Origin of the sequence: Microbacterium sp. VKM Ac-2923, assembly GCF_022815605.1 — a bacterium.
GTDB lineage: Bacteria > Actinomycetota > Actinomycetes > Actinomycetales > Microbacteriaceae > Microbacterium.
This window is the reverse complement of record NZ_JALGRP010000004.1, coordinates 278,247-362,450: the sequence shown is the minus strand read 5'-3', so window position 1 is coordinate 362,450 and position 84,204 is coordinate 278,247. Positions and strand designations below refer to the sequence as shown.

The 84,204-nt window shown below is 70.5% G+C and carries 78 protein-coding genes and 1 pseudogene (1 of these 79 cut by a window edge); 48 read left to right on the top strand and 31 right to left on the bottom strand.

Annotated elements, in window-relative coordinates; all coding sequences use genetic code 11:
• Positions 1-159 precede the first annotated feature (159 nt).
• The 12 genes from MT347_RS09575 (at position 160) to MT347_RS09520 (ending at position 11,948) form a co-directional block, all read left to right on the top strand.
• Positions 160-939, top strand: a complete 780-nt coding sequence (locus MT347_RS09575; protein ID WP_243500468.1) for a hypothetical protein — start codon at positions 160-162, stop codon at positions 937-939.
• Between the two features lie 47 nt (positions 940-986).
• The gene (locus tag MT347_RS09570) at positions 987-1,817 is read left to right on the top strand and encodes a hypothetical protein (protein ID WP_243500466.1); all 831 of its coding nucleotides are present in this window, start codon (positions 987-989) and stop codon (positions 1,815-1,817) included.
• The gene (locus tag MT347_RS09565; RefSeq protein ID WP_374206524.1) at positions 1,814-2,848 is read left to right on the top strand and encodes an HAD-IIA family hydrolase; all 1,035 of its coding nucleotides are present in this window, start codon (positions 1,814-1,816) and stop codon (positions 2,846-2,848) included. Before MT347_RS09570 ends, MT347_RS09565 begins: the two co-directional genes overlap by 4 nt.
• Before the next feature lie 18 nt (positions 2,849-2,866).
• Positions 2,867-3,037 (top strand): hypothetical protein, encoded by a 171-nt coding sequence (locus MT347_RS09560; protein WP_243500464.1) that lies wholly within the window; start codon positions 2,867-2,869, stop codon positions 3,035-3,037.
• Positions 3,034-3,834, top strand: a complete 801-nt coding sequence (locus MT347_RS09555; protein ID WP_243500462.1) for a TlyA family RNA methyltransferase — start codon at positions 3,034-3,036, stop codon at positions 3,832-3,834. The genes MT347_RS09560 and MT347_RS09555 overlap by 4 nt, the downstream gene beginning before the upstream one ends.
• Positions 3,831-4,751, top strand: a complete 921-nt coding sequence (locus tag MT347_RS09550; RefSeq protein WP_243500460.1) for an NAD kinase — start codon at positions 3,831-3,833, stop codon at positions 4,749-4,751. The genes MT347_RS09555 and MT347_RS09550 overlap by 4 nt, the downstream gene beginning before the upstream one ends.
• Positions 4,748-6,445 carry a DNA repair protein RecN gene (gene recN / locus MT347_RS09545; RefSeq protein WP_243500458.1) on the top strand — a complete coding sequence of 566 codons (1,698 nt, stop codon included), beginning with the start codon at positions 4,748-4,750 and terminating at the stop codon, positions 6,443-6,445. Before MT347_RS09550 ends, recN begins: the two co-directional genes overlap by 4 nt.
• Positions 6,446-6,540: 95 nt before the next feature.
• A complete protein-coding gene (locus MT347_RS09540) occupies positions 6,541-8,238 on the top strand; it encodes a CTP synthase (RefSeq protein ID WP_243500503.1) in 1,698 nt (565 codons plus the stop codon).
• A gap of 1 nt (position 8,239) precedes the next feature.
• Entirely contained in the window at positions 8,240-8,818 is a 579-nt protein-coding gene (locus tag MT347_RS09535) for an NUDIX hydrolase (protein ID WP_243500456.1), read from the top strand.
• A 1-nt stretch (position 8,819) separates the two neighbouring features.
• Positions 8,820-9,749 (top strand): site-specific tyrosine recombinase XerD, encoded by a 930-nt coding sequence (gene xerD / locus MT347_RS09530; protein WP_243500454.1) that lies wholly within the window; start codon positions 8,820-8,822, stop codon positions 9,747-9,749.
• A 73-nt stretch (positions 9,750-9,822) separates the two neighbouring features.
• Positions 9,823-10,311: a hypothetical protein gene (locus MT347_RS09525; protein ID WP_243500452.1), complete on the top strand. Its 489-nt coding sequence runs from the start codon at positions 9,823-9,825 to the stop codon at positions 10,309-10,311.
• Positions 10,308-11,948, top strand: coding sequence for an ABC-F family ATP-binding cassette domain-containing protein (locus tag MT347_RS09520; protein WP_243500450.1), 1,641 nt, complete (start codon positions 10,308-10,310; stop codon positions 11,946-11,948). The genes MT347_RS09525 and MT347_RS09520 overlap by 4 nt, the downstream gene beginning before the upstream one ends.
• Before the next feature lie 122 nt (positions 11,949-12,070).
• Here the strand turns inward: MT347_RS09520 and MT347_RS09515 are convergent, their stop codons facing one another.
• From MT347_RS09515 to MT347_RS09465, 11 genes are all read right to left on the bottom strand, one after another.
• Positions 12,071-12,415 (bottom strand): LysR family transcriptional regulator, encoded by a 345-nt coding sequence (locus tag MT347_RS09515; protein WP_243500448.1) that lies wholly within the window; start codon positions 12,413-12,415, stop codon positions 12,071-12,073.
• Positions 12,416-12,579: 164 nt separating this feature from the next.
• Entirely contained in the window at positions 12,580-14,130 is a 1,551-nt protein-coding gene (locus tag MT347_RS09510) for a GMC family oxidoreductase (protein ID WP_243500446.1), read from the bottom strand.
• Complete coding sequence (locus tag MT347_RS09505; protein ID WP_243500444.1) at positions 14,127-15,521, bottom strand: alpha/beta fold hydrolase; 1,395 nt, start codon at positions 15,519-15,521, stop codon at positions 14,127-14,129. Before MT347_RS09505 ends, MT347_RS09510 begins: the two co-directional genes overlap by 4 nt.
• A gap of 207 nt (positions 15,522-15,728) precedes the next feature.
• Complete coding sequence (locus tag MT347_RS09500) at positions 15,729-16,631, bottom strand: SDR family oxidoreductase (RefSeq protein WP_243500442.1); 903 nt, start codon at positions 16,629-16,631, stop codon at positions 15,729-15,731.
• 9 nt (positions 16,632-16,640) lie between these two features.
• A complete protein-coding gene (locus MT347_RS09495; protein ID WP_243500439.1) occupies positions 16,641-17,753 on the bottom strand; it encodes a glycosyltransferase family 1 protein in 1,113 nt (370 codons plus the stop codon).
• Positions 17,750-18,850 carry a glycosyltransferase family 4 protein gene (locus tag MT347_RS09490; RefSeq protein WP_243500437.1) on the bottom strand — a complete coding sequence of 367 codons (1,101 nt, stop codon included), beginning with the start codon at positions 18,848-18,850 and terminating at the stop codon, positions 17,750-17,752. The genes MT347_RS09495 and MT347_RS09490 overlap by 4 nt, the downstream gene beginning before the upstream one ends.
• Positions 18,847-19,767 (bottom strand): NAD-dependent epimerase/dehydratase family protein, encoded by a 921-nt coding sequence (locus MT347_RS09485; RefSeq protein ID WP_243500435.1) that lies wholly within the window; start codon positions 19,765-19,767, stop codon positions 18,847-18,849. The genes MT347_RS09490 and MT347_RS09485 overlap by 4 nt, the downstream gene beginning before the upstream one ends.
• A 332-nt stretch (positions 19,768-20,099) precedes the next feature.
• Positions 20,100-21,254: a nucleotidyltransferase family protein gene (locus MT347_RS09480; RefSeq protein WP_243500433.1), complete on the bottom strand. Its 1,155-nt coding sequence runs from the start codon at positions 21,252-21,254 to the stop codon at positions 20,100-20,102.
• Between the two features lie 141 nt (positions 21,255-21,395).
• Entirely contained in the window at positions 21,396-22,391 is a 996-nt protein-coding gene (locus tag MT347_RS09475) for a LacI family DNA-binding transcriptional regulator (protein WP_243500431.1), read from the bottom strand.
• Between the two features lie 262 nt (positions 22,392-22,653).
• A complete protein-coding gene (locus MT347_RS09470; RefSeq protein ID WP_243500429.1) occupies positions 22,654-23,808 on the bottom strand; it encodes a Gfo/Idh/MocA family protein in 1,155 nt (384 codons plus the stop codon).
• Positions 23,809-23,890: 82 nt separating this feature from the next.
• The gene (locus MT347_RS09465; RefSeq protein ID WP_243500427.1) at positions 23,891-24,730 is read right to left on the bottom strand and encodes a class I fructose-bisphosphate aldolase; all 840 of its coding nucleotides are present in this window, start codon (positions 24,728-24,730) and stop codon (positions 23,891-23,893) included.
• 96 nt (positions 24,731-24,826) lie between these two features.
• Between MT347_RS09465 and MT347_RS09460 the strand changes: the two genes are divergently transcribed.
• From MT347_RS09460 to MT347_RS09415, 10 genes are all read left to right on the top strand, one after another.
• Positions 24,827-25,858, top strand: coding sequence for an aldose 1-epimerase family protein (locus MT347_RS09460; RefSeq protein ID WP_243500425.1), 1,032 nt, complete (start codon positions 24,827-24,829; stop codon positions 25,856-25,858).
• Positions 25,859-25,979: 121 nt separating this feature from the next.
• Positions 25,980-27,179 carry a LacI family DNA-binding transcriptional regulator gene (locus tag MT347_RS09455; protein ID WP_243500424.1) on the top strand — a complete coding sequence of 400 codons (1,200 nt, stop codon included), beginning with the start codon at positions 25,980-25,982 and terminating at the stop codon, positions 27,177-27,179.
• Complete coding sequence (locus MT347_RS09450; protein WP_243500422.1) at positions 27,176-28,216, top strand: class I mannose-6-phosphate isomerase; 1,041 nt, start codon at positions 27,176-27,178, stop codon at positions 28,214-28,216. The genes MT347_RS09455 and MT347_RS09450 overlap by 4 nt, the downstream gene beginning before the upstream one ends.
• Positions 28,213-29,604, top strand: coding sequence for an L-fuculokinase (locus MT347_RS09445; RefSeq protein WP_243500420.1), 1,392 nt, complete (start codon positions 28,213-28,215; stop codon positions 29,602-29,604). The genes MT347_RS09450 and MT347_RS09445 overlap by 4 nt, the downstream gene beginning before the upstream one ends.
• A gap of 2 nt (positions 29,605-29,606) precedes the next feature.
• Positions 29,607-30,386: an ATP-binding cassette domain-containing protein gene (locus MT347_RS09440; protein WP_243500418.1), complete on the top strand. Its 780-nt coding sequence runs from the start codon at positions 29,607-29,609 to the stop codon at positions 30,384-30,386.
• Positions 30,383-31,465 carry an ABC transporter permease gene (locus tag MT347_RS09435; RefSeq protein ID WP_243500416.1) on the top strand — a complete coding sequence of 361 codons (1,083 nt, stop codon included), beginning with the start codon at positions 30,383-30,385 and terminating at the stop codon, positions 31,463-31,465. Before MT347_RS09440 ends, MT347_RS09435 begins: the two co-directional genes overlap by 4 nt.
• Before the next feature lie 44 nt (positions 31,466-31,509).
• Positions 31,510-32,499, top strand: coding sequence for an ABC transporter substrate-binding protein (locus MT347_RS09430; protein WP_243500415.1), 990 nt, complete (start codon positions 31,510-31,512; stop codon positions 32,497-32,499).
• 364 nt (positions 32,500-32,863) lie between these two features.
• A complete protein-coding gene (locus MT347_RS09425) occupies positions 32,864-33,736 on the top strand; it encodes a class II fructose-bisphosphate aldolase (RefSeq protein WP_308194226.1) in 873 nt (290 codons plus the stop codon).
• Positions 33,733-34,722, top strand: coding sequence for a 1-phosphofructokinase family hexose kinase (locus MT347_RS09420; RefSeq protein ID WP_243500413.1), 990 nt, complete (start codon positions 33,733-33,735; stop codon positions 34,720-34,722). The genes MT347_RS09425 and MT347_RS09420 overlap by 4 nt, the downstream gene beginning before the upstream one ends.
• A 67-nt stretch (positions 34,723-34,789) precedes the next feature.
• A complete protein-coding gene (locus MT347_RS09415; RefSeq protein ID WP_243500411.1) occupies positions 34,790-37,603 on the top strand; it encodes an FAD-binding and (Fe-S)-binding domain-containing protein in 2,814 nt (937 codons plus the stop codon).
• 35 nt (positions 37,604-37,638) lie between these two features.
• Here MT347_RS09415 and MT347_RS09410 read toward each other — a convergent pair whose 3' ends face one another.
• Positions 37,639-37,938 carry a hypothetical protein gene (locus tag MT347_RS09410; protein ID WP_243500409.1) on the bottom strand — a complete coding sequence of 100 codons (300 nt, stop codon included), beginning with the start codon at positions 37,936-37,938 and terminating at the stop codon, positions 37,639-37,641.
• 773 nt (positions 37,939-38,711) lie between these two features.
• Here MT347_RS09410 and MT347_RS09405 point away from each other — a divergent pair.
• Positions 38,712-39,767, top strand: coding sequence for an IS110 family transposase (locus MT347_RS09405; RefSeq protein WP_243500407.1), 1,056 nt, complete (start codon positions 38,712-38,714; stop codon positions 39,765-39,767).
• Positions 39,768-39,830: 63 nt separating this feature from the next.
• Here the strand turns inward: MT347_RS09405 and MT347_RS09400 are convergent, their stop codons facing one another.
• A complete protein-coding gene (locus MT347_RS09400; protein WP_243500405.1) occupies positions 39,831-40,232 on the bottom strand; it encodes a RidA family protein in 402 nt (133 codons plus the stop codon).
• A 126-nt stretch (positions 40,233-40,358) separates the two neighbouring features.
• Here MT347_RS09400 and MT347_RS09395 point away from each other — a divergent pair.
• The 4 genes and pseudogenes from MT347_RS09395 to MT347_RS09380 form a co-directional block, all read left to right on the top strand.
• Positions 40,359-40,517, top strand: a pseudogene (locus tag MT347_RS09395) (helix-turn-helix domain-containing protein); the annotation flags it as partial.
• A gap of 54 nt (positions 40,518-40,571) precedes the next feature.
• A complete protein-coding gene (locus tag MT347_RS09390; protein WP_243500499.1) occupies positions 40,572-41,339 on the top strand; it encodes a YafY family protein in 768 nt (255 codons plus the stop codon).
• Between the two features lie 265 nt (positions 41,340-41,604).
• Complete coding sequence (locus MT347_RS09385; protein WP_243500403.1) at positions 41,605-41,937, top strand: hypothetical protein; 333 nt, start codon at positions 41,605-41,607, stop codon at positions 41,935-41,937.
• Between the two features lie 441 nt (positions 41,938-42,378).
• Positions 42,379-42,558, top strand: coding sequence for a hypothetical protein (locus MT347_RS09380; RefSeq protein ID WP_243500401.1), 180 nt, complete (start codon positions 42,379-42,381; stop codon positions 42,556-42,558).
• A gap of 59 nt (positions 42,559-42,617) precedes the next feature.
• Here MT347_RS09380 and MT347_RS09375 read toward each other — a convergent pair whose 3' ends face one another.
• Complete coding sequence (locus tag MT347_RS09375; protein WP_243500399.1) at positions 42,618-45,080, bottom strand: AAA family ATPase; 2,463 nt, start codon at positions 45,078-45,080, stop codon at positions 42,618-42,620.
• A gap of 440 nt (positions 45,081-45,520) precedes the next feature.
• Between MT347_RS09375 and MT347_RS09370 the strand changes: the two genes are divergently transcribed.
• Positions 45,521-46,096, top strand: a complete 576-nt coding sequence (locus MT347_RS09370; protein ID WP_243500396.1) for a hypothetical protein — start codon at positions 45,521-45,523, stop codon at positions 46,094-46,096.
• Between the two features lie 8 nt (positions 46,097-46,104).
• A complete protein-coding gene (locus MT347_RS09365; protein WP_243500394.1) occupies positions 46,105-46,734 on the top strand; it encodes a uracil-DNA glycosylase in 630 nt (209 codons plus the stop codon).
• A 351-nt stretch (positions 46,735-47,085) separates the two neighbouring features.
• On the opposite strand, the gene MT347_RS09360 is transcribed toward MT347_RS09365, so the two are convergent.
• Positions 47,086-48,333, bottom strand: coding sequence for an HAD-IA family hydrolase (locus tag MT347_RS09360; RefSeq protein WP_243500392.1), 1,248 nt, complete (start codon positions 48,331-48,333; stop codon positions 47,086-47,088).
• Between the two features lie 56 nt (positions 48,334-48,389).
• On the opposite strand from MT347_RS09360, the gene MT347_RS09355 reads away from it, so the two are divergent.
• The 8 genes from MT347_RS09355 to MT347_RS09320 all read left to right on the top strand — a co-directional run bounded on the left by MT347_RS09355 (position 48,390) and on the right by MT347_RS09320 (position 57,413).
• Entirely contained in the window at positions 48,390-49,841 is a 1,452-nt protein-coding gene (locus tag MT347_RS09355; protein WP_243500390.1) for an FGGY family carbohydrate kinase, read from the top strand.
• A gap of 53 nt (positions 49,842-49,894) precedes the next feature.
• Entirely contained in the window at positions 49,895-50,782 is an 888-nt protein-coding gene (locus MT347_RS09350) for a hypothetical protein (RefSeq protein WP_243500388.1), read from the top strand.
• Between the two features lie 341 nt (positions 50,783-51,123).
• Positions 51,124-52,095, top strand: a complete 972-nt coding sequence (locus MT347_RS09345) for a LacI family DNA-binding transcriptional regulator (protein WP_243500497.1) — start codon at positions 51,124-51,126, stop codon at positions 52,093-52,095.
• A gap of 262 nt (positions 52,096-52,357) precedes the next feature.
• Positions 52,358-54,010, top strand: coding sequence for an alpha-amylase family protein (locus tag MT347_RS09340; RefSeq protein WP_243500386.1), 1,653 nt, complete (start codon positions 52,358-52,360; stop codon positions 54,008-54,010).
• A gap of 347 nt (positions 54,011-54,357) precedes the next feature.
• A complete protein-coding gene (locus MT347_RS09335) occupies positions 54,358-54,885 on the top strand; it encodes a hypothetical protein (RefSeq protein WP_243500384.1) in 528 nt (175 codons plus the stop codon).
• A 22-nt stretch (positions 54,886-54,907) separates the two neighbouring features.
• Positions 54,908-55,369, top strand: a complete 462-nt coding sequence (locus MT347_RS09330; RefSeq protein WP_243500382.1) for a hypothetical protein — start codon at positions 54,908-54,910, stop codon at positions 55,367-55,369.
• Positions 55,363-56,289, top strand: a complete 927-nt coding sequence (locus tag MT347_RS09325) for a hypothetical protein (protein WP_243500380.1) — start codon at positions 55,363-55,365, stop codon at positions 56,287-56,289. The genes MT347_RS09330 and MT347_RS09325 overlap by 7 nt, the downstream gene beginning before the upstream one ends.
• Positions 56,286-57,413 (top strand): carboxylesterase, encoded by a 1,128-nt coding sequence (locus MT347_RS09320; RefSeq protein ID WP_243500378.1) that lies wholly within the window; start codon positions 56,286-56,288, stop codon positions 57,411-57,413. The genes MT347_RS09325 and MT347_RS09320 overlap by 4 nt, the downstream gene beginning before the upstream one ends.
• A 202-nt stretch (positions 57,414-57,615) precedes the next feature.
• Here the strand turns inward: MT347_RS09320 and MT347_RS09315 are convergent, their stop codons facing one another.
• The 5 genes from MT347_RS09315 to MT347_RS09295 form a co-directional block, all read right to left on the bottom strand.
• The gene (locus MT347_RS09315; RefSeq protein WP_243500376.1) at positions 57,616-59,079 is read right to left on the bottom strand and encodes a mannitol dehydrogenase family protein; all 1,464 of its coding nucleotides are present in this window, start codon (positions 59,077-59,079) and stop codon (positions 57,616-57,618) included.
• Positions 59,080-59,442: 363 nt separating this feature from the next.
• Positions 59,443-60,432, bottom strand: coding sequence for an ABC transporter substrate-binding protein (locus MT347_RS09310; protein ID WP_243500374.1), 990 nt, complete (start codon positions 60,430-60,432; stop codon positions 59,443-59,445).
• A gap of 64 nt (positions 60,433-60,496) precedes the next feature.
• The gene (locus MT347_RS09305) at positions 60,497-61,582 is read right to left on the bottom strand and encodes an ABC transporter permease (RefSeq protein ID WP_243500372.1); all 1,086 of its coding nucleotides are present in this window, start codon (positions 61,580-61,582) and stop codon (positions 60,497-60,499) included.
• Entirely contained in the window at positions 61,579-62,355 is a 777-nt protein-coding gene (locus MT347_RS09300) for an ATP-binding cassette domain-containing protein (RefSeq protein WP_243500369.1), read from the bottom strand. The genes MT347_RS09305 and MT347_RS09300 overlap by 4 nt, the downstream gene beginning before the upstream one ends.
• Complete coding sequence (locus tag MT347_RS09295) at positions 62,352-63,050, bottom strand: nucleoside/nucleotide kinase family protein (RefSeq protein WP_243500367.1); 699 nt, start codon at positions 63,048-63,050, stop codon at positions 62,352-62,354. Before MT347_RS09295 ends, MT347_RS09300 begins: the two co-directional genes overlap by 4 nt.
• A 238-nt stretch (positions 63,051-63,288) precedes the next feature.
• Here MT347_RS09295 and MT347_RS09290 point away from each other — a divergent pair, with 238 nt between their 5' ends.
• On the top strand, positions 63,289-64,017 hold the full coding sequence (locus MT347_RS09290) for an SDR family oxidoreductase (protein WP_243500365.1): 729 nt from the start codon (positions 63,289-63,291) through the stop codon (positions 64,015-64,017).
• 528 nt (positions 64,018-64,545) lie between these two features.
• On the opposite strand, the gene MT347_RS09285 is transcribed toward MT347_RS09290, so the two are convergent.
• Both MT347_RS09285 and MT347_RS09280 read right to left on the bottom strand, forming a co-directional pair.
• Complete coding sequence (locus MT347_RS09285; RefSeq protein ID WP_243500363.1) at positions 64,546-65,793, bottom strand: D-arabinono-1,4-lactone oxidase; 1,248 nt, start codon at positions 65,791-65,793, stop codon at positions 64,546-64,548.
• A 175-nt stretch (positions 65,794-65,968) separates the two neighbouring features.
• Positions 65,969-67,129 (bottom strand): ROK family transcriptional regulator, encoded by a 1,161-nt coding sequence (locus MT347_RS09280; RefSeq protein WP_243500360.1) that lies wholly within the window; start codon positions 67,127-67,129, stop codon positions 65,969-65,971.
• 68 nt (positions 67,130-67,197) lie between these two features.
• Between MT347_RS09280 and MT347_RS09275 the strand changes: the two genes are divergently transcribed.
• From MT347_RS09275 to MT347_RS09265, 3 genes are all read left to right on the top strand, one after another.
• Positions 67,198-67,683, top strand: a complete 486-nt coding sequence (locus MT347_RS09275) for a glutathione peroxidase (protein WP_243500358.1) — start codon at positions 67,198-67,200, stop codon at positions 67,681-67,683.
• Between the two features lie 53 nt (positions 67,684-67,736).
• A complete protein-coding gene (locus MT347_RS09270; RefSeq protein WP_243500355.1) occupies positions 67,737-67,934 on the top strand; it encodes a hypothetical protein in 198 nt (65 codons plus the stop codon).
• 69 nt (positions 67,935-68,003) lie between these two features.
• Positions 68,004-68,915, top strand: coding sequence for a triacylglycerol lipase (locus MT347_RS09265; protein ID WP_243500353.1), 912 nt, complete (start codon positions 68,004-68,006; stop codon positions 68,913-68,915).
• A 10-nt stretch (positions 68,916-68,925) separates the two neighbouring features.
• On the opposite strand, the gene MT347_RS09260 is transcribed toward MT347_RS09265, so the two are convergent.
• Both MT347_RS09260 and MT347_RS09255 read right to left on the bottom strand, forming a co-directional pair.
• On the bottom strand, positions 68,926-69,339 hold the full coding sequence (locus MT347_RS09260; protein WP_243500351.1) for a PIN domain-containing protein: 414 nt from the start codon (positions 69,337-69,339) through the stop codon (positions 68,926-68,928).
• Positions 69,336-69,542, bottom strand: a complete 207-nt coding sequence (locus MT347_RS09255) for a type II toxin-antitoxin system VapB family antitoxin (RefSeq protein ID WP_243500349.1) — start codon at positions 69,540-69,542, stop codon at positions 69,336-69,338. Before MT347_RS09255 ends, MT347_RS09260 begins: the two co-directional genes overlap by 4 nt.
• 152 nt (positions 69,543-69,694) lie before the next feature.
• Between MT347_RS09255 and xylA the strand changes: the two genes are divergently transcribed.
• Positions 69,695-70,882 (top strand): xylose isomerase, encoded by a 1,188-nt coding sequence (gene xylA / locus MT347_RS09250; RefSeq protein WP_243500347.1) that lies wholly within the window; start codon positions 69,695-69,697, stop codon positions 70,880-70,882.
• 279 nt (positions 70,883-71,161) lie between these two features.
• Positions 71,162-72,553, top strand: coding sequence for a xylulokinase (xylB, locus tag MT347_RS09245; protein WP_243500345.1), 1,392 nt, complete (start codon positions 71,162-71,164; stop codon positions 72,551-72,553).
• Between the two features lie 220 nt (positions 72,554-72,773).
• On the opposite strand, the gene MT347_RS09240 is transcribed toward xylB, so the two are convergent.
• The 3 genes from MT347_RS09240 to MT347_RS09230 form a co-directional block, all read right to left on the bottom strand.
• Positions 72,774-73,373 carry a hypothetical protein gene (locus MT347_RS09240; protein WP_243500343.1) on the bottom strand — a complete coding sequence of 200 codons (600 nt, stop codon included), beginning with the start codon at positions 73,371-73,373 and terminating at the stop codon, positions 72,774-72,776.
• 76 nt (positions 73,374-73,449) lie between these two features.
• Positions 73,450-73,869, bottom strand: a complete 420-nt coding sequence (locus tag MT347_RS09235; protein ID WP_243500341.1) for a hypothetical protein — start codon at positions 73,867-73,869, stop codon at positions 73,450-73,452.
• Between the two features lie 259 nt (positions 73,870-74,128).
• Complete coding sequence (locus tag MT347_RS09230) at positions 74,129-74,686, bottom strand: AAA family ATPase (RefSeq protein WP_243500339.1); 558 nt, start codon at positions 74,684-74,686, stop codon at positions 74,129-74,131.
• A 95-nt stretch (positions 74,687-74,781) separates the two neighbouring features.
• On the opposite strand from MT347_RS09230, the gene MT347_RS09225 reads away from it, so the two are divergent.
• The gene (locus MT347_RS09225; RefSeq protein ID WP_243500337.1) at positions 74,782-75,849 is read left to right on the top strand and encodes an SDR family oxidoreductase; all 1,068 of its coding nucleotides are present in this window, start codon (positions 74,782-74,784) and stop codon (positions 75,847-75,849) included.
• A gap of 241 nt (positions 75,850-76,090) precedes the next feature.
• On the opposite strand, the gene MT347_RS09220 is transcribed toward MT347_RS09225, so the two are convergent.
• Positions 76,091-77,671: a deoxyguanosinetriphosphate triphosphohydrolase family protein gene (locus MT347_RS09220; protein ID WP_243500335.1), complete on the bottom strand. Its 1,581-nt coding sequence runs from the start codon at positions 77,669-77,671 to the stop codon at positions 76,091-76,093.
• A 312-nt stretch (positions 77,672-77,983) separates the two neighbouring features.
• On the opposite strand from MT347_RS09220, the gene MT347_RS09215 reads away from it, so the two are divergent.
• Both MT347_RS09215 and mmuM read left to right on the top strand, forming a co-directional pair.
• Complete coding sequence (locus tag MT347_RS09215) at positions 77,984-78,490, top strand: MarR family winged helix-turn-helix transcriptional regulator (RefSeq protein WP_243500333.1); 507 nt, start codon at positions 77,984-77,986, stop codon at positions 78,488-78,490.
• Complete coding sequence (mmuM, locus tag MT347_RS09210; RefSeq protein WP_243500331.1) at positions 78,487-79,341, top strand: homocysteine S-methyltransferase; 855 nt, start codon at positions 78,487-78,489, stop codon at positions 79,339-79,341. Before MT347_RS09215 ends, mmuM begins: the two co-directional genes overlap by 4 nt.
• Positions 79,342-79,659: 318 nt before the next feature.
• Here the strand turns inward: mmuM and MT347_RS09205 are convergent, their stop codons facing one another.
• Complete coding sequence (locus MT347_RS09205; protein ID WP_374206523.1) at positions 79,660-80,133, bottom strand: Lrp/AsnC family transcriptional regulator; 474 nt, start codon at positions 80,131-80,133, stop codon at positions 79,660-79,662.
• Between the two features lie 155 nt (positions 80,134-80,288).
• Here MT347_RS09205 and ald point away from each other — a divergent pair, with 155 nt between their 5' ends.
• Entirely contained in the window at positions 80,289-81,374 is a 1,086-nt protein-coding gene (gene ald, locus MT347_RS09200; protein WP_243500327.1) for an alanine dehydrogenase, read from the top strand.
• 157 nt (positions 81,375-81,531) lie between these two features.
• Here the strand turns inward: ald and MT347_RS09195 are convergent, their stop codons facing one another.
• A complete protein-coding gene (locus MT347_RS09195) occupies positions 81,532-82,215 on the bottom strand; it encodes a response regulator (protein ID WP_243500325.1) in 684 nt (227 codons plus the stop codon).
• A 34-nt stretch (positions 82,216-82,249) separates the two neighbouring features.
• Positions 82,250-83,854 carry an ATP-binding protein gene (locus MT347_RS09190; RefSeq protein WP_243500323.1) on the bottom strand — a complete coding sequence of 535 codons (1,605 nt, stop codon included), beginning with the start codon at positions 83,852-83,854 and terminating at the stop codon, positions 82,250-82,252.
• 174 nt (positions 83,855-84,028) lie between these two features.
• On the opposite strand from MT347_RS09190, the gene MT347_RS09185 reads away from it, so the two are divergent.
• A protein-coding gene (locus MT347_RS09185; protein ID WP_243500321.1) for a cation:dicarboxylate symporter family transporter crosses the window boundary here: on the top strand, positions 84,029-84,204 show its 5' end (the start). Its footprint extends 1,279 nt past the window's final position; the window shows 176 of its 1,455 coding nt (coding positions 1-176); it begins with the start codon at positions 84,029-84,031; the stop codon falls past the right edge of the window.

Below are 84,204 nucleotides of genomic sequence, written 5' to 3'. Positions count from 1 at the left end.
GAGTAGGACACCGCCGGACTTCTTCTAACGAAATGGCCACCCAAAGCTGGGTGGCCATTTCGCATTTACGGGCACATTTCCCGGGAAGGACAGTCATGTCGTCGGACGACGCTAAGGATCGCAGGAGCAACGACGACCGCTCGAGCGGACGTGCGTCCGATGGCGGACGGTCGTCCCGGGGCGAGGGTCACGCCCCGCACGGTGATCGGGCCCCACGACGTGATGGTGAGCGCCCGGTTCGCCGAGAGGGCGACGCCCGGGCACCCCGAACGGGCGAGTCTCGTCCGTACCGAGGTGGCGGCGGGAGCTCTGGTCGTCCCCCGCGCGATGGTGATCGGCCCGTCCGCCGCGACGGCGACCGTCCGTTCCGTCGTGACAGTGACTCCCGTCCCCCGCGTGACGGGGATCGGCCCGTCCGTCGGGACGGGGACCGACCCGTCCGTGGCGATGGCGATCGCCCGTACCGTCGTGACAATGACTCCCGTCCCCCGCGCGACGGTGATCGACCCGTCCGCCGGGACGGCGACCGTCCGTTCCGTCGTGACAATGACTCCCGTCCCCCGCGCGACGGTGATCGACCCGTTCGTCGGGACGGGGACCGACCCGTCCGTCGCGACGGCGACCGTCCGTTCCGTCGGGACAACGACTCCCGTCCCCCGCGCGAGGGTGATCGACCCGTCCGTCGCGACGGCGACCGTCCATTCCGTCGGGATGGCGATGGGGCCGGCCGACCTCGCCGTGAGCGTGACTCGCGCGGGTTCGGTGGCGGTGATCGGCGGCCGTCGGGCGACCGTCGGCCCGGTGCCGGAGCTCCCCGCCGATTCGGCCGAGAGGACTCTCGCGCGACTCGTCCCCCACAGGATCGGCGGGAGCGAGGGCCCGAAATTCCCGAGGAGATCACCGCCTGGGATCTGCCGGGCGCCGCTCGGAACGAGCTGAAAACCCTGAGCAAGGACAACGCGGAGAACGTCGCACGGCACCTCGCGATGGCGGCGCGACTGATCGATGACGAACCCGAGGTGGCGCACGAGCACGCGCTGGCGGCATCCCGAAGCGCGGGCCGCGTGGGCGTGGTGCGGGAGACGGTTGCGATCACCGCGTACGCCGTCGGTGACTTCGCGCTGGCACTGCGGGAGTTGCGCACTCACCGCCGCATCACCGGCTCCGACGATCAGCTCCCGTTGATCGTCGACAGTGAGCGCGGCGTCGGCCGGCCCGATCGCGCCCTCGAGGAAGGTCGTGCGGTCGACCGCTCGACGCTGCCGGTGCCCGTGCGGGTTCAGCTGGCGATCGCCATGTCGGGGGCCCGGCTGGACCTCGGCCAGACCGAGCGCGCGCTGCAGGAACTCGATATCCCCGAGGCTGATCCGGATCGTGCATTCGACTGGACCCCCGCGCTGTTCACTGCCCGCGCTGCCGTGCTCGAGGAACTGGGTCGTCACGACGAGGCGTCCGAGTGGGAGCGTCGTGCACAGATCGCCTCCGAAGCCCTGGACGCCGCATACGGAGTCGCCGACCGCGAGGTCATCGTGGTCGACGAGATCGACCTGATCGACGACGAAGACGAGGTGGACGCGACGTCGGATGGCATCCCTGTTACCGACGTCGATCGTTCCGCAAACGTCGTCGTCGACGGTGACGAGGCGGACAACGTCGCCGCGACCGACGACAACGCGAGCGACGACCTGGAGGGGCCCGCGGCCCACTCTTCTGACGCCGACGAGGCCGGGACGGAAGTCGTCGAGGCGGAAGTCGCCGAAACCACAGTCCCCGAGAGCGAAGTGTCCGAGTCCGACGAACACGAGGGCGAGCGGTGATCTTCGGGCGCAAGCCGGAAGCGACGCCGCTCGACGGAATCGACGTCGTTCTGGCTGACCTCGACGGCGTGGTGTACGCGGGGCCGGGCGCTCTTCCCTACGCCGTCGACAGTCTGAACCGCGCTCAGAGCGAGGGCAAGCGGCTCGGCTACATCACCAACAACGCGTCACGGACGGATGCGTCGGTGGCGGCGCACCTCTCGTCGCTGGGGCTTCGTGTCGAGCCGTCCGATGTGACGACGAGTCCGCAGGCCGCCATGCGGCTGATGAAGGACCTCGTGCCCGCAGGCTCGACCCTGCTCGTGATCGGCGGCGAAGGTCTCGTCGTAGAGGTCGAGAAGGCCGGCTTCGTCGTCACGCGCAGCGCCGACGACAACCCGGCCGCTGTGGTCCAGGGCTTCGCCCCCGAGGTGGGCTGGGCGCAGTTGGCGGAGGCGGCGTACGCGCTCGCGACGCCGATTGAAGACGGCGGCATCCCCTGGGTCGCGACGAACACCGACTGGACCATCCCGCAGGCCCGAGGCATCGCGCCGGGCAACGGCACCCTCGTCTCAGCCGTGCACACCGCGGTCGGCCGCCTCGCGACGATCGCCGGAAAGCCGGAACGCCCGATCTTTGACGAGGCCGTCGCCCGGACAGGAGCGCGGACGCCCCTCTTCATCGGCGACCGCCTCGACACGGACATCCAGGGCGCTCGCGTCGCGGAGATGCCGTCGGTCCTGGTGCTGACGGGGATCGACAGGCCGAAGCAGGTGCTCGCCGCCATCGCCTCGCAGCGACCCGACTACATCGTGGAGGACCTGCGCCAGCTGTTCGAGCCGTACCCGGCGACCGTGGTGAAGGGCGCGCGGACGCGCGTCGGCGACGCGATCATCGAGATCGACGGCGTCGACCTGCGCATCGTGTCGGAGGGGGACCGTCAGATCGACCTGCTCCGCGCGGGAGCGGCAGCCATCTGGAACTCGGGGCGTGCGATCTTCGGCTTCCGCGTGCCGGAACAGCTGTACGCCGACCCGTTCCGCGTGCGCTGACGCCGTAGCATGGCATCCATGTCGCACAGCACTGCAGGGGATCCCGCCCCCGAGCTGATCGACCGGTTGCGCCTGATCGAGGCGCAACCGCTCGACGCCCGCGCAGAGGCGTACACCGCGGTGCACGATGAACTCGCGAGACATCTCGCGTCCGCTCCGACCGACACGCAGTCCGCGTCGCGTCCGTGAGTCCCCGCCTCGACGCAGAGCTCGCCGCCCGCGGACTCGCACGCTCGCGTTCGCACGCCGCACAGCTCATCGCCGACGGCCTCGTCGCCGTGGACGGCAGGCCTGTCGTGAAGGCCGCGACCCAGGTCGACGAGTCCCGCGCGATCGAGGTGGCCGGTGCCGACCACTACGTCAGTCGCGGCGCCCATAAGCTGATCGCCGCGCTCGACGCGTTCCCGATCGCCGTCGACTCGCAGGTGGCTCTCGACCTCGGAGCCTCGACGGGCGGGTTCACGCAGGTGCTGCGCGAACGCGGAGCGCGTCCGGTCCTCGCCGTCGACGTCGGTCACGGGCAGTTGTCCACGGTCGTGGCATCCGATCCCGGCGTCGTGTCGGTAGAGGGGTATAACGTGCGGTTCATGACCGCCGACTCCCTCGCCGCCGCAACGGGCGTGGGCGCGCGCCCCCGCGTGGTGACGGGCGACCTGTCCTTCATTTCACTCACCCACGTTCTCCCCGCCGTCGTGGCCACGGCGGCGCCCGACGCCGACGTGGTTCTGCTGATCAAGCCGCAGTTCGAAGTCGGTCGCACCGCGGTCAAGGGTGGACTGGTGACAGACCCGGCCCTGCGCTCCGACGCGGTGCACGGTGTGCTGTGGGCGGCGTGGGACGTGGGCCTTCGCACCGCCGGTCTGATCGCCTCGCCGATCGTGGGGACCCACGGCAACCAGGAGTACGTCGCGTGGTTCTCGGCCACCCACGGCAGCGACCCCTCAGAATGGGAGAGCACCGTGACCCGACTGACCGGAAGCCGATGACCCCCAGCGATCGCCGAATACTCCTCGTCGTCCACGCGCGTCGAGACGACACCGTCCACGCAGCCGAGCGCATCCTCACAGCAGTGCGCGCGGCGGGAGCCGTTCCCGTGGTGTCGGCCGAGGATCGCCCCGAGCTCGCCGAGCGTCTCTCGCTCGAGGGCGTCGCGACCCTCGGCGTCGACGTCGACCTCGCCGAGGTGGAACTGGCGATCGTGCTCGGCGGCGACGGCACCATCCTGCGCGCGGCGGAGCTGGTGCGAGGCGGAACGGCGCCCATTCTGGGCATCAACATGGGCCACGTCGGCTTCCTCGCCGAGATCGAGCGCGACGATATGGACGACGCCGTCCGTCGCGTGATCGCCCGGGACTACACCGTCGAGGAGCGTCTCACCCTCGCGGTGAAGATCCAAGATGCCGAGGACCGCGTCATCTTCGAAACCTGGGCCCTGAACGAGGCCACGGTCGAGAAAGCGAGCCGCGAGCGGATGCTCGAGGTCGTCATGGCGGTCGACGGTCGGCCCCTGTCGTCGTTCGGGTGCGACGGGGTGGTCATCGCGACACCCACCGGCTCGACCGCGTACAACTTCTCCGCCGGCGGACCGATCGTCTGGCCGACGGTGGAGGCCATCGCCGTCGTTCCCCTCTCCGCGCACGCGCTCTTCGCGCGACCTCTCGTGGTCGGGCCCGATGCGAGCGTGGCCGTCGAGGTGCTCGAGCGTACGAGCGGAAGCGGCATCCTCTGGTGCGACGGTCGGCGCTCTCACGACCTGCCGCCCGGTGCGCGCGTCGTCGTGCGCCGGTCCTCTCGGCCGGTGCGTCTCGCCCGCCTGCATCCGGCCGTCTTCACCGAGCGTCTGGTGCGGAAGTTCCGCCTGCCCGTCACGGGCTGGCGCGGCACGCCGGGGGGTGCGGCGTGATCGAGGAGATGCGGCTGCGCGATCTCGGCGTCATCGCCGACGCGACCCTCCCCATCGGGCGAGGATTCACCGCGATCACGGGTGAGACCGGAGCCGGAAAGACCATGGTCGTCACCGGTCTCGGGCTCCTCCTCGGTCAGAGGGCCGATTCGGGCAGCGTCCGCAAGGGCGCGGCGCAGGCGGCAGTGGAAGGCGTCTGGCTCGTCCCCGAGGACGGCGCCGTGGCGGCGCGGGTCCGAGAGGCGGGCGGCGATGTCGAGCCGGTTGGCGACGGGTCCGCCGAACTGTACCTGGCGCGCACGGTATCGAGCGAAGGCCGCGGGCGCGCGACCGTCGGAGGCCGGACCGCACCTGCCGGTGTGCTCGCCGATCTCGCGGACGACCTCGTCGTCGTGCACGGACAGTCCGACCAACTGCGGCTGAAATCGTCGTCGGCGCAGCGCGATGCCCTCGACCGTTTCGGCGGCGACCCGGTCGCGGCGGCCCGCGCCGCGTACCGCGCGGCATGGGACACCTGGCGCGCCCTCGACGCCGAGCTGACCATGCTCACCGGCGATCGCGATGATCGCGCGCAAGAAGCCGAACGGTTGCGTGCGGCCATCGCCGAGATCGAGGCGGCCGCCCCCGTCGCGGGGGAGGACGAGGAGCTCGCGCGCCGCGCCGAGCGTCTCGCCAACGCGGAGGAGCTGCGCCTCGCCGCAGTCACGGCGCACGAGGCTCTGTCGAGTGATGACGGCGGCCCCGACATCGTCTCGATGCTGGCCGAAGCGCGTCGCGCCCTCGAACGCATCGCGGGCAGCGACGCCGCGCTCGCGGTGATCGGCGAGCAGGTGACCGACCTCGGCTACCGTGCCACGGATGCGGCGGTCGCGTTGTCGGGCTACCTCGCCGATCTCGACGAATCGGGCCCCCACGAACTGGCCGCGATCGACGAGCGCCGAGGTGTCCTGGCCGGTCTCGTGCGCACGCACGGATCGGTGGAGGGCGCGATCGCGCTGCTCGCGACCGGCTCGGCCCGACTGGTCGAGTTGGACGACGACGGCGACCGTCTCGAGCGTCTGCAGGCACAGCGCGACGCCGCCGCCGCCGAACTCGACGCGCGCGCCGAGGCACTCACCGCCGCGCGTCGGGGGGCCGCCGCGCGGTTGGGCGAAGCCGTCACGGAGGAGCTGCACGCTCTGGCCCTGCCGGACGCGCGCCTCTCCGTGGACGTCGCGCCCGCAGCCCCCGCCGGGCACGGCCGCGACGAGGTGTCGATCCTGCTCGCGCCGCACCCCGGTGCCGACCCGCGGCCCGTGTCGCGCGGCGCCTCCGGGGGAGAGCTCAGTCGCGTGATGCTCGCGATCGAAGTCGTCATCGCCGGCGTCGACCCCGTGCCGACGTTCGTCTTCGACGAGGTCGACGCCGGGATCGGCGGAGCGGCGGCCATCGAGGTGGGCCGGCGCCTCGCGCTGCTCGCCGAATCGTCGCAGGTCATCGCCGTCACGCACCTCGCCCAGGTCGCCGCCTTCGCCGGCAACCACCTGACGGTGGTGAAGGGCAACGACGGTTCGGTCACGGCATCCAGTGTCCGCCGGCTCGACGGAGCGGAGCGTGAGGCCGAGATGGCGCGACTGCTGTCGGGGTTGAGCGACTCGGATGCGGCGCTGACCCACGCCCGCGAACTTCTGCAGACCGGCCGCGCCGTCCGCTGACCCGCGATCGTCATGCTGCGGTGACCCGGATGTCGGTGGGTGGTGGGAGACTGCGAGACGACCCACCGACACGACTGATAGGATCGAAGCCCGTGATGCAGACTTCGGACGCGGGACATTCAGACGGCAAGATCTTCACGACGAAGCACATCTTCGTGACGGGAGGAGTCGTCTCCTCCCTGGGTAAGGGCCTGACGGCGGCAAGCCTCGGCAACCTTTTGACCGCCCGCGGACTGCGCGTGGTGATGCAGAAGCTCGACCCGTATCTCAACGTGGATCCGGGCACCATGAACCCGTTCCAGCACGGCGAGGTCTTCGTGACCGACGACGGCGCCGAGACCGACCTCGACATCGGCCACTACGAGCGTTTTCTCGACATCGAGCTGAGCCAGGCGGCCAACGTCACCACCGGCCAGATCTACTCGCAGGTCATCGCGCGCGAGCGCCGGGGCGAGTACCTGGGCGACACGGTACAGGTCATCCCGCACATCACCGACGAGATCAAGCGCCGCATGCGGCTGCAGGCCACCGAAAGCCCGCAGCCGGACGTCATCATCACCGAGATCGGTGGAACGGTCGGCGACATCGAGTCCCAGCCCTTCATCGAGTCGGCACGTCAGATCCGTCACGAGCTCGGTCGGAAGAACGTCTTCTTCGTTCACGTCTCGCTCGTTCCCTTCATGGGCGCGTCGGGCGAGCAGAAGACCAAGCCGACGCAGCACTCCGTCGCGACGCTCCGGTCCATCGGCATCCAGCCCGACGCTCTGGTGCTGCGCAGCGATCGGCCCGTGACCGAGTCGAACAAACGCAAGATCGCCCTGATGTGCGACGTCGACGAAGACGCCGTGGTCAACGCGATCGACGTTCCGAGCATCTACGACATCCCCTCGATGTTGAACGACCAAGGCCTCGACGGATACATCGTCGACGCGCTCGACCTCGACAACGCGGCCGACGTCGACTGGTCGCGCTGGCAGCGCGTGCTGCAGGCGGTGCACAACCCCAAGCACGAGGTCACCATCGGACTCGTCGGCAAGTACATCGACCTGCCCGACGCGTACCTCTCGGTGACCGAGGCGATCAAGGCCGGCGGGTTCGGCCAGGAGACGCACGTGACGATCACGTGGATCCCCTCCGACCAGTGCGAGACGCCCGAGGGCGCCGCCAAGGCGCTGGGCGCGGTCGACGGCGTCATCGTGCCCGGCGGTTTCGGCATCCGCGGCATCGAGGGCAAGCTCGGAGCCCTCCGTTTCGCCCGCGAGCAGGGCATCCCCACGCTGGGTATCTGCCTCGGTCTGCAGTGCATGGTCATCGAGTACGCCCGCACGATGGCGGGTCTCGAGGATGCCTCCTCGAGCGAGTTCGATCCCGACACCGCTCACCCGGTCGTGGCGACAATGGCGGAGCAGGTCGACATCCTCGAGAGCGGCGATCTGGGCGGCACCATGCGCCTGGGCCTCTACCCGGCCGACCTCGCCGAGGGTTCCGTCGCCGCGGAGGTCTACGCCGCCAACCGCATCTCCGAGCGGCACCGTCACCGCTACGAGGTCAACAACGCCTACCGACAGCAGCTGAGCGACGCGGGCCTGGTGTTCTCGGGCGTGAACCCCGACCTCGACCTCGTCGAGTTCGTCGAGCTGCCGCGCGATGTGCACCCGTACTACATCGCGACCCAGGCGCACCCCGAGCTGCGCTCGCGTCCGACCGAGCCGCACCCGCTGTTCCGCGGCCTGGTGGCGGCAGCCCTCGATCGGCACCGTTCGAGCGAACTGTTCGACGTCGAGGAGGACTGACGTGGAGCGGTTGCGCGACGAATGCGTCGACCTCGAGGTCGTCTCGAGCGACCTCGTCTACGAGGGGGCGGTGTGGGACGTCCGTAGCGACACCGTGCGCTACGGCGACGGTGAGATGACGCGCCAGTACGTCGAGCACCCGGGGGCCGCGGCCGTCGTGGCGATCGACGACCAGGGGCACGTCGTGCTCATCCAGCAGTACCGCCACCCGATCAAGGAGCGCGACTGGGAGATCCCGGCGGGTCTCCTCGACGTCGCCGGCGAGCCGCCGCTGGAGACGGCGAAGCGGGAGCTGACAGAGGAGGTCGACCTTGAGGCGGATCGGTGGCAGCACCTGATCTCGATGCACACCACTCCCGGCGGCAACGACGAAGTCGTGCACATCTTCCTCGCTCGCGGGCTGCGGACGGTCGAGACCGACTACGAGCGGGAGCACGAAGAGTCCGACATGCGCGTCGAGCGGGCGCCGCTCGCCGAGGTCATCGACGGAGTGCTCGCGGGGCGCCTGCGCAACGGCATCCTGGCCACCGGCGCGCTCGCCGCGGCCGAGGTGCTGCGTCGCGAGGCCGCCGCACACTGAGGTGGACCTTGGGCGCGCGGTCGAGACCTACCTCCGCCACGTCGCGCTCGAGCGCGGGCTCTCCGATCACACCGTGGCCGCGTATCGCCGCGATCTGGCGGTGTACGGCGAATGGTTGGGCGCGCGCGGCGTGACCGAGGTGGAAGCCGTCTCGCCGGGGCTGATCGCCGACTTCGCGGCCGAGCGCGCGTCGGCGGTCCCGCCGCCGGCATCCTCGTCGCTCGCACGGCTGCAGTCATCGGTGCGGGGTCTGCATCGCTTCCTCGTGCGTGAGGGCCGTGTCGAGGCCGACCCGAGCGGGCGCCTCCGCCCACCCAAAGCCCCCCGCCGCCTGCCGAAGGCTTTGACCATCGCGCAGGTCGCCGACCTCCTCGATGCCGCGGGGCCGGCGCCCGGGTCATCCGACGCCTCGGCGGCGGAGCCGGCCGCCGTCCGTGATCGTGCTCTGCTCGAACTGCTGTACGCCACGGGCGCCCGGGTCTCGGAGATCGTGCAGCTCGACGTCGACGACATCGCTCACGGCGACCTGCTCCGGGTGCGGGGAAAGGGCGACAAGGAGCGCATCGTGCCCGTCGGCTCGTACGCGCGCGCCGCCGTCGAGGCGTACCTGACGCGGGTGCGGCCAGCACTCGCGGCGAAGGGAAGGGCGACGCCCCGGCTGTTCCTCGGCGTGCGGGGAGCGCCACTGTCGAGACAGAGCGCGTGGCTCGTCATCCAGGCCGCTGCGGAACGGGCCGGGCTGACATCGCACGTGTCGCCGCACACGCTCCGGCATTCCTTCGCGACGCACCTTCTGCAGGGCGGCGCCGATGTGCGTGTCGTGCAGGAACTCCTGGGACACGCCTCCGTCGCGACGACGCAGATCTACACGCACGTCACCATCGACGCGTTGCGCGACGTCTACGCGACAGCGCACCCGCGGGCGCGGTGAGCGACGTCGTGCGTCCGACGCGGCTTCGGCCGAGCGTCGAGAGAACGGAGGGGCTGTGAATAAGGTGGCGGGCGTGGATGAGCCGGGAAGGTGGTGGCTGTCCCTGGTTTACATCGCCGTGATCCTGGTGGCGGCGGTGGGCGCGGTTCTCGCGCCGCTGACGGTTTTCTTCGTCGGGAGTCCGACTGAAGGGCTGCCCGGAATCGTCGCGACGGGCGGCATCGTGGGCGGGATGTCCGCGCTGGTCTGGGTCTGCCTGCGGGCGCCCGCCGTGCGCAATCGGTTGCGTCCGGGGGCCGTGAGCATCAGCGCCAGCGCGGCAACGTTCATCGCCGTCGGTTGGACGTTTCTCGCGGTCAGCGGAACGCATTCGTATCGCGACAGCGACGACGCTTTCTGGGCACGACTGCCGTTCGCGCTGGCGGCCTGCGTACCGGTGCTGGTCGTCGCAGTGTGCGCCCTGACGATCTCGCGATTCATCCAACGTGACGATGCTCGGCGGGCCGCAGCGGCCCGCCACTCCCGTGAGGTGGCATCTGGGACTGGAAGACTAAGGGGATGACCGCCACGCTCGTCGCACAGAACCTCTCCGGCGGGTACGGCCACCGCACGCTCTTCGAGGGCGTCGACCTCACCGTGGCGCCCGGCGACGTGATCGGCGTCGTCGGGGCAAACGGTGCGGGCAAGTCGACACTGCTGCGCCTGCTCGCCGGGGCCGACGAGCCGCAGGGCGGGTCCATCACCCTGGCGCCGTCGGACGCGTTCGTGGGCTGGTTGCCGCAGGAGCACGAGCGCGTCCAGGGCGAGTCCGTCGCCGCGTACCTTGCCCGGCGCACGGGCTGCACCGAGGCGACTCGCGAGATGGATGCCGCCGCGACCGCCCTCGGCGACGCCGACTCCGTGGGAGCGGACGACGCGTACGCCACGGCCCTCGAGCGCTGGCTCGCGAGCGGCGCGGCAGACCTCGACGAGCGGATGCCGCAGGTGCTCGCCGACCTCGGACTCGACGTGGGGCCGGACGCGCTCATGACCGGCCTCTCGGGCGGACAGGCCGCCCGGGTGGGCTTGGCGGCTCTGCTGCTGTCGCGCTTCGACATTGCGCTTCTCGACGAGCCGACGAACGACCTCGACCTCGACGGCCTGGAGCGACTGGAGACGTTCGTGAGGGGCCTCAGGGGTGGGGTCGTGCTCGTCAGCCACGATCGCGAGTTCCTGGCGCGCTCGGTCACCCGCATCCTCGAACTCGACCTCGCCCAGAATGCCCACCGGGTGTACGGCGGCGGCTACGACGCCTACCTTGAGGAGCGCGCCACGGTGCGCCGTCAGGCGCGCGAGAAGTACGACGCGTTCGCCGAGACCAAGGCCGACCTCGTCTCACGCGCCCGGACGCAACGCGAGTGGTCGAGTCAGGGCGTGCGCAACGCGATGAAGAAGTCGCCCGACAACGACAAGATCCGCCGCAAGGCGTCGGTGGAGTCGAGCGAAAAGCAGGCGCAGAAGGTCCGGCAGATGGAGAGCCGCATCGCGCGACTCGACGAGGTGGAGGAGCCGCGCAAGGAATGGCAGCTCGAATTCACGATCGGTTCGGCATCGCGCTCGAGTTCGGTCGTGTCGACGCTGTCCGGCGCCGTCTTCCGGCAGGGCGACTTCGCCCTCGGACCGGTCTCTCTCCAGGTGAACGCGGGGGAGCGGATCGGCATCACCGGGCCCAACGGTGCCGGGAAATCGACGCTGCTGCGTGGCATCCTGGGTCGTCAGACGCCGGATGAGGGGATGGCGAGCGTGGGGGCGAGCGTCGAGATCGGCGAGATCGACCAGGCCCGCTCGATGCTGGTGGGGGAGCGCCCACTGGCCGAGACGTTCGAGGGCTTCGTGCCCGAGCTGAACGCCGGCGAGGTGCGCACCCTGCTGGCGAAGTTCGGGCTCAAGGCCGACCACGTCACACGCCCCGTGGACGGGCTGTCGCCGGGCGAGCGCACGCGCGCGGGACTGGCGCTGCTGCAAGCGCGCGGAGTCAATGTGCTCGTGCTCGACGAACCGACCAACCACCTCGACCTACCCGCCATCGAGCAGCTCGAGCAGGCTCTGGAGTCCTACACCGGCACGCTGTTGCTCGTCACGCACGATCGGCGCATGCTCGTGGCCGTCCAGACCGACCGGCGGTGGCGCGTCGACGCGGGCGTCGTCACCGAGTTGTAGGGGCCCGACCGATCACGCGGCCCCGGGCACCGACGACATGCATGAGCGCGAGTCGTGCGCGGACACGCGCTGACAGCGTGTTTCCGCGCAGGAATGGCGTTCGGGTATGGCGGCGGCCGAGGTCAGCGTCCCTGCCGCTTCTTGTAGGGCTTGGGCTGGCCCTTCACGATCGGGGCGCGACCCTTGCCCTTGGATGCCCTGGCCTTGCCGCCGCCCGGCGCCTTCTGCTTGGGCGCGGGGGGAGGAGCGTCGGCGATGCGATGGTGCGCCTCTTCAAGCAGAAGACGGCCCGCGGGCGTGAGCTGCGTGGGCGGCGTCCGGGAGACCAGCGGCTGACCCACCTCCTCCTCGAGCTTGTCCAACGTCGTGTACAGCGAGGCGAGGGGGATGCCGAGCTTCTCGGCCGAGCGCGGGAAGTGCAGCTCCTCGGCGAGGACGGCGAACCGGCGGAGATGCTCGAGCTTCATGGCATCCATTCTCCCGTGTGCAGACGGCCGGTGTGGCCGGACCTCCAGCCAGGGGCCGCCGAGATCACACGATCGCGACGACGGCCACGTACTCCGGCATCCGCCGGTGGCGATCTCGCGCCGATCGCAGGGTCTCGGCGGACAGGCGATGCCCGGCGGGCGGGTCAGGCGGCGGAGGCGAGGAAACGGTCGGCGGTGCGCAGCGACAGGGCCATGATCGTCAGCGCGGGGTTGGCCGCGATCGCGGAGGGGAAGACGGAATTGTCGCAGATCCAGAGGTTCGGGATCTCGTGCGAGCGGCCGTCGGCATCCACGACTCCGTCGGACGGATTCGCCGACATCCGGCACGTGCCGATCGTGTGAGCCGTGCGGGCCAGCACCATCGTCTCGCGGGCGCCCGCGGCCTCCATCACCCGCAGCATGAAGGCCGTGGCGTGCCGGTCGAGAGCCTTCTCGTTCTCGCCCGCGCTGAACGTCACCCGAGCCCGGGGGATGCCGAACTCGTCGGTTTCGGAGGCCAGCTCGAGGCGGTTGTCATCAGAGGGGAGGCACTCGGCGTTGACACCGATCCCCGCCATGAACCGCGACTGATCGAGCCGCTGCATCAGCTCCGGACCCCACAGGCCCCCGCCGCGCACGAGCGTCGTCGCGAAGGTCAGGGGCATCACGCCAAGGCTCTGCACGAGATAGCCGCCGGCGAAGTCGGCGTCGGCCGGACGCATCATGTCCTCGCTGATGAGCGACGACGGGTACCCCCGGTGCCCGCGCACCGGCTCATCGAACCGGCCCCACACCTGCGTCGCGCCGTGTGCGAGGAAGTTGCGGCCCACCTGGCCGTTGTCGTTCGCCAGCCCCGTGTGCAGCAACAGGCGAGGCGTCTCGATCCCGCCCGCGGCGAGCACGAGCGACCGGCATCGCTGGCGCACGTCGACGCCGGCCTGCCGGTAGACGACCGCGGCGACGTGGCCACGGGCGTCGAGCTCGATCGCGTGCACCATCGCTTCGGCCCTGATCTCGGCACCGGCGGCGACCGCCGCGGGCAGGTAGGTGTTCGCGGTGGAGGCTTTGGCATCCACTCGGCAGCCCTGGTGGCACGCGCCGCAGCCGACGCAGGCGCCGCGCTCGCCGTGGTGGTCCTGTAGGCGCGCCCGGGTGAGGACGGCCGCAGGGGCGTCGGCCCACCGGATGCCGAGGGCGTCGCACCCCTTCGCGACGAGGTTCGCGGGGGCGTTGCGCTTCGCCGGAGCGTACGCGTAGGTACGGGACGGATCCCACGGGTACGGGGTCGGACCCGAGACGCCGATGTCGCCCTCGACGCGCTCGACGTAGGTCAGCAGTTCGTCCGGGTCGACGGGCCAGTCGCGGCCCACACCGGACTCCGACCGGAGAGTCAGGTCACGGCGGTCGGGCCGGGGGGTGAAGGCCCCCCAGTGGAGCATCGAACCGCCGACACCGCGGCCGCTGTTGTTCGGCCCGAAGGCTGTCGGGTCGTCTCCCCCGCTCAAACGCTCCGACATCCAGTTGATCTCGACCGCCTCGGTCTCGTCCGGAGTGAGATCGTCGAGCGCGAAGTGCCGTCCCGCCTCCAGCGCGACGACACTGAGGCCCTTTCTCGCGAGCTCCGCGGTCAGGGGCGCCCCTCCGGCTCCGGTTCCGACCACCACGACGTCGACGACGTCATCCGTTCCGAACGTGCGCATCGCCTCGAGGTTCATGCTGCGTCTCCCGTCGCGATCGAGCCGCCGACACCGGCGGGCTCCCACTCTTCGCGCCGGCCGAGACGCAACTCCACGTATCCCCGCATCGGGCTGCCGCCGGTGGCGAATCCGTCGTAACCGACGCGCGCCATGCTCGCGGGGTGCGCGAGCCATTGGCGGACGAGGTCGTTACGGACGTCTTCGAGCCAGGTGGCGAGGCGAGCGGCGTCGAAGGGGCCGGTGGCTTGCGTCGTCCCCTCGATCGCGCCGCGCAGCACCTCCGCGCGTTCGGCGGGGTCGGTCGGCCACACGGTCGCGAGAGTGTCGAGCCCGGCGCGGTAGGCCTCGGGATCGGTCGGAAGGTCGGCGTTCCGCCACCCGTCGCCCTCTCCACGCGCCAGCTGCGCATCGACGCGGGCGGCGATGTCGATCGGGTGCCCGTCCTGCGGCACGACGAGGTCGGCGATCTCGCGGAGCAGCGTCAGCTGCGCGACGTCGAGCACCGCAGGGGCGTAGCCCCGGTCGTCCGGAAGCGCACGGAGATTCAGGATGCCGCGCACGCGGGCGTCCACGCGGTCGCCCGCGATGAGCGCCGCCCAGTCGGCGGGCACGACGGGGCCGGAGAGCACCTCGTCGTCGACGAAACGGGCGATGGCCTCGGCCGCCTCAGCGTCGCGTTCGAAGGGGATCATGTGCCCGGTGTCGTCGAGCGACACGAAGCGGGCGCGGGGGTACACGGAGGCCAGCAGCCCGGGCTGGGAGCTCGCGCCCAGGTCGGCATCGTCGGCACCCGCCAGCACGAGGACCGGCAGGTCGAGTGTCCCGACCGCGGCGGTGGCGTCGACGCGGCTGCCGGTCTCCAGCCACGCGCGCCACGCAGCCGGGGAGGTGCGTCGCAGGTCCGCCACGGCGCTGCGGTGGGCCTCGGCGTCGAGGGACTCGGCGGTGTTCTGGTCGATGAAGGTCTCGGCATCGTCTGCCGAGAGAGGCCCGTCGTTCACCCAGGACAGCATCCGCTCGCGGCGTTCCTCGTCCATCGGCTCGGGTCGCGGGGGCGACGGCGCCATCAGCACCGTGCCGGCGAGCCCGACGAGCGGCGCGTCCCCGCGCAGGATCCGGGATGCCACGAGGGCGGCGATCTTGCCGCCCATGCTGTGTCCGCCGATCAACCAGCGTCCGCGCGCGTGGCGGGAGAGGTGGGTGACGACGTGGTCGACCGTCGCGTCGAGCGAGAAGTCGGAGGCCGATGCGAGCGAGCCGAAACCGGGGAGATCGATGCCCTCGACGCGCACCCGGCCGTCGAGACGTCCCGCGATGCGATCGAAGGATCCGGCGCTCGCGCCGAGCGCATGCAGCATGAACAGGGTGACGGGCGCCCCGCCCGGGGCGGTGACGTTCTCGGAGGGCATGTCCTCACGCTCGCTTACGCGCACGACGGGAACGGGTCGCTTGCGGTGGGAGAGGTTTTGCGCAAGGGCGAGGCCGCACCGGTGGGGTCGGGCGGACGACGGGCCCCCGCACGGGCCCGACGCACGACGGCGAGGTCGCGCGCGCCCCGCCGACACGGGAACGCCCCGGACCGCGCTGGGCGGTCCGGGGCGATCGCGCGAACAGGATCAGGGGGTGACCATGCCGCCGTTGACGTTCAGCGTCTCGCCCGAGACGTAGCTCGATTCCGCCGAGGCCAGGAACACGAAAGCCGGGGCGATCTCGGCCGGCTGGCCCGCCCGCTGGTAGGTGCTCTCGTCGTCGAAGTGCTCCATCTGGTCGTCGGAGACGCCCTGGCTCACCTGCAGCGCCGACCAGGTGGGTCCGGGGGCGACGACATTGACGCGGATGCCGCGCGAGGCGAGCTGCTGCGCGAGCCCCTTCGACAGATTGTTGATGGCCGCTTTGGTCGCGGCGTAGTCGAGGCGGTCGGGGGCGGGGACGTACGCCTCGAGCGAGGCGGTGTTGATGATCGTGCCACCCTCGGGGAGGTGCGCGAGTGCCGCCTTCGTGATCCAGAACGGCGCGAAGACGTTCGTGCGGAAGGTCAGCTCGAACTGCTCGTCGGAGAGGTCTTCCACCTTCTCGACCATTACCTGCTTACCGGCGTTGTTCACGACGATGTCGAGACCGCCCAACGCCTCCGCCGCACGGGCGACGAGTTCGCGGCACGCGGCGGGCTCGGTGATGTCGAGCGCGATGGAGACGCCGGTTCGCCCGGCATCCCGGATCTGGGTGAGGATGTGGTCGGCATCGCGTTGTTCGTCGGGCAGATGCACGATGGCCACGTCTGCGCCCTCCCGGGCGAACGCGATCGCCACGGCGCCGCCGATGCCGGAGTCGCCCCCGGTGATGAGGGCCTTGCGTCCCTCGAGACGGCCGAGGCCGCGATAGGTCTTCTCGCCCAGGTCGGGAACCGGCGTCATATCGGCCTGCACACCGGGCTCGGGCTGGTGCTGGACGGGCGGCTCGACGCGCGCGTAGCGGGTGACGGGGTTGTCGAAAGTGAACTGGTCGCGATCGGAGGTCATGCCCCGACGCTAGGCACCGGATCGACGCGTCGCCGGGGCCTTGACGAGACCGGATGCCCCGTCGGTGGGGCTCCTCCGAGCGTCCTCCACCTCGTCGATCACCGCCGACACCCGCTGCGCGGAGGCGCGCCACGAGAAGCGATCGGCATTGGCCAACCCCGCCGCGACCAGGTGGGCGCGCAGCGCCGGATCGTCGACGACGCGCGCCATGGCGTCGGCGATGTCGGCGTCGTCGTCGGGGTCGACGTAGACCGCGGAAGAGGCGAGCACCTCGGGCATGGAGGCCGCGCGCGCCGCGATCACGGGGCACCCGCACTGCTGTGCCTCCAGCGGGGGGATGCCGAATCCCTCGTAGAGCGACGGGAAGACGAAGGCGATCGCGCCGCGATACAGCGCCGCCAGTTCGTCGTCGTCGACGCGTCCGAGGAAGCGGACGCGGGTATGGGAGGCGTCGTACCGCTGCCGCGAGAAGCTGTTGGTCTGGCTGCCGACCACGTGGAGCTCGACATCGGGGTGGGTCTCGGCGAAGCGGGCGAACGCCGCCAGCATGCGCGCGAAGTTCTTGTGCGCGTTGGGCGAGGACACCGCCAGCAGATACGGGCGGTCGGGGATGGACTCGCCCGGGTGGAAGCGGTCGTCGGCGCCGTTGTGGATCACCGTGAAGCGTGCCGGGTCGATGCGAAAGTGGTCGGCGATCTCGCCCCGGGAGAACTCGCTCACCGTCAGCAGACGGTCGCTGTGGGCGATCAGACGGGGTACGACGATCCCGTAGACGGCGCGGAAGCGGCGGCCGAAGCTCTCGGGATGCCGGATGTAGGTGATGTCGTGGTGGGTCGAGATCTGCGGCCGATACCAGACCGGTCCGGTGCTCGCGAGGTTCAGGAGCAGCTCTCGTCGGCGGCGCGCGAACAGCGGCAGGTCGACCTGTTCCCACGCGTGCCCGCGGGTGCGACCGATCTGAAGGATGCGCGCGGGGTCGAGGCCGGAGGTCTCGAAGGGGCCCGGCGGGACGGCCAGCGTGACGTCGGGGCGCTGGAGGAGGAGTTCGCGCGTGATCTCGGTGGCGAAGCGCTGGATGCCAGTGGTGCGCTGCGTGAGGAAACGGGCGTTGACGATGGTCATCGGGTGGATCCCTCTCGCGGAGCGAGGGCGGTGGCGTACAGGGCGAGTGAATCTTGGCCGACCCGGTCGTCGGTGAGCGCGCGTCGCGCCCAGGTGAGCGCGGCCGCGGACATGCGCTCGCGCAGGCCCGCGTCCCCGAGTAAGCGCGCGGTCGCGGCGACGAGTTCGTCGTCGGTGCCGCGGACGAACCCGGTGACCCCGTCGTCGACCGTGTCGCGGTTGCCGACGACATCGGAGACCACGGCGGGCAGGCCCTGAGCCTGCGCCTGGATGAGGGAGAGGGACATGCCCTCCCACAGCGACGGGAACAGCAGCACGTCGAGATCGTCGATCAGCGCGGCGAGCTCGGCGGGGGAGACCCACCCGGTCACGCGGACCGGGGCATCGGCGAACCATCGCGTCTCGTCGTCCGCGGTCCCTCCCCCGATCCAGACGAAGTCGGCGCGATCGTCGAGGGCGCGGGCGGCGGCGGCGAAGCGCCAGGGCGCCTTCTGGTAGGTGACGCGACCGACCATGCCCACGACGGGCCGCCGCCCGGGATCGGAGCGCCGGGGACGCCGCGCGACGGTCTCGGAGGTGACCCCCGTCTGCAGCAGGTGCGCGCGGGGCGGGGCGAGCGCGGACTGCGCCACGGCGAACTCCGACGGCGACGTGAGGATGAGGGTGGAGTGGCGGGCCAGGTGGCGCTCGACGGCGCGGAGCGCGACGCGTGCCGCGGGAGGGAGGTCGAGGCGCAGGAACGCGAAGCCGTGGGGGGAGTAGTAGACCGTTCGCGGGTCACGGCGTCGCCGGACGGCGTGGCGGACGATCGCCCCCGCGAAGCTCGAGTGCGCGTGGATGACGTCGGCGTCGTCGCCCCCTCTCAGGACGCGGCGGAGGGCGATGAGGTCGCCCACCCGTCCGCCGGTCGAGACTCGGGTGAGTTCGACCCCCGGGTGGAATCGGGCGCGCAGCGCCTCGTCGGACGGCGTCTCGGGCCGCGGGACGAACAGCACGCGCACCTCGGCGCCGGCCTCGGCTTGTCGGCGCGAGATGCTGTCGACGACGCTCAGGACGCCGCTTCCCATCGCCTCGGTCACGTGCAGGACGCGCATCATGCCTTCGTCATCTCCATCCAGGTGCGGGTGATGCCCTCGGTGAGGGACAGGTCGTCGTCATCGCCGTACTCGTCGACGAAGCGGGAGACGTCGAGGACGACCTGGTCGACGAAGGTCGCCGGTTTGGGAACGGTGCGCACGGGGAACTCGCGCCCCACCACACGTCGCACGGTGTCGAGCACCTCGCAGACGGACGTGCCCCGCCCGCTGCCGAGGTTGTAGGCGCGGTACCGGGGTGCGGCATCCACCATCCGCAGGATGCGTCGGACGAGGTCGTCGACGTGGATGTAGTCGCGGATCATCGATCCGTCACCCATCCGCACGACGGGCTCGCCCTGCTGGATGCGATTGAGGGTGAGAGGGATGATGCCCTGGCGCTTCGACGGATTCGGGTTGGCGCCGTACGGGTTCGAGATGCGCAGGGCGACGGCGGACAGACCCTCGGTCGCGGCGTAGTAGTCGAGGTAGCGCTCGACGGTGAGCTTTCCGATGCCGTATGGCGACACGGGCGCCAGAGGCGCCGTCTCCGAGAAGGTGGGCCGGGGCTGCGGGCCGTAGATGGCCCCTCCGCTCGAGGCGTAGAAGAGGCGTCGAATCCGAGCCCTCGCGCACAGGGCCAGCAGCTCGATGCTCTGGCTGACGTTGGTGCGCAGGTCGATGGTCGGATCGCCGTCGACCGTGGCCGGGGTGGTGGTGGACAGGAAGTGGAAGACGTACTCCTGTCCGTCGATCGCGGCGGCCAGATCGGCGACGTTGAGGAAGTCGCCGGCGACGCTCACCACGTCGGGTGCCGAGAACGCGCGCGTGCCGCGACTGAACCGGTCGAAGGCCGTGACCCGGTGGCCGGCCCCGGCGAGGGCATCGGTCAGGCGCGAACCGAGGAAGCCGTTCGCCCCGACGACCAGGCAGCGCGCCATCAGAGGGGACCACGAGGACGGGCGGTCGCAGGCATCGGATCCTCTCGGGGGAGACGAACCGCGCGGGGGTGGGTGTCACGGGTCGCCGATCGGAGGAGCGCGCCGGCTGCCCGCTCGAGACTCCGAGTGCTCGACGATGCCTGGCGCGGGAACGGCGACCGGACGCGGTGGTTTCCCGACGAGCGGGGTGAGGGACGCCCGGCGCGCGCCGGGGGCCCGTCCCGCCGCGGGCGAGGGATGTCGAGACCGGGCCTCGGCGCGCCGCGAGGCTTCACCATCGGCTTCGCCCCTCGGCCGGCGGTTGTCACCTGGGCGCCGTCGAGGTGCGCTGCTCAGCGCCGCTTCCGTAACCAATCGCCGAGACCGCGCCGCAGACGCATCCACCGCGCTCGCCGCGGGGTCGTCGGGGAGTGGCCCGCGTGGCGGGCTGAGGCGAGTGCGACATCGTCGGGCGGCCAGAGGAATCGCACGATCAGCCGCGCGCGCACCGGCCAGGACACCGCGCGCATCGCCATCCAGTACGCCCGGACGTGGTCGGGCTGCTGCCGCCACACCCAATCGTGCGGGGTGCCCGTGGCATCCGCCCCGAGGACGCCGGGTCCGGCGAGGGTTTCGAGCTCGTCGCGCAGCGCCGGGGCGGCGCCGAGTTCGCGCGCCCGGGTGACGCTGCCCTCGGCGCGGGAGAGGAAGGCGCGCGCGGAGGCGGAGGCCTGGGCGGTGCGTGGACCGGCTCCGATCAGGGGACGCACCGCGTGCAGAGCGGCGAGCACGGCGTGCGTCGCGGGAGCGGGGACGAGGACGTCGACGGCCCCGAAGCGCATCGGGACGGCATCGCGATGCACGAGGGCGAAGGCCCGCTCGTCACCGAGCGCGAGCCCGGGCAGGCGTCGATGCACGTCGATCTCGCACCCCCACCGGTCGGGCACCAGCGTCACGGTGTGGTGGATCGTCGTGCCGACCCATGGGTCGGGAGCGCGGTGCCATCCCCACGGGATCAGCGCCTCGACCAGCTCGTCGATGCGCGCGGGGTCGCACCAGAGGTCGACGTCGCCGGAGTGCTCGCGCTCCCGCAGCCCCTGGACGCGCAGGGCCGGTCCCTTGATGAACACGCACGGGATGCCGCGGCTCGCGGCCACACCCGCGACGAGGGCGTAGACCATTTCGTGCAGCGCCGACGAGAGGGTCGGGGGGCGCAGGTCTGCGACCTGCGCGGGGTGCGATGCCGCTCGGGCGACCAAGCCGACGTCGCGGAAGTGCGCCAGGATCTCGTTCTCGTCGGGGGTGAAGCCCTCCGGTGCCGCGGGGGCGTCGGCGACGAGGCGCAGCCAGAGGGCAGCGCCCTCGCCGACCAGGCAGATCGCCTCGCCGGGATGCGTCGGAACCACGAGCACGGTGGCGTCGCCGGAGAAATCCGCCGAGCCGCGAATGTCGAGCGCGCCGTAGGCGATGGGGATCCACCCGTGACCGGGCGGGGCGGGACTGGGCATTCGGGACCTCGGTGAGACGGCGGGTGACCTCTCAGTCTCGACGCCTCCCGAGGGTCGCTCGCGGGGCGATCGCCGGAAAGCTCCCGCGTCGTGGCGTGGAATCACCCGTGGGTGGGCTGGTTCTCACCAGCCCCGAAGCGATCAGCGGATGCCGCCTCGGGAGACGAGCCGCGTCGGGACGAGGTGGGTCTGCGAGCCGGTCGCCGGGACGACGGCCCGTGCCAGCAGGATCTCGGCGGCGCGCGTGCCGAGATCGGCGACGTCGTAGTCGACGATGCGGATGCGGCGCGGCAGCAGTCGCGACAGCTCGAAGTCGTCGAAGCCCGCCACGGCGACCTCGGCGCCGCGCAGCAGGATGGCCTCGAGGGCCCCGATGGTGACGCGGTTGTTCGCGCAGAAGACGGCCGTGGGGGCGTCGTCGGCGTCGAGGAGTCGCTCCATCGCATCGCGGGCCATCGCCGGGGTGTGAAGCCCGTCGATCACCAGCGCGGGATCGGGAGTGCGACCGGCGGCGGCGAAGGCTTCTTCGACGCCCGCCCACCGCTGCGACATCGTGTAGATGCTGCGCCGATCGAGCAGGATCGCGATTCGGCGGTGTCCGGCGGCGAGCAGCTCGGCGACGGCCGCACGCGCGCCCCCGCTGTTGTCGAGCAGGATGGCATCGGCGGGGATGCCGCTTCCGGGGCGGTCGAGGAACACGACCGGGGTGCCCAACTCGACCTCGCGGGCGAGGTAGGAGTGATCGTCGGCCGTGGGGACCACGATGAGACCGCCCACCTGGCGCTGGCAGAGATCCAGCGCGAGCGAACGCTCGGTGTCGGCATCCTCTTCGCTGGATGCCATGACGAGGTGCAGCCGGTCGCGCGCGGCGACCGCGGAGACGGCCGCGGCCACGGCCACGTAGAAGGTGTTCGACAGGTCGGCGGCGATGAACCCGATCGTGTCGCGGCTGCCGGAGCGCAAGCTCGCGGCGAGGGCGTTGCGGTGGTAGCCCAGGCGCTGGACGGAGGCGACGACTCGTTCCGCCATGCCCGGGTCGACGTTGGGTTCGCCGTTGATGACGCGCGAGACGGTCTTGAGGCTCACACCGGCGTCGGCGGCGACGTCGATCATCGTGGGCCGGCCGGTCTTGCGCATGCGTCTCCTCGGATGCCGTCGGGCGCGGCCTCCGTCTGAGCATAGGGAGGGGAGCGGGATACGGGAGAAACCCGAGGACACATCCGCGGGGAGGGTGCAGGTTCGGCGCCCCGCGCGGGAAGGTGTCGTGTTTTCGGTTCGGGGCGCGTTCGGCCGTTCGGGGCGGCCGTCGCGCGCCCCGAAGCGCCGATCGCGCCCCAAACCCGGAAGGGGCGTCAGCCGTGGGGTGCGTCGACCGCCGTCGGCGCACCCGCGAGATCGATCAGAGCTCGGGGACGACGAAGGTCCCGGTCTCGTGCGAGGCGATCGCGGCGGCGAAGAGGCGGTGCGTGAGCGCGGCCTCCTCGGGGCGGACGCAGCCGAAGCCCTCGCCCAGCTCGCCCACGTACTCGGCGAGGAAGGCCGCCCACATCTGCAGGATGGCATCCGAGAACCCGGACTCGAAGTTCGGCCCCGTCACCGTCGGCCACACCGACTGGCTGCCGGCGTCGATGCTCTGCCAGCTCTGCTCGCGGCCGACCCCGGGCACGTCGATGAAGGCGAACACCTCGACCTGCTTGGGGTTCTTCGTGCTGAAGCGCACCCCGCCCGACATGCCGATGGCCTCGAACTCCCACGTGTTCTTCTGTCCCGGGGCGATCCGCTTGGTCTCGGTGGTCAGTGGGAAGGGGTCGCCCTCGTGCCGCGCCCACGAGTGGATGACGGCGTTGTCCCACGTGTCGCAGGGCTGGAGCGTCCCATCGGGGCCGGGGCGTTCGGTGACGACGTCCTGCAGGATGCCGACGACCTTCTCGGGCGCCCAGCCCAGGCGCAGCGGCACGTGCCAAGTGTGCATGCCGAGGTCGTTGAGCACTCCCGCGTCGCCGCAGAACTGCTTCTGTCGCTTCCAGTTGAGCGGCTTGTTCACGTCGATGTCGCTGGCGTGGAGGAAGGTGCACTTCGCCTCGACGATGCGGCCGAGGCCTCCTGCGCGCACGTAGTCGACGGCTGCCTGCGCGCCGGGGAAGAACGGCATCTCGCTCGAGACGCGCACGAACGACTCGGGCGTCTCGTCGATGGCCGCGACGACCGCATCGGCTGCGGCGCGGTCGATGCCGAACGGCTTCTCGGCCAGCAGCGCCTTGCCCGCGCGGATGGTGTCGACGTACAGCCGCTCGTGCAGGTCGTGGCGCACCGCGATGTAGACGACGTCGACGCGGGGGTCGGCGAGCAACTCGTGGTGGTCGGTGGTGGTCAGCTGCACCGTGTCGATGCGCTCGAAGAATTCGAGGGCGGCCGGGTTGATGTCGCACACGGCGACGAGCTCGGGCTCGACCGGGTGGTCGATGAGCGCCGGCCAGCGGCGGAGAGCTGCGGCGATCTCGCGGCCCATGAGGCCGCCGCCGATGATGCCGATTCCGACCTTCTTGCCGGTCATGCCTGTTCTCCTTCTCGGGTCGCGGGGGCGACGGTGCGGGCTCGCGCGGTGGGGTAGCCGGATGCCGCGACGCCGAGCGGGCTCACGCGGCACCGCCGATGAGGGCGAGGGCGTCGTCGACCGAGGCGTCGTCGTGGACGACCGCCATGAGCGCCGCGGTGATGCCGGCCGGGTCGTGGTGCTGGATGACGTTGCGGCCGTAGACGATCCCGCGCGCGCCCTGCTCGAGCACGGCCCGGGTGCGCTCGAGGAGCGTGCGGTCGTCGACACGGCCCCCGCCGCGGACGAGGAGCGGGGTGTCGCCCGCCGCCTGAATGACCCGGTGGTACTCGGTGATGTCGTCGGTGGGGTCGGCCTTGATGAGATCGGCGCCGAGCTCGCGTGCCTGACGGACGAGGGTGACGATCTTGGCGGTGTCGCCGTCGACCCCGTAGCCGCCGGTGCCGGGCCTGGTCTGCATGACCAGCGGCTCGATCATCAGCGGCATCCCGTAGCGCTCGGCGTCGGCGCGGAGCGCGAGGATCGAGCGGATGCACTGCTCGCGCACCTGCGGCTCGCCGGGCAGGTCGAGCAGGTTCACGCACACGGCGACTGCGTCGAGGCGGACGGCGACCTCGATGGCATCCGGGACGTGGATGCTGTGCAGGGGCGACTCGAGCGGATCGCCGTAGACGTTGGCGATGTCGGTGCGCAGCACCAGTCCGGGCTTGTGCTTGCCGGGGACCGACTGGAGCAGCGGTGCCTGGCCGAGGGTGAGCTGAACGGCGTCGGGGCCGGCGTCGACGAGGGTCGCGACGGTTTTCGCCATGTCCTCGATGCCGGTGAGGAAGTTGTGCTCGTGGAACGCGCCGTGGTCGACGGCGACGTCGAGCGCGCGGCCGGATTTCGCGTTGAAGAGGCGGTGGAGGCGGGGTTTCGACATGGGGTGTGGGTCTCCGAGAGGTCGGTGTCGAGGCGCTGCTCTGCGCTCGACGGTCAGTATGCGGGTCCCGAGACAACGTTGTCAATCACTGCTAGCGTGAGCCGCGCAACGGCGAGGAAGGCGGGGCTCATGGGCGAGCTGTACGGATCGACGATCGACGAGGTGCGCAGGCGCACGGGTTCGCTCGCGCAGGTGGCGAGCGTGGAGGCGTCGGTGCGCACCGACGGACCGGATGCCGGCACCCGGCGTCTGCGGCTGATCGCGGGCGAGCTCGAGGTCGAGCTGCTTCCCGACCGCGGGCTCGACATCGGGCAGGTGCGTCACCGCGGGGTGCCGCTGGCCTGGGTGTCGCCGACGGGGTGGCCACGGCAGGGCGCCGGAGGCTTCGTGTCCTCGTTCGGCGGCGGCCTCGTCACGACCTGCGGGCTCCTGTCGTTCGGACCGCCCTCGGTCGACGCCGAGGGGGAGCACCCGCAGCACGGGCGGTACAGCGGGCTCGCGGCATCCGTCACCCGGGCGGAGGTCGTCGACGACGCCGTGGTCGTGGAGGCGACGATCGTGGAGGCCACCGTGCTCGGCGCGCACCTCGAAGTGCGGCGGCGTGTGCGCCTGCCGTTCGGGGCGGGGCGGATCGAACTGCGCGACGAGATCGTGAACCGCGGCTCGCGTCCGGTCGAGCCCATGGTGCTCTACCACGTCAACCTCGGGTGGCCGCTGGTGGACCGCGGCACCGTGCTGCGCTCGCCGGCGGAGCGGGTGAGCGCACGCGACGCGGAGGCCGAGGCCGGTCTGGCGTCGTGGGCCGAGTTCCCGGCTCCGGTCGCGCACTACCCCGAGCAGGTGTTCGTGCACGGGCTGCCGACCGACCGTCGCGTGCACGCCGAGGTGGTCGCGCCCTCGGGGTTCGGCATCCGGATCTCGTTCGACACCGCGATGCTGCCGGGGATGTTCCAGTGGCGGGTGGCGCAGGAGGGCGGTGTCGTGCTCGGCGTGGAGCCGGCGACGGCGGCGACGATCCTCGGGCGTGCTGACGCCCGCGCGGCGGGACTCCTGCGCGAGCTCGCCGCGGGGGCGGCGTGGGAGCTCGGCCTCGACATCGATGTCATTCGCAATGGATCTGTGACTTGACAACGTTGTCCCGGCGGCTCATGCTGACTCCAGCGGAGCCCGCCCGAGGGGTTCGCGTTCGGAAGACAACGATGTCGGAGAAGCGATGACGCGCGAGCGAGAGACACGGGGTGAGGCCGCGATGCCTCGGCCGCGCGCCCGCCTCATCGACGTCGCCACCGCCGCGGGCGTCAGCCCCAAAACCGTGTCGCGCGTCATCAACCGCGAGTCCGGCGTCCTGCCCGGGACCCGCGACCGCGTGCAACGCGCCGTGGACGCACTCGGATTCGTTCCCGATCGCAGCGCCCGCGAACTGAAGCGACGCGACGCCGACACCATCGGCATCCTGATCGACGCGATCAGCGACCCGTTCTTCGCCGCCTTCGTCAGCGTCGTCGAAGAACTCGCCGTCGAGGCCGGGCTGAGCGTGATCTTCGCGAGCACCGGCTACGACGCCGCTCGGGAGCAGGCGCAGCTCGACCGCCTCACCGGGCACCGCCTGGCGGGACTGATCGTCGCCCCGGTCGCCATCGCGGCATCCACCCTGGCGGGGCTGCGCACCCGCTTTCCCGTCGTGTGCATCGACCGTGTGCGCTCGGGCATCGACGCTGTCGTCATCGACGACTTCGGCGCCGCCGCCGAGGCGACCACGGCCCTCGTCGCTCACGGACACCTGCGGGTGGCGTTTCTGGGCGAGGACGTGCCCTACCCCACCGTCAACGATCGGCTCGCCGGCTACCGCTCAGCCCTCGCGGCGGCGGGGTTGCCGTTCGACCCCTCGCTCGTGGTCAGCCACGAGCGGTTCGGTCGCGGTGAGGCGACCGAAGCCTCACGTCTGCTCGAGCGTGACGACGCCCCCACCGCACTGCTATGCGCGACCAGCCTGGCCGCCATCGGCGCCGTGCGCGCCATCCGGGCGAAGGGCCTGCGGATGCCGGCGCTGATCTCGTTCGGCGACTTCACCCTCGGTGAGGTGCTGGACCCGGGCATCACCTACGTCGACCACGACCCGCGCCTGCTGGCGACCGCCGCATTCCGTCTGCTGCGCGAGCGCGCAGCCCACCCCGACGAGGGGCCTGCCCGCATCACGGTGCCCACGCGCCTGGTGCCGCGCGGATCGGGGGAGATCGCGGCGCTCGCGGCGTCCGGCTCGGCCCGCGCGATGCCCGCGGGGGGCCCTTCGACAGGCTCAGGGACCATCGCTGAGTCTTCCGGCCCCGGGGTCGTGCCCGCGGCCCTTCACGCGCCCGTCCCGGCCCTCGTGGCCGCCGCCCTCTCCCTCTCCCACCCCGAGCCGGTCGGCCTCGCCGTTCCGGCCTCCGCCCCGATCGGAGCCCCGTGACGACGCCCGTCCTGCTGCCACCCAACCCCGTGCAGCACTTCTACCTCGGCGGCGACCGCATCGCCGCTCTCCGCGGCATCGTGCCTGAGACCGACCGCCAGCCCGAGGAGTGGCTCGGCTCGACCGTGTCGCGCTTCGGCTCCGACGACATCGGCCTCGCCGTCACCGATCAGGGCGCATTCCTCCGCGACCTCGTCGCCGCCGACCGTGCGTCGTGGGTGGGGGCGCGGGGCGGGCGGAATGCCGCCGATCTCGGCATCCTGGTCAAGCTCCTCGACGCGCGTCAGCGCCTCCCCGTGCACGTGCACCCCGACCGCGGGTTCGCGAGCGCGCACCTCGACTGCCCCTACGGCAAGACCGAGGCCTGGTACGTGCTGGAGACCGAGGACGACTGCGCGGTGCACGTCGGTTGGAACCAGGACGTCGACCGCGACGAGCTCGACCGCCGCCGTGACGCGCAGGACAGCGAATGGATGCTGTCGCGCATGAACCGCGTGGTCGTGCGTCCGGGCATGGGCGTTCTCGTACCCGCCGGAACCGTGCACGCGATCGACGGCGGCATCTTCGTCGCCGAGGTGCAGGAACCCACGGACTTCTCGATCCTGCTGGAGTGGTCGGTGACCACCTCCACCCGCGAGGAGTCGCACCTCGACCTGGGCTTCGACGCCGTCATGCCCGCCGTCTCGACCGAGAAGCTGGATGCCGACGCGCTCGGTGCGCTGATCAGTACGGTCGGGACGACGCCGGCGGGGGCAGACTTCCGCTCGCTGCTTCCGGCCGTCGCCGACCCGTACTTCCGTCTGTTCGACGCCGCGGGGGAGACCGCGGCACGCGAGGCGGGCTTCGCGGTGGTGCTGGTGCGCGAGGGTTCCGGTGCGGTGGTGTCGGACGCGGGCTCGATCGACGTCGAGCGCGGACAGGTGTACGCCGTGCCGCACGCTTTCGGCGCGTGGCGCCTGACCGGCGAGGCCGAGGTGCTCGTGGCATCCCCCGGCGACGGCTGGCCCGGCACCCTCCGCGGTGGGGGTGTGCGATGAGCGAGTACGTCGTCGGCATCGACATGGGAAGCACCAGCACCAAGCTGCTGGTCGCCACCCCCGACGGGCACCAGGTGCTCGTCGTCAGTCGACCCTCCCCGTGGACGAACCTCGACCACGGGCGGGCCGAGATGCCCGCCGAGCGCGCGATCGCCGTGGTGCGCGAACTCGCCGCCGAGGCGGACGCGCGGCTGGACGACGGTTATCGCGTGATCGCCCTCGCCGTCTCGGGCATGGCCGAGGCCGGGGTGCTCCTGGATGCCGAGGGCACGGCGCTGGCGCCGCTCATGGCGTGGTTCGACCCGCGCGGCGCCGAGCAGATCCTGGCGACGCCGGCGGCGTTCCGCGCCGAGTTTCTCGGCCGCACGGGGTTGCCGGTGGGGCCGTTGGCATCCATCGCGAAGCTGCTGTACCTGCGCGAGAGCGGCATCGCGCTCGAGGGGACGACCTTCCTCAACGTCCCCGAGTTCGTCATGCACGCCCTCGGCGGGCCGCGGGTGGCGGAGTACTCGCTCGTCTCGCGGACCGGGCTCATCGACCAGGACGACAGCACCCCGTGGGCCGCGGCCCTCGACGTCCTCGGCGTCGACGAGTCGATCCTCGGTGCGCGCGTCAGCGCCGGGGAGGCCGTCGGGACGCTGGACGATCCCGGCCTGCCCGCGGGCTTTCACGGAGCCGCACTCACCATCGCCGGACACGACCATCTCGTCTCGGCCGTCGCCGCCGGGGCCACCCGCACGGGCCAGCTGTACGACTCGATGGGCACCGCCGAGGCGCTCGTGCGCGTGCTCGACGACACCCTGCCATTCGCCGCGCGGGAGAGGCTCGCGCGCGCGGGCATCAACTGCGTGCGCCATGTCATCCCCGGTAAGTACGTGCTGCTGGCGGGCACGAAGTCGGGGCTGCTCATGCGGCGCGTGCTGCAGCTGCTCGGGGTCGCGGATGCCACGGGCCGGGCGCGCATCGACGAGGCGGCCATGGCGTTGCCCGTCGACGGCACCCTCGCCGACGGCGGCCTCGAGGTGTCGGGCGCGCGCAACGACGACGGCGTGCTGAAGATCGTGGCGCAGAGCGACGGGTTGAGCCCGGCGGAGCTGTTCGCGGCGAGCCTGCGGCACGGCAACGACATGCTCGCCGAATGCATGGCCGTGATGGACCGAGAGGTCGCCCCTCCCACCTCGACGGTGCTGACCGGGGGGTGGTCGAGCATGGCGTCGGTCGTCCGCTCGCGCTCTGCACTCCTACCCGAGGTCACCGTGTCGACCCACGACGAGGGCACCGCGTACGGGGCGGCGCTGTTCGCCGCGTTCGCGGTGTCGCCCAACTCGTTCGCGACCGTCGCGGAGTCGTTCCTCTCTTCTTCTCTCCTCACCAACGAAAGGAGCTGACGATGTCGTCAGTCACCACTGCCGTCCCGGTGCTGCAGGCGCGGGGTCTGTCGCGCCAGTTCGGTCATGTCCGCGCCCTCAACAACGTCGATTTCGAGGTCTACCCGGGGGAGGTCACCGCGTTGATCGGTGACAACGGGGCCGGGAAGTCGACCCTGGTGAAGGCCCTGTCGGGAAACCTTGCCATCGATGAGGGGGAGATCCGCTTCGACGGCAACCCGATCGAGATGTCCAACCCGCAGGTCGCCTCCGCCCTCGGTATCGAGACGGTGTACCAGGACCTCGCCCTCGCCCCGCATCTGGACCCGGTGCAGAACATGTACCTGGGTCGGGAGATCCGCCGCCCGGGCCTTGCCGGGGCCCTCGGCTTCATGAAGACGAAGGACATGGCCGTCGCCTCCCGCGCCGCGTTCGACGAACTCGGCGCGACCGTCCGCTCCCTGACCTCACCGGTGGGGGAGATGTCGGGTGGGCAGCGGCAGGCGATCGCGATCGCCCGTGCCGTGCACTGGGCGGGCCGCCTCGTCTTCCTCGACGAACCCACCGCGGCCCTGGGGGTGCGTCAGACCAAGAACGTGTTGGAGACGATCCGTCGAGTGCGGGACAAGGGCATCGCCGTGGTGCTGATCTCCCACTCGATGCCGCACGTGATGGAGGTCTGCGACCGCATCCAGGTGCTGCGCCTGGGAACCCGCGTCGCCAACATCAACGCCAAAGAGACCTCCATGGAAGAACTCGTCGGGCTCATGACCGGCGCCGTCACGAAGGACGACCAGAAATGAGCACCACGACACCGCCGACGGAGACGGTCGCGATCGGGACGTTCGACGATTCGAAGCCGAACTTCTTCGTCGGGCTGCTCAAGGCGCAGGCCTTCCAGATCCTCATCATCCTCATCGTCATCGTGCTGATCTTCAGCGCACTGGCGCCGGACTCCTTCGCCCAGTGGTCGAACTTCCGCCTCATCATCCAGAACGCCTCGATCCTGGCGGTGCTCGGCGTCGGGATGACGTACATCATCATCACCTCGGGCATCGACCTCTCGGTCGGGTCGGTGCTGGTGTTCTCGGGCGTCGTCTCGGCGACCGTGATGCGGGCTCTGGGCGGCGAGGGCTGGGGCGTCGCCACCGTCGGCATCCTGGTCTCGATCTTCAGTGGCGTGTGCTGGGGGCTCTTGAACGGCTTCCTCATCGCCAAGGCGAAGATCCCTCCGCTCATCGTGACGCTGGGCTCGCTCGGCATGGCGCTGGGGCTCGCCCAGATCATCACCGGGGGCGTCGATATCCGTGACGTCCCGACGGTGCTCACGGTCTCGATCGGGTACGGCAACGTGTTCGGCTCGCTGCCGATCATCAGCGTCATCGCGCTCGTGGTCGTGGTGATCGGGGCGATCGTGCTGCACTTCACCAAGTTCGGCCTATACACCTACGCCGTCGGCTCCAGCGAGCTGGCCGCTCGTCGCGTGGGCGTGAAGGTCGACCGCCATCTCATCGCGGTTTACACGCTGTCGGGATCGCTCGCCGGGCTCGCCGGCATCCTGGCCCTGTCGCAGTTCTCGACCACGGCGATCGCCGGTCAGTCGCAGACCAACCTCAACGTCATCGCGGCCGTGGTCATCGGCGGAACGTCCCTCTTCGGTGGCGTCGGCACGATCTTCGGCACCGTGGTCGGCCTGTTCATTCCGGCGGTGCTGCAGAACGGGTTCGTCATCACCGGTGTGCAGCCGTTCTGGCAGCAGGTCGCGGTCGGCGCGGTGCTGATCACCGCGGTGTACGTCGACCAGGTGCGCCGCACCGCCGCCACGCGCGGCAACACCCAAAGCCTCTGGCGGAAGTTCGTCAGCGGAGGACGCCGCGGCTGACGCCACGGCATCCGACATCACACCAAGAGAGAACGGTCATCACAATGCAGTGGAACAGCAAGGTTCTCGCGTTCGCCACCCTGGGCGCCGCAGCCACCCTCGTCCTCGCCGGGTGCTCCGGCGGCTCGTCGTCGGGCGGTGCCTCGGGTGGCGCCGAGGACGGGTACAAGATCGCGTTCGTGCAGGGTGTCGCCGGGGATGAGTTCTATATCTCCATGCAGTGCGGCATCGAAGCCGAAGCAGAAAAAGAAGGCGCCACCGTCACCACCCAGGGCCCCGAGAAGTTCGACCCCACCCTGCAAAAGCCCATCGTGGACGCCATCGTCGCCTCCCAGCCGGACGCGTTGCTCATCGCCCCCACCGACGTCTCGGCCATGCAGGCGCCGATCGCGGCGGCGGAGGCTGCGGGGATCAAGGTCGTCCTCGTCGACACCACCCTGGAAGACCCCTCCGGCGCGGTGTCGCAGATCTCCTCCGACAACGAAGGCGGCGGGGCTGCAGCCTTCGAAGCCATCCAGGAAGCCAACCCGGACGGCGGCAAGGTGCTCGTCGTGTCCACCGACCCCGGCGTGTCCACCACCGACGCCCGCGCGAGCGGCTTCGAAGACGCCGTCGCCGAGGACTCCAAGTTCGAGTCGGTGGGGGTGCAGTACTCGCACAACGAGCCCTCCACCGCCGCGGAGATCGTGACCGCCGCTTTGCAGAAGGACCCCGACATCGTCGGCATCTTCGCCGCCAACCTGTTCGCCGCTGAGGGCTCCGCCACCGGTGTGCAGCAGGCCGGCAAGCAGGGCTCCGTCACCATCGTCGGCTTCGACGCCGGCCCCGCCCAGGTGAAGGCCCTCGAAGCCGGCACCGTGCAAGCCCTCGTCGCGCAGGAACCGGCGACGATCGGCTCCGACGGCGTCAAGCAGGCCATCGCCGCACTCAAGGGTGAAGCCACCGAGGAGAAGATCCAGACCGGGTTCACCATCCTCACCAAGGACAACATCGCCACCGACGGCGCCGACGCCGTCTACAAGTCGTCCTGCTGAACCCCGGATGCCGGGACCCCGCACTCACGGTGGGGTCCCGGCATCCCCCCTCCCGCGTGAGTTGCCAGATTTCGTCGCCCCGGTCCCCCTCGAAGCGACAAAGTGTGGCGACTCACACGGCACGCACTCACCCCCCTCCCGCGTGAGTCGCCAGATTTCGTCGCCTCGGCCCCCCTCGAAGCGACAATGTTCGGCAACTCACGCGAAGAACCCACGGATCCGGACCTCGCGCGCGACGCCGGGGTCGCGGCATCCCCCCCTCCCCGCGTGGGGTGTCACGGTTTGTCGCTTCCGGCACCTCGGAAGCGCCACAGTCCGGCAACTCACGCGAAGGAACACCCACCCCGACGAGAAAGACACCGCCGTGCCCCTGGCCGACATGCCCGAACTGCTCGCCGCGCACCGCGCGGTCGGGGCCTTCAACTTCATCACCCTCGAGGTGGCCGAGGCGGTCGTCGCCGGGGCCGAGGCCGCGGACACCTGCGTCATCCTGCAGCTGTCGCAGAATGCCATCGCGTTCCACGGGAGTCTCGCCCCGGCAGCCTCTGCGGCCCTGCGGCTCGCCGAGTCCGCGCGCGTGCCCGTCGCCGTGCACCTCGACCACGCGACCGAGGAATCACTCGTCGACGAGGCGCTGGCCGTCGGCATCCGCTCGGTCATGTTCGACGCCGCGCATCTCGCCGACGCCGAGAATCTCGAGCGCACCGCCGCGGTCGCCGCCCGTGTGCACGCCGCCGGAGCCTGGATCGAGGCCGAGCTCGGCGAGATCGGCGGCAAGGGCGCCCACGCACCCGGCGTGCGCACCGACGTCGAGGAGGCGGTGCGCTTCGTGCGCGCCACGGGCGTCGACGCCCTGGCCGTCGCCGTTGGCAGTGAGCACGCCATGCGCGAGCGCAGCGCCCGGCTCGACGAGCATCTCATCGCCGAGCTCGCCGCGGCCGTGCCCGTGCCGCTCGTGTTGCACGGGTCGAGCGGAGTCGCCGACGCGGGCATCGACGGGGCCGTGCGCGCGGGCATGCGCAAGATCAACATCGGCACGCACCTGAATACCGTGCTGACCGCGGCGGTGCGCGAAGAGCTCGCTCGGGATCCGGATGCCATCGACCCCCGCCGGTGGCTTGCCCCGGGGCGCGCGGCGGTGGCCGCGGAGGTGTGCCGGTTGCTCGACGTGATTTCGGGCCGCGCCGCGACCGGTCACGCCGCATCCGGAACCGTCGCGGCGGGCGACGGCGCATGACCGGCATCGTCACCCTGACCGCCGCCGGGGCGATCGACGCCACCTACCGCATCGGGACGCTGCGTCGTGGGTCGTTCACCCGCGCCGAGAGCTACACGCGCGAGGTGAGCGGCAAGGGCGTCAACGTGTCGGCCGCCCTCGCGGCGGGCGGTGCCGACACCGCGGCGGTGGTCGTGCTCGGTGCCGACGACGTGCGTTTCGCTCGCGCGGGGCTGACCGCTCCGCTGCTGCGCATCGTCGAGGTGCCGGGCGCGACCCGCGTGAACACGTCGATCATCGACGCCGACGGTGCGACCACGAAGGTGAACGCGCCCACCCCGCCGCTGTCGCTGGAGGCCTGGGATGCCACGATCTCGGCGCTGAGCGAGGAGCTCGCCGACCGCACCGAGCCGTGGCTCGTGATCTCGGGCAGTCTGCCGGAACTCGCCGGGACCGGAGCCCTTGTCGACCTCGCCGCCGTCCGCGCGGTGGCGCGGCAGCATGGGGCGCGCATCGCGGTGGACACCAGCGGGTCGGCCCTCGACGCGCTGCTCGCCGACCCCGTCGGCATCGACCTGCTGACCCCCAACGCCGAGGAGCTGTCGGCGGCGGTCTGGCGTCCGCTCCACACCCTCGGCGATGTGGTCGCCGCCGCACGGGAGATCGTGGCGCGCGGAGTGACGACCGTGCTGGCCAGCCTCGGTGCCGACGGCCTCGTCGCCGTCACCGCCGACCGCGCCGTCTTCGCGCGGGCCAACGCCCCCTCCGTCGCCAACACCGCCGGGGCGGGGGACGCCGCCCTCGCGGGGTTCCTCCTCGGCCTCGCGCGCGAACCCGCCGCGGACGCCGACCCGCTGGCCGTGGCCGCCGCCTCGGCCGCCGAATGGGGGGCGCACGCCGTCGCGCACGCGTCGACCATCGTCGCAGGGCCGCCGGTCGGCATCCGGGCCGTGGTCGAGACCTCTCCCGACCTCTCGCGCGTGCTGACCGAGGAGGGGGAGGCGTGAGCGGCATCGCGGGCGGGCGTGACGCCGGTCCGCGCCCCCGCCGACCGCCCACCGCGAAGGACGACGCATGACCCTGGCAGCACCCGAGATCGCCCCCGAGATCGCCGCGGCCGTGGCCGATGCCGCGCGCATCCGCACTCGCGCGATCGACCGCGTCGCCTACGCCAACGACGCCTCGCACTACCTGCTCACCCCGGATGCCGTGGTGGTCGCCGCCGACGCGGCCGAGGTGGGCGCGATCCTGCGCGGGGCCACGGCATCCGGTACCCCGGTGACCTTCCGCTCGGGTGGGACGAGCCTGTCGGGGCAGTCGTCAGGGGCGGGGCTGCTGGTCGACGTGCGGCAGGGGTTCGGCCGCATCGACGTGCTCGACGGCGGCCGACGTGTGCGCTCCCAACCCGGGGCGACGGTGCGCCAGGTCAACGCACGACTGCTGCGGCACGGGCACCGCCTCGGACCCGATCCAGCGAGCGAGGCCGCCTGCACGATCGGCGGGGTCGTTGCGAACAACTCCAGCGGGATGGCGTGCGGGACGGTCGAGAACTCGTATCGCACCCTCGAGGGGCTCGTGCTGGTCTTGGCATCGGGAACCGTCGTCGACACGGCAGCGCCCGACGCCGACGCGGTGCTTCGGGCGAGCGAGCCTGATCTCGTCGACGGGCTGATGCGCCTGCGGAAACGCGTGGTCGGCGATGCCGCCAGCGTCGCGCTCATCGAGCGGCAGTTCGCGATGAAGAACACCATGGGATACGCCCTCAACGCGTTCCGCGACTTCGACACTCCGGCGGCGCTGCTCGCCCACCTCGTCGTCGGGTCGGAGGGCACCCTCGCGTTCGTCGCCGAGGCGACCTTCCGCACGGTGCCGATCCGCCCGGCCATCGCGACCACGCTCGCGGTGTTCCCCACGTTGGACGCCGCGACGCGCTCCCTTCCCGCGCTGGTCGCGACCGGGGCGGCGACTCTCGAGCTGATGGATGCCACCTCCCTCCGTGTCGGCCAGCGTCTGGCCGGCACCCCCGCCGCCATCCACGGCTTCGAGGCGACGACGCAGGCGGCGTTACTCGTGGAGTACCACGCGGACGATCTCGACACGCTGCGTTCGCTGGCCGACAGCGGCTCGCGCGTGCTGAGGGGTGAGGAGCTTCGCACCCCCGCCGTCTTTTCGAGCGACCCCGTTCAGCGCACCGCCGCCTGGACCTTCCGCAAGGGCCTCTACGCCTCGGTCGCCGGCGCGCGTCCCAGCGGCACGACCGCCCTGCTCGAGGACGTGGTCGTGCCGGTCGACCGCCTCGCCGACACGTGCGGCGGACTGCAGGAGCTCTTCGCACGGTTCGGCTACGCCGACAGCGTGATCTTCGGCCACGCGAAGGACGGCAACATCCACTTCATGCTCACCGATCGGTTCGAGGGGGCGAAGGCCCTTGGGCGCTTCGAGGGCTTCACCGACGCGATGGTCGACCTGGTGCTGGCGGCGGGGGGAAACCTCAAGGCCGAGCACGGCACGGGCCGCGCGATGGCCCCGTACGTGCGTCGGCAGTACGGCGACGAGCTGTACGAGGTGATGGTGGAGCTCAAGCGTCTGCTCGACCCGAGCGGCATCCTGAATCCGGGGGTGATCATCGACGACGACCCCGGGGCGCACATGCGCCACCTGAAGGCGCCGGTGTCGATCGAGCCCGAGGCCGATCGGTGCGTGGAGTGCGGGTACTGCGAGCCCGTGTGCCCGAGCCGATCGCTCACCCTCACACCGCGCCAGCGGATCGTCGTGCGGCGCGCCTCGACCGCGGCCCGTGAGCGCGGCGACGGGGCACTCGTCGCCGAGCTGGAGAAGGACTACGACTACGACGGCGTGCAGACCTGCGCGGTCGACGGCATGTGCCAGACGGCGTGCCCCGTGCTCATCAACACCGGAACGTTGATGAAGCGCTTCCGTCGAGAGGATGCCAACCCGGTGCTGGCCGCGGGATGGTCAGCCGCGGCGACCGGGTGGGGTGCGGTGACGCGGGCGGGGTCGGCGGCGCTGTCCGTGGCTTCGGCGGTTCCGATGCCCGTCGTGCGGACGGTGACGGATGCCGCGCGCGCGGTGCTCGGCACGGATACGGTGCCGCGCTACTCGGCGGAGCTTCCCGCGGGAGGGGCGTCGCGGCGGTCGCTGGGGTCGGTTGTCGGGGCCTCGGGGGCGGAGCCGTCGGTGGTGTTCCTGCCGGCGTGCGTGGGGAGCATGTTCGGGCCTTCCGGGGGGATCGGTGCGACCGCGGCGTTCGTGCGGCTGCTCGAGCGAGTCGGGGTGTCCGCGATCGTGCCCGACGGCATCGATGCGCTGTGCTGCGGAACCCCGTGGTCGTCGAAGGGCTACGCGAAGGGCCACGCGACGATGACCGCGCGCGTGCGCGCCGCCGTTCGCTCGGCGTCGCGCGACGGCGCGCTTCCGGTCGTGTGCGACGCGTCGAGCTGCACGGAGGGGTTCGCGGCGACGCTGCGCGATGAGGGTGTGGAGGTCGTGGATGCCGTGGCCTTCGCGGCATCCGATCTGCTTCCGGCCCTGAGTCCCACGCCGGTGGCGGACCTGCTGGCCCTTCACCCGACCTGTTCGTCGAAGCAGCTGGGCATCGACCCGGCGCTGCGGGCCGTCGGCGAAGCCGTGGCATCCGAGGTGCGCGTCCCCGACGCGTGGGGGTGCTGCGCCTACGCCGGCGACCGGGGGATGCTGCACCCCGAGCTGACCGAGGCCGCGACAGCCCCCGAAGCGGCCGAGGTCGCCGGGTGGGGCGCCGACGCGCACGCGTCGTGCAACCGCACGTGCGAGCTGGGGATGACGAAGGCCACGGGGGAGCCGTACGTGCACGTGCTGGAGCTGTTGGAGCGGGCGACGCGCGTCTGAATGGGCGCGTCCCCTGTGAACGCAGGCGTCGCCGGTCACCGGGCAACGAAGACGGACAACCCCGCTAAGAGAGCGGCGCCGAAGGAGAGCCACAGAAGCCACCGATGCCATCGCCGGGGCTTTCCGGGTGGGTTGCCGACTAGCTGCGTGGCGAGACCGAGTTCTGCGCGGATCTCATTGGCGCGCGTTTGCAGGCGATCCTGAAACTCCGCGTGCCCGAGGCCACCCCCGGGCACGCGGAGAGCGTTCGCGATCGAGGATTCGATCCGCTGCTCGAGATCGCCGAGTTCGCGGCGAAGGCGGTCTTCGCGGCGGACCAGGTCGGAATCGTCCATGATGCCTCTTCGACAGTGACTGACGGCCGCGTGGCCGATCGAGAATTCAGTGTCGGGGTCGGGCCGTGAGCCGTCTAGAGCTTTACAAGCGGAGGGGGTTCGTGGTGCGAAACTTGTCCGCTTGGCTCCATTCGGAGCGGCGAGAATGCACGGTGCAGGATAGGTCGCAAGGGGTGGTGGCCGCGATGCGCCGCTGACAGCATTCGGTCGTGGCAGAGGGACTCAGGCGATCGCGGGCGCGAGGGCGCCTGAACCGATGAGCGCCGTCTGAGAGGCTCTCGCCGCGCTCGTCGACCCGATCCTGGCGTTCCTGGTCCGGGGGAAGGACGATGGCGATGCGGAATCGCCCCCCGATGATCCTTCGCCCACCTAGAGCGAGGCGGCGGGATGGCTCATCAGTCACGAATCTGCGCCCCCTTCTCGCGGGGGTGCGGAATCGCCCTGCGATTTCGTCGACGATCGCTTTCGCTTCCCATACAGGAGCACTGTCAGACGCGCAGAATATTGAGTATGGCTCTCGTGCCCCACACTCTCTAATGATCTCGGCTGGCCAGGTGCCGGCTGTCAGGCTGGATCTGGCTCGCTCGGACGTGACTCATCACACTCTTGACCGCAGTGTCCTGCTGGGGACCTGTCCGTCCGAGCGAGCCAGTACCGGCGTGACGCTGCGATGGCTTGATAGAAGGTTGTCCGCGACTTCGGTCGCGTGACTCGTTAGAGAGATGCCTCCGCGGCGCATCCCACCCGGATGACCCCTGAGGAGAAGAGGCCGCATGATCGTCGCCCACCACTACGACCACGTCGTCGGAGTCGACACCCACGCCCGCACCCACACCTACGCGATCGTCGCCACCAAGACGGGCGAGATCCTCGGGACAAGAGCATTCCCGGTGACGGCGTCGGCGATCGACAGAGCGATCGCCTGGGTCGAAAGCGTCACGAGCGGATCGGTGTTGTTCGCGATGGAAGGCACCGGCTCCTATGGGGCATCGTTGGGCCGGGCGTTGCAGCGCGACGAGATCGTGTTCTGCGAGGTTCGACCGCCGAAGAAGTCGAGCCGCGTCCGCGGCAAGTCCGATGAGATCGACGCGATCGCTGCCGCGACCTCGGCGATGGGTATCGAGCTCGACGCACTGATTCGCCCGAAAGCCGACGGGCTACGCAACGCGCTCCGCGTGACGCTCGACGCTCGCCGCGACATGGAGATCCGTCGCACGAGCGCACGGAACCAGTTGAACGCGCTGGTCCGCACTGCGGACTTCGGCCTCGATACCAGGCGCGCGCTCACTGATCGCGGGGTGCAGAAGCTCGCCGAACTGGACGCTCACCATGACGATGTTGCGCAGCGCATCATTCGAGGCGAGGCCATCCGGCTGGCTTCGACGGTGATCGAGCTGGGGCGACAGATGCGCGAGAATCGCGAAGCTCTTGCCGAACTCGTCGAGCTTCTCGCGCCTGGCGTGCAGCAGATTTATGGCGTCGGCCCGGTCACCGCCGCTGTTGCCGTCGCGGCGTATTCCCATCCAGGGAGAGTGCGCAGCGAGGCAGCCTTCGCGGCCCTCGCGGGGGTGAACCCGATACCGGCGTCGTCCGGCAACACCACTCGCCACCGGCTGAATCGGGGCGGTGACCGTCAGCTGAACCGTGCGCTCGATGTGATCGCTCGCGTGCGAATGGTGTCCGAGGCGCGAACTCGTGCTTACGTCGATCGCCGCACAGCGGAGGGCCGGACGGGGCGAGAGATCCGGCGAAGCGTGAAGCGGTACATCGCCCGCGAGCTGTTCAAGGCGCTCGAATCGCGGATGAGCGCCGTCCCGCTCCCGGCATAACGCGTCCCCTGCCGGTGCGGCGCCGCTCGCGCCATCGGGCGACGCGAGCGGCAACCGATCCGGTCAGGCGACAGCAGTGCCTTCGAGCTCCACCACTTGGCCCGGAATCGCCAGGCGCGTGACCTCGAGCATGGTTGTGGTCGGCGCGACGCCTGCCGCTCCCAGGCGCCCTGCCAGCTCGCCGTAGTGGGGGAACAGCGCGTCGATGTCGGTCGTGTAGACGTTGAGCCGGACGAGGTTCGAAAGCGTCATTCCGGCGCCGGCGAGCACTGCTTCGAGGTTGTCGACGCTCCGTGCGAGCTGCGCGGCGACGTCGCCGTGATGCTCCGGTCGGCCGTCCGCGCTCATCGCCGTCTGGCCCGACACGTAGAGCGTGCGGGTCTGTCCTGAGACGACCTCGCCCTGATTGAATCCCATCTCCAGCGACCAGGTAACCGGGTTCACGGCCGTTCGTTCGAGCGTCATCTTCTCTCCATTCGCATTTCGAGGCGACCGAGTCTCGGCCGCCTCGTGCACCGCTCATCACGGTGTCCTACGAGCTTCTCGACAAATCACGACACCTTCCGTCATGTATCTCTGGGAAAATTTCGTATGCGTGCAGATCGGCTGGTGTCTCTCGTGCTGCTCCTGCGCCAGCGAGGCCGGCTCACGGCGAATGAACTCGCTGGCGAACTCGAAGTATCTACGCGAACAGTCCTCCGCGACATCGAGGCCCTGTCCACGGCAGGCGTTCCTGTCTACGCTGACCGCGGCCGTCACGGCGGATTCTCGTTGCTTCCTGGGTTCAGGACAGAGCTGACCGGATTGAACCCGGACGAGGCCCTTGCCCTCCTCGCGGCGGGAGGAGGCACCGGGAAGGACGTGCTCGGCCTCGGCCCCGCCCTGTCGTCCGCCCTGCGGAAAGTGATCGACGCCCTCCCTGACGGGCAGCAGCTCGCCGCCGTCGGCTCCGCTCAGCGAGTCCTCCTCGAGCCCGAAGCCGACCTCCTGGCGCGACCCCGGAGCGTGGAGAGAATTCCTGAGGCAGTGATGACCGAGGTGAGACGCGCTGTGCTGAACGGCCATCGACTGCGCATCGAGTACGCCGCCGAGAATCGCGTGGCGGCATGGCGCACGACCGACCCGATCGGACTGGTCACCGTACGAGACAAGGGCTACCTCCTCGCCACCGTCGACGGCAACGACCGCACCTACCGGCTTTCCCGAATCGTCACCGCCGAAGAACTGGACGAGCCCGCCCAACGGTCCGGCGCCGTCGATCTCGAAGAACTCTGGCGACAACGCAGCGCGAAGTTCCGAGCCGGCGACTCGCAGCTCACCTCGCTCGTCCTCATAGATCCGCGCCGACGAGAGGACCTCGCCACCACAGCAGTGACCATCACCCACGAGACGGTCGATTCGGACGGGCGCCTACGCATGGAGGTGACCTTCCAGGACCTCCGACACGCGGAGTGGGCGCTCTGGCAGCTCGGCACTGACGCTGAGGCACTGACCCCCACCCCGCTCCGCGCAACGCTCCATCGACTGGCCCTCGAGCTAGCCGACCGGTACGGCCAAGGCGCTAGCCGATAAAAGCGACGTGGCAGAAGATCGCACGAGCGTCATAGCGGCCCCCAGGCTTGAGGGTTCCGAGCAGAACCGCTCCGCTGGTCGTGCTGTCGGCGGCTTGGACGGGCGACTTGATGCCCGAGGGGATGCGAAGCTCCCGCTTGACGTGGACCCATAGAAGGATCCCCAGGCGGTCGCTGAACCTCTGTGCGTCGCACTCGACCCGCTCATAACGCTGCACGGCTTCTCTGCGGGACGACCGGGATTCTCCACGTCCACGGTCGGGGTTGTGTATTGCTCGGAGCACGGCGACTTCCGCCGCCGCTTCCCGACCATCGCGCCCGATATCGACTATTCAGATGACGGCGCCTGCACGGACCTTAATGTCCAGATCGCCCTCGACAATCCCGCTCGCCTCCGAGAGGTTCAGCTCGACGGTCATGGCCTCGAAAGACTCGCCCGGGACGCACAGAGAGAAGATCTGCAGGAGCACATCGGCCGTCTGTACGCCGTGCCGCTGGGCGAGGCCATCCCCCTCCTGGGCGAGGTGATGACGGCGATTCTCTCGACCGCTTCTGACGCGTCCCCGTGCGAACGCGGTGGCACTCCTTCCCTGTCGTGACCGCAGGACGCGGGCGGTGCGTCGTCCATATTCTTCGCACCCCGAAGGCACCATCCCCGCAGCCCTTCCCCGCGCATCTTCTGGGCGTATCTCGTTGTTGCGCAGAGAAGTATGGGAGGGGACGAGCGCGCCGAGGCTTGAAGCTCTAGCGGGTGCACGGGCGGCGAATATGAGCGCGCTCGGTGGCGGATTGTCAGCGACCGTGGCCGAGGACTCGACTTAGGAACGATCGCGGCCGCGACTTCACAGGGTCGGCGTCGGACGCCAGCGTGTGCCCGTCCGGCACGACGTAGCCGCCGCAGTCAACCACGACTCCCGCAATGTCGACCGTGACGCTCTGCACGCGGAGGATCCCCGCGTCGGAATCGTAGGGACTCCTCTCCCCAGGCACATAGGCCGTCTCCGTGCGGTCTCCCTTGGACCAAGTGAGCCCTCGCGAAAATGGCCGACCTCAGCGAAGTCGACGACCTCGTCACAGACTCCACCGCCGACCCAACGGCCCTTCGCCAGATCCGCGACGCAGGCGTCTCCATCCACGTGGTGAACGTGCACGCCAAGCAGCCGAGCGATCATCGCGAAGTCGAACGGCTTCGCACCAAGCCCGACATGGTCCGAAGGTAAATGGGGCGGCGACACTAGAACGCCGCGACGGGCGAGAGGGTGAAGCTTCGCGGACCTGTCTAGGACTTTAGGTTCTTCGCCGACATGACCCGTGTGGCATGGTCGCCATTGTCGACGGGAGCCGAGGTTGCTGATGCTTCATGGCTTTCCTCGCTCGACGCAACGGTAGATATAAGTAGTGGGGCCGCCGGATCTTGAGTTGCGTCGTCCTGATAAGCCTGACGCTCTTTCTCCCCGAGAGCTCGGATTGCGGTACGGAACGCCTCGAAGTCCTCCACGGTCGGCCGAGTCAGATCCTCCAGCTCGTGTTTCTGTCGGATGGTGGCGATGCGCTTGGTAGCTTCGTCGACCCAGTCGCTCTGGCTGAATCCGTCCGCCAGTTCTCGGAGAAGTCGTCTGGCGTCACGCTTAGTGATCCCCTGGGTATGAGCCCTGAGGAACGTTCTGACCGAGCGTTTGACCTTGTCGTCGCTGCGGTCGTGGTCTTCCTCTACTTTGGCGGCATCCAGAACCGCCGCAAGGTGGGTCAGGAGGTTCTCGAAACGTTCCCGCAACTCCGGAACGCCTGAAGTATCGGGGGCGCTTTCCAGAAGCGCGACCAACTCGCGAGCGAGGCCGACCTTTTCGATATGTTCGCCTGGGAAGGCGTCCTCGTATGCGGCACGTAGCGGTTCCCAGACGTGGTGCGTTGCAGCCACCGCCTCCTCTAGCGCGGCGAGTGGGAACTTCGATGCATTAATCTCCGCCAAGTTCACAAAACGGGTGAGGTGAGCCAAGGCAGCACGGTGGACCAGGGGGACTGGAAGCAGGTCCTCAATCTCTTCAACGATCACTCCACGATCGAAGGTCAGTCCCGAGTCTTTTGCCCACTGATCGAGCATGACGACATACTCGTCTTTCAGTACTCGCTTCTTCCGTGCCTCACCGCGCTTCAACACCTTGGCGGCGTCAGTGCCCGAAACATCGCCGTCGAGCAGCGCCACGCAGGGTGGCTTGATGCTGTCTCTCCCCCGTGCGAGATAGACCAAGTAGGGGATGCCGTCCGCACCGCCGGCGGCGACGATTGTCACGTCGTTCAGGTTGAGGTTGTCGGCCTTGGTGCCGAGGCGGCGGGACAAGTGCGCGGAGACGCCGGCGATCAAGAGCTGGTCTGCGAGCCCCTCGACGAAAAGGTTTTGACCCCCTATGAAGGCCGTCTCGGCGACGTGTGAACCGAGTGATGATCGCAGCGGCTCATATCGATTGTTTGCGGCGTCGTGTACGACCCGCGTTCCTTCGTCGTCGGACCCTTTGTCGAGCACCCGAATGCGCTCGGGTGCGTTCTTGTCGATTAGGAATGGGGAGTGCGTGACATAGATCACCTGACTACCCGGGCTACCGTCCTCGGGTAGTGCATAGTCGCGCAGCACCCGCAGGAGGTCCTGCTGACCGATGCTGGACAGGAACGCGTCCGGCTCGTCCAGCAGCAGGACGTCCGGTCGTGTTTGTGTAAGCCGGTGCGCGGCGAGCTGTACGAAGTAGCTGAGGAAGTAACGCAAGCCCTGGCTGCGTTCTCCGAAGGAATAGGTGGCGCCGGTCCGGTCGCGAATTGTAAAAGCGAGTTCGTGCTCACGCGCCTCTAGTACGAGTTCGAACTCACGGTCCTGGGTCCACCACCGCTGCACGTTCAGGTTCTCGCGCACGGCGGTGTTCATAGCGCCGACGACAGCTTCAACCTGACCCTCGCGGCCGGAGGCCAGAGCATCCTTCAGCTCAGCAAACGCTCGAGGGTCGATTTTTGCCGCGTCAACGAGCAGCATGCGAGCCAGTTCAAACTCGTCTCGCCGTTGCCGCTCAACCGACTCGGATGCCTCGTCGGCGGGCGCCGCCAGGGCAGGAGCGACAACCTCTCCGACCGCGGCCGCAGTAGGGTCCGGCAGCGCAAAAAGACGCTGGAAGATGCCGCTACGCTGTCGTCTCTCATGCAGTCGGGTGCGCTTTTCGCCGGTGAGCTCGGCGATTGAGACACTGTCTGGTATCGCGACCCCCGTTTTCAGTTCGAACGTGTCCGGCAATGCATCTTCGAGCTTCTGCAGCTGTGCGGAAGGCAGCTTGACTTTCGTTTCATCGATGACAAGAAACGGTTCGTCGGATCCGGGGCGGTAGAGCGAGAAAGTCCGTGCGTCGCGGAGCGCGGGCACCCCGACGATTTGCTCGCCCTCCTCGAGCGTGATTGTGACCCCAAACTCTGGCAGTCGGATCTGTCCGGCCTGCACGGAGTATTCCTCGCTGTACCTGCAGAAGTCTTGACGGCGTATGGGCGAGCCGGTGAGACCTGCCTGAACTGCCCGCAGGAGCTGACTTTTGCCAGCCTCATTCGCCCCGACGACCGCAGTGATGTCGGGCTCGAGGCGCACACGGACGAAGGGATGCCAGGGTTGTGAGTCTTCCCATGCCGCTGGCTCGCTAGATTCCCGCGCCCTGTGTTCGAAGTCGAAGTTGAAAGAGCGGAAGAACCGCACATCTATACGAGACAGCTTCACGAGTGCTCCTCCAGTTTCGCAGTCTTGAGACAACCGTGATGTGCAAACTACCGTCAGTGGCACGAGGCGTCTCTTCCGGACCGGACGGGACCTGACCGTGTTGTCTCGGTCGGCACCTCGTTCGACCGCTAACTGCCCGCGTCAGTAGCACGGCTAAGGCTCGTCGATCACTTCACGGTGGGCGAAACCGATCGGTTTTGCACCACACCTGCGAGCCGCGTGTGGCATGGCCTTGCGGGGCGGCGAGCCTGATGGACAACGAAGGGGCACTCCGGCCGTGGTCGGGGTGCCCCTTCGTGTTGCTGGTGCGTTGCTACCTGAGGCCTGTACGAGTGGGAGGACGTGAACCTGAGGTGTGCCGTGGCCGCCGCCACGGCCTCGCTAGGCTCGGCAGACGGTGACCGTTCTGGGCGGTTCCGACCAGGCCGACGAGGAGCGACGTGGACTTTACGCGGGCGGACGCGCACACGCTGGGGTCCGCGTTGACACGCATCGGCGTGACGTGGAACTACGACAAGGACGGTGATATCCGGCTGCGATTTAGAGGGTCCAAGCTGACGGACGGCCTTGTCTACCAGCTCAACACCGACTGGACCGTCCAAGGGGAGTTTCTTGGCGGGCGGGCAGTCCCGCAGCCCGACGGCTCAACGGCGTACGAGTTCCCGCGCAGCGGACGGATGCCTACCGCTATCGCGCAGAAGGTGGTCACCGCATATCTCATGCCCCGCCCGCAGGGCTTGTTGGTGCAGGTGCACCTCGCGGTGTTTCCGCTCGATCAGCCGCGGCCATTCCACATCAAGATCGCTCCAAACCCCGCAACGGTGCATGCAGTCGAACTGCGCCACCCCGGTTTCACCGGAACCGGGGACGGACGCCAGTTCTGGATGACATATTGCAACGCGGCAACCAATGCGTCAGACGACGATTTCAGCTTCTTCATCAGTCATCTCATCGACGTGGGCCGCGACCTCTTCGAGGCGCCCTTCACCGGGTGGATGTTTTTCGGGAACCTTTGAAACGCGGCATGTTCCTCACCCATCCCCGCGGCTTCGCCGATCCCGCCCACGTCACCGAACGCCTGGCGATGCTGGGCACCGAGCCGGGCGTTCAACCATTGCGCGCATGGGCGCACACGCTTGAACAGGACCGTGGAGTGACCGTCCCCCAGTTCGACCCGGCCGAGGCTGGGATCGACGCGAAGGTGCTATTCGTCCTGGAGGCGCCCGGACCAATGACTAACGCCGGCAACCCCCTCCGGGGGTCCGGGTTCATCTCAGTCGATAACGATGATGAGACCGCCGCGTTCCTCTGGCGCTGCCGCGCGGCCGCCCACCTGTCGGACGGGGTGCTGCACTGGAACATCGTTCCTTGGTACCTCGGGGACGCCTCGGTGAAACCGAATGCCGCCGAGCTCACCCAGGGTGGCGCGGACCTGCGGGAGTTGCTGAAACTGCTTCCCTACCTCGAGGTGGTCGTCCTGTGCGGCAGCTACGCCCGTAATGGGTGGCGAAAGCACGTCGCGCCGTACCTGGCGAATAGCCCGGAGGTACTCACGACGTGGCATCCGTCCAAGCGGGGTGTCATTTCACAGCAGCGGAAGAACGAGTTCGCCGCGACGGTGCGACAGGCGGCAGAGTTGCTCGCCGGTAGATGACGCCTTCTCCTTGAGTGAGGCGTGCTCCTCACGGCTTCGCCCGCGCCGGTGGTCGCGGCGCTGTGGTGCAAAACCGATCGGTTTCGCACCACCTATGATCGCGCGCGTGACGCGCATCGAGAAGCCCGACAACTCGCGGCCGCGATCGGTGCAGAACCCCGTTGCGAAACGCGGCACCGTGCCAAACGGGTCCCGATCTTTTCGCATCGGTTGTTCTTGTGTCGACGGCGCACGCCCCGGGGGGAGACCCCGACGCCGTGTCGAGGGGGCGGGGCTCCGGCCAGAGGGATTGCGGACAGAGAACGTCTTCCCGTCCCGAACGCCCCGCGCGCAGCGCACGCAGCTCCGCTGTCAGAGCCCGGCAGGCACCAACCGCAACGCCCCCGACGCCAGAACCTCCACCCGCACAGCATCCAACCCGTCCACCACGAGGTCGGCGCTCAGCTCCTCCTCCGCCGTCGTCCCGGTCAGCGCGAGAACGGCGCACCCCGCCGCGCGGGCCGCGGCGATGCCGGCGGGGGCGTCCTCGACGACGAGGCAGCGGGCCGGGTCGACGCCGAAGCGGGACGCGGCCAACAAAAACGGCTCGGGGTGGGGTTTGCCCTGCACGACGTCGTCGACCGTGACGAACACGTCGGGCCGGTCGTAGCCCGACGCAGCGAGGCGGGCGGTCGCGATCGGCACCGACCCCGACGTGACGATGGCCCGGCGCCCGGCGGGCACCGACGCGAAGAAGGCGGCGGCTCCGCGGATGGGGAGGAGGCCCACGGCATCCGTCACCTCGAGGTCGGTGACGTGCACGAGCGCTTCGGCATGCCGGTCGGCGGGCAGCAGGTGACCCACGAGCGTGCGCGCGGGCTGGCCGTGGTTAGCGTGCAGGGCTTCCATCGACACGCCGAAATGCTCGGCGAATCGGCGCCATGACCGCACCACGGATGCCGTCGAGTCCACCAGTGTGCCGTCGAGGTCGAAGAGCACGGCGTCGAACTCGCGCGTGAAGATCGCAGCGCTCGCGTCGACCGGCCGCCGGATCCCCAGCGCCGGCAGGACGCGGGCCAATTGCTGCGCCGTCGACAGCTCGGCGTCGACGGCGGTCACCGGGATCGAGGGTGCCACGGGGGCGGTGTCGGGCCGGTGCGCGTCGCGAGACGCTCCGCGTGAGGAGCGACGGGATGCCAGCACGGCGGGGTCTCCGTCGACGTGCACGACGTGCGGCTCGGCGGGGGAGAGGGCCGCAACCAGCTCCGCCCACTCGGGACCCCCGGTGAGCTCGGCGGTGAACGGCGCCACGACCACCACGCGACCCGCGGTGGAGAGGGCATCGGCGGCGGTGGCGCGCAGGGCGGCGTAGCGTCCGGCGCGGATCGCGGGGGCGTGCGGCGACGTGAGCCAGTGGTCACTCAGCACCCCGGCGGGCAGGGCGTCGAGGAGGGGCGTGGTCACGCTGTCGAGGTCGACGAGGGGCGCTCGCAGGCGCTCAGCGATCGCCCGACCGAGCGTGCTCTTGCCACTGCCGGCCGTTCCGGCGACGACGACGGCAAGCGATTCGGGTATTTGACACGGCGACGGCATACCCCCACCATAGACGTAGCAAGTCACCGGTGTCATGCTTGGAATTCCGGGACTCGAAGAAGTTCCGGAGAGGACGGCCGCTCATGCGAGACACCGGTGACATGATCTTGGCCGATGCGCTCACGAACCCGACGGGGTCGAACACCGCGGCCGCGTCACGGCTCGGCGGGGCAGGGGCTCCCTCGCGTGCCGCATCGACCGGCCTGCACGCCGGGCTCGACCTCGGCAGCACCGCCATCAAGATGCTCGTCATCGACGACGACGGCACGGAGATCGCCGGCGCCCAGGTTCCCACCCCGTGGCGCGTCGGCGAGGGCGGCACCACCGACATCGCCGCCGCCGACCTGCTCCGGGCGGTCCGCACGCTCATCGATCTCGTGGATGCCGAGCTGGCACCGCGGACGAGCGAGCCGCTGACATCGTTCGCCGTCGCCGGCATGGGGGAGACCGGCATCCTGATCGACGCGAACGGCGCCGCCGCGGGCCCGGGCTTCGCCTGGTTCGACCCGCGCGGGCTCGAGCAGATCGCCGCCTTCCCCGCCGAGGTGCGCGAGGAATTCGCCGGCCGCACCGGTCTGCCGCTCGGCGCCCAGGTGAGCGTCGCCAAGCTCGCCTGGCTGCGCGACCAGGGCACCGACCTCGCCGGTCTCCGCTGGCTCGACCTGCCCGAGTTCGTCGTCGCGGCCCTCGGCGGCGATGTCGCGCTGGAGCTCTCCCTCGCCTCCCGCACCGGGCTCATCGACCAGGACTCCGGCGCCGCCTGGCCCGCCATGCTCGACGCGCTCGGCGTCGACGACGCCCTGCTCCCGCCGCTGCGCGGTGGCGGACTCGGCTGGGGTACGGCATCCGATGCCTTCGGGCCGCGCGTCGCGGGCGCCGCTCTCACCGTCGCCGGGCACGACCATCTCGTCGCCGCCCAGGCCAACGGGACCATGGATGCCGACAGCTACCACGTCTCGCTCGGCACCGCCGAGGTGCTGCTGCGCGTGCTGGACGCACCGCTGGGCTTCGCGGCCCGCCAGCGTCTGGCCGACGCCCTCATCAACGAAGTGCGCCACGTGGTCCCGGGAAAGCACGTGCTCGTCGCCGGGGTGAAGACCGGGCTGCTGCTGCGCCGCGCCCTGCACGCGGCGGGGATCAGCGACCGCGCCGGCCGCGACGCGCTGGATGCCGCCGTGATGGCGCTGCCGTTCGAGGGCGAGCTGCCCGCCGGCGCCATCGAGGTGACCGGTGCCCGCAACGACGACGGCGTGCTGCGCCTGACCCTGCACACCGAAGCCTCGCCGGCCGAGATCTTCGGCGCGGTGCTGCGCCACAGCAACGACGAGGTCGCCGCCCTCATCGCCGCGATGGACCGAGAAGTCGCGCCCGCGACCCGCTCCACGCTCACCGGCGGATGGGCGGGTATGGCGAGTGTCCGCCGCGCCCGCGCCGAGGTGCTGCCCGATGCGTCCCTGTCCACCCGCGAGCAGGACGTCGCGTTCGGAGCCGCCGACATGGCGCGGCGCCTCGTCTCGGCATCCGTCCCCTCCTGACCCCAGACCCCGCTCGGTCCAGCCGAGCGAACAGACCCCAGAGAAGAGAGATCATGAACGAACTCACCACCCTCGAGCGCCGCGCGCTCCAGTCGATCAGCACCGCCGACGGCCACATGCTCATCGTCGCCGCCGACCAGCGCAACGGCATGAAGGCCGCGATCAAGGACGCCCCCAACGGCTCCGACGCCATCTCGCGCGAAGAGCTCGCCGCCGTGAAGGCCGACCTCGTGCGCCACCTCGCCAACCACGCTCCCGCGATCCTGCTCGACCCCGAGGTCGCGCTGCCGCAGATCGTCGACGACGGCGTGCTCGACCGCGACACCGGGCTCGTCGTGGGCCTCGACGCCTCGGGCTTCGAGACCGTCGACGGTCTGAAGTACACGCGCTTCGTGCCCGGCGTGACGCCCCGTACGGTCCGCGACATGGGCGGCACCGTCGCGAAGATGCTCTACTACACGCGCCCCGACAAGCAGGATGCCGACTCCCGCGTCGCCCAGGAGATCCGCGACCTCGTCACCGCCTGCGAGGCCGAGGGCCTGCTGCTGATCGTCGAGCTGCTCACCTACCAGCTCGAAGACGAGAGCGACGAGGACTACAAAGCGAAGTTCGCCGACCTCGTCGTCGACGGCGCCGCCCTCGCCGTCGCGTGCGGCTCCAAGATCCTCAAGCTCCAGTACCCGGGCTCGGCCGAGGCCAGCGCCCGCGTGACCGAGGTCGCCCAGGGCGTGCCGTGGGCCGTGCTGTCGGCCGGTGTCGACCACGAGACCTTCATCGAGCAGGTGCGCACCGCTGTCGCGAACGGTGCCTCGGGCGCGATGGCCGGCCGGTCGCTGTGGAAGGACAGCCTCTCGATCGATGCCGGTCGCCGCGAGGAGCTGCTCTCGGGCCGCGCCCTGCCGCGCCTGCGCGAACTCGCCGACGCCGTCGACGGCCGCTGAGATGAGCTCGACCGCCCGGCGCCGGGTACGTCCATGACCGCGTCCGGCATCCGCCCGCGGGTGCACGCGGAGGACGGATGCCGCGGTGCCGGGCGGGCGGGCACATCCCCCACTCCGCGGCGGACGGATGACGCACGGGCGACCGTCGCGCGGGAGGCGGCGCTCGCGTTCGCCGGGGATCGGTGTCGGGCGCGGGCCGGCGGGCTGTCGACGCCCGTCGGAGCCCGGCGTCCGGCGGTCCTCCGCGCAGAGCGCGCGGCGGTGGCATCCCCTCCCCGGCGGATAGGGTTGCACGTCGAAGCCGCCACTCGCCCACATCCCGGAGGTGCCTCGTGACGACGATGCGCGACGTCGCCCAGCGCGCGGGTGTGAGTACGAAGACCGTCTCGCGGGTCTTCAACGACGACCCCCACGTGCTGCCCGACACCCGGGCGATCGTCGAGGCCGCGATGCGCGAGCTCAACTACGTGCCCAACGCCCTGGCGACCACGTTCCGCGCGGGTCGCGCCTCCGTCATCGGCGTGGCCGTGCCCGACGTCGTCGACCCCTTCTTCGCCGCCATCGCCCGCAGCGTCGAGGACACCGCGCGACGCCACGGCCTGTCCACCCTCGTCACGAGCCTCGGCGAGAACCCCGCCGACGAGCGGGCAGCCCTCGAATCGCTCCTGGGCCGCCAGCTCACCGGGCTCGTCATCGCCCCCGTCGGCACCGACCACTCGTGGCTCGAGCGGTGGCGCGGGCACACCCCCATCGTCTTCGTCGACCGCGCCCCCGCGGGGCTCACGACCGACACCTTCACCGAGAACGACGAGGCCGGCGCCCACCTCGCCACCGGCCACCTGCTCTCGCACGGGCACCGACGCATCGCCTACCTCGGCGATATGGTCCACCTCTCCACCGAGACCAAGCGCGTCGAGGGCTGGCGCCGAGCCCTCCGCGAAGCCGGGGTCGAGATCGACGAGCGTCTCGTGGCCTCGCAGGTGTCCGACCGCGAGTCCGCGGCATCCGCTCTCGAAACCCTCCGCGCGCTCGACGAACCGCCCACCGCGATCTTCTCGGCGAACGCCCGCTCGTCGATGGCGCTCGCGCACGTGCTGCGCGGCAACCCCTTGCCGTTCGTCGGCTTCGGCGACTTCCCCATGGCCGACACGCTCAGCCCCGCCGTCACCGTGATCGACCAGGACCCCCGCCGCATCGGCGCGCTCGCCGCCGAGCGGGTGTTCGCGCGGCTCGAACCCGACGCCGGTCTCGGCCTCGACGAGGTCACGGTCATCGACGTGTCGCTGGTCGAGCGGGAGTCCTGCCGCCTCTGACGCGCGGTCGAACCGTGCGTCCCGGTCCCTTCGACGGGCTCAGGGACCTCTGCTGCGGTGGGGCATGGGGTCAATCCCTCCGACGGGCTCAGGGACCTCTGTCGTGACGCACATCGTCCCGGCCGAGGCAAGAGCCCGCGCGCGATCAGGTGCGCCGGATAGAACGGAGGGGACCAGCCGCCACCGCTCCCGAGAAGAGGGCTCCGATGACGACCTTCCCGCACGCTCCGCGCCGCCGCGACGCCCCGACGGGGGTGACGGCATGAGGCTCACCGACACCAGCGACCTGTGGTGGAAGACCGCGGTCTTCTACAACCTCGACCTCAAGACCTACCTGGATGCCGATGACGACGGCGTCGGCGACCTGCGGGGCCTCGCGCAGCGGCTCGACCACCTGGCCGAGCTCGGCGTGACGTGTCTGTGGCTCGCCCCGTTCTATCCGTCGCCGCAGCGAGACAACGGCTACGACATCGAGGACTACTACGGCGTCGATCCGCGCTACGGCTCCCTCGGCGACATGGTCGAGGTGCTGCGCACGGCGCATGACCGCGGCATGCGTGTCATCGTCGACCTGGTGGTGAACCACACCTCGGACCAGCACCCATGGTTCCAGGAGGCGCGGAAGAGTCGCGACAGCCGTTACCGCCACTTCTACCAGTGGCGCGACGACGTGCCGGCGGATGCCCCGGCGAGCATGTTCCCCGACGTGGAGGACGGCGTCTGGTTCTTCGACGACACCGCCGGGCAGTACTACAAGCACTCGTTCTACCGGCACCAGCCCGACCTCGCCACCGACCACCCCGAGGTACGGGAAGAGATCGCCAAGGTCATCGGATTCTGGCTCGAGCTCGGGATCGACGGGTTCCGGGTGGATGCCGTGCCGTTCGTCATCGACGGGGACGACGGCCCCGAGCACGAGTTCCTGCGGGAGCTGCGCGGGTACGTCTCTCGGCGCAGCGGCCACGCGATGATGCTCGGCGAGGTGAACCTGCCCTACGACGAGCAGATGCGCTTCTTCGGCGACGCCGACGGCGACGAGCTCACGATGCAGTTCGACTTCGTCGCCAACCAGCGTCTGTACCTGTCCCTCGCGCGACACGACGTCACGCCGCTGCGCGAGGCGCTCGAATCACGGCCCGAGATCGCCCGCGGCAACCAGTGGGGAAACTTCGTCCGCAACCACGACGAACTGACCCTCGACCAGCTCAGCGAGGCCGAGCGCGACGAGGTGTTCGACGCCTTCGCGCCCGAGGAGGGGCAGCGCATCCACGGGCGCGGGATCACCCGCCGCCTACCGTCGATGCTGGAGGGCGACCCGCGCCGCATCCGCATGGTCTACAGCCTCATCTTCTCGCTGCCGGGAGCTCCGGTGCTCTACTACGGCGAGGAGATCGGTATGGGCGAGAACCCCGAGATCGAGGGCAGCCGTGCCGCCGTCCGCACGCCGATGCAGTGGACGGGCGCACCGGATGCCGGCTTCTCGACGGCCGACGAGCTCATCGCCGACATCGTCCCGGGTGGCTTCGGCCCGCAGCACGTCAACGTGGCGCAGCAGCGGCACGATCCCGACTCGATGCTCCGCTTCGTGCAGAACCTCGTGCGTCACTACCGCGCCTCGCCCGAGATCGGGTGGGGGGAGTTCGGCATCCTGGAACAACCCCATACGTGCGTGCTCGCTCACTCCGTCACCAGCGAGCTCGGCATGTTCGTCGCGGCGCACAACTTCGCGCCCGACGGTCGCACGTTCCGCCTCGAGATCGACGGGGCGGATGCCGTGGGGTGGAGCGTCGTGAACCTGCTCGATGACGCCGTCGGGGCGGAGGAGCTGGGCAACGGAGGCTTCGAGGTGACGCTCGACGGCTATGGATATCGCTGGTGGCGTGTCATCCGGCCGGGGGAGCGACGGATCGCCTGAGCGGGCGACCGAGGCGGGTGGCGTCCGCGAGGGGCGAGCGCGACGCCCCCCAATGCCGCCGCGCCCGCCGGTGATGGCCGAGCGGCGGTGCGCCCGACCCGCGGGCGAGGGTCCCCCACGTCCACCTCGCCCGCGGTCTCGATCCATCCAAGCACAGGAAATCGTAAATAGCACCCTAACGAGTCGGTAATTACGACCATCCGTCGAGGCGGGTCGTCTACGATCGGAATGTGGGTCGCGGCGCCGTCGGACCACCCTCCCGGTACTCCCGTCGAGTGGTGGCGAATGTGGACCGCCTGCGGAGGGCGAGAGGGCTCACCGTCGGCGAGTTGCTTCAGCGCGCCGGGATGACGAAGAGCTACTACCAGTCCCGCGCCGGATTCTCGCTGCCCTACAACACCAACGACATCGAAGCCCTCGCCGCCGCCCTCGGCGTCACCCCCGAAGAGGTCGCGAGTCCCGAGGCGTCCGCGCGCATCGAGATCCGGGTTCCTGCTGCTCCCCTGGCCGCGCGCGTGCGCCGACTGGTCGAGAGCCACGCCGCCACCGAGGACGAACTCCTGCAGCACCTCGCCGACATCGATCCGTTCCTCGCTCGCGGTGCGAGCAGTCTCCTCTCCGCCGAGACCTCGACCGTCGTCCTCGACGAAGAGGTGCTGCGGCTCATCACGCACTGGGCCGACGTGCCCACCGAGTACCTCACCGACCACACCGACGAGGCGGTGACGGAGCGGACGGATGCCGAGCTCGACCTTCGCGAGGCCATGCGCGCCGCCGGGGCCAGCAGCATCCAGTTCCGCGCGCTCGGCCAGATGTCACCCGATGCCCTCCGCGCCATCGCCCATTCCCTGCGCAGCGGGCCGCCCGCGAGATGAGCGGCCGACGGGGGAGGCGGCCGTGACGGAGTCGGACGACATGAGGCGGCGCGTGCGGGCGCGCACGGATCGCGCCGTCGCCCGGGCGGGCATCGAGGTCGGCATGGCATTCGACGACGTCGTTCGCGCGGTCGAGAACGCCGTGGACATCCGTCTGCGCGTCGTCGAAGAAGCCGACACCCGGGGCTGGGGCACACTCACCGGCTTCGTCACGGTCTTCGCCGACCAGCGCACGGGCACCATCCACGTGCGCGCATCCGACCCGGCGCTCTACCGCCAATTCGCGGCGTCCCACGAACTCGGCCATCTGCTCGACGACGCGCACTGCAGCGGCGCCCCGCAGGAGCGATCCTCGGTATCGCCCTACGACGACCCGACGCTGAGCACGCCCGAGTTCGAGGCCGAACTGGTCGCCGAGCAGGTCGCCCACCGCATCGCCCGCGTGCTCTATGGCGCTCCACGTGTCGCGGAGTCGTCGTGGTGACCGTCATCCTGATCGATGCGGCGCTGGTCGGACTGCTGGTCGTCGTCGTCCTCCGCGCGCGTACGGCGTTGCGGTATCCGCGGGCGCGGATCGCCTGGCTGGGCGCCCTGGTCGGGGCGGTCGCGCTCCTCACGCAGGGCACGGTGATCCCGATCGCGCACTTCGACGGCGTGCTCGGCGGCACGAATGTGCTCAAGCTCGTGCAGAACGTGCTCACGATGGTGGCACTGTGGCTCGGCATCCAGGCGGGCACCGCCCCGGTCGCCGCGCGCGTGCACACGCTCCGATGGCGTTTCCCCGTGCTCCTCGGCATCCTGTTCGCCGTCGTCTTCTTCGTCGCCCTGCCCGAGCGCGGAGCGTCGTCCTTCCGCTTCGTCGAGGACGCGGCCGTGACCTCGACCGGCGCGTGGGTGTACGGCGTCGTGCACATGGCGGGGATCACTCTGGTGGGGGCTCTGCTCTTCCGCTCGGCGAGTGGCTCCCTTCCGGGAGTGCGGCCGTTCTTCCGCGTGGGCGCCGTGGGCATCGTGCTCGGATGCGTGAGCGAGATCATCGACCTCACGCTGACCCGGTTCCTCGGGTCGAACGTCGTGGTGGGCGCTCTGTTCGACCCGCTATTCTATCTGGGCGTCGTGGCGTTCGTCATCGGGATCCTGCGGGCCTCGCGCGCGTCGACGCGGATCCGTCGTCGAGGCGAGGAACTGCTGGCGCGACTCGGCGATCTGGCGCACGAACGTGGCATCCGGCGTGCGGCCGCGGTCGTGTCCGACGCGCCTCTCGACAGCCGACTCCACGCGCTGCGGGTCGCGGTCGAAGACGCCGCGATCGCCGCCTCGTCGCCGTTGACCGCCGAGCAGCGAGAGTTGCTCGACGACGTCGACGCTCACCTCACTCGACAGGCCACGGGAGTGCGCGCATGATCCGTTCCCTCGTCGTGGGTGCCGGTGTGGCCGCCGCCACCGTCGCGATCGCCCACACCGCCCTCGCCGGGTACGTCGCCCGCAGGCTGGTCGCCCCCCGGGCGCCGAAGGCGTTCGCGCCGGTGTTCATCGAGGGCGATACGGTGTCGGTGCCGGTGATCGACGACAGTCGCGAGCCCGGCGTCTACGGGCTGCGTTTCGACGACGGCTCGCACCTGCCCGTCGGCGACATCGTGCGGTTCGATCGAGACCGCGTCATCCGTGAGATCCTCGACCGGCCGGAGGGGCTGGACGACGGCGAGGCGATGGCCGCGTGGACCTCGCAGAACATCGGCGCCCCTGAAGACGTCGGCCCCACCCGTCACGTCGCCGTTCCGCTTCGTCGCGGCGGCACCGCCGAGGCGTGGGAGATCGGCGACCGCGAACGGGCGGAGGGGCGCTGGACGATCCACGTACACGGTCTGCGCTCCAGCCGCAACGGCGCTCTTCGATCGGCGCCGGCGACGACGGATGCCGGCTGGATGTCGCTGGTGGTGTCGTACGCGGGCGACGAGGAATGCGCGCCCGCCGACGCCCTTCCCTCGAGCTTGGGGACTCGCGAGTGGCGCGACGTCGACGACGCGATCTCCTACGCGATTTCGCGCGGTGCGCGCGAGATCGTCCTGGTCGCGTGGTCGATGGGCGGGACGATCGCGATGCTCGTGCTCGAGGAGTCCCCGCACGCCGGCACGGTGACCGGGGTGGTGCTGATCGCCCCCGCGCTGGATTGGACGCGCGTCGTCGAGAACGCCGTCGCCGGCGCGCACCTTCCGCGCTCGGTCGCCGCCGCGGCCATGCGCGTCCTCGGCAGCCCCGTCGGCGCGAGCGCTCTCGGACTCATCGAGGCGGTGGATGCCCGCGCCCTCAGATGGGTGGGGGCGGAGCGCCCCGGGCCGCGCATCCCGACGCTCATCCTGCACAGCCGCCTCGATCCCGTGGTGCCGTTCTCCGGTTCGGTGGCATACGTCGAACGGCATCCGGATGCCGAACTGGTGGCGTTCGACGCGACCGGCCATTGCAACGAGGCCAATCAAGAACCTGAGCGTTTCCATGACGCGATCGCCGGGTTCCTGCGGTCCCTCTGAAAGACGCGGCGGCGTTTTCGAGCGCCGCCGGCGGTCACTGTCGAAGGGGCCCTCCGCGTGGGGCTGCGGCAAAGGTCTCCGAGCGTGCCCTCGTGGGGCGGCGGCGGTGGAGGTCCCTGAGCCCGTCGAAGGGACCGGGCATTCTTCTGTGCCGGAGGCTGAACGGGCTCCGCAACCCGGATCCTCGCCCGCGGCCGGGACCCTAAGCGCCGAGGACCTCGGCGATCGCACCCCGTGCCCCGCGCTCGGCCAGCGAGGCGCGTGCGGCGAGATACGCCTCGCGCAGGCGCGCGTTCTGCCCGAGGTCGCCGAACACGGGCGCGTAGTCGAGCAGAGACCCGGGGTCCGCAGCCACGGTCGCGCGCAGCTCGTCGAGGCGGCTGTCGACGGCAGGGGTCTCCTCGCCGTTCTCGGTGCGACCTTCCAGGAAGACGCTCCACGCCGCCAGGACGAGGGCGGCGTGGTCGATGCGCCCACCCGCGGCGAGCTGCTCACGCACGACGGGCAGCAAGAACTTAGGGAGGCGATCGGAGCCGTCGACGACCTGTCGCGCGAGCGTGTCGCGGATGGCCTCACTGCCGAACCGCTCGATGAGCTGGTCGCAGTAGGCGTCGAGATCGATCCCGGGCACCGGACGCAGCGTCGGGATCGCCTCCTCGTGCATGTACCCCTGCAGGAAGTCCACGAACAGCGGGTCGGTGCACACCTCGTGCACGTACTCGGCGCCCGAGAGGATCCCGAGGTAGCTCATCGCCTGGTGCGAGGCGTTGAGCAGGCGCAGCTTCATCAGCTCGTACGGCTCGACATCGGCGACGAGTTGCACGCCGACCTCGTCGAAGGGCGGGCGGCCCGCGGGGAAGGCGTCTTCGAGCACCCACTGCTCGAACGATTCCGAGCGCACGGGCCAGCGATCGTGGATGCCGAACTGCTCCGCGATCGCCGCTCGGGTCTCGTCGGTGGTGACGGGGGTGATGCGGTCGACCATGGAGTTCGGGAAGGCCACGTTCTCGGTGATCCAACCGGCCAGCTCAGGGTCGCGGCGCTCGGCGAAGCCCAGCAGGGCGGCGCGGGCGACGTGGCCGTTGCCCTGGATGTTGTCGCAGGACATGACGGTGAAGGCGGGGACGCCGGCATCCCGTCGTCGACGGAGGGCTTCGGTGAGCAGCCCCATGACGCTGCGTGGGGAGGCGGAGCCGTCGAGATCGGCCAGGGTGAGTTCGTCGCGCGGGGCGTAGGCGCCGGTCGCGTCATCGATGCCGTAGCCGCCCTCGGTGATGGTGAGCGAGACGATCGCGGTGTCGGGGTCGACGAGTTTGGCGATGACGGCCTCGGGGTCGTCGGGGGCGAAGAGGTACTGAACGATCGAGCCGACCACGCGGGCTGTGGAGGAGCCGTCGGGGGCGGTGGTCACCAGCGTGTAGAGGTCGTCTTGCGCGGCAAGGGCATCGCGCATCGGGGCGTCGAATGACAGCACCCCTACTCCGCACAGACCCCAGTCGGTGTGCCCGGCCTCGAGCAGGCGGTCGAGGTACATGGCCTCGTGCGCGCGGTGGAACCCGCCGACGCCGAAGTGCACGATCCGCGAGCGCACGGCGGAACGGTCGTAGGTCGGCACGGAGACGTTCGCCGCGAGCGAGGGGAGGGCAGCGGCGGTGAGGTCGGTCATGCGGGTCTCCGTGGGGTGGGGCGGTCGAGGTGGGGGGCCTTCGGTGGACGCAGGGCCCAGGTCGCGGCGCGCGGTGCGGTCCGCGGGGGTTGCTCGGGGGTTGGGGCGTGTTCTGCTGTCCGGGGCGTGGGTTTTCCGCCCCGGATGGCGGATTCCGCCCCGAACCAGGACGAGGGTGGATGCCGGGATGCGGGCGTGGGCGCGGGGTCCCGGAACCCGGGGGTGTTGGTCGGGGTTTGGGGGCGTGTTCCGCCGTTCGGGGCGTGAGTTTCCGGCCCCGAACCGCGGATTCCGCCCCGAACCGGGAAAGGCCGGGTGGATGCCGGGACCTCCGCGCGTGCGCGGGGTCCCGGCATCCGGGGTTCAGCAGGACGACTTGTAGACGGCGTCGGCGCCGTCGGTGGCGATGTTGTCCTTGGTGAGGATGGTGAATCCGGTCTGGATCTTCTCCTCGGTGGCTTCACCCTTGAGTGCGGCGATGGCCTGCTTGACGCCGTCGGAGCCGATGGTGGCGGGCTCTTGGGCGACGAGGGCTTGGACGGTGCCGGCTTCGAGGGCTTTCACCTGGGCGGGGCCGGCGTCGAAGCCGACGATGGTGACGGAGCCCTGCTTGCCGGCCTGCTGGACGCCGGTGGCGGAGCCTTCGGCGGCGAACAGGTTGGCGGCGAAGATACCGACGATGTCGGGGTCCTTCTGCAGCGCGGCGGTCACGATCTCCGCGGCGGTGGAGGGCTCGTTGTGGGAGTACTGCACCCCGACGGACTCGAACTTCGAATCCTTCGCGACGGCGTCTTCGAAGCCGCTCGCGCGGGCGTCGGTGGTGGACACGCCGGGGTCGGTGGACACGACGAGGACCTTGCCGCCGTTGGGGTTGGCTTCCTGGATGGCTTCGAAGGCTGCCGCTCCGCCGCCTTCGTTGTCGGAGGAGATCTGCGACACCGCGCCGGAGGGGTCTTCCAGGGTGGTGTCGACGAGGACGACCTTGATCCCCGCAGCCTCCGCCGCTGCGATCGGCGCCTGCATGGCCGAGACGTCGGTGGGGGCGATGAGCAGCGCGTCCGGCTGGGAGGCGACGATGGCGTCGACGATGGGCTTTTGAAGGGTGGGGTCGAACTTCTCGGGGCCCTGGGTGGTGACGGTGGCGCCTTCTTTTTCTGCTTCGGCTTCGATGCCGCACTGCATGGAGATATAGAACTCATCCCCGGCGACACCCTGCACGAACGCGATCTTGTACCCGTCCTCGGCGCCGCCCGAGGCCCCACCGGAGGCTGCGCCACCGGAGCAGCCCGCGAGGGTCAGGGTCGCTGCCATGCCGAAGACCGTCAGTGCGGTCGCCTTGTTATTCCACTTCATTGTGATCACCGTTCTTGTGTGTCGGGTTCTGGGTAAGGGGTAGAGGAATGGATGCCGCCGCGGCTCAGCCGCGCCGACCTCTGCTGAGGAACTTGCGCCAGAGGCCCTGGCTGTTACCGCGAGTCGCGGCGGTGCGGCGTACCTGGTCGACGTAGACGGCGGTGATCAGCACCGCGCCCACCGCGACCTGCTGCCAGAACGGCTGGACGCCGGTGATGACGAAGCCGTTCTGCAGAACCGCCGGAATGAAGAGGCCGACGACCGTGCCCATGATCGTGCCGACGCCACCGAAGAGGGACGTTCCGCCGATCACGACCGCGGCGATGACGTTCAGGTTCGTCTGGGTCTGCCCAGCGATGGCGGTGGTGGAGAACTGCGAGAGCGACAGGATGCCACCGAGCCCGGCCAGAGCACCCGAGATCGTGTAGATCTTGATGAGCTGCGCGTCGACCTTCACGCCGACCCGGCGGGCCGCGATCTCGCTCGATCCGACGGCCAGCGTGTACAGGCCGAAGCGCGTGTAGTGCAGCACGATCGCGCCGATGACGACCACGACCAGCGCGATGACGCTGATGATCGGGACGGAGCCGAAGACGTTGCCGTACCCGATCGAGACCGTGAGGACGGTGGGGACGTCGCGGACGTCGACACCGCCGGTGAGGATCTGCGCCAGCCCGAGGGCCATGCCGAGCGAGCCCAGCGTCACGATCAGCGGCGGGATCTTCGCCTTCGCGATGAGGAAGCCGTTCAGAAGTCCCCAACAGACACCGCTCAGGATGGCGACGATGATGCCGACGATGGCCACGCCCCAGCCTTCGCCGCCCATCGCTCGCATCACGAGCGCGGCGACGACGCCGGAGAAGACGAGGACGGAACCCACCGAGAGGTCGATGCCGGCGGTGATGATCACGTACGTCATGCCGACGGCGAGGACGGCCAGGATCGAGGCGTTCTGGATGATGAGGCGGAAGTTCGACCACTGGGCGAACGACTCGGGGGCCAGGATGCTGAACACGATGATGATCGCCAGCAGCACCAGGAGGATCTGGAACGCCTGGGTGCGCAGCACGGCCACGAACGGGTTGGCCTTTTTGTTGTCGTCGAAGGTGCCGATGGCGACGGTTTCGGTGGGGGGTGTGGTGGTGCTCATTTCTGGTCGTCCTTCGTGACGGCGCCGGTCATGAGCCCGACGAGTTCTTCCATGGAGGTCTGCTTGGCGTCGATGTTCGCCACCCGGGTCCCCAGGCGCAGCACCTGGATGCGGTCGCACACGTCCATGACGTGCGGCATCGAGTGGGAGATGAGAACGACGGCGATGCCTTTGTCCCGCACCCGGCGGATCGTCTCGAGGACGTTCTTGGTCTGACGCACCCCGAGGGCGGCGGTGGGTTCGTCGAGGAACACCAGGCGTCCGGCCCAGTGCACGGCGCGGGCGATCGCGATCGCCTGCCGCTGCCCACCCGACATCTCCCCCACCGGCGACGTCAACGAACGCACGGTCGCGCCGAGCTCGTCGAACGCCGCACGGGAGGCGACGGCCATGTCCTTGGTCTTCATGAACCCCAGCGCCCCGGCAAGGCCCGGGCGGCGGATCTCCCGACCCAGGTACATGTTCTGCACCGGGTCCAGGTGGGGGGCGAGGGCGAGGTCCTGGTACACCGTCTCGATACCGAGGGCGGACGCGACCTGCGGGTTGGACATCTCGATCGGGTTGCCGTCGAAGAGGATCTCTCCCTCATCGATGGCGAGGTTGCCGGACAGGGCCTTCACGAGGGTCGACTTGCCGGCGCCGTTGTCGCCGATGAGGGCGGTGACTTCGCCGGGGTAGACCTCGAAGTCGACGTTGTTGAGGGCGCGGACGTGTCCGAACTGACGGGACAGACCCCGCGCCTGCAGCACGGGCACGGTCGTGGTGGTGCTCATGAAGCAGCTCCTTCGTGGTGGCCGAGAACCCCGGCGGGGGCCTCGGAGACGGTGACGACGAGGTGGGCGCGGTGGCGTCCGCGCTCGACGATGGCGGCGTTGGCCTCGTCGACGTCGCGAACCCACGCGACGGCCTCGTCGTGGGGGTGGTCGTGGGAGAGGCGGCGTGTCAGGAGCCGCTCACGACGATCGGCGGCGTCGACGTCGAGGAACCAGACCTCGTCGAGACGGGATGCCACGGCATCCCACCCGAACCGGTCGTGCAGCAGGTAGTTGCCCTCGGTGATGACGAGGGGTACGTCGGCGGGCACGAGCACCGCCGAGCCGATGGACTCCTCGAGGCTGCGGTCGAAGCGGGGCGCGTAGACGGTGCGACCGGCGCGGATGCGGTCGAGGAGGGCGATGTACCCCTCGACGTCGAAGGTGTCGGGTGCGCCCTTGCGCTCGCGACGACCGAGGCGCACGAGCTCCTCGTTGGCCAGGTGGAAGCCGTCCATGCCGACGAGGATCGCGTCGTCGCCGAGGGCGGAGAGCAGAGCATCGCTCACGGTGGACTTGCCCGCTCCGGGGGTGCCGGCGATACCCAGCACGCGACGCTCACCGGTGGCGGCGAGGGCGCGGGCACGGTCGACGAGGTCGACGATGCGCGCGGTCGCTGCGACCGGGGTCGCGGCGGTCTCCGAGGTGTGGGTCACGGCTGTGTGGGTCCTTCCGGGCGGCGTCGCACATCGGGGGTGCTGCGTCGGCGAAGCGGGTTTCCGGCGGGGTGCACCGGTCGAACTTTGGTTACGGTACGGCCACCATGTCACCGGTGTCAACACCCGTGATCAATTCGTCATGACACCGAAGTCATCCGCGTGATTCTGTGGTTATAGTGGGCCGCGACGACACCGCCGTCGTCCTTGCCCTCCGGACCCGCGAAAGAGCCATCCCATGACCGCACTCACCGACCGCACCATCCTCGTCACCGGCGCCGGCGGCGGCATCGGAGGCGCGACCGTGCGCCACCTCGTCGCCGCGGGCGCAACCGTCTTGGCCGCTGGCCGCACGGCCGACAGCGTGGCCGCCATCGCCGCAGAGACCGGTGCTGAGGCGGTCGTCTTCGACCTCGAGTCCGAGGACGAGATCCGCGCCGCGATCGAGGGCCGCGACCTCTACGGCGTCGTCAACTGCGGAGGCTGGGGTGGCGAGATCGCGACCCCCATGGAGACCGACATCGACGTGTTCGACAAGGTCATGAGCATCAACGCCCGCGGCTCGCTGCTGGTCACCAAGTACGCGTCGCGCGAGATGATCCGCGTCGGCAAGGGCGGCGCCATCGTCAACGTCTCGAGCCAGGCCAGCCTCGTCGCCCTCACCGGCCACATCTCGTACGGCTCCTCCAAGGCCGCGCTCGACAACATCACGCGCGTGTCGGCCCTCGAACTGGGCGGATACGGCATCCGCGTCAACAGCGTCAACCCGACCGTCGTCATGACGCCGATGTCGGCCTGGTACTGGGGTCGCCCCGACATCGAAGGGCCCTTCCTCGAGGCCATGCCCCTGCACAAGTGGGCGACCGAGGACGACATCGCCGCCCCCATCGTCTTCCTGCTCAGCGACGGCGCCGGCATGATCTCGGGCGTTTCGCTGCCGATCGACGGCGGCTACTCCAGCCGCTGATCCCGGATGCCGCGAGACGGCGCCGCGGTGGGCGGCGCCGTTTCGCGGTCGCGGGGTGCTGCGTATCGTCAGTGATTCGCGCCAGGTCGGTGGCACTCGGCGCCGGACGGCTGAGATTATGCGAATCGCTGACTCTGTGACGCGGCGACGCGGATGATGCGGTGGGCGCGGGCGGTGCGGTGGTTGCTGCGTATCGTCAGTGATTCGCGTCAGGTCGGTGGCACTCGGCGCCGGACGGCTGAGATTATGCGAATCGCTGACTCTGTGACGCGGCGACGCGGATGATGCGGTGGGCGCGGGCGGTGCGGTGGTTGCTGCGTATCGTCAGTGATTCGCGTCAGGTCGGTGGCATTCGGTGCCGGACGGCTGAGGGTGTGCGAATCGCTGACTTCGTGACGCGGCGCCGCGGATGATGCGGTGGGCTCACTTCGTGTGCCAGTCGCCCGCGCGCAACCTGTGGTACCGCTGCCGATCCCTCGGGCGTGCCCGAGCCCCTGGCCGGCCGCGACGGCACCGCGGGCGAGCGGACTACAGGCCTGGCGTTCGCCGCAGGAAGTCGTTGCGGAAGACGCCGCGCGGGTCGGCCTCGCGTGCGGCGGCGAGGAAATCATCGACCCGGGTGAGGCTCGCCCGCACGGCCCGGCCGGACATGGTGAAGGCCTTGCCCCAGTGGGGCCGCACCTCGAACGCCGTCAGAGCGGCCTCGATGCTCGGCAGCACCGCGAGCACCCCGTCGGTGTCATTGCGCCACGTGAAGTGAATGGCCAGTACGTCGCGCTGGTACGCCGGACTCAGCCACAGTTCATCGGCGGCGACGGTGCGCAACTCGCTCACCAGCAGCTGAGCATCGAACGCGGGGGCGACGGCTTTCACCGCGGCGAGGGCCTCGCGCGTCGACTCCAGCGGAACGAAGTACTCGGTCTGGATCTCGTCGCCGTCGCTGGGGAGCGCGTCGGCGCGGAAGTGCGGCAGCCGCGTGTGCCAGGGGCCGGTCGTGCCCCTCGGAGTCGTGTTGTCGACGGTGCGGATGCGCCCCAGATGGATGTCGTCGCCGACGGGACGCCCGCCCAGCTCTTCGACCCAGTCGGGCGCGCCGTCGTCGCTCTTCGCCCACACCAGGTCGTGCGCGGGGTCGCCCCAGGTGGTGAACACGCTGACGCTGCGCGACCCGCCGAACACCCGCTCGGGGTCACCCGCGATGTCGTCCCACGCGACGCCCGTGTACGCCTGCTGCGTCACCTCGTACGTCGGTTCGGTCTGCAGCTCGACGGCGGTGACGACACCGAGGGCGCCGAGGCTGAGAGCGGCGGCGCCGAACCACTCGTGCGCCTGATCGATGCGGTGCGTGCGGCCGTCGGCATCCATGATCTCGACGGCGCGGATGGCGCTCGACAGGTTGCCGTTCCGCACGCCGGAGCCATGCGTGCCGGTGGCGGTGGCGCCGGCGACCGAGATGTGGGGGAGCGAGCCCAGGTTGTGCAGCGCGCGCCCCTCGGCCTCGATCACGGGCGCGAGCTGGGCGAACGTGACGAGCCCCTCGACGCGGACGCGATCGTCGATCACCTCGACGCGTGTCGGCAGACGCTCCAGCGAGACGAGTGCCGCGTCGGAGTCGGCGACGTCGTTGAACGTGTGGCGGGTCGCCTGCACGCGGAGGGAGCGGGCGGATGCCACGACCTCGGCGAGCTCACCGAGATCGCCCGGGAGCAGCACCTCGGTGGCGCGGTAGCGATGGTTGCCCGACCAAGTGGTTCCGGCGTCGCGTCTGGGGATCACGTTCCCATCCTGCCTCCAACCTCCGACATCGGGGTCGCCGCCGTCCGCCGCCGTTCGCCATCGCCTCGTCGCGGCGGAGGACATTCTGGGAGGGGAGGATGCGGTGGCGGTGGGTCCCCTCCGCTCCCGGGATATCCTCCCGCCACGGTGGTCGTCGATTCCCGCCGCTGCGGACTCAGCGAGCAGGGAACAGCTGCGCCTCGAACACCGCCTCGGCGGCGCCCACGAGCAGGCGGTCCTCGCCCAGCTCGGCGACGGCGAGGCGCAGGCCCTCGGCGCAGGCCGGCATGGTCTGCGCGCGCACCGCGACGTCGAGGCCCGGAAGATCGCGGGCGGCGAGGACGGCGAGGAAGCCCCCCAGCACGATCACCGCGGGGTTCAGCACGTTCGCGGCGTTCGCCAACGCCGTCGTGAGGATGCGCCGCTGCCTGTCGACTTCAGCGTGCGCCGCCGGGTCGGAGGTGGATGCCAGCGCGGCGGCCAGGACCGCGTCGTCGCCGCCGTCGAGGCCCACGGCCGACAGCAGCAGCGCGCGGCTCACCTCGTCTTCGAGCACCCCGCCGCTGGCCCGCCGGTCGGCCGCGTCGACGATGCCGGGGCGATTCTGTCCGAACTCCCCGGCATAGCCGCCGGCACCGCCGAGAGGGACGCCGCCGACGATCACGGCGCCGCCGATGCCGCTCGCGCCGCCGTTGAGGTAGACGACGTCGTGCGCGCCGCGCGCCGCCCCGAAGAGATACTCGGCCAGAGCGCCGAGGGCCGCGTCGTTGCCGACGTGGGCGGTGAGGGTCGTGGCATCCGTCATCAGCTCCGAGAGCGGAGCGTCACGCCACTGCAGGTGGGGCGCTTCGCGGACGAGCCCGTCGGACGCACGCACCGGGCCGGGTACGGCCACGCCCACACCGACGATCCGGCTGTCGGTGAGCGCTCCGCGCCGCCAGCCTGCGAGGGTCGCCTCGACCAGCTCGGCCGTGCGCTCGGGAGTCAGGAGGGATGTCTGCTCGAGGCGCCGGCGCGCGATGATCGTGCCGTCGAGGGTCACGGCGCCGATGTCGAGCGCGTCGACCTCGGGGTTGACCGCCACCGCGACGACCCGGGGGTCGGGCACCACGATGGGGGAGGGGCGACCGACGCGCCCCAGTGCCTCGGACGCGCGTTCGATCACGAGGCCCGCGCGGTGCAGTTCGCCCACGAGGTCCGCGATCGTCGAGCGGTTCAGCCCCGTCGCCTCGGTGAGGGCGGCGCGCGAACGCGGACCCTCGCGGTGCACGGTGCGCAGCACGAGCGAGAGGTTGGCGCGGCGCATGCCGTCGCCCCGACTCCCCGCGGTGACCATCCGACCACTGTGCCATGAGCCGCACGATTCCCACCCCGACCACAACCGGGCGGTGCCAGGATCGGAACATGGACCTCTCCGGCATCCCGATCACGACCATCCGCGGCGAAGAAACCACCTTCGGCGACCTGACCGCCGGTAAGGCGGCGCTCGTGGTCAACGTCGCCTCGCGCTGCGGCCTCGCGCCCCAGTACGAGGCACTCGAGGCGCTGCACAAGAAGTACGCCGACCGCGGGTTCACCGTGATCGGCTTTCCGAGCAACCAGTTCCTGCAGGAGCTCAGCGATGAGGACAAGATCGCCGAGTACTGCTCAGCGACGTGGGGCGTGACCTTCCCGATGTCGGAGAAGGTCAAGATCAACGGGCGCAGTGCCCACCCGTTGTACAAAGAGCTCACGACCACACCGGATGCCGAGGGCAAGACCGGTCGCATCTCGTGGAACTTCGAGAAGTTCGTCGTCGCCCCCGACGGCAGAGTGACGCGCTTCAGCCCCCGCACGCTCCCCGATGCCCCCGAGGTCGTCGCCGCGATCGAGGACGCCCTGCCCGGCTGAGCATCCCCCACGCGGGGGAGGTGCGACCCGACCGGTGCGCCTACGGTGAGGAGATGGCTCCCCAGAACTCCGATCGCTCGTCCGCGGTGAACCCGGTCGCGATCGGCATCGTCCTCGGTTTGCCGGCGGGCGTCGCCGTCGGGGTGTTCGGTTTCGACAATCTCGCCCTCGGTCTGCTGGTGGGCGCTGCTGCGGGTCTCACCATCGGGGTCGTCGTCGACACGCTCCTCCGGAGGCGTGCGGACCGGTGACGCGCCCGCGGCGGCGATGTCGCAGGGCTGCCCTATCCTGACCGGGACCCGTTCCGCGAAGGAGTTCCCGTGGCAGATGCCGTCGTCCTCGTTTCCGGCGGTGCCGCCGTCACGCCGTACACCGACCCCGATCGCGCTGCCGCATCGGGCTTGGCGGCGGGCAATACCCTCACCGCGCTCCGCGAGCACCTCCTCTCTGCCGGTCGGCCCGTCTTCACGGCGCCCGCTCGCCTCGGGCGGGGGACGGTCGAACGGGATGCCGGGTGGCAGGGCTTCGACGATGTGCCGCTGGTGCTGCCGACCGAGATGACCGTCAACTCCGTCGGTGCGATCGACGACGCCGGTGCGGCTCTCGTTTCCTTCCTGCGCTGGCTCTTCGAAGAGCACGCGGTGACCCGTGTCGACCTCGTCGGTCACTCGATGGGCGGGCTCTTCTCGCGGGCGGCGATCCGCGAGCTCGGCGTCGACGGGTCTCGCACCAACGGGCCCCTGATCGGCAGGCTCGTCACCGTCGGCACGCCGTGGGACGGAGCCGTCCTCGGCGACGCGGTCGTCGGCGACATCACGGATGCCGATTCCCACGGCGACCCGGCCACCTCGACGATCCTCGCGCAGGCGAAGGCCTATGCCCTGGCGAACTCCCAGGGCGCGGCCGAACAGGTGTCGCAACGGTACCTGCGCGGCTGGAATGCCGCTCAGGCCGGTGTGCTCGACGGCATCCCGGTCACTGCGATCGGCGCGGGGTATTTCGCCGCCGCGACCGAACCGGCGCTGCTCTGGCCGCACGACGGACTGGTATCGCTGCGCAGCGGCCGCGCCGACAACGTGCCCGCCGACGTCGTGCCGCGCATCGAGCGACACTCGTTCCCTGACGACGTGCACAGCATCTTCTTCGCCGATGCGTTCGGTCTGCCGTGGGAGCGCGCGCTCACCTGGGACCCCGCGGTGTTCGCGGTGGTGGACGACGCGCTCGGGCGCTGACGAGGCGGGATCAGAGCGTCGGCGCGACGTACTCGTGAGCGAGGTCGGTCACAGCGGCGATGTGATCGAAGTCGTGGTCTGCGCTGAGGATCGTCGCGTCGTTCGCGATCGCGTAGGCCGCGATCAGGATGTCGACGGCCCCGGCTGCCCGAACGAGACCGGCATTCCACAGCGCGGACTGGATGCCAACGGCGAGCGCCTCGTCGGGCGCACGCTCGAGCGGGAAACCGAGCGAGATCCGCTCGCGGTAGTGCTCGTGCTCCTGGGGCGTACGTGCGCTGTGACAGAACTCCAACACCTGAGGAGGGCACGTCACGAAGAGATCCGCCGGGGAACGAACGATCCGCTCGAGCCGCGTCCGGATGGCGGCGTCGCCCGACGCCAAACGAGCCCAGATCGAGTTGTCGACGAGATAGTCCGTCACGACGCGGGTGCGTCGACCGGGGAGTCCATCTCGGCTTCGAGGTCGGTGAGTCCCGCGATCCCGGCGATCATCGCGTCCTTCTGCTTCGACGCGATCAGGCGGCGCAGGGCGAGGTCGAGAACCGCACGGTTGGACGGCTCTCCGGTGAGGATGCGCGCGCGTTCGATGAGGCGCGGGTCGAGGTCGACGCTCGTGAGGGCCATGAGTGGCTCCCTTCGTTATATAGATCATTATATGCGAGGATTCCCATCCTGTGGGGGCTGGACGCCACGGCATGCGCCCTATATGTTGTGATCACCAACAAACCTGATGTGCGTCGCCGCGCACCCGCGCGTCTCCATGCAAAGGAGCAGGAATGCCCACCCCCACCCGCGATGACAAATTCTCGTTCGGACTCTGGACCGTCGGCTACAACGGCACCGACCCCTTCGGCGGGCCGACCCGGGAACCCCTCGACGTCGTCCACGTCGTCGAGAAGCTCGCCGAGCTGGGCGCCTATGGTCTGACCTTCCACGACGACGACCTCTTCGCCTTCGGCTCGACCGATGCTGAACGTCAGAAGCAGATCGACCGTCTGAAGGGCGTGATGAGCGACACCGGCATCATCACGCCGATGGTCACCACCAACCTCTTCTCGGCCCCCGTCTTCAAGGACGGCGGATTCACCTCCAACGACCGCCAAGTGCGCCGCTTCGCGCTGCGCAAGGTGCTGCGCAATCTCGACCTCGCCGCCGAGCTCGGCGCCCAGACGTTCGTGATGTGGGGCGGCCGCGAGGGCGCCGAGTACGACTCCGCGAAGGACATCCGTCAGGCGCTCGAGCGGTACCGCGAGGCCGTCAACCTTCTCGGCGACTACGTCACCGACAAGGGCTACGACATCCGCTTCGCGATCGAGCCCAAGCCCAACGAGCCCCGCGGCGACATCCTGCTGCCGACCCTCGGCCACGCGATCGCGTTCATCGACTCGCTCGAACGTCCCGAGCTCGTCGGGCTGAACCCCGAGGTCGGCCACGAGCAGATGGCGGGCCTAAACTTCGCCGCCGGCATCGCCCAGGCGCTGTACCACGGCAAGCTCTTCCACATCGACCTCAACGGTCAGCGCGGCATCAAGTACGACCAGGACCTCGTGTTCGGCCACGGTGACCTGCACAACGCCTTCGCGCTCGTCGATCTGCTCGAGAACGGCGGCCCCGGCGGCGTCCCCGCCTACAACGGCCCCCGCCACTTCGACTACAAGCCCTCGCGCACCGAGGACGAGACGGGCGTCTGGGACTCGGTCTCGGCCAACATGAACACCTACCTGCTGCTCAAGGAGCGCGCCGCGGCCTTCCGCGCCGACCCCGAGGTGCAGGAGGCGCTCGAGGCGGCGAAGGTCGCCGAACTCGCCCAGCCCACCCTCGACGAGGGCGAGTCGTACGACGACTTCCTCGCCGACCGCTCGGCCTACGAGGACTTCGACACCGACGCGTACCTCGGCGGTAAGGGCTTCGGCTTCGTGCGTCTTCAGCAGCTCGCCACCGAGCACCTGCTCGGCGCGCGCTGAGCATCACGGGCGCGGACGCCACGGCATCCGGGCCCACCCAGCCGTTCGCCGCGCGCGGCCGCGGATCGGGGCTGCGGCCGCAGCTGCGGCCGCGATCGCCCCGCACCGGTGCGCGAGAATCCTGAGTGAGTGTCCAGAACACCCGGACGGTTTTCGAAACCCTCCGGGTGTTCTGGACGCTCAACCTCGGAACACGGGCACCGGCACGCACGGGCGCCGCAAACCACACCACCACCGCGGAGCCGCGCCGAAGAGGGCCGGCCGACAGAAGGGCAGAGCATGGCGCTCGTCATGGGAGTCGATTCGTCGACGCAGTCGTGCAAGGTCGTCGTCGTCGACGCCGAGACCGGACGGGTGGTGCGCCAGGGGCGTGCGTCGCACCCCTCCGGTACGGAGGTCGACCCCGAGGCCTGGTGGAGCGCGCTCCAGGATGCCGTTGCCCAGGCCGGCGGCGTGGACGACGTCGCCGCGGTCTCGATCGCGGGTCAGCAGCACGGCATGGTCGTGCTGGATGCGGAGGGGAACGTCATCCGCGACGCCCTGCTATGGAACGACACCCGTTCCGCCGAGGCAGCGCGCGACCTCATTGACGAGATCGGCGCCCGCGCCTACGCCGAGCGCACCGGGGCGGTGCCGGTCGCATCGTTCACCGGCACGAAGCTCCGTTGGCTGCGGGATGCCGAACCCGACAACGCGGCTCGCGTCGCCGCCGTCGCACTGCCGCACGACTGGCTGACGTGGCGCCTGCGCGGGTTCGGGCCCGGCGACGCCGTGCTCGAGGAGCTCGTCACCGATCGATCCGATGCGTCGGGCACCGCCTACTGGGGCGCCGACGGGTACGACCTCGACCTGTTCCGCCGCGCGCTCGGGCACGACGCGGTGCTGCCTCGCGTGCTCGGGCCGTGGGAGAGCGCGGGGACGCTCCCCGGCGGCGCGCTGGTGGGTCCCGGGGCGGGCGACAACGCCGGGGCCGCTCTCGGGCTCGGCGCCGGCGTCGGCGACGTCGTGGTGTCGCTCGGCACCTCGGGCACGGTCTTCGCCGTCGCCGATGCCCCGACGCGCGACACCACCGGCACGGTCGCGGGGTTCGCGGATGCGACGGGGAAGTTCCTGCCGCTGGTCGCGACCCTCAACGCCGCCCGCGTGCTCGACGCCGCCGCCGGATTGCTCGGCGTCTCGCACGATGAGCTCGGCGCCCTCGCCCTCGACGCCGAGCCCGGAGCCGGCGGCGTCGTGCTCATTCCCTGGTTCGAGGGTGAACGCACCCCCAACCTCCCGCAGGCGCAGGCGTCGCTGACCGGGCTGACCCTGGCATCCACGAACCGTCCGAATCTCGCGCGTGCCGCGATCGAGGGGATGCTCAGCGGCTTGGCGGTCGGTCTCGACGCGATCCGAGCGCAGGGCGTCGAGGTGCGACGCATCCTGCTGATCGGTGGCGCCGCCGCCAACGAGGGCGTCGCGCGCATCGCCGCGCAGGTGTTCGACGCCGAGATCGTCGTGCCGGCCGCGGGCGAATACGTCGCCCTCGGGGCGGCGCGACAGGCGGCGGGAGTCCTCGCGGGAGGCCCTGTCGAGTGGATGGTCGCGACCACGCGTGCCGTCGAGTCCGACCATCGCCCCGCCGTCCGTGCGCGCTACGACGTCGTCGCCGCGTTGCGTGCGGCAGAGTAGACCTGGGGCCGTCGGCATCTTGTAAGGGGGATGCCGGCGGTCTCAGCCTCGCGGACTCGCGCCGCCCTCTCGCGCCACGGCATCCCGACCGGGCCGCGCGGCGTGCGGCGAGATCACGCCCGTTCGCCGAGATCACACGACGTTCGCGCGGACTGCGCGTCATCTCGTGAATCGGGCGTCATCTCGGCGCCGGCGAAGACGCGACCGGGGACCGACGCGATCAGAGCGGCGCGAACGAGGCCAGGGCCCGTCGGTACGACGCGTCGTCGTCGCGGTCGCCCTTCGTGACGAGCAGCCCGGTCGACCCGACCGAGCGGACGAACGTGCCCGAGCAGGCGAGGACGACGACCTTCTGCAGTCCCCGCCGCCAGGCGCCGGCGAGGCTCTCCACGGCCCGCCGCTCGGGCTGCGCCTCCCAATTCGGGGGCAGTGCTGAACGGATGGATGCGAACGAGCGTTCGTCCCACGCCCGGTACGACGGGTCATCGAACACCTCGTCGCCGAACTCGTCGCGCCACGAGGGCCCGGCCAGGAGCGCGAGCAGGGCCGGCCGTTCCCGTGCAGGTGTGTCCTGTCGCATGAGGCGGCCCATCGCCTCGGGGTCGTGCGGTCGTACCGCGTGCTCGACGACCGCCGTCCAGACCTCGGGCCACGCGGCGGTCCAGCGGGCGCGTTCGCTCTCGGTCAGTGACCGGGACGCGGCGGCGGGCGAGTCGAGCAGCGGAGGCGGCGCATCGCCCTCTACGGCGAGGTCGAACGCCTCTCGTACCCACAGCAGCTCGTTGACCATGGTCGGGCGATCGTCGGTCTCCATGGTCATGCCGTGGGGCCAGGGGTCGCCGGGGATCGGATGCGACGATCTCATCGCGTCGTGCGCCCGGATCGGATCGACGGGTTCACGGGCGCTCCACGAGGATGGCGTCCCCGACCCGCTCGGCGGACGCCGGATCGAGGTTCTGCGGTGCCGTGGCGAACTCCACGGTGGCGCCGTCGAGCAGGGTGCCCGACAGGCCACTTCGAGCGCAGAAGCCCGCCCAATCGCCCGCACCCGTCGCGTCGGCGATGATGCATTCCGATTCGTCTTCGCGCAGGGCCACCCAGTAGCGACCACCGACCGAGTCCTCACCGACGTAGCGGATCGAGCCGGCCACGTACCCGTCGTCGGGGACGTCATCCGGCAGCACGTCCTGATCGGTCTGCGCTCTGTCGAAGATCGGCGCGCGTCCCGGACTGCCGAGGGCGACCGGTCCCGCGGTGCACCCCGCGAGGACGGATGCCGCCACGGCGACGAGGGCGATCCGGACCGGGCGTCTCATCCGTCCACGCTAGGGCGATCACACCGCGGGCGGCAAGGGATCCGGGCGCTCGGCCTCGGGCGAAGCCGTGCCGCTCACCCGTGTGCAGGGCGGCGAGCTGGGCCCGCGGGGATCCGCCACCGCGTGCAGGGCGGCGAGCTGGGCCGGCGGGGCTCCGCCATCCGCGAGCGCGCTCGCCGCGGGAACGAGCGCGACCCGCCCCCGGGGTCGCGAACCCACGGCGAGCGGCTCCCGCCTCAGCGGCGAGCCGGCTGGCGGATCAGCTGACGGCAGTTCGCATCGGACCGGCCAGCCACCGCTCCACCTCACCCCTCGTGCGCAGCCGAACCACCGCCAGGTCCGGTCGGAGGGCGGCGATGCGCTCGCGGTACGCGTGACGCGTCGCGATCGACCAGCGCACGATGTGCTCCGGGTCGGTGAAGAACGTCCGCAGCGGCGGCTCGAGGTTGCCGTTCCACAGGGGCTCTGCGCGGAGCCGCCGCCGCAGCGTCCGCGACACGACGCGCGGGAGGGTGACCCACCAGAACGGCAGGTCGAGCCACACCAGGAGATCGGCGCGCGCGGTCAGCAGGGGTCGCGCCTCGGAGTACTGCCACTCGGTCACCCAGGTGTCGCCCGCGACGAGCGCGCGCACGTCATCGAGGAACGGGGGCCGGGGCGTCCAGTCCGCACCGTGGAACAGGGCGTCGATCTCGGTGTGAGGGATGTCGGCGACCCCGGCGATCCGCCGGGCCAGTGTCGTCTTGCCCACCCCCGACACCCCCGCGATCGCGACCCGGCGGGGTCGCGCCGGAAGTGGGTCGGTGGCGCGCAGCATCCGCCGATCGTAGACGCCCCCGGCTGAGCCGGGGAATACCCCTCGAGCATCCCTCGTTCCCCCGTATCCACCTCGACCCGATCGGAAGAACGCTTTTGACTGACTCCTCACACGCCCTCGTGGTCGGCGCGACCGGTATCGCCGGCGGCGCCCTCCTCGACCGTCTCTCCGACGACGGGTGGGCGGTGACGGCCCTGTCCCGGCGGCCCGGTGCGGAGCGCCCCGGCGTCACCTGGCGATCCGCCGATCTGTGTTCCCCCAAGGCCTTGCACGACGCCCTGCGGGGCATCCCGGTCACCCACGTGTTCTTCACCGCCTGGTCGCGGCACGACACCGAGGCCGAGAACATCGCCGTCAACGGCGGCATGGTGCGCGACCTTCTGACGGCACTGGCCGACGCTCCGGTGCGCCACGTCGCGCTGATGACGGGGTTGAAGCACTACCTCGGCCCCTTCGAGGCGTACGGCCAGGGGGAGATGCCCGACACCCCGTTCCACGAGGACGAGCCCCGACTCCCGGTCGATAACTTCTACTACGCGCAAGAGGACGAGCTCTTCTCGGCGGCCGAGCGCCAGGGCTTCACGTGGTCTGTCCACCGCTCGCATACGGTCTTGGGGCACGCGGTCGGGAACGCGATGAACATGGGCCTGACGATCGCCGTCGCCGCAGCCATCAGCCGTCACACCGGGCGGCCTCTGGTGTTTCCGGGCAGCGAGACGCAGTGGAACGGCCTCACCGACGTGACGGACGCCGACCTCCTCGCACGTCAGATGATCTGGGCCGCCACTCACCCGGAGGGTGCCGATGAGGCGTTCAACACGGCGAACGGCGACGTCTTCCGCTGGCGGTGGATGTGGCCACGCATCGCGGCCGACCTCGGTGTGGAGATCGAGGGCTTCGACACCGCGCCCCGCCCGTTCGAGCAGCAGATGGCGGGTGCGGCACCGGTCTGGGCGGAGATCGTCGAGCAGCACGGACTCGCCGAACCCGACATCACGCGCGTCGCCTCGTGGTGGCACACGGATGCCGATCTCGGGCGGCAGATCGAAGTGATGACCTACATGTCGAAGAGCCGCCTGGCGGGCTTCACCGAGCACCACCGCACGCGCGACTCGTTCACCCGCCTGTTCGAGCGGTATCGCGCGGCGCGTCTCATTCCCTGAGGTGGGCCCGCCCCGCGCCGTGCCGTCGGGTTTGGGGCGACGTTCGCCGTTCGGGGCGTGAGTTTCGCGCCCCACGCGGCGGATCGCGCCCCGAACCAGAGGACTCAGCCCCCACGCGGCGGATCGCGCCCCGAACCAGAGGACTCAGCCCCCACGCGGCGGATCGCGCCCCACACCAGAGGACTCAGCGCTCGCGCCCCGAACCGGAGAACTCAGCGCTCGCGCGGCGAGCCCTCGCCGGTCACAGCCGCTGGCCCAGCGCCCACAGCCTGTCCGCACGACCCGAGATCGCCTCCGACAGCGCGAAGGCCTGCGCATCGGTCAGGGATGCCACGTAGTCGACGATCCCGCGGGATCGGGCGAGCGTCTCGGCTTCGGCATCCGAGGGTCGACGTTCGGGGGGCAGGGCGGCGTACTGCTCGTGGGCGAGGGCGATGAGTTCCCGCAGGCGCCGCGGGGTGCGGGCACGATCGAGGTCGTCGTCGAGCCATTCGCCGAGCGCGCGCACTGAGCGGGCGAGGATGCGGCTCATGCCGCGCTGCTGGATCGCGAGGTCGGGGCGGCTCAGCACGAACCGCTTGTGCACGAACTTCAACACCTCCACGTGGTGCCATGCCCACGGCGACAGCACGACGGGACCGGCGCGCGGGGTGTCGAGCGGACGCAGCCGCGCCGACTCCTGGAACCGCCGGATCCACCGGTCAGTGAAGCCCGCGAGTCGGCGCTCGGCCGTGAGAGAGCCGTCGAAGGGGCGGGCGAGCAGGTCGGTGACCATCTCGGCGTCCACGTCGCTGACGGCGGCGAGGAAGGCCTCGTCGTCGGCGATCCACGGATCGTCGCGGCGCATCTTGCGGCGCAGGCGCTCCAGACCCGCGCCGGGCGCGAGCTCGGCGCGCACCTCGGCGTCGTCGCGCGAGCGCCACTCGAGCACGTCGTCGAGCCAGCCGCGGAACTCCGCCGCGATCGGCGCGTGGTCCAGGATGCCGGCGCGGTAGAAATCGTCGACGTCGTGCACCGAGTACGCGATGTCGTCGGCGAGGTCCATCACGGCGCCCTCGATGCTCTGGCGCAGCGGTTCGGCATCCACCCCCTGCCGGGCTTCGGCGAGGTCGGTGAGATCCAGGTCGTACGCCGAGTACTTGTGCACGCGGTACGCGCCGTCGGACGAGCGACGGATGCCACGGGGCGCACCGATGCGCTCGATCTCGGTCGCGTCGACCGACGGCGCCCACGGGTACTTCGCCGACGCCGAGCGCACCGCGGCGGTGAGGTTGAGCCCGCGCGGTGCGTTCTCGACCACGTCGAGCGCGGTGAGGATGCGGTACGTCTGCGCGTTGCCCTCGAACCCGTCGGCGAGGCCGAGTTCGGTGCGGGCGAGGCGATCGAGCGTCGACTCGCCGAGGTGTCCGAAGGGCGGGTGCCCGAGATCGTGCGCATAGGCCGCGGCCTCGACGACGGTGGCGTTGCACACGTCTCCCTCCCCGGCCCGGCGCGAACGGGTGTTGAGCTGCAGGGCGACGACCCGTGCGATCGCGCTCACTTTGAGCGTGTGCGTCAGGCGATTGTGCACGGGGGCTCCGCCCATCGACGGGGACACCACCTGCGTCACGGCCGACAGGCGCGAGAAGTACGGCGAGAACTGGATGCGCTCCAGATCGATCGACCACGGGTCGGCGTGCGCGTCGTCGCGATCGGGGTAGACGCGGGATGCCGGGTTGCGCACGACCCCGTCGGCTGGGGGCTGAGCGCCGGCGGGCGCGATCGGACCGCTCGCGGCGGTCGCGTCCGCTGCCGGGGGAGTGGTCTCGTCGTGCAGGGTCATCGGGTCCTCTCGCGGCGTCGATGGCGTCGGTCAACGCTAACGCGGATGCGCTGCACGCTCGGTGCTCGCCCCGCGGTGCGCGCCCGGCGCTCACGCCCGCGCGGCCGAGGTCCCGCGGCCCGTCGCCTACGCCTGCGGCGCCCGCGCGCCGCCCGTGTGGGTCGCGTCGCGGTCCCCGACACCCGGAGGCATCCTGAGTTCGTCCGGGTGTGCTGGACACTCGATGGGGATGCGACCCGCCGGGGCGCCGCACCGCCCCGCAACGCCCGCCCGGTGCGCCCTCCGAGCCCGCCGCTCCGGTACCGTCGGAGAATGCCTACCGCGAGCAGCAAAGACGACGAGGTCGACCTCCTCATCGACGCCTGGTCGCAGCTGCTGCCCGAGGTCGATCTGACCCCGCTCGATGTGATGTCGCGCCTGCGCCGTGCGGCGTTCCACCTGTCGAAGCTGCGCGCGAAGGCGTTCGCCAGCGCCGGCATCGCCGTGTGGGAGTTCGACGTTCTCGCCGTCCTCCGCCGCGCGGGCACCGAGCTCAGCGCCACACGCCTGATCACCGCCACGATGATCGGCAGTGCGGCCATGACGAACCGACTCGACAAGCTCGCCGAGCGCGGCCTCGTCAACCGCCGTCCCAACCCCTCCGACGGTCGCGCGATCCTCGTCGCGATCACCCCCGAGGGCATCGAACGCGTGGATGCCGCGATGACCGAGCTCGTCCGTCTCGAGGCTGACGCCCTGCGCGACGTGAGCCGCGGCGACCAGGCCCTGCTCGCCAGCGCTCTGCGCGTTCTCGCCGCGGGCGAGACGCACGAGGCGTGATCGACCTCGTCGCCACGCTCGCACGGCGTCCCGTGGTGCTCGACGGGGGCCTCGGCACGCTCCTCGAGGCGCGCGGCAACGACGTGACCTCCGCGCTGTGGTCGGCGCGCGTTCTGCGTGACGACCCCGGTGAGGTGCGTGCCGCGCACGGGGTCTTCGCCGAGGCGGGGGCCGAGGTCGTGATCACGGCGTCGTACCAGCTCGGCTTCGGCGGGGAGATCCCGGATGCCGACATCGACGCGCTCCTGACCCGCTCGGTGTCGCTCGCTCGAGAGGCCGCCGACGTCGTCGTCGCGGCATCCGTCGGTCCGATCGGCGCCCTCCGGGCGGACGGCAGCGAGTACACCGGCGATTACGGGTTGACCGTCGAACAGCTGCGCGACCTGCACCGTCGGCGGCTGCACGTGCTCGCGCAGGCGGGCGCCGACCTGCTCGCCGTCGAAACCATCCCTTCGCCGCTCGAGGTCGAGGCGCTCGCGCTCGAGCTCGCCGACCTCGGCACCCCGGCTTTCGTCAGCCTCTCCGCCGACAGCACGGGGTTCGCGGCGCCCGGCTCGCTCGCCGACGCACTGCGCACAGCGGCATCCGTCTCCCACGTGGTCGCCGTCGGAGTCAACTGCTGCTCCCCGGATTCGGTGGCATCCGCGCTCGCCGGAGGGCCCGGCATCCCTCTCGTCGCCTACCCGAACACCGGGGAGCGCTGGGATGCCGCCACCCGCACCTGGCACGGCGCCGCCGTCCCGCTGGCCGAGGTCGCCCCCGCGTGGGTCGATGCGGGCGCGCGCCTCGTCGGCGGCTGCTGTCGCTCGACCCCCGCCGACATCGCCGCGATCGCCGCGGCTCTCCGCTGACCCCCCGAACGTCCCGCGGCTCCGCCGACCGCTGCCCGAACCCCGAGCCTCAGTCCACGGCCCCACGGCCCCACGGCCCTACGGCCCTACGGCCCCACGGCCCCACGGCCCCACGGCCCCACGGCCCCACGGCCCCACGGCCCCACGGCCCCACGGCCCCACGGCCGCACGGCTCACGCGGCACAACGCAGGAGATCCACCACGCCGCGGCCGACGAAACCGCCTGTGGCCGCGCCGGCCCGGCCGAATCTCCTGCGTTGTGTCGCGGCGCCGCCGACGACCAGAGCCGCCCCGCGCCGGGCGATGGCCGCGCTCGCCTCAGTCGAAGTCCGCCGCCACCGCGTTCCGGTGGTATTCGAAGATGATGCTCGTGCGCGTGGATGCCACGCTGTGCCGTGCGGAGAGGTGGTCGACGACGAAGCGACGCACGGCCGAGGAGTCGTCGACCGCGATGTGCACGAGGAAGTCGTCGGCGCCGCCCAGGAAGAACAGCTGGATGACGTCCGGATGCCGGCGCACCTCGTGCGCGAACGCGCGGATGCTCTCCTGCCGCTGTCCCGGGCGCAGGGTCACTCCCACCACCGCCTGGAGGCCTCGGCCGAGGCGGCTCTGGTCGACGGCGGCGTGGAAGCCCGTGATGAGCCCGCGATCGACAAGGGCGCGGAGCCGGGCGTGAGCGGTGGATGCCGCGACCCCCAGCGTCTCGGCGAGTGCTGCGTTCGTCATCCGGGCGTCGGCGGACAGGAGCTCGATGATGCGGGCATCGAGGGGGTGCAGGTCGTCGTCGGCCACCGCAGATCCTTCGCTCATCGGGGGCGCCGGACGCCCCGGCATCCGACGATACCGCCATAGGCGCGATGAATAGCGAAGGATCTGCGGAGAAACACCACGGAAACGCGAGTTTCTGCGATTCTCTCCGCAACGCTCGTCCGCTCGAGGAGGAACCCATGCGCGTGTCCGTGCCCACCGAGATCAAGAACAACGAGAACCGCGTCGCGATGACCCCCGCGGGCGTCGATTCGCTCGTCCATCGCGGTCACGAGGTGCTCGTGCAGGCCGGGGCGGGTGAGGGCAGTGGGTTCTCCGACGAGCAGTACCGCGCGGCCGGCGCCGAGATCGTCGCCACCGCCGAGGAGACCTGGGCGCGCGCGGAACTCCTGGTCAAGGTCAAGGAGCCCATCGCCCCCGAGTACGGCTACCTCCGGTCGGACCTCACGCTCTTCACCTACCTGCACCTCGCCGCCGACCGTCCGCTGACCGACGCGCTCATGGCCGCGGGTACCACGGCCGTGGCCTACGAAACCGTGCAGACGCCCGACCGGGCGCTTCCTCTTCTCGCGCCCATGAGCGAGGTCGCCGGCCGCCTGTCGATCATCGAGGGCGCCCACCACCTGCTGCGCGCCTCGGGCGGGCGCGGCCTGCTCCCCGGCGGCGTGCCCGGGACCCCGCGGGCGAAGGTCGTCGTGATCGGCGGCGGCGTCGCGGGAGAGCACGCCGCGGCCAACGCCCTCGGCCTCGGGGCCCGTGTGACCGTCGTCGACATCTCGCTACCCAAGCTCCGCCTGCTCGAGGAGCGCTTCGGCGGAGCGATCGAGACCCGCGCGTCGACCCGTCTCGAGATCGCCGAGCAGCTCGCCGACGCCGATCTCGTGATCGGTTCGGTTCTGATCCCGGGGGCTGCGGCCCCCAAGCTCGTCACCGACGACATGGTCCGCACGATGAAGCCCGGGTCCGTGCTCGTCGACATCGCGATCGACCAGGGAGGCTGCTTCGAGGGGTCCCGGCCGACGACGCACGACGCCCCCACGTTCCGCGTGCACGAGGCGCTGTACTACTGCGTCGCGAACATGCCCGGTGCGGTGCCGCACACCTCGACCCGGGCACTGTCGAACGCCACCCTGCCCTACATCGCACGCATCGCCGATGCTGGGTGGGAGGCCGCGGCATCCGCCGATCCGGCCCTCGCGAAGGGCTTGAACGTGCGCTCCGGCGTCGTGGTCAACGAGGGCGTCCGCGCCGCCTTCGACCTCTGACCCCCGCCCCGCCCCGCCCCGGACCGCGCGATCCTCGCAGACCCGCTCGATCCTCGCAGGTCTGGCCGAGAAATCTGCGCGGAAGATTGCAAACTGCGGGCACCCGCACAGGCGACGCAGAACGCGACGATGAGAGGCGAGACCGGGCGGGTCGCGGTCAGCCGCGCACCCAGGCGTAGGTGATCTCGGGCCTTCCCTGGCCGCCGTAGCGGGGTTCGCGGCGCACGCGACCGACGTCGGCGAGGTGTTCGAGGTAGCGCCGGGCGGTCACGCGCGACATGCCCTCGCTCTCGCCCACCTCGGTCGAGGAGACGGCCCCGGATGCCGTGCGCACGCGCTCCGCCACGGCCTGCAGGGTCTCGTCGCTGAGCCCTTTCGGCATGGTGGGCGGGGAGACCGTCCTCAGCGAGCCGAGCAGGGCGTCGACCTCGGACTGCGTCGCTTCTCCGGCCGCCCGGTCGAGCCCGTCGACGTAGGCGCGGTACGCCTCGAGGCGCTCGCGGAACGCGCCGAAGGCGAAGGGCTTGATCAGGTACTGCACGACGCCGATAGAGACGGCGGCGCGGACGGTCGCGGCATCCCGGACGGCCGTCACGGCGATGATGTCGACGCGCGAGCCCATCGCGCGGACGCGCCGGGCGACGTCGAGACCGGTCCCGTCGGGCATGGTCATGTCGAGCAGCACGAGGTCGATCCGGCGATCGGGATCGGCCAGGGCGGTCAGAGCGGCGCGGGCTCCCGCGGCGTGGCCCACGACCTCGAACCCCGGCACCCGCGCGACGTACGCCGCGTGCAGCTCGAGGGCGAGGGCGTCGTCGTCGACCACCAGCACCCGGATCACGGCCGCACCGCCTCGAGGTGACCGAGGACGCCGCTCACACCGGCACCTCTTCGGTGTCGACGGGCAGGAACACCCGCACCGTGGTGGGCGTGGCCGCCAGCTGCAGCGTCCCTCCGCGCGCGGCGACGATGTCGCGCACCAGCGCGAGGCCGACCCCGCGCCCGCCCGGCACGTGCGCGGGTTTCGTCGAGGCGCCGTACGCGAAGGGGTCCCGCAGCGCCGGATCGAATCCCGCCCCGCTGTCGGAGACCTCGAGCACGGCATCGCCCTCGCGTTCGGCGAGGGAGACGCTCACCCAGCGGGGATCGGAGCCCGCCGCCGCCGCATCTAGAGCGTTGTCGACGAGATTGCCGACCACCGTCACCGCCTCCGGTGCCGCCAGGGGCACGTGTGGGGCGGGTTCGGCGACGTGGAGGTCGAGGCGCACGCCGCGCTCGGCGGCCTCGTCGAGCTTTCCGAGCAGCAGGGCGACGATGACCGCGTCGTCGTCGTCCGACACGAGGCGGTCGGCGAGACCCTGCCTGTCCTCCGTGGATGCCACGATCAGGCGCCGGGCCTCATCGATGCGCCCGAGCTCGAGCAGCGCCAGCAGCGCGTGCAGGCGGTTGCCGTGCTCGTGCGTCTGCGAGCGCAGGGTGTCGCTGAGCGTGCGCACGCCCTCCAGCTCGCCGAGCAGTGCCTGCAACTCGGAACGGTCGCGCAGGGTCATCACGCGTCCACGCTCGGGCGCGCGGCGGCCCGTGAGATCCCGCGCCTCCTCCTGGTTGACCAGCAGCACGCGGTCTCCGTTCACGACGGTCTCCTCGACCATCCGGCGACCACCGGCGATGGCGTCCGCCAGATCGGCGTCCATGTCGACGTCGTGCGGATCGAGCGAGACCTGGCCGGTGATGGCCGGCGGCAGGCCCAGGAGATCGGCGGCCTCGTCGTTGTAGAGCACGATGCGACCGTTGCGGTCGGTGACCACGAGTCCCTCGCGCAGCGAGTGCAGCACGGTCTCGTAGCTCTCGACGAGGCGCGACAGCTCGCGGGGCGTGTACGAACCGGTCACGCGCCGGGCGCTCCGGCGCACGAACAGCGCGCCCAGCACGCCGAACCCCACGATGGCCGCGGATGCCGCGACGATCAGCGGAACGCGGGCGGCGAGGTCCTGCTGCACGGCGCCGAGCGTCACGCCCACGGCGACGAGACCCACGATGGGTCCCTCCTCGTCACCGCCTTCGCGAATCGGCACGATGGTGCGAACCGAGGGGCCGAGCGTTCCCACGTACACCTCGGTGAAGCTCTCGCCCGCGAGGGCCTCGGCCCTCGAGCCCTGGTACGGCAGGCCGATCTCGGAGCGGTTGCGGTGGGTGAGACGGATGCCGTCGGGCGTCATGATCGTGACGAACGAGAGGTCGGCGTCGGGGAGGATCTGCTCGACCATCGGCTGCAGACGGTCGGAGTCGCGAGCGGCGACGAGCATGGCGATCTCCGCCTCGTGCGCGAACGTCTCGGCCACCGACCGGGTCACCTGCTCGGCTTCGCGCTGCCCGGAGTCGCTCAACTGTACGGACAGGAGCGCGGCGAGGACACCTGCGACGAGCACGACGATGCCGAGCGACACGAGGGCCAGACGCCCACCCACGCTCAGTCGCATCCCTCGCCCTTTCGCGTCCATGCCGCGAACAATACGACCACAAATCGTCGTGGAGCTCGCCGTCGACCACAGTCATGACATCCACCGGCGGCCCGTCGGCAGAAACAAGGCATCTCACCCACCGGCAGTTCGGCCGGGAATAACAATGACGTTAGAAAGAGGAGATAGGCGCTCATGGCACTTTCACTCCGCACCACTCGAGACGGTCGGCCTCGTAAGAAGATCGACCGCAATCACTGGCTCTACATCTCGGTCATCGTCGCCGTCGTCGCGGGTGTGGTCGTCGGACTCGTCGCCCCCGCGTTCGCGACGACCCTCGAGCCGATCGGCAAGGGCTTCGTCAGCCTGAT

Excerpts from the sequence above, each read along its gene's own strand:
- MT347_RS09345 (WP_243500497.1), top strand. The coding sequence starts at position 51,124 with ATGCGCGACGTCGCCCAGCGCGCGGGTGTGAGTACGAAGACCGTCTCG.
- MT347_RS09475 (WP_243500431.1), bottom strand. The coding sequence starts at position 22,391 with ATGCGCAAGACCGGCCGGCCCACGATGATCGACGTCGCCGCCGACGCC.
- xylA (WP_243500347.1), top strand. The coding sequence starts at position 69,695 with ATGCCCACCCCCACCCGCGATGACAAATTCTCGTTCGGACTCTGGACC.
- MT347_RS09495 (WP_243500439.1), bottom strand. The coding sequence starts at position 17,753 with ATGACCATCGTCAACGCCCGTTTCCTCACGCAGCGCACCACTGGCATC.
- MT347_RS09420 (WP_243500413.1), top strand. The coding sequence starts at position 33,733 with ATGACCGGCATCGTCACCCTGACCGCCGCCGGGGCGATCGACGCCACC.
- MT347_RS09560 (WP_243500464.1), top strand. The coding sequence starts at position 2,867 with ATGTCGCACAGCACTGCAGGGGATCCCGCCCCCGAGCTGATCGACCGG.
- MT347_RS09480 (WP_243500433.1), bottom strand. The coding sequence starts at position 21,254 with ATGCCCAGTCCCGCCCCGCCCGGTCACGGGTGGATCCCCATCGCCTAC.
- MT347_RS09335 (WP_243500384.1), top strand. The coding sequence starts at position 54,358 with ATGACGAAGAGCTACTACCAGTCCCGCGCCGGATTCTCGCTGCCCTAC.
- MT347_RS09290 (WP_243500365.1), top strand. The coding sequence starts at position 63,289 with ATGACCGCACTCACCGACCGCACCATCCTCGTCACCGGCGCCGGCGGC.
- MT347_RS09415 (WP_243500411.1), top strand. The coding sequence starts at position 34,790 with ATGACCCTGGCAGCACCCGAGATCGCCCCCGAGATCGCCGCGGCCGTG.
- MT347_RS09435 (WP_243500416.1), top strand. The coding sequence starts at position 30,383 with ATGAGCACCACGACACCGCCGACGGAGACGGTCGCGATCGGGACGTTC.
- MT347_RS09440 (WP_243500418.1), top strand. The coding sequence starts at position 29,607 with ATGTCGTCAGTCACCACTGCCGTCCCGGTGCTGCAGGCGCGGGGTCTG.
- ald (WP_243500327.1), top strand. The coding sequence starts at position 80,289 with ATGCGCGTGTCCGTGCCCACCGAGATCAAGAACAACGAGAACCGCGTC.
- MT347_RS09550 (WP_243500460.1), top strand. The coding sequence starts at position 3,831 with ATGACCCCCAGCGATCGCCGAATACTCCTCGTCGTCCACGCGCGTCGA.
- MT347_RS09380 (WP_243500401.1), top strand. The coding sequence starts at position 42,379 with ATGGCCGACCTCAGCGAAGTCGACGACCTCGTCACAGACTCCACCGCC.
- MT347_RS09470 (WP_243500429.1), bottom strand. The coding sequence starts at position 23,808 with ATGACCGGCAAGAAGGTCGGAATCGGCATCATCGGCGGCGGCCTCATG.
- MT347_RS09570 (WP_243500466.1), top strand. The coding sequence starts at position 987 with ATGGCGGCGCGACTGATCGATGACGAACCCGAGGTGGCGCACGAGCAC.
- MT347_RS09215 (WP_243500333.1), top strand. The coding sequence starts at position 77,984 with ATGCCTACCGCGAGCAGCAAAGACGACGAGGTCGACCTCCTCATCGAC.
- MT347_RS09350 (WP_243500388.1), top strand. The coding sequence starts at position 49,895 with ATGAACGAACTCACCACCCTCGAGCGCCGCGCGCTCCAGTCGATCAGC.
- MT347_RS09190 (WP_243500323.1), bottom strand. The coding sequence starts at position 83,854 with ATGCGACTGAGCGTGGGTGGGCGTCTGGCCCTCGTGTCGCTCGGCATC.
- MT347_RS09485 (WP_243500435.1), bottom strand. The coding sequence starts at position 19,767 with ATGGCGCGCTGCCTGGTCGTCGGGGCGAACGGCTTCCTCGGTTCGCGC.
- MT347_RS09230 (WP_243500339.1), bottom strand. The coding sequence starts at position 74,686 with ATGCTGCGCGCCACCGACCCACTTCCGGCGCGACCCCGCCGGGTCGCG.
- MT347_RS09430 (WP_243500415.1), top strand. The coding sequence starts at position 31,510 with ATGCAGTGGAACAGCAAGGTTCTCGCGTTCGCCACCCTGGGCGCCGCA.
- MT347_RS09510 (WP_243500446.1), bottom strand. The coding sequence starts at position 14,130 with ATGAACCTCGAGGCGATGCGCACGTTCGGAACGGATGACGTCGTCGAC.
- MT347_RS09445 (WP_243500420.1), top strand. The coding sequence starts at position 28,213 with ATGAGCGAGTACGTCGTCGGCATCGACATGGGAAGCACCAGCACCAAG.
- MT347_RS09500 (WP_243500442.1), bottom strand. The coding sequence starts at position 16,631 with ATGACCTCCGATCGCGACCAGTTCACTTTCGACAACCCCGTCACCCGC.
- MT347_RS09300 (WP_243500369.1), bottom strand. The coding sequence starts at position 62,355 with ATGAGCACCACCACGACCGTGCCCGTGCTGCAGGCGCGGGGTCTGTCC.
- MT347_RS09270 (WP_243500355.1), top strand. The coding sequence starts at position 67,737 with ATGGCTCCCCAGAACTCCGATCGCTCGTCCGCGGTGAACCCGGTCGCG.
- MT347_RS09255 (WP_243500349.1), bottom strand. The coding sequence starts at position 69,542 with ATGGCCCTCACGAGCGTCGACCTCGACCCGCGCCTCATCGAACGCGCG.
- MT347_RS09575 (WP_243500468.1), top strand. The coding sequence starts at position 160 with ATGGCGGACGGTCGTCCCGGGGCGAGGGTCACGCCCCGCACGGTGATC.
- MT347_RS09365 (WP_243500394.1), top strand. The coding sequence starts at position 46,105 with ATGTTCCTCACCCATCCCCGCGGCTTCGCCGATCCCGCCCACGTCACC.
- MT347_RS09280 (WP_243500360.1), bottom strand. The coding sequence starts at position 67,129 with ATGGTCACCGCGGGGAGTCGGGGCGACGGCATGCGCCGCGCCAACCTC.
- MT347_RS09400 (WP_243500405.1), bottom strand. The coding sequence starts at position 40,232 with ATGACGCTCGAACGAACGGCCGTGAACCCGGTTACCTGGTCGCTGGAG.
- MT347_RS09465 (WP_243500427.1), bottom strand. The coding sequence starts at position 24,730 with ATGTCGAAACCCCGCCTCCACCGCCTCTTCAACGCGAAATCCGGCCGC.
- MT347_RS09520 (WP_243500450.1), top strand. The coding sequence starts at position 10,308 with ATGACCGCCACGCTCGTCGCACAGAACCTCTCCGGCGGGTACGGCCAC.
- MT347_RS09315 (WP_243500376.1), bottom strand. The coding sequence starts at position 59,079 with ATGACCGACCTCACCGCCGCTGCCCTCCCCTCGCTCGCGGCGAACGTC.
- MT347_RS09505 (WP_243500444.1), bottom strand. The coding sequence starts at position 15,521 with ATGCCCTCCGAGAACGTCACCGCCCCGGGCGGGGCGCCCGTCACCCTG.
- xylB (WP_243500345.1), top strand. The coding sequence starts at position 71,162 with ATGGCGCTCGTCATGGGAGTCGATTCGTCGACGCAGTCGTGCAAGGTC.
- MT347_RS09515 (WP_243500448.1), bottom strand. The coding sequence starts at position 12,415 with ATGAAGCTCGAGCATCTCCGCCGGTTCGCCGTCCTCGCCGAGGAGCTG.
- MT347_RS09355 (WP_243500390.1), top strand. The coding sequence starts at position 48,390 with ATGCGAGACACCGGTGACATGATCTTGGCCGATGCGCTCACGAACCCG.
- MT347_RS09490 (WP_243500437.1), bottom strand. The coding sequence starts at position 18,850 with ATGATGCGCGTCCTGCACGTGACCGAGGCGATGGGAAGCGGCGTCCTG.
- MT347_RS09240 (WP_243500343.1), bottom strand. The coding sequence starts at position 73,373 with ATGACCATGGAGACCGACGATCGCCCGACCATGGTCAACGAGCTGCTG.
- MT347_RS09220 (WP_243500335.1), bottom strand. The coding sequence starts at position 77,671 with ATGACCCTGCACGACGAGACCACTCCCCCGGCAGCGGACGCGACCGCC.
- MT347_RS09340 (WP_243500386.1), top strand. The coding sequence starts at position 52,358 with ATGAGGCTCACCGACACCAGCGACCTGTGGTGGAAGACCGCGGTCTTC.
- MT347_RS09405 (WP_243500407.1), top strand. The coding sequence starts at position 38,712 with ATGATCGTCGCCCACCACTACGACCACGTCGTCGGAGTCGACACCCAC.
- MT347_RS09455 (WP_243500424.1), top strand. The coding sequence starts at position 25,980 with ATGCCTCGGCCGCGCGCCCGCCTCATCGACGTCGCCACCGCCGCGGGC.
- MT347_RS09310 (WP_243500374.1), bottom strand. The coding sequence starts at position 60,432 with ATGAAGTGGAATAACAAGGCGACCGCACTGACGGTCTTCGGCATGGCA.
- MT347_RS09320 (WP_243500378.1), top strand. The coding sequence starts at position 56,286 with ATGATCCGTTCCCTCGTCGTGGGTGCCGGTGTGGCCGCCGCCACCGTC.
- MT347_RS09305 (WP_243500372.1), bottom strand. The coding sequence starts at position 61,582 with ATGAGCACCACCACACCCCCCACCGAAACCGTCGCCATCGGCACCTTC.
- MT347_RS09275 (WP_243500358.1), top strand. The coding sequence starts at position 67,198 with ATGGACCTCTCCGGCATCCCGATCACGACCATCCGCGGCGAAGAAACC.
- MT347_RS09540 (WP_243500503.1), top strand. The coding sequence starts at position 6,541 with ATGCAGACTTCGGACGCGGGACATTCAGACGGCAAGATCTTCACGACG.
- MT347_RS09410 (WP_243500409.1), bottom strand. The coding sequence starts at position 37,938 with ATGGACGATTCCGACCTGGTCCGCCGCGAAGACCGCCTTCGCCGCGAA.
- MT347_RS09235 (WP_243500341.1), bottom strand. The coding sequence starts at position 73,869 with ATGAGACGCCCGGTCCGGATCGCCCTCGTCGCCGTGGCGGCATCCGTC.